The following is a 115343-nucleotide window of genomic DNA, read 5'->3' on the forward strand; positions in this document are numbered from 1 at the left end:
TACATCGGAGAAACTAGCTGCATTAACAGGGGAGAACCCCACAAAGGACGAAGCTACCAGTACTAATACCAGCAGCCCCACTGCAATTTTCTTCATGCTTCACACCTCCGCATATACCGAATCCTTATGAAGCATTATACACCTTATAAGCATTAAGAGTAGCGATAATAATAATAAAATGGGTAATGCATAAATATAATTACAAGGCATAAAGATACTTTGTATTAATATGCCATGTAATTGTACAATTGCATGGCTGCTTGCTGTCTGGTTATCGTGTTGTACGTGAACAACGGTCCAATGTCTGGTAACCAGTCATTAACGACAGCTTTTGTTGCCACACTGCGGTAGTCAACGTTCAATTTGTAGCCTCTTTGTTCCAGTGAGGCTATGTATGGTTTTGCCCATTCATCTGCTTTTGCAGATGTTGTGGCTTTGGTAAGAGACCAACCTTTCAACCGCACATACATGACTGCCAATTCCTGGTAGGTAAGTGTTTTCTGAGGGTACATTTTGTCAGAAAAGCCCCTCAATATACCAGCAGCCTGCAATTTAGAAGCTTCTTCTTTGCCAGTGATGGTTAGCCAATCGGCCATGAACGATGGCTTCCAAGCACTCTGTATACTTCCAAGCGAAAAAAACTTAAGTCCGCTGCCATCATAGAATAGTTGGTCAGGGATGAATGAAAGACCATTTCCCCAATTGTAATAAATGGATGGATTGTTAAGTTTTATCAAGTTTGTTTCCGTAGAGACCCAAACGTTAGAGCTGTTTATTGGAAGGAAAATCTTGTTTGCGTTGACACCAGAATAATCTTTAAAACTACTCCAGAGTGATGAAGCGTATTTAATCCCATCATCAGTGGCGACAAAGAGCAAACTACTGCTTGACAAAACGGCGCTCTTAACATAAAAGTTCAATGTATTTGTACGAATCAATTTGCCCCACGTATCGCCGATAAAAGACGCACGCTCCGATAACGCATAAACGTACTTTCCATCAGACCAAAGAGATTTTACGCTGTAGAAAGGTAAAGGAACCTTTTTGTAAGAGCCACTGGCCCTATGTATGGCATATAGTTGTCCATAACCTGCTAGGTAGAGCATTCCCGAGGAAGAAGAGTAATAGGCATTTTGGATGGAATACGGGGCTACTTCCAGAAACACGTCAGATTTAACCGTATATCGGGTCAACCTCGTTGGATCTACTAACAAAACCTGATTTGACGTTACTACTGTAATTAGATCTCCAGGATAGGCTCTAACTACACCGCTCACGCTTGCTGGCTTTCCGTCTATAAAAAGAATGCCATCACGCACGCTTATCATGTGCGAACCGCTGGTAAATGCGGCTTGTTCATAGGGTGCGCTGCTGTAAATGTTGATAAAGTCCATAAAGTCATATGTAGAAAAAAGGCCGTTGGGTGTTGCCAGGTAAAAAATGCCATTCATGTAAGCCATGTCATTTATGGTGCTACCCAAAGGGTATTTTTTCATGTCAGACATGCGTACGATATTTTTGCCATCGTAGATGTAAACAACGTTGTTCTTTGTATCCACGGTCAAGGTACTTATGTTGCTGGAATATAACCCACTGTTTACATCCCACCGTTTTATTAGCCTGCCTTGCATATCGAGTTCCAATAAACCCTGTGAAGAAGCGATCCAAAGCTTTCCATTCGCTATCTGCATCTTGTTTGCACTTACTGGAGAAATGTTGTAAGCGTACTGGCCAGATATCTTCACAACTCCAGACATGGTCCCTACAAAAACTTGATCTTGAGCACAGGAAATTGTAGTTATGAAGTTATGCGGTATTTCTGGGTACTTGTAAATTACAGGCTTTGATGTGGTGTTCTTCTGGAACACTGCGAGTCCGTTGGACGTTCCGATGAGTATCTGCGTTTTGCAATTGGCTGCAGCGGTTACAGAAGTAGCAGGAATACCATCAGATTTCGTTACAACTCTCCAATAATCCTGGTGGTAAGGATAAGCTGCCCCACCGTCGGTACCCACAATGAAATAATTGCCATCATGGGCATTAACTGCTGTTATCTTGGCAGAAGGCAGGTAAGGGGGTTTTACTGAAGAAAGCTTTTTTCCGTCCCACGTTAATAACCCATTGTCTGTGCCAATATAAAGTTTTTTACCATCTGAAGTAAGTGTTTTAGGATAAAGGTATGTTTCGAAAGCTTTTACGCTCTCCGCATGAAAAGGTATGAAAATAACAAGAAGAAGGAAAAAGCAAAGCGCAAAGCTTATCTGTTTACATGCTCTTTTCATTTTTCCCTACCATATCCAAAAATGCTTTTTCATCAAGAATATTCAAGCCCAGTTTTTGCGCTTTATCAAATTTTGAACCGGGGTCCTCTCCAACCACGACATAATCAACAGTTTTTGATACGTTTGATGCAACTTTTCCGCCTAACGATTGAACCAATTGGCCTGCCTCAGCGCGACTCATACTGCTTAAAGAACCTGTAAAGACAAATGTCAACCCCTTAAGGGGCCCTTCCGTTTGCTCTTGTTCCATTCTTAATCCTATGGTTTTAAGTTTGTCTATAAGCTTATGCACTTGATCGCTCTGTAATGCCTTTATGATCGTTTCCGCTGTCTCCTGACCTATGCCTTCAACGGCTGTAAGGTCATCTTCTGTGGCTGATAGCAGTTCATCCATGGAGCCAAAATGTTCAGCCAGAGCCTGAGCAGTTTTTAATCCAACTCGAGGTATGCCTAAACCATAGAGAACCCTGAAAAATGGCCTGTCTTTGGAATGCTGAATGTTTTGGTACAGCTTAGCAGCTGATTTTTCTGCCAGACGTGGCAGTGTAAGCAAATCCTGCATGGTAAGAGTATACAAGTCTGCGACACTGGTAACTAAATTTCCATCGACAAGATAATCCACAAGCGTTTCGCCTAACCCATCAATGTCCATGGCATCGCGCGATGCCCAGTGAAGCAGATGCCCTTTTAGTTGAGCAGGACAGGTGATATTCACGCATTTGAGGTAGGCTCCGTCCCATTCTGTTGGGCCACCACAGACCGGGCACCTATTAGGAGGAAGGAGGGGTTGCTCCTTACCAGTCCTTAGGTCCATATCAACGCCGACTACCTCTGGTATGACCATGCCTGCACGTTTTAGTCTTACCACATCGCCTTTCCTTATATCTAATTGTTTGACTATGTCAAAATTGTGCAATGTGGCTCTGCTGACTGTGGCACCATCAAGAACAACTGGCTCCAGAATAGCTACAGGTGTAATGATGCCTGTTCTACCGACTTGGAATATGATGTCACTGACTTTAGTTTTTTTCTCTTCAGCAGGGAATTTGAAAGCGATGGCATAACGTGGTGCATGTGCAGTGTTCCCCAGAGCTTGCCAGTAACTAAGTTTGTTAACTTTTATGACTACACCGTCTGCGGGGAACGAAAGTTCCAGCCTGTGCTCTACCCAATAATGTATGAAGGAAAGCGCTTCTTCTATGGAAGATGCTTTTTTGTTATGCTCGTTCACCCTAAAACCCCATTCTGAGCATTGTTTAAGGAATGATTCTTGGGTTTCAAAACTGATTCCCTGTATCACACCAAAACCATAAGGCATAAAATAGAGTTTCCTTTGGGCTGTTATCTTGGAGTCTAACTGTCTTATGGAGCCAGCGGCGGCGTTTCTCGGGTTGGCAAAAAGAGGTTGCCCCATCGCTTGTCTTTGCTCATTAAGAACTTCGAAATCTTTTAGCATCATAAATGTTTCTCCACGTATTTCTACCACAGGAGGGATGTTTTCTCCTTTTAGTTTTAAAGGAATGGTTCGGACTGTTTTCAAATTCTGGGTAACGTCTTCTCCGGTATAGCCGTTTCCTCTGGTGCTGCCTTTGACTAAAATACCGTTTTCATATCGTAAACTGACTGCCAGACCGTCTAACTTATGTTCGCAGAAGTATTCCACATGGTCGGTTTTCAAGGAGTTTCTCACACGTTCGTCAAATGCTCTAATCTCTTCATCGGTGAATGCGTTATCCAATGAAAGCATGGGAATTTCATGGGTAACTGTGGCGAACTCTGTGGCAGGTAACGCTCCAACACGCTGGGTGGGGCTATCAGGTGTGACCAACTCTGGAAATTGCTTTTCAAGGTTGGCTAATTCTCTGAACAGTTTGTCATATTCTTCATCGCTTATTTCTGGGCTATCAAGCACGTAATACCTGTAGTTGTGATATTCAATGGTTTTTCTAAGTTCTTCAATGCGCTTTTGCGCTTCTTCTTTGGTCATGCCGTGCGGCCCCCTCTGGCTATGAAGTACAATCAGTATTCTACAAGTTTAATCTGCTGTTCGCAATGACAAATCTATCTGTTCGCCATTTACCATTTCTATGCCAACTTTTACAACGTCCCACGTATCGATATGCTGTTCATCCAGTGTCCTTTTCAATCCTTGTTTCTCCAAATCCAATTTTAATAAATCTGAAGGCGTTTTGAATAGTGACAAATAATGTGGAAGTTTGTAATTCAATACAAGGACAGGTGTTTCCGCACGCAGGAAATAAGGTTTCAAGTCATTTGCCGTCAAAGAAAGGTTTTTATTCATGGGTATAAAAAACGGCTCACCCAAAGAGCTTACTCCCAAAGGTAAAGCAGGCGGTGCTTGCAAAAGTGCGCGTTCTTGGAAACCCTCTGTGTAAAGTAGTGGTAAACCGGCTCGAACCAAGCCATAACCAATGTGCCTAACGTAGTCTTTGTAAGAAAGCCAAGCACTTTCACCCGTTTTTTCAAAAAATATGGTCAAGCCATAGTCGGCCATAAATCACCTTCACATACACCACATCCCAAACATCCATAACGGCAGTCTTCTGTAAGTAAGCCTTTCTCACTCTTTTCGCGTTGTGTTTCAAGAAATGCTTTTTCAGGCCCCACTTGTATGTGATCCCAAGGCAAAGGTTCATTTGTGCTCCTGCCCTTTAGGTAATCCAAAGGATCTAGATTCAACGATTGCCATGCGTCTTCCCAAATTGCGCGTTTTTGGTCGTTTTCTGAAGTGTCAAAAATCGCCCCGCGTTTCCAAGCTTCTAACACAACTTGGCTTACTTTCTCGTCACTTCTCGATAGAACGCCTTCCAATAATGAAAACCACGGGTCTCTAAAAGAAACATCTATTTGACGTTTTAAGCTTTTTCTAATTATTGTATATTTTTGTTCTGCTTCATCAGGAGTAATCTGCCGTTCCCACTGGAATGGTGTGAATGGTTTTGGAACAAATGAAGCTATAGTGCCGTGTATACGACTCCTTCGGTTATTCCTAAAAGCCACACTGTCGGCTTCGTTCAATAGTTTAGCTATGCTCCTGACGTCTTCTTCTGTTTCAAACGGGAGTCCGACCATGAAATAAAACTTGAATTTCGTCCAGCCATTTTCCGAGAGCACATCCACTGCTCTTAAAATCTGTTCATTGGTAAAGCCTTTATTGAGTTTTTTTCGTAGCTCGTCAGACCCTGCTTCAGGCGCTATGGTAAGTGTTAGGTGTGCGGTGGGATCGACTTTTTTAAGCAAGCTAAGATCCAATGAATCTAACCTCAGCGATGGCAGGCTCATATTGAGGTGTTCACCTTGCAGCCTGTCTACTACATCGTTTAATTTGGAATAATCAAAGGTAGACAAAGACAGCAAGCCTACTTCACTGAAGCCAGTGGATTTCTTGATGCTTTTAACAAGTTCTACAACTTTGTCTGGCGGCGTTTCTCTTACAGGTCGATAGTACGAGCTGGCGTGACAGAAATGACACCCACGGGTGCATCCTCGCATGAGCTCCACGACGGCACGTTCCTGCACAGCTTCCACATTCGGTACTAAGAATCGTTCTGGGTAATAGATATCTTCTCTAAGTACGTGATGTTCTTTAACACTGTTTTTTAAAGAAGGAACATAAATGCCGTCAAATAATGTGGTTAGGCGCTGAAGTGTTTCTTCTCTGTTAGCATGCTTTTGCCGTGCTTCACTCAGGAACCTCACTAAATCGACAATAATGTCGTCAGCCTCGCCAATAAAAATGGCATCCAGAAACGGTTCAAAAAATGCGGGGTTGCTTATGGCCGGTCCGCCAGCGATGATATAAGGATCATCGGGCGTGCGTTCGTTGGAAAACAACTTTATCTCACCTAATGAGAGCGTTTCTAAAACGTTGGTAGCTACGAGCTCTGTAAGGAAGTGGACGGCTATTACATCGAAGGAAGACAGCGGTTTCTTGTTTTCTAAAGACCTCAACGGTATGTTCTTTTCTTTGAGCATGTTTATGGCATCAGGTGCGGGTGTAAATACACGTTCAGCCAATAAATCGGTTTCTCCATTTATCTTGTAATAAAACAGTTGCAGCCCATGATAGGACATGCCAACTTCATATAAATCGGGATACAATAACGCTACTTTGTAAGGGATATTCTCCCAATTTTTGACAATACTGTTATATTCACCGCCTATGTAACGCGATGGCTTTTCTACCTTGTAAAGTTCGGAAGCAGAAAACATATATGTAAAAGTATATAACATGTCTCTTTCAAAGATTGTTAATGGGAGATTTTTCTGAGGAAACTTTTTCTAATACGGGCTCTACCGCTTTGCTTAGAGAACCATGTAAGTAAGAAATGAGTAGTCCGTAATTAACCACAGGGATATTTAAGCGCTGTGCAAGTTGCATTCTTCTCATAAACATGTTTCTTGTGAGTACGCAGCCTCCACAGTGAATGATGAGCTTGCATTTTTCCAAATCAGCTATGTCGGGAAATTCTTTGCCGGCAAAATAGGTGTAATTCAACGTCAAATGGAGCTTCTGCTCTATCCATCGCGGTATTTTTACTCTCCCTATGTCATCACAAGTGGGTACATGTGAGCAAGCTTCAACGACTGCTACGTTATCGCCATTTTGTAAGGATTTTAGGGCTTCAATACCATTTAAGAACATATGTATGTCGCCCTTATTTGCAGCTTCCAATATGGAAAACGTTGTCAGAGGAATATCATATGGAACGATGGGGTCAACATCCATTATGGCTTGGGAGTCTGTTACCACTAAATCAACCTTGTAATTGAGTTTCTTTAATGTGACATCCAGCTCTGGCGGTCGAGTAACAACGGCAACCCCACCATGATCTATTACATCTCTAATAGCTTCCACCTGAGGCATTATGAGTCTGCCTTTAGGAGCAGCTTTATCTATGGGAACCACCAGCACCACTGTGTTGTATGCACCCATGAGGTGAGCCACCAATGGTTTTTCTTCCTCTTCTGGCACGAGACTGCTTATTGTTGTTATGAGCTGGTCAATATTCTTGCGCTCAATGGCGGAAACTTCAACTACAGGTGTTCCAAAAGCTTTATAGTAGTCTGCAATGTGAGAGCTGCTTATCGCATCAGCTTTATTAACGGCGATAACAAATGGTATATTCATATCCCGAAGCAACCCTATGGTAAAGTGTTCAAATTCGCCTGGCTTATCGTCTACTACCAATATGCCTACATCCGCTTTGTACATGGCTCTCTTGGCACGCTCCACACGTTTTTCTCCAAGCAGCCCTTCATCGTCCAAACCGGGTGTATCGATGAGTGTAACCGGACCCAATGGCTTTATTTCCATGGTCTTGTAGACAGGGTCTGTAGTAGTGCCCGGCACAGAGCTGACCAAAGCTATATCCTGTCCGGCAATAGCGTTTATCAAAGAAGACTTTCCCACATTGCGCTTACCTACAATGACAATGTGTTTTCTAAATGCTGTATGTGGCGTTTCCATGCTTTCACTCATGAGCTTTGGCAATCCTCCTTCTGTAACCGTGGCTTTCGCTAACCTCATAACCCGCATTTTGAACAAGCAGTTTGGAGCACTTCCCACAGGCTTTATCGTTTTCCATGATGCAAATCTTGTTTGGGTAAAGAGCATATTGGGCACGATAAGGCGATGGTGTAAAGTTCGGCATTATTACATTTGCTCCGCACTGTAAAGCCATTTGCCTACCTTGAGGGCTTATACTTCCAAGAGCCGTTGTAGCGGGAATGTTTGCATCTGGCAGGAATAAGCGTGTAAGCGCAACCATTTTTAGCGTTTTCTCCAGACTTCCACCGGCACTGTCTTTCAAAGGTGTGTCAGGATGTGGTATGAATGGACCAATGCCTACCATATCTGCATCAAGCTGGTAAGTGAAAAGTATGTCTTTTGCCAATGCTATGTCATCTTGACCAGGCAAGCCCACCATAGAACCTGCGCCGACTTCATACCATAAGCGTTTTAGTTCCAGCAAATGTGCCTTTCTTGTTTCAAAGTGGTCACCTGGATGCAACTGTGCGTAAAGAGACTCGTCAGCCGTTTCGTGCCTCATTAAGTAACGGTCGGCACCTAAATCTTTCCAATAACGGTACTCATAAAAGTCTCTTTCTCCTATGCTCAAGGTTATTGTCATGCCTAAGTTTTTGATACGGCTTACAATTTCACCTATCATATCTGTGGTGTAGAAGGGGTCTTCGCCTGATTGGAGAACCACCGTTTTTATCCCTTCATTAAGGATGATTTCTGCGCGACTTACGATTTCATCTGGGGTCATGCGGTACCGCTGAACAACGCTGTTGCCACCCCTAATACCGCAATATAAACAATTATTGCGGCAGTAATTAGAAAATTCTATGATGCCTCTGAAATAGACATCTTTTCCTAAATACTTACGTCTTATTTCATCTGCCTTACTGAAAAGTTTGGGCGTTATTTCTTCATCGGAAAGTACTGCTGCCACTTCTTCTTGATTTACAGCATCAGGATGACTAATTATTTTCGTCAAAATGTCTTCGCACACACATGATCACCTTCATACCTTGGCTACGCATTTTCTCATTTACTTCTTGGCATTCTCCTAAAAGTGCGAACTTCTCATCTTCGCAGATTATCTGCGGTTCTATGTATTTGTCTTCGCCAGCCTTTAAAGGGGGCAGGTAAGACATACGCCTGCCCACTTTCTCACAAACCCATATCTTGCAGCCAAGCATTTGTGCCGTTTGTTTTAAGAGTGTTTCACAGTCTGACATCGTGCTCATGATTTTTGACACGCTCCAAAAGGCCTTCCACCATATGGCGTCTGCCTTCTGGCATTTCATTCAATTCACGTTGGATTAGTGTTTCTCCTACCTCTTTTGTTTTTGGAGAAGCGTAATCCATGAGGTATTCCTGAAAAGTCAGCAAAGCATTAGGCGTGCAGAAGTTTTTCACAAAGCCCGGTATGGCGTATTCCATGAAATGTTCACCAGTTCTGCCTGCTCTGTAACAGGATGTGCAGAAAGAGGGGATGTAACCGTTTGATGCCAGTTCATATATGACATCATCAAGAGGACGTGTATCGCCCAAAATGAACTGGCTCTTTTTTACCTCTTCCGGGTCTTCTTCTGAATAAGAACCTATGCCGATGCTGGAACCTGCATCTATTTGAGAAACGCCCATGTCCAAAGCTTCGCGCCTTATCTCTGGTGCTTCACGGGCTGTGAGTATCATGCCTGTATAAGGAACAGAAAGCCTGATAATCGCTATTAGGCGCTTAAAGTCATAATCACTTACTCTGTAAGGTGGATTCTCTGCGATGGGCGTATTCACTGCTGGTTCCATACGCGGGAAGGAGATAGTGTGTGGCCCTACGCCGAAGCGTTCTTCGAAATGTTTCGTGTGGTACATGAGCCCCATAACTTCAAACTTCCAGTCATAAAGGCCAAAAAGGGCTCCTATGCCCACATCATCAATACCTGCCATTACGGCTCTGTCCAGCCCATAAAGTCTGTAAGTATAAGAAGATTTGGGACCATGCGGATGGAGTTTTTTGTAAGTCGGTAAATGATAAGTTTCTTGAAATACTTGGAATGTTCCGATGCCTGCTTCCTTAATTGTTTTGTAGCCCTCCACCGTTTGTGGTGCAGCATTTACGTTGACACGTCTTATCTCTCCCGGCCCGTTCTTGAACTCATAGATTTTGTTTATCACACCAGCGATGTATTCAGGCGAATACATGGGATGTTCCCCGAACACTACAATAAGACGCTTATGACCGCGTGACGTCAAAGCATAAAGTTCATTATTGAGTTCTTCATCAGTGAGCGTCTTCCTTACCAGTTCTTTGTTCTCCACCCTAAAACCACAGTAGACACATCCATTTATGCATTCGTTTCCTACGTAAAGCGGTGCGAAGAGGACGATGCGGTTACCATAAACCTGCTGTTTTATCTTCTTAGCCGTTTGAAACATTTCTTCTATTAGATCTGGGTCCTCCGTGTTTAACAGAACGGCTGTTTCATAAGTACTTAGACGTTCCCGCTCCATGGTCTTCGCCAAAATGTCCCTAACTTCTCTTGGATCTGGGTTCTTAGTTTTTTCCAAAAGGTCATATATTTCCTGATGAGGGATAAACCCTTCTGTGTCATTTTTACTTAGTTCGTTTGCAATTTTTACGCCGTTGACCATAAATCTAAATCAGCCTCCTTTATTTGAGTGGAAGCGTTTTTACTTCCACGTCTTCTACCTGTCCAAGTTTCCCAGTGAGGCTGCCCAATACATCGTTATCAGCTTTGACAACCAAAAGTATGATGGCTGAATTCTGTTCCGGTAGGGGATAACCTACGCGCAAGCGTATGTCTTCTGCAAAGTCGTGCAGTAACTCATTAACAGTTCTGTAGGATTTGTTTCTGTTGTTGATAATAATGTTGACAATGTAAAATCGTTCCATTTTAGAAACCTCCTCTTTTCATGGCACCTGAAAAAGGAGGCGCAAGCGGAATACTTTAGGCTTTGCCTTCCTTCCTCGGTGTCAGATTTTTTAAAATCCTCCGCCTCAGAACGGCTAATTTCATTTTATCACAAAAAGTGAAATTAGGAACAATAACATGACACATTGCATTTACGAAGTGCACAATATGGGGGAAGCTTTTTGGCGCCTTTTATAGCATAGAATTAAATACAATGAGAGTGGAATATCGCTTGGATAATGCAACTATTTTTATAAAGCCTGAACCACTTAAACGGATTTACTTAGAGCTTTCACGTGCCTGTAATTTAAGCTGCGCCATGTGTTTTAGGCATTTTTACAAAGAAGACAGCACCAGCTTCATGGATGAAAGCACACTAAAAAACGTAATTGACCAAATTGCACATTCTTCTGTTGAAGAGGTAATCCTTGGTGGTATAGGTGAACCATTTTTAAGCCCATATTGGAAAGACGCTATAAAATGGATAAAAGATGCGGGAAAACGTATAGCAATAACCACGAATGGCACGCTGATTGATCAAGAGACAGCGGCTTTCTTGGTGGCGAACGATGTTGACCGGCTTTACATTTCTGTAGAATCCTCCACTTTAGGCCATAACAATGTTGAAAGCACTATCCATGTTGCTGACATGATGAACATTATGAAGCAGTCAAGCCATACTGAAAATCCTGTCTTGTGCGCCGAAGTTGTTCTTATGAAAAGTACCTTGGAAGACAGTGTTATGCTCATAAAAGAGCTTAGCCGCCATGGTTTTAAATACGTACTTTTAAACAACATTCTCCCCATGACTCCAAAGATGGACAATGAAGTCCTTTACGAAAAAAGTAAAGATGACAATCTATGGCATGAACTTTCTGCTCAGCTTTATAAAGATGTTGCTGTGGAATATCCGGAGTTCTCTATAAAAACAGAGCGCTTGTGCAGGTTTGTAGAGAGAAACGCCACTGTCATAGCAAGTGATGGTAGTGTGAGTCCTTGTTACCGTCTGCTTCATGATGGGGCAGAGCGCGTTCTCGGAAGAACAAAAATGCTTAAGCGGTATTCTTTTGGCAATGTGAATAGCCAATCACTTGAAGAAATATGGGAAAGTTCGTCTTACACCATATTTAGATTCAAGGTACATCATGCTTTGTATCCATCTTGCACTGATTGTGGTTTTCATGGTGGCTGCGGTTTCTTGTTCAGCACTGATGGCGACTGCCGCAGCAATGTGCCAAGCTGTGGGGATTGTTTGTGGTACAGGCAGATTATTTTATGCCCGTAGGATGACAGGGAAAGGAGTGAACAATTGTGAGTGAGGTAAGAAGACCAGAATTGTTTAACGAAGGGCTCATTAAAATTGAGTGGGTAAAGAAATTCATGCCAGTATGCGATGAATTAGAAAAAAGGTATGCCGAGTCAAAGCCATTTTCCGGCACGACTATTGCAATGTGCATACACTTGGAAGCAAAAACGGCACGTCTTGCATTACTTCTTAAGAAGGCTGGAGCAGAGGTAATTGTAACAGGAAGCAACCCACTGTCAACGCAAGATGACGTTGCAGCGGCTTTGGCACACGAAGGTTTGCAGGTATTTGCCTGGAGGGGTGAATCACAAGAGGAATACGAACATAATTTGGAACGCCTCCTTTCTTTTAATCCGGACCTGATTTTGGATGACGGGTTTGATCTGACGACCATGTTGGTCCAACGCTTTCCTGAACAGGCAAGAAATGTTATTGGTGGCACAGAAGAGACAACCACAGGTGTAATCAGAGCGCGGAATATGGCCAAAGCTGGAGTACTGCCGTTTCCGGTGGTCGCTGTTAATGACGCACGTATAAAACATTTATTTGATAATAGATATGGTACTGGCGAATCATCTGTTTACAGCTTCATGCACAATACAAACCTCTTGGTGGGTGGAAAAACCTTTGTAGTTGCTGGTTTCGGGTTTGTTGGGCGAGGCATCGCAGAGAAACTACGTGGTTTGGGCGCTAACGTCATTGTTACTGAGGTTGATCCCATAAAAGCGTTGGAAGCTCACGCGGAGGGCTTTACTGTAATGAATATGGACAAGGCTTGTGAACGCGGAGAAGTGTTTATAACAGCTACTGGAGACATCCATGTCATACGTAAAGAGCACTTTTTAAAGATGAGAGATGGGGCCATTTTGGGGAATGCAGGGCATTTCAATGTTGAGGTGGATGTGGATGCGTTGGAGAAAATGGCTGAAGAGTCCTATGAAGCTAGACCAAACATAACAGGTTACAAACTTCCCAACGGTAAAGTTCTATTCTTGCTCGCTGAAGGCAGACTAATGAATTTAGCAGCAGGGCAGGGGCATCCTGCAGAAATCATGGATCTTTCGTTTGCTGCTCAGTTTCTTTCTTTAAAGTATCTGTTGGAACAAAAAGGGAAGTTAAACGCAGAAGTACTGATGGTACCAACTATCATTGACGAAGACATAGCGTTTACAAAGCTTTCTTCATTGGGTATCAATATTGACACACTGACTGAAGAGCAAAAAGAATATTTGAGCCGCTGGTAACAGCGGCTCACCTTTTTATGTTTTCTTTGATGTAATCAAGTACTTGTTGGGCGTGCCCTTTTGCTTTTACCTTGCGCCATTCTTTGACAATTTCGTTCTCAGGGTTTATTAAGAATGTGCTGCGTTCAATACCCATCGTTTTCTTGCCGTACATGTTTTTTTCCTTCCAAACTCCAAAAGCGTCTGCCAAGATATGGTCTATATCACTGAGCAAGGGGAAAGGTATGCCCACTTTTTCCTTGAATTTTCTGAGTGTATCTGGTTTGTCTGGAGAAACGCCTATGATGTTGATGTCCATCTTCTCAAAGTCAGTGTATAACTGTGTAAATTCTGTCGCCTCCATGGTGCACCCTGATGTTAAAGCCCTTGGATAAAAATACAACACTCTCCATCCATGAAAATCGCTTAGTTTTACATGATTGTTCTCTGAGTCGACCAACGGCACAGTTAACCAGTTTTCCATACGTTGCCCCCTCGTGAAAGTTGTTTGCATACATTATAATTCTGTTATGGGAGTATGGGAATCACTTTTAACGCAAGCTAAGGGTATTGTATATTTGGATATTCCTACAGGTAAAGGGCGTACCCATACTCTGAAGGAATTGATGCAGATTGCTCCTGATAAAAGTTTATACAGTTTATATTACTCACCCTTAACAGGAATAGGTCAGCTCTTATACGATTTATTAAGTGAAGTACGTGATGGTTTTTTTACAGATTATCCTGAACATGGCCCTGTTATAAGAAGATATTTGCATGACAGGTTTTTCCCAGCGCTGAGTTCTTTTAAACCATACAAACCATTAGCGTTGAGCCAAGAGCAAACACTTCTATTTAACGCTTTAGTTGACTTAGTAAGAAGTACTGGAATAAAATACTGGTTTATTGATGATTGGCTTCAGGACGATTATAACTACATATTCTCCGTTGTTTTGCCTGAACTGGTCGCTGCAACGAATATTACGGTGTTTGTAGTTGGTGACGCATTTCCGAAAGAAATTGCGGAAACCGTTGTGGATTTTGATTCATTGCAGCCTGTTTTACCACCACCCTCGTTCGCTGACTTCTGCCCATCTTTTGGTAAAGATAAGGAAACATCGTCAAAGCTTATTGAAGAAACTAAAGGAAATTGGCACGAAGTGTGGTTTTTGTGTAGAGCGCATGCTACCTCATTGGGAGATGCTGTGGAATCTGCAATAAAAGAACTACCGAAGGATGCTTTAGATTTGTTATTTGGTTTTGCCGTTATGGCAGAGCGGAACAGCGATTTTATAAAAGACATCTTATCTGAGGGTAAAGACCCATCCATGTTGGAGCTTTTAGAAAAACTCCATTTAGTTTTTTGGGAGGCTCCTCTTTATAGATTCCCTTCTGGCAGAGTGCGAGAGCTCGTAAGAGGTCACATACCTCAGCAGAGACAAGAAGAAATCCTTGAATATGTAACAGACACCATGGCTCAGGCTGGTTACAGCGATTACTGGGGTAGGATCGCTACACGTTATCGAATGTTGGGGAAAAGGAAGAAGGAAGCATTTGCTCTTTTAATGGAGCTTAGGCAAGAAAAAGGAACTTCCGAGGCATTGAAAATCATTGAACGTTTAGATCAGCTTGGTGTCCAAAGGCCAGGTTATAAACGTTTGAAGAGTTTATGCTTATACTGGATGAACGATCTGAAAGGTGCGACAGAAACAATCCGCACCATTGAGCATCCAAATATTGTTGATACTGCAAACTTAATAAGATTCCTCTCTTATTCAGGCGAAATAGATGAAGCTCAAAGAATGATAGATAAGTTATATGAACATAAGAAACAAATGTTTGATTCGTTGTTTTTCCCACGTATTGCAGGTGATCTCGTTTTACCAGAACTGCTGAAAGGACATTATGAACAAGGTTTGGAACACTTAGAAACATTCTTGGATATAATCGTTGGCAGGAATGCATATTTGAGAGAACATCTGGGCTCTTTCTATAACAGTTTTGGTGTCTTATTGAGCTATAATGGTCGTCTTTATGCTGCCTATGATGCTTTTGAGCGTGGTTTAGAGATTTTAGAACCGTTGGATGGTTCTGAGGTTTACTTGAGACTTTTAGCCAATTTGTCCGATATCTCTTTAGAGATAGAAGGTCCGTCTTCTTCCTTCAAATATGTAAATGCTGCTTTTCGTAGCACTGCTCCTTGTACATTGGCTCTGAGGGCTGTAGCATTATCAAATTATTGTGCTACATATTTTCAGTTCATGGGAATGCCCACTGACGCACTGGAAGAACTGATTTCTCTTATAACATCTTCCGATCATAAGACCAAGTTCGATGTGGGTGAAACTTCCAGTGTTATTTATTGGCTTAGCGGGAACATAGACAAAGCAGAGGAAACGTTGTTGCTTATGGATCCAGAAAGTGACGATGAAAAATTGCGATGGAATCTTTTTAGCAGTGTCATATGCGGACATCCTTTGCAGATGCCTCTAACAGCAGTTACTTTAAGTTCCAGCTATCCCATTTATGCTTTACTTTACCTGCTAAAAGAGGAAAAAGAACAATTGAAAAATGTAGAAGTTTTCAATAGTGATAGACCCATTGTATTGTTTTTGAGAGCTTTTAGGCAAGGCGATACAGTGGAGAATCTTATGTCCTTCGCGGTTCGGGCGGAACACGGCTGGTATTTAGCAGATGCCATGTTTATATATGAGTTCTTGGCTTCTCTTATAGATGGTAATGAGAAAGTGGCTTTTTTGGAAGAAGCTATGCGTTTAGCGATGCTTCTTGGCTTGGATGATAAAGTACGTATTATTCGCCAAAAGATACATTCTATGAACGTTCCACTGAGTCACAGTATGAACTTACAAATGCTTGAGAAAAGCCTTCTTTCATTGCCTTTGGAACAAGTTAATGTAGGCGGGTTTCTGAATTACTTAGGAAATATATTGGGGCATTTTTATGAGGAGTTTTTCCTCTCTGTAAGTCTGGGCGAGCAGAACTTTCGTATAGGTAGAGAACGAATAAATGGGTTCACGATAAACATGTACTTACCGCCATTCTGGGGCACTTTTGTGGTAAAGAATGGCAGCATAGCGGATACATTAGCTTTGAAGGCCATACTTCTTTCCATGGAAAAGGTTTGGAGTGCGCGTTATGGTACCAACGATGCATTGACAGGTTTGTTTAACAGAAACTTCGGGGTAGAGGTTTTGCACAGACTTTGGGGCGGTTATGAGCGAGATGGCAGATCGTTCACCGTTGTTTTCTTCGATGTGGACGATTTAAAGACCATCAACGATACGTTGGGACATCCTGTAGGAGATGAAGCACTTAGACAGGTAAGCAAAGCATTAACGAAATACATTCGCCAAAGCGACTTCGCTGTTCGATGGGGCGGTGACGAGTTTCTCGTCATTCTTATGCAGGCTGATACTGAAGGTGCCGCCCATGTCGCCGCACGTATTGAATCAGAACTTATCAATTCACCTTTAACAATGAGTGTAAGCTTTGGCATTGTTGAAGCTAATGAAGTGAATTCATTAGATGATTTACTGCGTGAAGCAGACAAACGTATGTACGCCCAAAAAAGAACGAAAAAATTCAGAAGATAGAAAGAGAAGAGCAGTTCTAAAAAGAATTTATTTGCCAATACAAAAGTTGGAAAAAACAGTGGACAAGAGATCTTCCTCTACATCTCCATCAGTGATTGTGGTTATGTTTCTCAGAGCGGAAAAAAGGTCATCAGCGGCTACTTCGGCATATATGTTCAGATGTTCCAAAGCGTCCGAAATATCTCTTTGCGTTTTCTCAAGGAGCTGCAACTGTCTCTGACTTACCAGCAACTTCGGTGGTCTGTTCACATTCATGAAACGATTTATGCTATCCACCAAATCCTTTATGCCAGTTTTGTCTTTTGCACTGACGAATGATGCATCTTTGTGTTGGAGAGGGCTTTTCCCTGCATCGACCTTGTTGCCTACCACTAAAACTCTGTCATTCTTGATAAGGTGAAATACATGCTCATCTGCTTCGGTCCACCCTTCGCACGCATCATATAAGAAGACCACCAAATCAGCTTCGTTTATCTTGTTTAACGCCAGCTTGACACCCTCCTGTTCCACTGGATCATCGCTTTGGCGCAGCCCCGCTGTATCAACGACGTTCACTGGTATTTTTCCCAGAACGGTGTACTGTTCTACATAATCACGTGTTGTCCCTGGTATGTGTGAAACGATAGAGCGTTCTTGCCCGACCAAGGCATTCATGAGAGATGATTTTCCCACATTGGGCCGTCCAGCTATGACTACATTGATGCCTTTTCGCAAAACCTGAGCTGTTCTCGCATTTTCTATGAGTTCGCTGCACACCTGAAGGAGGTCTTTGAGTTCATTTTCTACACTGCTTTCTTCTACATCTTCTGGAAAATCCATGGCGGCTTGAAGCTTAGATAGCACATTAAGCACATGTTCTCTTAAATTACCTATGGCTTTACTTAGTCCACCATTGAGTGTCGTTTCCCCAGCCTGTAAAAGTTCTGTGCTTCTCGCCAATATGAGGTCGTTAACAGCTTCCGCTTGCGTTAAATCCATCTTACCGTTCATGAATGCTCTAAAAGTGAATTCTCCCGGTGCTGCAGGCTGCATACCGCTATCCAAGAGCGTCTCCATAAGGAGTTGCGCAATGAGTGGATTGCCATGACAGCTTATTTCGACCATTTCTTCGCCTGTATAGGAAAAAGGCTCCGGATACCATGTGACTACTATTTGATCTTCCACCTTATCAGAGTGAAATCGTCTTAGATGGGCATAACGCGGCTTAGTAAGTTTTTTATCTAAGAATGTTTCCACAATGGACTTACAGCCACTTCCTGAAATGCGTATGGTATGAAGTGCTCCGACACCCCAGGGAGTGGCTAAAGCAATAATAATCTGGTCCAACTTATGAACTACCTGCCAAAGGATACTTGGCTTTCCAAGAAATTAGAAAGCCATTGTGAACTACCCAAGGACGCAAGTACGATAAGGACTGACGCTGCTGCGAAGTAGTTCATATATACCACAATGCCTCCGATGACCCATAACCATGGACTTTTTACGGCTTTTCTGACGGAACTAATACCGTATCCTACCATGCGTATTATGAGGACCCAAAAGGCTATCCAAGAGAAAGCCCATATGATGGTAAAGATCACACTGGAATAGGATGGTATGGCATTCACTGCCGCGTCCAAGAAAAGCTGACCCACCAGATCTATGAAAAAGTAAGCTGCGCCTAAGAAAACTGCTCCTACTGCAGAAGATAGTATGCTTCCCCAACTAATTGCAAAACCAGGAACGCTATCAGTTAAGAACCCCCAAATAACGCCTAATACTAAGAAACCGAGAACGCCGTATTTTGCTACGCTAGAGAAAGGTTTGAGCAAATAGTAGAATAAATCATTTCCAGGCATGGCCATGGTATTTACTGTTGCATTTGATTGATTTACCACATGTGAACCAATTAAAATAATGGGAATAATGCCTTCGCTGCCAGGTGCTATGTAAACATCTGAACCCGCAGCTGTAATGCCATACCATGTTTTTCCAGAAAGCGTCAGATCTCCGAATTGTACAGAACCATTGGATAGCGTTGTGATAACGGTGCTCTGACCACCATACTGGCTGTAATCCATTAAATAACCGTTAGGAGAAACTGTGTCCGGCTCGCTTCTCCAGTAACCGGCGTAATTAGCAAACCCAAACTCATTTCCTACTACCAGTGATGCATGTGTGGAAGAAGGTACAACAACACATGCTAAAAGGGTTAGCAGGATGAAAATGCCAAATAGATGCTTCTTTTTACGGGAACTCATAAACTCCCACCTCCTGAAGAGGTCATGCTTCTTGCTCTAAGCTCTCTAACAAAGCAGAAAGCACTTGCTCCACGAGTTTTCTTTTCTGTGGATATTTTGCCACAAAATCGTCAATTTTTTGCCCTATAGACTGCGTTTCTGGAGCAGGTATCGCTGCCCTTTCTTTTCTGCCTTTTAGTGCTAAGGTCTGACGCCGAGATGGGACTACACTGTTATAACCCAAAGTATTGAGCGAAAGAGCTAAAGATTTCGCAGGTTGGGGTTCACCGTGTGTTACCACAAAAGAGGTAGTAGAAGGAAAGTTTTTCGCCCAAGTAATGAGATCGTTTGCGTCAGCGTGGGATGAAAAGCCGTTTATTGTATGCAGTTGGGCCCTTACCGCTATGTCTTCACCCATAATCTTCACATTTTTTGCTCCGTCTATGATAGATCTGCCCAGTGTTCCTATGGCTTGATAACCTACAAATATGACATGGTTTTTAGGATTCCATAAGCCGTGTTTGAGATGATGGAGTATGCGTCCGCCTGTGCACATGCCTGAACCAGCCATAATGAGGGCGTGTGTTAGCTCGTTAAGTTCCTTGCTCTCTTGTGCCGTATCAACATAGTGCAAATCAAGTTTCTGCTGGTCCATACCCTTGAAGAAATCAGCTAAATGGGGCAGCAAGTAATCTGGATAGCTGCTGTAAACAGAAGTAATTCTTCCTCCCAAGGGCGAGTCAAAGTACATTGGCATTCCAGAAAGCTCATGCATGCTATCGCGGAGCAAATACAATTCATAAATAATACGCTGAGCTCTGTCCACCACGAATGTTGGGATGAGTACTTTTGATTTATCTCTCAATGCCGCGCTCAATGCATCTCTGAATTCATCCCTGGTTTCTTTCACATTCTTATGATTTCTATCTCCGTAGGTGGACTCAATTACAACATAGTCTGCATCATCGAATGCGTAAGGAGGAGGTTCCAATACGGTTTCTTGCGGTCCCAAATCACCTGAGAAAACAACGCGTATTCCCTGTGAGTAAACATCTATGCTACTTGCACCCAGTATGTGGCCTGAAGAACGAAATGTGAAATTAAAATTGTCGAACTTCTCGCTATTGTTCCATTCTACAGGTACAAAGAGTTTGCTCGCTTTATCTGCATCGTCATCGTTAAAAAGGAGTTCTACAGGAGGTTTATCTTGCCTGCGCCTTTTTCTGTCTGTACGTTCTTTGTCTTCTTTCATGAGCTTTAATGTGTCTTCCCAAAGAAGCTTAGTAAGCTCAATAGTGGGAGGGGTTGCAAAAATTGGACCACGAAAACCGTTTTTTACCAATACAGGGATTCTACCTGAATGGTCTAAATGGGCGTGGGTGAGCAAAAGTGCACTGACATCTTGAGGGTTCAGTCCCAGGGGTTGGTAGTTCCAATCTTCTTCTTGCCCTTGGAACATCCCGAAATCTATTAGAATTTTCTTATCTTCGTTTTGTAATAGATAACTGGAGCCCGTGACTTCCTGGGCTGCACCTAAAACTGTTAGTTCCAACATAAATAACCACCTCGCTTTAGAAAATGATAATTCAAAAAGGTGAAATTTCGGTAAAGGATAACTTTATTGATAACCCTTTTTCAGGCATAATACATCGTAAGGTGTGTATAATCCAAATTAGATCATGATTAGAGCAGTATTAAAAAAGAAATATTTTTCTTTCATATTGGTCTTATGCTTTTTGTTTCTTGCCGGATGCACGAGCACTGTTCAGATTCCCAATAATGTGCAAGACAATATGCAAGAAGAGGCTTCAACGGCAGAAAACAGTATTGAGACAGCATCGGTAGATATCTCTAATGGCTCTAATGCCAATGCATGTTCATATGAAGCGCTGCGTGTTGTTGATGGCGACACATTGGAACTGTCAGTACTCGGAACGGTTAGATTAATTGGCATTAATGCCCCAGAACTCAGCCATCCTTCTTTAAGAATAAAAGAAGAGCCTTATGGCATGGAAGCAAAAGCATATTTGGAAAAGCTCGTTAGTGGAAAGAACCTGTGTGTAACGTTTGACGTTCAGGAAAAAGATACTTACAACAGGTTTTTGGTTTATTTATGGTTGGGTGACCCCCATAGCAGTGAACCCCAAAAGTATATGGTTAATGCACTTATGGTGGAAAATGGTTTCGCTTTGGTAGACACTATGCCACCAAATGTAGCATATGCTGAACTATTCACGCAACTTCAAACAAAGGCACGTACACAAGGGAATGGCTTGTGGGCGCATTCAAAAATGAACTTGAAGATCACATCGTTGGACCTTTCAGCAGAAGAGGTGACCATAAGAAACAATATGAGCACTTCTGTAAACTTGAAAGGTTTTACTATAGTAAGCACAAAAGGTGTAGAAAGTTTTTCTTTACCTGACTATGTACTAAAACCCAATGCCTACGTTGTTCTTAAGACAGGGCCAAAATCTTGTAATGTTACAAACTGCTTAAAACTTGGTTCTTCCTATGTTTGGAATAATGATGGCGATGGCGTAATTCTTTACGACGCTAACGATCTTCTGGTTGACCAGCTTTTCGTAAAATCGAAATAAAGAAGGCTTCGCCCAACAAACACTATGTCAAGGCGAAGCCTTCAACCATGATACTTTATATGCTCTTGTTAATCTTCGACTTTTATAACAAACATAACTTTGCCGTCGGCACCCGATGGCAAACCGCTGAATGTTTTGTAGTTATCTGCTAATGTTTTGGCTTTTTCAAGATTTTGCGTTTGGCTGTAGAAGGATTCATAAGCTTGATTTGCCCCTTGGGACATTTGCCTTAGACCATTAGATAGCTCATTCATGGGCGGTATTGTCTGACCGTTTAACGTGCCACCTTTTACCAATGTTGTCAAAGCTGTTTTTAGGTCAAGCATGCCTGTACTCAATTGTTTTTGCATGGTGGCAATGCCTGTTTTTAATTGGCTGCTAACATCAGCCATGGCAGGAAGTGTTTTGCCCTGTAGGGTTCCGCCGTTAACCACCACGCCTAAGGTGTTTCGCATGGTGAGCAAGCCGCTACTTAAACTATTGAGTGTGTTCATTTGGCTCGCTGTTTGGTCTATAGCCTGAGCCATTTGAGTAATACCTAAGTTTAATTGCTGCAGAGAGGTCTGAAGAGTGGACATGGGTGGTACGAAACCTGAAGGTAAAGTTGCGCCTTTTGTCATAGCCTGTAAAAGTAGTTGTTGCTGACCCATAAGCTGAAGGATTTGATCTTTTCCCTGAAGTTGTGGTTGTAACGATAACGCATTGGTTACCTGCTGATTTATAGCTAAGCTTTGAGATGCTAACCCCATATAGGCATTTACTAAGGTTTCAAGACCGCTTATGGCTGATGCTGTCTGCTCCAGTGGTTGCTTTAGTGTCTTTATACCATCTACTGCTTTTGGCAGCATGGCAATTTGCGTCGGATCCAGCGCTTGATACATCTGTCCCAAAATTTGCCTGTAAGCATCCAGCAAAACAGTAACGTTTTCTAAACTACTCAAGTCCACATTGGTTTGAATAGCGCTTGACATTTTTGTCAATGCTTGACTGTAGCCATCGATTCCCTTTGCCATGGCGTTTAATGCTGTAGCCATATCCTTAAGGTTTGACATGTTAGGGAGCTCAACACTCATTAAGGTAGGAACCACACTTAGAGAGATGGTAGGATTGTTTTTCTTTATGGCAACATAGCTGATCGTAGCGGTTCCCTTATCGTTCAATACTTGGAGCATCAACGTTGCCATTGCTTTAGAACCTACATAGCTAACGTTTCCGCTACTTACAGTTACGTCTTTTACCGATGGACCATCTAAGGTAAGACTCATGTTGACAAGCCATGGAAGATAAATGTTATTCTGCTTGTAGTAATTCGTGAAATCCACGCCAATTGTAACTGTTCCCGTGGCTTCGTTGAGATTACTAAGTGAAGCACTCTTACCATTTACTAAGATATTCAATTTCACCTTAAACGGTAAGTCTTTATTGACATTGCTTCTGTAGAAAATATCCGCTAAGCCATCGGATGTTCCTTTAATCGTAAGACCTGAATCACTCTTAGTAATAGTTGCATCGCCTATAAGAATTTCAGGCGATTGAGCATTCTGTACGGGATCAACTACCTCAAAATTACCTTCACCTTGTACTCTGAGCCAATCTACAGAAATGACATTCTTTATTTCGCCATCTGTTTTTTGTATGACGTAGACGTTTTCATAATCGGAGAGCTTAGGAGAAGCATTGGCAGAAGTTATGGGTAAGAACGAAAGAGCCAACGCAGCCAAAAGGGCTATAAGTTTTTTGCTTTTCATGCTTTCACGCTCCTTCCAAAAAGGAATTTCTGAAATATCTTAAATGCTGTAGGAAGTAAGAAAATAACGACCAAACCAGATATGATGGCACCACGAGCTAAGCCCCCCATTATCTGACTAAGTCCAGATATGTCTGTCAGCACTGCTGAAGGCAAACTCATCAGGAAGAAGGTGCTAGCGCTTACAAATATAGAAGGTGCTGCACCTCTTATGGCTACGTCCAATGGGTTTTCTTCGCCTTGCTCAACTGCTTCCTCGAAGCGTGTTGCAGAGAGAACAGCATAATCTATGGTTGAGCCTAATTGAACCGTGGAAAGGGTGATTGGAACCATGAATGTGACAGCTTGGAACCATCCAGCGCTCCAGAGGTTGAACTGTACAGCAGCTTCTATGACGCCCATAAGTAAAAGCGAAAGCCACACATTTCTGAAACCCGCCAGAAGTATCAAGAAGATGAGCAGCAGTGTAATCCAACCGGTCTTGGTATTATCTTGCATACTTATTTGCTTGATATCATCTATGGCAATAGACATGCCTGTAACGTAGTTTTTGCCAGGCAAACCATTGATGATATTCTCTATTTGAGCTCGGAGTTCCTCCGCCTGAGGTGTGTCAGGTTTGACTTTTGTGTTTACAATGGCGTATACATACTGATCACTGCTGAAGGAATTGAGCACAGAAGAAGGAAGCATTTCTTGTGGTATGGCCTGGTCAAGCATGGTTGCCGGATTTAGGACGCTCTGCACCAGTGGTAGATTCTTAATTGATTTGAGCGCTGCGGTGTAATTGCTATTCTTATCTAAGAGAACCATCCATGTATCGTAGTTTTGGAATTCCTTCTGATATTCCTGCTGCAGTTTCATGGAACTAAGTTGGCTGGGTATGAATACATCGTTTGAGTAAGTGATTTTTGTTCTTGTGCCTCCCCAAAAAGCAACCGTGACAAACACAAGAAGCACAATAAAAAGTGGAACCAATACTTTTTCAACAGTAGCGGCGATGTTACCGAAGATATTTTCAAGATTGAGCGTCTTCCAGACAAATTTTCCTTCAAAGGAAAGAAGAAGAGCAGGAAGAAGCGTAATGCTGGACAAGAAGGACAGCGCAACACCCCTGAGCAGTAGCCAACCTATGTCCTGACTTATAGTGAGTGTGGCAAAGGTGAGAGCAAAGAACCCTGCTATAGTGGTGAGTGCAGAAAGAGATATGGCCTTAATGGTAGTGATCAACGCTGATTCCATGGCTTCATCGTCATTGCGGGTTTTTCGTTCTTCTTCATAACGGTGGTACAAGAACAATGCATAATCGTAGGAGACAGCTAATTGTAAAACCTCTACAATAACATCCACGAGATAGAATGTGCTTTGTTTAAGTATTCCTGAAATACCCAGGTTTATCAATACTCCAGCAGCCATGGACACTACTATGAGTATGGGGGTAAGGGGTTTATCAAAATAGAACAGGAGGAACAAGAACACCAAAAGCAGACCTAAACCAAAATAAAGCATGGGCTTGCCTGCGAAGTAGTTCTTTACCTCCTCCATTTGCGTGTCTGTGGAGATAATTTTTGCATTTGCTGGCAAAAAGCTCTTCAGCTGACTTGTAATATTACCGATTTCTCCAGTTGTAGCAGTGGTTTGTACGACCACGTTATAGTCGTTACCTTTAACCCACGTGCTTGCATCTTCTGGATATAGTTCTCTTGGTGTTGCCGGATCAATAGTGGTTCCAAGCCACGAAACGTTGATTACTTTCGGAATTTGCTTGATTCTGTCAACGGCTGCGCTAACTTCTGAAAGGCTGCCATTTTTCCAATAAATAGTAATGGATTCGCCGACCTGCATTTCGTCATTTAGTATTCGCATAGCTTCGATAGATGGTACGTTTTTTGGTAGTGCGCTTGTGATATCGTAGTTCATCGTCTTGCTCTGCATAGCAAAGAATGACAAAACAGCTAAAATCAAATACAGAGCAATAATAAATTTCCTGTACTTCACGACAAAATGTGCAAAGCCTTGCAATGTATCACCTCCACCATAGCATTTATAGTGACGCGTGATAGAATTAGCCAGCGTCAAGGTAAGATATACCCGTATTATGACAGTGTTAAGCTAATGGTCAATCAAAAAAGTGATTGTCTACAAGTTTTTTGTGCGCATTCCAGTAGTACCAGTGCAATACAAGTGCCAGCAAACTGTTCAGTGTTGTAAGCCAAAAGGCCGTTGTAGGTGTCATCTTTAACACGACCAAAAGTAGGTAAAGCATGGGAGCATAAAAAAGCCATTGGCATATGCTGTTAAGTATGAAGGGCAACTTGGTGTTGTTATAAGCCTGAAAATAACTGATAAAAATAGACGTGCCATAAGTAAGCAAAGGTACAGCCGCCATTATTCTTAATGCAGCCACAGATAGCGGCATCAAGGTTGGATCTTTTACTTGAAAGAGTGCCAGTATGGGAGAGGGAGCAGCCAAACAGATAATTGCAAAAATACCCAGCATCCACATGCCTATACGTATGCAGTAGTGAACAAATGTGCGAACCCTGTCATGCAAGTTTGCCCCAACGTTTTGCGCCATTATGGGTGTGGATATGAGTGCTATGGAGGAAAGTACTGTATTGGGTATCTGCACAATGCGGTTAAACACTTGAAGGGCAGCAAAGACGGGTATGGATACGGCATTGATAATACGCTGTGTTAAGACGCTTACTACGACAGAGGAAAGGTTGCTTAAACCCGCGTAGAATCCTACTTTAAAAACCTCAATACCTACTTGGGTGAACTTAATACCTTGAAGGATGTTTGTTGGTAACTCATATGCTGGCGATGCAATGAAGATGAATGCGCCTATGTCCCCTATGATCCAGCTGATAAGATAAGCCCATCCAGCACCTGCCAACCCGAATGCGGGAAATATCCATAGTCCCTTGATAAGGAAAATATCTAAGAGCATATTGGCGGCTGTTTGCAAAAGCATGAACCACATAGCCCATACAGTTTGCCCAGTTGCCCGAAAAAACGTATAGGTAGAATAACCTGCCATGGCGAAAGGCACACCAAGAAGGAATGGAAGAGCATACGAATAAGCTATGGGGAGGATGTCGGAGCGTGCACCTAACAAAGAAAGCAGTGTTTCCAAGAAAGGAAAGCACAAGAGCACAAGAACTAATGCGCCAAAGAACTTGCCGTAAGTAGTTTCTTTAAGAGCCAGTTTTGCTTTTTCATAATCTTTGCGCCCAATGTAGTTTGCCATTACAATAACTGAGCCAGTCCCCCATGCCTCGTTGTATATGAAGATGAGGCTAACCAACATGTTTACGATGCCAGCCGCTGCAATAGCATTTGTGCCTAAAGCAGCAATGAGGGCTAATTCTATGGCTGGAAGCGCATTTGAAAACAGTGACCCTATCATGTTCGGAAGAGCCATGGACCACAAAACACGCTTTGGTTCACCTTGCGTCATCTGTTCTTGGGCATTCATAAGTGAAGTCTATCATGCAGAATGCGTTTATGAAATAGGGAGCAAAGAGATTTTTTCAAAAAGACAAGGTGATAATTTCATTAGAGAAAGGAGAAGAAAACGTTTGGAGACATGGTCTGTTAAAGGCTTGTCATCATTTCGACAAGTGGTAAAGCGTTCTGAATTTATCAGCTATGCGAAGGCCGTATTCACTGAAGAAGATGTGAAACTGTTTCTCCAAGATGTTAGAGACATGCACCCAAAAGCTAACCATTGGGTATGGGCTTACAGAATAGGGGAAACACTATTCTCCAGTGATGCCGGAGAACCTCCAGGCAGTGCTGGAGCGCCTGTGCTTAATGCCATAAAGAGTTCAAAACTGGATGACGTTATGGTCGTTGTAGTGAGGTATTTCGGCGGAATTCTCTTGGGTGTCAAGGGTCTCATAAGTGCTTATCATTCCACAGCCAAAGGTGTTTTAGATGCGGCGCCAAAAGGTAGAGTTACGCGTTTGCGTGAAGCAAAGCTGACAATGGATTACCAAGTTTATGCTAAGCATTATGATTTACTAAAAAAGCTAACAAATGATGTGCAGTCAACGTTTGAACAGGAAGCGACATTGTTGTGTTGGATAGAAGCGGAACGCGTTACTGAGCTGCTGGATGTGGCAGCACAAAACAGTATAGAAGTAAACTGGACAGGTAAGGAACGCATATCAGTAACATGAGACGCACATTAATGAACAAAGAAATAAATTAGTTCCCCTATTAAACCGCATATGAGCAAGATAGCGGCACTATTTAATTTCGTAGTTTGCTTCAAAATTAAAGCAAAGATGAAAATTCCAACAGCGTAAAAATCGGTTATGGAAGACTGCAAAATGCTGAGGGTGGCAGCGGTAACTAATCCGAAAGTGAGCGGTGTTATGTTATCAAAGAACATGTCCAGATAGACAGGGTTAACCTTGCTGAGCAGACTGGACATGGAATAAACCAGAATAAACGGTATGGCGATGGAAGAAAAGGTGGATACGATACTTCCCCATACGCCACCCATGAGATAGCCTACAAATGTTGCTGTATTTATGGCTAAAGGTCCGGGAGTAACCTGAGATATGGCGAGTACATCTAAGAACTCTGTCTCCGTAAGCCATGCATACTGATTTACCACCATATAACGTATAAGAGCTACGATGGCGTAGCCACCGCCAAAAGAAAACAGGCCTATTTGTAAGAATGCTTTTGCGAGTTCAAGTAGAACATCCATACGAAAAGACCTCCTAAGTAGCCAAGGATTACCCAAGCTGGATTGATCTTAAAAGCGAAAATGATTACGGTTATAATTGCGACTAAAATAAGTGGACTTACCTTCCAGTGGCGTTTTGTAAACAATTGCCAAACGGCGGCAACCATAAGTGCGCCTACGGCTGGCCTGAGGCCAAAGAACAAACCCTGCACCCACCAAATGGTGTATGCCTGTCTAAAAAATATGGCTATCAGTAAAATGATTACAAGCGAAGGCAGTGTAGCACCTAAAGCAGCTATCAGCGAGCCTAAAAAACCTGCCAAGTTGTAACCGGAAGCCACAGCGAGGTTCACTGCAATGGGCCCCGGAAACACCTGAGCTATGGAAAGAAGTTTGAAAAAATCATCCTCGCTTATCCAGTGGCGTTTGCTGACTATCTCTTCAAGAAAAATGGGAACCATAACATATCCGCCACCTATGGTTAGCGCTCCCACTTTTAGAAAGACGAGAAAAAGATTTAGTAAACTAAAATTCATATTTCTATTATAAGTGCATATACGCTTACTGTAAAATAACTCCTATGGATACGCTTTCTTTTTGGGTCGTTCTTAGCGCTGCTTTGGCTGACAGCGTCAATCCTTGCGAAATTGGTATTCTTACCATGGCACTATTGCACATTATTTTTGCTTATGGCAAAGAAAAAGTATTGAGCGTAGGGCTAATGTTTTCTCTTGGTGTTGCCGTAAGCTATTATTTTTATGGTGTTTTTATCGCTTATGTATTTAGGTTTGTGCCATGGATAAGGATTATCGTCGGTATAGCAGCTATTGCCTTGGCTATTCCCCGGCTCATCTATGCGCTTAGAAACGAAGAATTGAAGCTTTCTCCTGCACCATTAAGACCGATGGTAAGTGGGCTTCTTCAAAAGGGTAATGTTTGGTTTGCTCTCCTCGCAGGATTGGTTGCTGGTTTCATTTTAATGCCCTGCAGTAGCGGACCTTACTATGTGATTTTGACTATGCTCAGCCATGATATTGTGGCTGTGCGATTGAAGGCTTATCTATGGCTTGCCTTATACAATTTGATTGTTATCCTTCCTCTGCTTGCTATTACCTTAGCAGCACACTTCTTTATTGATGTCACAAAAATACGTGAGTACAAAGACAGACTTGTTCCTATTATGGAGTTTGGCTCTTCCCTTATCTTGCTTGCTTTGGGTCTATATGTCTTGACCCAGATGTAGGAGCCTCAGCGGTCTTAAACTGATAACCATGGAAATGCACTGGATAGCGCTCTTTTTAGGTGTGCTTTTTTACTCTTCTTCGTCGCTTCTTATAAAGGCTACTTCAACGCTGCCCGTCACATTAGCTTTCTGGCGCGTTTTTTTAGCTACTTTAGTGGTCACACCGTTCTGGTTAAGAGATTCTATCGCATGGTGGCGAACCCACTTTTCATTGCCCATCATTGTAGCCAGTTTAGGTTTGACATTGGATTTTGTTTTGTGGTTTTTATCGTTGCGGTTTACGTCGGTGGCTCATGCAACATTCATTGTTAATATGGCTCCATTGTGGGTTGGGCTCATGAGCGGTGTTCTGCTCAGAGAGAAGATGTCCACCGCAGATTGGTTAGGGGTGTTTTTGGGTGTGTGTGGTGCTGGTATTATGAGCATTGGTAACGGTGTCCAAGGATTCAATAAGGGAGATTTTTTGGCTTTGGGTGCCAGCGGCGGTTTGGCTTTGTATTTGATAATGACGCGTATGGGAAATCGCAACATAAAGAGCAGCGTTTTCACATACAGTTTGTTTTTCTTGACTAGCACATTTCTCGGCTTTATCGATATCCTGTTAAAACAAGGTTTTGCCCTACATGGCCATGATTTTCCATTTGTCTTTGCCATGGCATTATTCCCTCAACTGGGCGGTAACACACTTGTAAATTATTCTTTGAGGTACTTGCCCGCATCTGTGGTATCTATCGGTCTGCTTGGAGAACCTATTATAGCTACCATAGCGTCTTTCCTCCTTTTTGGTGAGCCCATAACGTGGCAAGTTGTGGCGGGAGGGTTACTTATTTTTGGGGGTCTGTATGCAACAAATTATTACAAACAGATTAAGGCATAAGCACGCCTTTATCGGTTTATGCACGTAAGTAAAGAAGACATCTACTTTATGTCAGTTTTATGTTAAAATTAACTTGGTTTTAGAAGTGCATTTGTGTAAAATGTAACTGCTTGGAGGTGAACATATGGCAACAGAATCTCTGAACCCGCTGGTCAATGCACAAAAGCAGATCAAGAATGCATGTGACCTTCTTGGGCTAGATCCGTCAGTGTATGAAATGTTAAAAGAACCTGTGCGTGTTTTGGAAGTTTCCATTCCTGTTAAGATGGACGACGGTAGTCTTAAAGTTTTCAAGGGATGGAGATCTCAACACAACAACGCAGTAGGGCCGACAAAAGGCGGTATACGTTTCCACCAGAATGTTACATTGGATGAAGTAAAAGCTTTATCCATGTGGATGACATTTAAGTGCGGCGTAATCGGTTTGCCTTACGGTGGTGGCAAAGGTGGAGTCGTAGTCGATCCAACCAAGCTTTCTAAGAGAGAGCTTGAAGAACTTAGCCGCGGCTACATAAGGGCCATTGCAGATTTTGTGGGTCCTGAAGTAGATATTCCTGCCCCCGATGTGAACACTAACGCGGAAATTATGGCGTGGATGGTTGACGAATACAGCAAATTACAAGGTCATAACAGCTTCGGGGTTATCACCGGTAAGCCTCTTATTCTCGGTGGGTCAAAGGGCCGTACTGATGCAACTGGATACGGTGTGGCATTGACTGCAAGAGAAAGTGCTAAACGTCTTGGTATGGATTTTAATAAGTGCACTGTTGCCCTACAGGGCTTCGGTAACGTTGGAAGTTACAGTGGTCTATATCTTCACCGTTTAGGTGGTAAGGTAGTAGCTGTCACCGACGTGTTTGGAGGCATTTATAACAAGGAAGGCATAGACATTGACAGCTTGATGGACTATGTGAAAAAGACCGGCTCAGTAGTCAACTTCCCTGGGACTACGCCTATTACCAATGAGCAGCTCCTCACGTTGGATGTTGATATATTGGCTTTGTGCGCTTTGGAAAACCAGATTACTGCAGAAAATGCAGGAAGCATAAAAGCCAAGATGATTGTTGAAGGCGCAAACGGTCCAGTAACGCCTGAAGCAGATAAGATCCTTGATAGCAAGGGCATATTCTTAGCTCCAGACATTTTGGCGAACTCTGGTGGTGTTATGGTTTCTTACTTCGAGTGGGTACAGAACACATCAAATCTGTATTGGACCGAAGAAGAAGTAAAACAGCGTCAGGAGGCAGGCATGGTTGATGCCTTTAGGGCTGTTTATGACCTTTCGCAGCAGTATAAAGTGGATATGCGCACGGCAGCTTACATGATTTCTATTAAGCGCGTTTATGAAGCTATGAAAGCCAGAGGTTGGGTATAACTGGTTAAGTTAAGCTTCAGTCAATTAAATTGACCATTGAAGGGTGGCTTTAGTAAGCCACCCTATTTTTTTATTCTTATGCTGTTTCTAAAACGGGCATTTTTCAGGTTTAGAATTGGAGAAGAATAGTTTATAAGGAGGATGAGGAGTGTGGCATTTATCGATTTAAGGTCTGATACCGTTACATTACCCACAGAAGAAATGCGTAAAGCTATGGCAAATGCTGAAGTTGGTGATGATGTTTACGGAGAGGATCCCACAATTAATCGTTTAGAGAGTTTAGCCGCAGAAATCATGGGTAAAGAAGCTGCCATGTTTGTTCCTTCAGGAACTATGGGAAATCAAGTAAGCGTTATGACTCATACGAGACGCGGTGACGAAGTTATCATGGAAGCGGAGAGTCATGTTTATTATTACGAAGTGGGTGCTATGGCAGCTTTAAGCGGTGTTCAAGCTCGTCCTGTTCCTGGTGTGCGTGGCGTTATGAATCCGGAAGATGTAAAGAGGGCCATACGCGAACCCAACATACATTATCCAAAAACCACGCTTGTGGTTTTAGAGAATACCCATAATCGTGGCGGTGGGAAAGTACTTCCTTTAGAAAACGTTAAAACCATTTCTGAGATTGCTCACAGTAATGGAATAAATGTTCACATGGATGGAGCACGCATCTTCAACGCTCAAGTTGCCAGCGGTATTCCCGCAAAAGAATATGCACAGTATGCTGATTCCATTATGTTCTGCCTCTCTAAAGGTTTGTCCGCTCCCGTAGGTTCCATGGTTGCGGGCAGTAAAGACTTTATTGAAAGGGCAAGAAAAAATAGAAAAATGCTCGGTGGTGGCATGAGACAAGCAGGTATTTTGGCTGCGGCAGGGATAATAGCGCTTACAAAAATGGTGGATCGTTTGCAAGAGGATCATGACCACGCAAAACTGTTGGGCGAGAAGCTCCATGAAATGGGATACGGGGTGAATCCAGAAGATGTGGAAACCAATATGGTAGTGGTGGATGTAACCGTTGTAGGAAAAGATGTCCATGCTATGGAAAAAGAGCTGAAAGACAGGGGCATTCTTGCAAATGCAAACAGTAACAAAACGCTGCGTTTAGTCACTCACTATGGGATAACAGCAGAGGACATTACAAAAACTATCGATGCTTTTAACGATATCTTGAGGCAGTAGGTTCTCACCTACCTAATAGCGCTTTGATGTGAGCAAGAAACTTTTCTGCGGGCATGCCAATAATTACATTCTGCTGAAGTACAGACTGTCATAGCAGCAATAATGTGTGGAGTACTTAATGGCCTATGAGTTCCATTTTGCGGTGATACGTTGTAGTGGGTGCACAAAACAGATGAAAGGCCTCTTTGCAAAAGGGCAAGTTGTTTGCTCGCTACACAAAGAGGCTTACGCGTTTTATAGTACCATCCCAGTTAAATGTATCTAATAGTTTTATATGGAAATCAGCACGGCAGCATCTTTTTAGAATGCGTCCGTAAAACTTGTTCCGTAACGATGTTGGATCAGCGTCCTTTTATCATGCGTAGCCATTTGGGCTCGAAATACAGTGGAAAATATGGTACAGCTTTTCCTCCAAAAGATAACTTGAAATTGGCAAGACGAGGCAAGTTTATGGCACACCAGTCAAAATAATGATAACCTTCGCTTCTTAACTGTTCCAAGATAGAATACATCAACAATGGTGATGCACCTAAAGAAAGCCCTTCTGATGTGTTGCCTGATACGTAATAATAGGCGCCCTTTCCTTGTAAAAGGATGGCAGCAAAGCTAAGCAGACGGTCATCTTTTTTAGCTGTGTAAATTCTTATCATTTTCCCAAGTTTTGGCAGAGCCATAAAAAATGTTTTTGGATAAGGTACCTCTATGGATTTACGATTAAATGTGCTCAAATAAACATCCCAAAGTGGTTCCATATCGTCAGTTTGCTCAACAGTAATTTGTTCTTTTTGTGCTTTATAAATGATATTTCGCTGTTTTTGATCTACTTTCATGATATTGAAGTCTGCCAGTTCATTAATGGCTGTATATAACACCTGAGCTCCGAAGTTTTCACGCTGGAACCCTCTTATATCTTGAAAGAAATTAGTTGCCGTTATGTAATGGATTACGGAGAAGTTCTTTTTTAGGTATTGTGCTAAAGCAATTTCAGATTCCAAGAGCTTTCTGTAGTTCATCTGGGTATATACAAGGGGCATATAGGTCATAGGAGGAGCAGGCCTAACTTGTTTGCCGACTTTTCTTAGCGCTGCGCCCATGAATATGTTACCTGAAGAAACCACAGATAACGTAAAGGTTTCTCCTTCATAACATTCGTCAATTAATCTCAAAAAAGCATTCGTTGCGAAAGGTGATGGGCATTCCAATTTGTCAATGAAAGTCTCCCAATTTTGGTGGTTCTCAACTATTTCAAAAGTAGCCATAATCTACGGTTATAAGTTTAGCAAAGAAGTGTTTACTCATGAAGAACCTTTATGGCTCGGATACAAAACAAGGTAGATTCTTGCATGTGATAATGGTTCAGTTATGGATGCTGGAACAGTTTTTCCTGGCAGGAAAGGGAATCCATGGCTGTGGAACCGTTCATCGAATAACGAAGAACTTTTTTGACCGCCGCTTTTTGGGGAACCTAATCATTTTATAGGTTCAGCAGAACTACTGCTTTGTGAAGAGGTAATGCCACATTGTAAATAAACATATTATCTTGATGAAAAATCCATTGGGGTGCGTAATGGCAATGTCCATGAATTATGGTCACTGTAGAAGTCCTTAATCTTTGGAATAACTTATCCGATGTAAGTTGCAACGGATAACTTACAGGGTCTATGGTATATGTGCCTACGGCGTAATGAGAAAGCACAATGCTGTGGGGGTGTGTCTGAACGAACCCATCAATGTTTTCTATGCGCTTCTCATAGATTTTTTCTATACCGGGGATAGATTTTGACTGCCACGGTGTAGGTTCATCCAATACACCCGTAGTTCCATAAATGTCAATGCCCTTTACTTGCACCGCTTCATCATCGAGCCACATAACATCGTTGTACTCACGTCTTAGCTTCCTCTTCGCGTTTTCAAATTCTTCGTTTCCAAAAACGCCTATTAGTGGGACTTCGGGCCAGTTTTTTCTTATTTCATCATGTACCAGATCAAAGGCACCTACGGCGCCACGTAAAATAAGGTCACCTGCGAGCAAAAATAAATCGGGTTCAGGCATTTTTCTTACACTGTCTATAAAAAACCCGATATATTTTGGGCTATGAATATCAGAACTCGCCGCTATAAGCATGATGTTCTTATTATAGAATCTTGAGCATTTAATACGATGCGCATCAGCTTTGTTTTAGAATTAAAAATATTCGCTTTTATTTATTCTGTTCTAAGCAAGGTGATGTGAGTTTATGGGGAATAGCTGGACAGATCGTCTTTACAAAACGTTTCCTGCCTTAAAATACAGGAATTTTAGACTTTTCTGGTTTGGACAAGCCATATCATTGGTGGGCACGTGGACGCAAAACGTTGGCCAAGGTTGGCTCGTTTTGGAACTTACAAATAACTCTGCTTACAAGTTGGGCATTGTAACAATGCTTCAAACACTTCCCATACTGCTTTTTTCACTGTTCGCTGGGGCATTTGTTGAGCGGTTTCCAAAGCGCAATGTGTTATTGGTGACGCAGACCTGTTTCGGCATCTTGGCTGCCATACTGGCAACGCTCACCATAACAGGTGTTGTTCAGTACTGGCATGTTTTGTTGCTGGCGACATTGCTGGGTGTTACCAATACCTTCGACGTTCCTGCGCGTCAGTCTCTTTATGCGGAAATAGTAGAAAAGGAAGACTTGACCGCAGCTATAGCAATGAATTCCATGGTGTTTAATCTGGCACGTATAATCGGACCGACTGTGGCGGCTTTCCTAATAGCTACTTTGGGTATAGCACTCTGTTTTTATCTTAATGCGCTAAGTTTCGTTGCTGTTATCGTGGGCCTTTACATGATGGACATATCTCATATACATCTACAACGCAGCAACAGGAAAGCTTTGGAAGATATTGTAGAAGGATTAAAGTATGTTCAAACCAGACCGTCCATCGTATTTCCTCTTATCATGATGGGTATGCTTAGTATGTTGGCTATGAATTTCAACATACTGGTTCCCACTCTGGCAAAAGTGCAACTCAACATCGGGGTAACAGGGTACGGTACGCTTATGAGTTTCATGGGTGTAGGCGCTTTTCTTATATCCATCTACTTGTCGTCAAGAGCATCCAGCCGAAAGACATCCCAGCTTTATTGGTTTGGTGCTTATGGACTTAGTTCTACGTTAATTGCTTTAGGTCTTAGTAAGAGTGTCTTATTGGCTGAGTTGTTCTTACTCCTTGCTGGCGCTTGCATGCAGTCATTTAATACCATGTCCAATACCACTATTCAGGTGAACAGTGAAGATCAGTTCAGAGGTAGGGTGATGAGTCTCTATTCGTTAATGTTCAATGGTGTTACTCCCTTTGGTAGTTACATTTCTGGCTGGCTTGCTCAAAACCTTGGCGTAAACTGGGCTTTTACCATAAGTGGTATGCTTAGCTTAGTATTTGTTGTGATCATATCGCTTTTGTGGTCGGCTTCTTTAAGGAGACAGCCGACTTAATGTGCTAATATGAAGAATCATTTTGAAAGGAGGCACTTTAATGGCTGAATTTGATGTTATCGAAATGGGCGAAATGAAACGTATAGCTTTAATTGCGCACGACAATAGGAAGCAAGATCTATTGGATTGGGCGTCTTACAACGTGGAAACGCTTAAAGAACACCAACTTTACGCAACGTGGGGCACGGGGACGCTCTTGGAAGATGAACTTGGTTTGAAAGTCACTAAATTCAAACCCGGACCACTCGGTGGAGACCAGGAAGTGGGTTCGCTTATAGCAAACAATGGTGTGGACATATTAGTTTTCTTTTGGGATCCCCTGGAACCTATGCCACATGATCCGGATGTGAAAGCTTTACTTCGAATAGCTACCGTTTGGAACGTAGTAGTGGTATCCGATAAAGCCACGGCAGACTTCGTCGTGTCTTCACCATTTTTCCAAAAGAAATATCCTCGTTTGATAAGACAATACGAGTATTAGGGCAGAAGCCCTAATACTCTGTGTTTATTTGTGATTTCCTCAGCAAGTTTATCTAACGCTTTATAATCTTCTGCTGTGGGAAGTCCTTTAACCAAAACTGGTTCCAATAGATCACCTTTCACATTGCTAAAAAGTGCTTTGACCGTATCTAAGGTCTTTCCGCCCCAACCATAAGACCCTATAAAACCATAGATTTTAGCTTTTGGCCTGAGTATGCTTACCCAATAAGCTACGAGCTGCGCCATGGGATGCATGTTTGTGAGAATAGTAGGGGCAGCCAATACTATGGTGGCAGCATCGACCGTTGCCATGGTTAACTCTCCTATGTCCGCTGTGGATATATCATAAGGCTCTACTTCTATGCCATTTTGTACCAGTTTATCGCTAAGGTAATCTACCATTTCTTTTGTACTTCCGTGCATGCTTATCCAAGGCAATAGAACAATGTTCTTGGGGGTGTCAGATATCCAGTCTTCATATGCATTGATGATGAAGTCAGGATTCTGATAGATAGGTCCGTGACTGGGCGCAATCAACTGTATTTCTAACTTCTTAATTTTTTCTATATGGCCTTTTATGATTGTTCTGAAGGGAGACATGATTTCTGCATAATAACGTTTTGCACCCATATAGACCAGTCGCTCATCTTCAATAAACAAGCTTGATGTGGCTAAGTGTGAACCTAAAAAGTCACATGTGAAAAGGACTTTTCTTTCTGGTACATAAGTGAACATGGTTTCTGGCCAGTGCACCCAAGGAGCAAAGATAAACTTAAATGTTAACCCACCTAAATTCAATGTACTACCGTCTTCAATGACATCTATTTTATTTTCGGCTATGTGAAGATGGGTTATGAGCAGTTCTTTTGCTTTGCTGTTAGTAACTACTCTCGCTTCGGGGTACATGCTTAAAACCATGGGCAATGAACCGCTGTGGTCTTGCTCTACATGTTGAACAACTATATAGTCAATCTTCTCCACGTGTTCCAAGTAAGACTTTAAAACATTCCATTTCATGGGGTCTACCGTATCTATGAGGGCTGTTTTTTCTTGCCCCTTTATCACATATGCGTTATAACTTGTTCCTTGGGGTAGTGGTATTAAGGAGTCGAATAACCTTCTATCCCAGTCAGGTGCTCCTACGTAGTAAATGTCATCCGTGACCTTTCTTGGATCCATTCAAATATCACCTCCTTCGTCATTATACAATGCAAATGTGGGAAAATATCCTGTAGCATTGGGATAATGCAGTAATTTTTAAGTGCTCAAAAAGGGAGGTATGCGTATATGCACATTAATAGAGATATGTTTAGGGAGTACGACATAAGGGGCATTGCCGATGATGATTTAACGGAAGAAGCTGCTTACGCTATAGCCAGGGCTTTTGCAAAATATGCTACTCAGGAAGGCCAGCGTAATATGTTTGTGGGGGCGGACAATAGAAAAAGTTCACCGAAACTTAGAGAAGCGGTTATTAAGGGTTTAACCGATTCTGGCATACATGTATTTGATTTGGGAACGGTTATTACACCTCTTTTTTACCATGCTTGTGTGACAAAAAATGTTCCTGCTGGTATCATGGTTACCGCAAGCCACAACCCACCTCAATACAACGGTTTCAAGTTATTTTTAGGCGAAGGCACGTTATATGGTGATCAAATTCAACACATAGCTGATATGGTGGAACATGATGAATTTGTAAATAGCAAGGGAGATGTAGAGCCTTATGACCACAGGGAGGAGTACATAACTGACCTGCTGGAACGAATTGGTACCACAATTCCTCTTCATATTGGCATCGATTGCGGAAATGGAACTGCTTCGTTGTTTGCTCCAGAGCTTTTTAATCGTGCAGGAGTACAAGTGGAGCCTTTGTATTGCGACTCTGACCCTAACTTTCCTCATCACCAACCTGATCCAGTAAAAGCGGAGAATATGCAAGATTTACGTAAATTAGTTCTGGATAAACACTTGGATTTTGGTCTGGGCTTCGATGGAGATGGCGACCGTATAGGTGTTGTAGATGATAAGGGAAACATACTATTCGGGGATGTGCTCATGGTTTTGTTTTGGCGTGAAGTGTTGAGCAAACGTGATCCTAAAACGGTGAAAGCCATTGTCGAGGTGAAATGTTCAGAGGCTTTGGTAGAAGAACTGAAGCGGATGGGTGCGGATGTGGTTATGTACAAAACAGGCCATAGTTTGATAAAGGCAAAAATGCGAGAGCTGAAGAGTCCATTTGCAGGTGAGATGTCGGGGCACATGTTCTTTGCCGATGAATACTATGGCTTTGATGATGCTCTGTATTCTGGATTAAGACTTTTGCGACTGGTTAAACAATCTGGTCAGAAACTTTCAGATTTGGTTAGCACTATACCTGTATACCATGCCAGTCCGGAAATACGTTTAGAGTACAATGACGAGAAGAAATTTCAGCTTGTGGAGTTTGTAAAGAACTACTTCAAAGAAAAAGGATATAAGCTTATCGATGTCGATGGGGTGCGTGTCTACATAAAGAGTGGCTGGGGATTAGTACGTGCATCAAACACAGGCCCTGAAATTATCGTTCGTTATGAGGCCAAGAATGAAAATGATCTTCCAGAAATAAGACAAGAGTTGGTAGATGCTTTAGCCGCGGGAGGGTTTTCAGCGAACCTACCATAAAAGTAACCTGCTATGCAACTTTGCTCTCTCTTTTTATGTATATAAAACAAGAGAGCCATGGGCTCTTTATAAAAGAAAGGAGGGAGCAAAGGATTATGAAAAAAACCATAGCGTTAGTAGCAGTTATAGCGTTAGTGGCAATGGCATTACCCGCTGTCACGTTGGCTGCTCAAGGCGGTGAGCCAGCTTGGAGGTTTTGGAACCACACAAAAACCCCTACAGGAGCTTTGACTGCTACAGCCGTAGCTTCGCCGCAGTTAAACGCCACTGTAAACAAGGCTGTCGCGAATGCGCTCGGTACCAGCACGCAGAACATAGCTAACTTAGAGAAAACTTATAACGTAAAGTTAGGGCAAATCGTCATTGCTCAGGCCATAGTGAACGCCACTACAAATGTCACATTAAACCAAGCGATTCAGTATATTTCTAATCATAATATCGAGCAAACGCTGAACAATTATGGTATTGATAAGGATAAGTTTAGAGATTCTGTCAAATCACTCAGTGAGAAGATCTCTTCAGAGCTTAAGAATCTTGGTGTGAGTATACCGTGGGCTGGTAATCTGGACAAAATGTTAGGTTTGGGAAAAGATATTGGTAAATTCATGGGAGCAGCTCCTGGCATGCTTACTTCGACTAAAGGGTTGGGGCAATTTTCAGCTACGGTCAATAAGGTTGTAGCTGGTGTCATCGGTACGACCACGCAAGCACTGAGCGATTTCGAAAAAGCTTATAATGTCGGTCTTGGTGAAATTGTTAGGGCCCAAGCTATTGTGACATCCACAACGGGCGTTACCTTGGATAGCGTGCTCAATTACATGACGAACCATACACTTATGCAAACATTGAACAACTATGGCGTCACACCTGACAAATTCAATGCTTCATTGCAAACGTTGTCAAATAAGATTATCTCGCAACTTAAAAGTCAGGGTATAAATGTTCCAGGTTGGTTGTCGCAAGGACTTCATAACGGTTTAGGAAGACACAGAGGATGCGGTAATTGGTAAGAGTATAGTGAAAGAGTGGAACCGGAATACATGTCTTGTTAAACGTATTGCGGTTCCACTCTTTTCTTTAAGGTTTTTATGCTTTCTTTGTCAGTCTAAAGCTGTTCAAAAGTACTAATAGCGCTGTGCCTTCATCGGCAACCACGGCCAGCGATAAAGCTACGTAGCCGAGCAAACTTAAGGCAAATACAGCAATCTTTATTCCCAGAGAAAGAACAACATTTGTTTTCACTGTGCTGTTATAGGCTGTGGAATAAGGACGAAGCATCGTTATGGGCGATAAATTTCCCATCAGCACAAAATCCGATGTCTCCACGACAGTTTTAATTTGTCTGTCCGGCAAGGCGGCTGATACATATGCTTTAGACAAGGCCACAGCATCGTTCAAGCCATCTCCTACCATGAGGCAATGAGAGTGTTTCTCCATATTGTTTATGAAGGATGCTTTTCCTTCAGGAGTCATTTCAGCATAAAACGTGTCTATGCCAACTCTCTGCGCCAGTGATTTTACTTTTTCCTCTCTGTCTCCACTGAGAATAATTAGGTTGTAACCTTGTTTTTTGAGCGATGTTATCACATTTTTTGCTTCAGGTCTTATCTCTTCTTCTAATTTCAAGTAACCTGCGTTTTTGCCGTCAATTTTCACATTCAGCACATCTTCCATGACCATTTCTACTTGGTGCCCATCTACTACGCCGGATAACATGTTGCCATTTTGTTTGGTAACCGCTTCATGTAAGGTTATACCTTTGTCAGCGGCGTGTCGAACGATCGCTTCTGCCACAGGATGCTTAAAATACGACTCTACAGATGCGACTAAGCTAAATTGATAGTCGTCTAAGTTTGAATCAATAATGTTCATGCGCCCTGTGGTTATAGTGCCTGTTTTATCAAACACAATTGTTTCGACTTTTGGCATTTTTTCCAGTGCGCTTGTATTTCTAACTAATAGGCCGCTGTTTGCCAATGTAGCCACAGCAGCTGATACAGCAGAAGGGGAGGCGAGCAATAAGGAACAAGGACAGGATATAAGTAATAAAACGGATGTTCGATATATTGCTGTGGAAAACGTATCCCCGATTGCCAGGCCGTAGATAAGAACGGCCACAGCACTTGCAAGAACCAAAGGAGAATATACAGAAGTAAAACGTTCCATCCATGTTCTAAAGCTGCTTTTTTGACCCAACGTTTGAGCTATTGTTTTTTGCACTTGCGAAAGATTGCTTTCTTCTACGGGTCTTACGACACGCGCATCGGAAGGCGTTAGCAGCTTAGAACCGGATAAAATGAGCGTTCCTGCAACGCAGTTTATTGGCTCGCTTTCTCCACTTATAACACTTTCATCGACCACAGCGTCAGAAAGCAGTATGGCATCTACAGGCAATGTATCGCCTGCAGACAGTCTTATTTGGTCTCCTACTTTTAGTGCTTGCACGCTAACGGTGGCAATAGCATTATCTTTTACTAAAATGGCACTATCAGGAATATCACTCAATAATGTTCTGAGACCTTTTTGCGCATTTTCCTTTACTGCTTCTTCCAGTAGCTCAGCGATGGCATAAAGATTAAAAACCATGGCAGCTTCCACGTAGGCTCCAGCCACAAAACCACCTATGCTTCCTAAAAGCATGAGGAGGTTTTCATCGAACACATCTAAGCTCTTTGTGGATATGTTGCCCCAGAGTTCGCGCAGTCGAGGATAGCCATTGATAGCTGAACTTATTACCAGTAATGTAAAACCCACAGGAGCGTTGAACTCAAAGGTGATCCAACCAAAAATGAATACTCCAAGCCCTATGAATGTTAATATGCGTTCTTGACGTTCTTCATGTTCCTCATGGTATATGCCAATCTGCGATAGCAAACGTTTTATTTCCAATAACTTATCTTCTTCTGTATCTACACTGATGATTCCTGATGGGACATCGATAACAATTTCTTTAGCCAAATCTTTCTTCTTTATTTCATTCTCTATGTGGACAGCACACCTACTGCATTTAAGCTCATTTGCACGGAGTGTTGCTCTCACGATTCGACCTCCCTTAAGTGACTTATGGCGAGCTCTAAAACAGAGCTAACATGCTCATCATCGAGCTCATATACCCTGTACTTACCGCGACGTTCAACTCTTACCACACGACGGCTTCTTAGCAAAGAGAGATGATGAGAGACAGCAGAGGAAGAAAGGCCTGTAACTTTTGCTATATCTGAAACGGGCAGCGATTCTTTCTGGAGTGCCAGTAGTATCTTGATACGTGACGTGTCACCAAAAATGTCGAAAAAATCTGCCAGGTTGCAAACCAGCAGTTCATCTTTTAATAATTGCTCATTTGAACGATTGTTCATATGTTCATCACCACACTTATTATACCAGTATGTAGATAGATTATTTCACACAAAACAAAAACGCTGCAAGTTTAAACTTGCAGCGTAAAAACGGTTGCGCTTGTTTACCTAAGGTCTTATTTGGCGAAGCCAATCAATCCATTCCTGCATGCCTTCACCTGTTTTCGCACTGAGCACAAACACGCGGCAATCTTGGTTCAGAGAAGCCAAGCCTGACCTGAAGGCATTCATATCAAAATCGATATATGGCAATAGATCAGACTTTGTTACCACTACTGCTTTTGCTTTGGAAAAAATGAGAGGGTACTTGTACGGTTTGTCGTGCCCTTCGGGAATGCTCAGCACTGCCACTTTGAAATCTTCTCCAATTTCAAATTCTGCCGGACAAACGAGATTTCCCACATTTTCCACAAATAATAAACCGGGCTTAAGGTCTAAGTTTTTTAAAGCCTGTTTTATCATGTTGGCATCAAGGTGGCATTCGCCTTCTGTGTTAATCTGAACGACTTCTACATCTTTCTTCGAAATAGTCTCTGCATCAATGGAAGATGCTATGTCTCCTTCAATTACCTGTATGTTCAGTTCATCTTTAAGTGCTTCTATGGTCTTGAGTAGAAGTGTGGTTTTGCCACTTCCCGGTGAACCGATTATGTTTATGGCAGTCACTTTGTTCTCTCTGAACAGCGTTTTGTTTTCTTCTGCTAGTTTGTCGTTTACATCAAGTATGTTCTTTACCAACTTTATTTCCATCAAAACTCACCTCAATATGGTCTATATATAGTTCTTTCCCTTTGTCTATGAGAACGCCAGGGCTTCCACATTTAGGGCATGTAAATGAGAATGTTTGGCGTTCGAACTCGTACCCACATTTCTTGCACTTTAGCACAGCGGGTACGTGTGAAAAGGAAAGCTGAGCATTTTCTGCCAACGTATCTTTCTTTATGATATCGAAATAGAAGCGGACACAATCCTCTGCTATACCTGTGAGCTCACCGAGGACAATACTTATCTTATCAACAGAGGATGCGCCAGCTTTTTTTGCTTCTTCTACAGCCATGTCAAGTATGGACTGTGTTACAGAAAGTTCGTGCATTTACGCCTCCGCTGATGGGGTACCAGCCTCTGATTCCTTCTTCTCGTTTTCAGGCGCTTTATGATCTGCCTCAGATGGGGCCTTCGCTTTTGCAACTCTCACAGGTGGTGTCCCTCTATAAGTGCTTATGTCCTTATGATAGGCAGGCTTACGAGGTGTTTCATTCATAGTAATAGCGTGCTTAGCGCACACACTTACGCAGACACCGCATGCGATGCATTCAAACTGATTTATGTTCCACGTGCCATCGCTGGGGTTCACCGTAAGACAACCTGATGGGCATTCTCTCATACACCTCATGCAAAAAATGCACTTGTCGATATCGATTTCCACATGCCCTCTGGCACCCTCAAATGGTTCTCTGGGTTTTAGCCTTGTCACAGGGCCGTGGACCAAGTTTTCCAGAAGCCTTTTACTCATTTTAAGCATATTTGCATAACACTACCTTTCTGTACAACTAATGCATGGGTCAATGGTAAGAACCAAAACGGGCACGTCAGAAAGCGAACAGCCGGGCAGTATTTTGAACAGGGCTGCTATATTCGCAAACGTGGGAGTCCTAACACGCAGCCTGCTCAGATTTTTCGTGCCATCAGCTTTTATGTAATAGAGTACTTCTCCACGAGACTGCTCTACTCTGGATATGACTTCTCCCGTAGGGTTGCCTCTCACTTTAACAGCGATGTCTCCTTCAGGCATTCGTGCAAAGGCTTTTCTTATGAGGTCAATAGATTGGAATAATTCTTTCATACGTACAATCATCCGTGCATAACTGTCCCCAGCGGTTTCTACTACGGGTTCAAAATCTAAATCTTTGTAAGCTGCGTAACCGGTCATTCTGTGGTCGGAAGCAACCCCGCTAGCTCTTAACATGGGTCCTACCAAGCCCAACTCACGGGCGTCATCAGCAGAAAGAACACCTACACCTACTGTTCTTTGCTTGACTGTGTAGTCATCCTTCATAACATTATAGATTTCTCTTAGATCTTTTTCTATGGCGTCAAGGGACTGCAGAACCCATTTTTGCATTTCTGTGTCAATGTCCCTTCGTACTCCTCCGATGACATTTACAGAAATGATGACTCTGTTTCCAGCGGTCTTGTCCAGTATATCCATGACTCTTTCTCTGATACGCCATGTTTGCATAAACAGACTTTCATAACCGAAAGAATCCGCTAACAGGCCAAGCCACAAAAGATGACTGTGCATTCTGTGGAGTTCTGCCCATATCACGCGCAAATACTTTGCACGTTCTGGTATTTCTACGTTCATTAGTTCTTCAATGCCTTGGCAGTAAGCCATGGCATGCATGCAACTACAAATGCCGCATATACGTTCTACGACGTAGATCATTTGGTTTACATCTTTTGCTTCCACCATTTTTTCTAAGCCTCTATGAACATACCCTACTGTGGGCAATGCTTCCACAACTTTTTCGTTTTCCACAACGAGTCTAAGATGGATGGGTTCTGGTAATACAGGATGTTGAGGTCCGAAAGGAATGAAACTTATATTGCTATCAGGCATTGTTTCCACCTTCTTTGTTTTCTCCTTGTTCCTTAGCTACGATTTGAATGTGTGCCATAGGGGAAAGTGGCGAATCTTCTCCAAGAAGAAACTTTCCACCGTAATCTACGACCATACCATCAATTTTTAGACCGAACATGTCTTGCATTTCATTTTCGGAAAGTACAGCGCAGAAATAAATGGAAGATATGCTTGGAATGGTCTGATTTTTGTCAACTGTTAATCTCAAATTCTCCAACTTAAAGTCTTTGTCGAAATGGTATAGGATTTCTAACTTATCATCATCTACTTCCATGCAGGTGGTTGTTACCAGCCTATAGCCATTATCATGGTAATTTTTGACTTCGGACAAAAGATTGTCTAATGTAATTTCTTTTGCTTCGATCAATTTATCCCTCCTCTTTAACTACATCTTTTTGGGCAAGCTTATCAATAGCAAGCTTTATTCCATCAATGATTTGTTCAGGTCTGGCAGGGCAACCCGGTACGTAAACATCTACGGGAAGTACCTTGTCGATGCCTCCAACTACGTTATAGCAGTCTCTGAATATGCCACCTGTACAGGCACACACGCCCACAGCCACTACAACTTTTGGTTCTGGCATTTGATCATAGATATTCTTTAGAACACTTTTATTTTGCTGATTTACACTACCTGTCACCACGAGGATGTCTGCTTGCTTCGGATCTCCGACATTAACGATGCCGAATCGTTCTACATCGTACAGTGGAGTAAGGCAGCTTAGCAGCTCAATATCACACCCATTACAACTCCCGCAATCATAATGAATGAGCCAAGGCGAACGTTGTCTCGCTTTATCTAGTAAACCCATTGCTTTTTGTCTCCTTTCGGGCTACAACAAAACAGCTTACACATTATATATCTGCTATCGCAAAATGTACACAACTGCTATGTTAATTGCAGCCAATACTAATCCCAAGCCATAGGAATAGGTAAGCATCCATTTTACCGTGAGCCGTGCAGTGACATTGTCTATAACAATTTCTAAAATAACTAAAAATAACGATGCAATTATGCCTAATACGATGTGTGGATAAAAGAAAAGCGTCGATATGCCCAGCAGTAGCATCAAGTCAAACCAGTGGGCGATATCTATAAGTCCAAGATATAAGCCAGAATAGTCTGTAAGCAACCCTCTAACGAGTTCTTGGTGTGCATGCTCTGAAGCGGAAAGGTCAAAGGGTGATTTTCTCATCTTTATACCCAGTACGATTACCATAACTAAAAAGAGTAGGGGAAGTTCTTCTATGAGAGGCCTGCCTTGGCTCATGATGACCGCTATGTTGAAACTGCCTCTCATAAGATACATGCCTACGATGATCAAAATCAGCAACGGTTCGTACGATAGCATCTGCATCAGCTCCCGTTGAGCTCCTACTTGGCTATAAGCTGATTTTACAGAGAGTGCTCCCACGACCAAAAAAACTGCACCGATGGACATAACAAAAATGATCATGAGAAGGTCACTTTGGAAGGTGAACAAGACCAAGCTAAGTACAGATGAAGCCAGATAGATGAATACACTTATAACTTGGAATTCATTTACGATAATGCGCTGTTTAGAAAAAAGCTTAAGCACATCATAAAAAGGTTGTAATATGGGTGGACCATATCTACCCTGCAAGCGGGCAGTAAGTTTTCTATCCAATCCAACTATTAGACCTCCAATAATGGGAAAAACGACCAAAGCCAGCAGTAAACGAAATACGATATTCAAAACGTTCACAGTATCACCACCCCGAACATGGCAACAATAAGTACCGCAGCTGCTACGTCAAGCCACGGTGTCAATCTATTCTCTGAAATTACATCACTGAAATAGTAATTAGACACTTTTGCCTTTGGCATTTTAGTTTCTTTGCCCGCTACCTTTATCACCTTGTACTCCTGTGCAGATTCTCCAGGTGCATAGGGCATAGCATACTGATTTGACCCCTTTAAAACAACATAGCCGCCAAGAAGCGCCAAAGCCAAGGCTAAAAAAACAGGCCATAAGCTAAAACCACCGTAACTCGTTCCAATACTTCCTTCTTGAGCTATGACCCCCAAACGATGGAAGTATTCTACTACCTGAGGTGCAATAAGGCCATTAAAAATGCTTGTTACGGTAACACTTATGACGATGGAAAGCATGGCCAAAACACTTAAAGGTATTCTTACAAATGGATCACGTTTCTCATGTTGAACCACGTCTTTACTGGATGTCCTCGACAATAAGATTCCTATCCAGCGAGCGTAATAAACCACAGTAAGCGCACTCCCTATGGCAATCATGAAAACCAATAAAGGATTCTTAGCGGCTGTTTCTATCACAAGCCATTTACTCAGAAGCACACCGAAAGGCGGTAATAGCATTGTCACTAATCCAATAACGGTTATCAATGTAGTAAAGGGCATCTTGTTTATGAGACCTCTCATGTCTTCTATGTCTCTGCTTCCAATGCCGTGTTCAATGGTTCCCACACAAAGGAATAAAAGTGCTTTGGATATGGCGTGGAATATGAGTAACATAATTGCAGCAGCTACCGCTACTGGACTGTTTATAGCTGCAGCCGATATGATAAGACCTAAATTGGCGATTGTGGAATAAGCGAGAATTTTTTTACCGTTGGACTGGCTTATGGCCATAAGAGAAGCTGTTATGAATGTGAACGCTCCAAAAATGGCGATAACGCCTGCTAACCATGATCCGTAGAAGGCTGGAACCAATCTGAGTATAAGATATACACCTGCCTTAACCATGGTGCTGGAATGAAGCAGCGCTGACACAGGTGTAGGTGCAACCATGGCTCCCAAGAGCCAACTTTGGAATGGTATCTGTGCTGATTTAGTAAAAGCAGCTAAACACAAGAAAGCAAAAGGTAACAACAGCATGCCGCTTGCTCGATGGGAAATAAGTGTTTGTATGTCCACAGTGTTGAAAAAGTGGTAGCCCAAAATGATGCCTATAACAAACATAACGCCGCCGATGCTGTTTAACAGCAAGGCTCTCGTTGAGGACTGTTTTGCTTCCGCTGTCCTGTCATGTCCGATAAGCAAGAAAGAGCTGATGGTGGTTATTTCCCAGAAGAAATAAACCCAAATCAAGTCGTTTGAAAAAATGAGCGCATTCATAGCTCCTATAAACAGAAGCAAAATAAAGAAAAAGCGATTCTGACGCGAAGGTCTTATCCCCTTGTGTTCTTCATCTTCTCTCATATAACTTATGGCGTAAATCCAAATCAATGTACCTACAAAAGATACGATCAAGTTCATGATTACTGATAAATGATCAGCGTATATGGGGTGCAGAACATCCAAATTTGCTCCAGAAAAATTCTCGAAAACAAACATGGGGATAAGTTGCAAAAGTGTTAGCAAAATCAGCATAGCATTTTTCAGGGAAACCGATATGTATAGGATATAAAGGCTTAGTAGTAGGTCTCCTATAGCTATCCATCGATCCAAATTAATGTTTCCTAAAGGATGGCCAGCAAATGTGTTGTAACCATAAACAGCGATTACGACTGAGGATGCCATCACTACGAGGGCGGTGGCAATAATTACTATGTTTCTCATCCTTTCGTTCTTCAGAAAATACACAATTACCGCTGAAATGAACGGCAATAAAACATTCAACAACAAACTAATCTGCATAATTTATCCTCCATAATGTTCAGGGTTTTGTTTTTAAGAAGCAAAAAAGGATTGTATGCGGAACGCTAAATGGTCACTGCCTTTATCAGCTATATGTAACATATTCCATAAGGGAAACGTCGCATGCAACTGTTCGCAACCGACATTGTCCAAATTAAAACAATATGCATTCTGTACTTTCCAGTTCATATTATAATTCTTTATTGCTTCTTGCATATTCATCTCGCTTATCATATTTTATTAGCGGCTTTATTATATCAGGGGAAAAGAAACTTTTCCACTGGTTTTTACATGATAAACTTAATGTCTATAAACAAGGAGGTGGGCAGGCATGAGGAACAAGATTGGCAGGGGAAATTTGCTTATCACACTTATGAGTTTCCTCTTCATTTCTGTTCTGGAATGGTGGGCGTTTTCTCAACATGGAACATGGGGTTTATATAACTGGAACTATGACTACAGATATTTGCTAAACATAATCATTGGCTTGGGTTTTTTGATGCCCGCAATCGTATTGGTTTTATGGTTGTTACGCAACCGGTTAAATAGCAAATGGTTTCGCGCAGGTAAAGTGTTCCTTATGGTGGTTTCTATAGCGGTTTTTGTTGCAAGTTTGGCTGTTACGTTTTTTGTTGTGGTTCCAGCTTACTCTTTAGTTGATTCCACTGAACCTGTGTTAACAGTGGAACCCCACAGTGGCTCTTTTGGTATACCCAACGCTTACATATATTTCAGAACAAAAACCGCGACTGTGGTAAGTGTTCAATGGGGAAGTAACACTGGCATACACACGTTTTCTGATAGTGCTCCTACCAAAGAACATTTTGTACGTCTTTCGGACCTTCGTCCCGGAACGCAGTACTTTTATCAGGTTGGCAACACAGATCGGAAAACGTTTACAACACCGTTGCTTAGCAGTACAAACACAGGTACACTGGTAACTTTTGCTGTGGGTTCTGATTTTCATTACGGTGGAGCAGATGAGGACTCTAAAGAACGAACGCAAGGACTCAAAACTATTAGTAATGATTCAAATATCAATATGTTCTTCATGAATGGGGATATAGTGGACCTTGGTATGACAAACAAGTACTGGACACGGTTTTTTAACGATGTAAATGCAAACATGACAACACCCATAGTTCCAGTGCTTGGGAACCACGATACGCTAATAGGTGGGCTTTATCATTTTGAGCACTATTTTTATCCGAAGCAGGTTTCAATAGAAGATGGGAATCCACTTTATCATCGTATCGATGTGGGGAACGTTCATTTCTTGGTTTTAGAAGTTCTTTGGGGAACCGAAGAGTTCACACCGTCACAAAAACAATGGCTTGAAAGCGAACTTAAGTCTATACCCCAACAAGATTGGGTTATTGTTATTTCACATTGCTTTTACTACTCTTCAGGTGATGTGGAAACGGGCCGTGAATGGTCTGATCACGTAGACACAACGAAACAGATTTCACCGCTCTTTGAAAAGTACCACGTGGATTTGGTTATTTCTGGACATAACCATCATATGGAATTACTAAGCAAAGACGGTGTCACCTATGCACTGGACGGTGTGATGGGTGGTGGTTTACCTGCTCCTCGTACCATCATTTCTCGTTATTCAAAATGGCTTTATGCTGACAGTCGTGGATTTCTTGAGGTTGTTGTGAAACCTAATCAAGCTGAGCTCATTTTCAAGAAAGATGATGGGCAGGTCATACAGCATTTCGTTATCAGTCAAAACCAACAATGATCGCTTGTCAAGGTTTTTGTGAAGGAATAGCGGCTGTGCTAAAATAAAAAAGGAAAAATATCACATATTATTCTCAAGGGAGGTGAAACATTTTATGACAGTACGCTTTATTACGAGGACGGCTGTCCTTTTGGCTCTTACCGTTATATTTCAGGCTTTTCATGCTCCTCAGCTTATTACAGGTACTTTAGTAAATGCCATGCTGCTCATATCTGCCGGATTTGTCGGCACATGGTCTGGTGTTATCATTGGTCTTTTCACACCAGTATTGGCGTTCCTTTTTGGAATTATGAAGTTTCCGCCTATGATCCCATTTATCATGATAGGAAACGCTGTTTATGTTTTAGTATTTTCCAGTTTGAAGAACAAACCGGTTAGCATGGTGTTGGGCTCTGTGGTGAAGTTCTTATGGCTAAGCGCAACGGTCTACTTCATGCTTCCACTCTTCGGGGTTAAGGTTCCGGCGCTTATGGTTCAGATGTTCACATTCCCACAATTAGCGACAGCCATTATGGGCGGTGTTTTAGCGTTGATTGTGCTTGTTTTCTTGAGAAAGAATTTAGTGGAGTAGGGGAAGCCTTTGATGAAGTTGCGAGAAGTTCGAGACATATTGAACGCCGAAGTGATCACAGGTGAAGACGCATTGGACCAAGAGGTTTGTGGAGCATGCGGAGCAGATCTCATGAGCGATGTACTCGCCTGGTCTGGTGATAAAGGTGTTCTGCTCACCGGTTTGACAAACCCTCAGGTGGTTCGGACTGCAGAAGTAGTAGGTGACGTGAAATGTATTATTTTTGTTCGCGGGAAAACACCGAGTACAGAGACTGTGGAATTAGCGAAAAAATCTGGATTCGTGCTTATGAAATGCAAATATCCCATGTTTGTCGCTTGCGGATTGCTTTTTTCGAAAGGTCTGGTGCCACGAGATTATGGAGAGATTAGCCGCATCTTATAGATTGGATTACGACGTCAGAGCAAGAGACTACGTTAGTGGGGGCGAAGTATCTAGTGCTTTGCGGGCCATATTAAAACAGTTGTCGCTACCTCCAGATCTTGTCAGACGTTGTTGCGTTGCTTGCTACGAAGCCGAGATGAATATCATCATCCATTCTTTTGGCGGCCATATGTCCATTGAAATATTTCCTGATAGATTGGAGATGATTGCTCAAGACAGCGGACCTGGCATAGAAGACTTGCAGAAAGCCATGCAAGAAGGCTATAGCACGGCTTCTGAGGAAGCACGCGAAATGGGCTTCGGAGCAGGAATGGGCTTGCCAAATATCAAAGCTAACACAGACTATTTTGACATTCAAACAGGTAAAGAAGGGACGACCCTCACTATGAAAGTTCTTTTTCTTAAGAAAGAGGGTGAGTAGATACTTGTATTACCATTCTGTAACATTAGATGAAGAAAAATGCAGAGGATGTACAAATTGTATAAAAAGATGCCCTGCTGAAGCTATAAGAGTTAGAGGCGGAAAGGCGCGCATCATTGATGAACTTTGCATAGATTGTGGAGAATGCATAAGAGCATGCCCTAATCATGCAAAGATTGCTATCACAGACAGCTGGGATCTGATGGATCGTTTCCAGTACCGTATTGCTCTTCCTGCGCCTTCTTTGTATGGGCAATTCAAGAATCCTGATATAAACAGAATCCTCACCGCACTGTTGCAGATAGGTTTTGATGATGTATTTGAAGTTGCTTTAGGTGCCGACATCATTTCTCATCTGACGCGTGAAGAGATAAATCGTGGCGATCTAAAGAAACCTGTTATAAGTTCTTCTTGCCCTGCTGTGGTGCGTTTGGTTGAAATACGTTTTCCGTCTCTCCTGGGAAACGTTTTGGATTTGTGTACACCTATGGAAGCTTCTGCCATGTTGGCCAAAGATGCGGCGCAAAAGAAAACAGGTCTCAAGCGTGAAGACATCGGAGTCTTTTTTATATCGCCATGTGGTGCAAAAGTCACCAGTGTAAGAAGGCCTATCGGCGTGGAAAATAGTGAAGTAGATGGTGTGTTTTCTCTTACCAGTGTTTATGAAAAGATAGCCAGCAAAGTAAATCATATAGAGCATCCTCTACCTTTGAGTAAGGCGTCCATGGTGGGGGTGGCGTGGGCACGCTCTGGTGGAGAAGCGGCTGGCACCATGCTGGAGAATTCCATCTATGTGGATGGCATACAAAATGTCATAAAGGTACTTGAAGAAATAGAACTGGGCAAGATGGAGGATTTGGATTTTCTCGAAGCCATGGCGTGTGTCGGTGGCTGCGTAGGGGGGCCACTTACCGTTGAAAACAATTTTGTAGCACAGCAACGTATAAAAAGGCTTAGTGAACGCATGCAGCGAGAAAGCTTTGTAGATAAGATGACAGAACAAGAGTTGGTTGATGAAGATAAGCCTGATTTAGAAAGACTTCGCTGGAGTAGGAGTTTGGAAAGAAGTAATGCCATGGAGCTGAGTGATGACATTGGGAAAGCATTAAGTATGATGCAACAGATTGATGAAGTGCTCAAGACATTGCCCGGCTTAGATTGTGGTTCATGCGGTGCACCCACGTGTAAGACGTTGGCGGAGGATATCGTGAAGGGGCTGGCAACGGAATATGATTGTGTTTTCATATTGAAGAATAAAATCAATGATTTGGCACAGGAACTTAACAATCTTGCCGGAAAAACACCTCCAGTTATGGGGCAGGAAAGGAGAAAGGAGCTTTGAATGGCTATGAGTATAAAAGTGAGTGATCTGCTAAAGCATAATTTCACATTAATTGCCGGGGAAGGCGGCTTGAACAAAGATGTTGACGATGTTTATATTTGTGATTTGCTAAGCTGGGTTATGGCAAAGGCGAAACAAAAAAGTGCTTGGATCACCATTCAAAGCCATGTGAACATTGTCGCTGTTGCGTTGATGGCTGATTTAAGTTGCATCATCATAGCAGAAGGCGTAGAAGCAGAAAAAGAAACTATTGATCATGCCAATGAAGAAGGCTTGCCTGTCTTGAATTATGCGGGCAGTTCTTATGAGGCAGCCATAGAACTTTATCATCTTCTCACAACGTGAAGGTTTACTACGATCTTCATATACACAGTGCTCTCTCTCCATGCGCATCTGATGATATGACTCCTAATAACGTCATCAATATGAGTTTGTTGAAAGGGTTGAACGTAATTGCCATAACAGACCATAATTGCGCTAAAAACGTGGAAGTGTTCATGATGTTGGGCGAACGTAAGGGATTAACAATTATTCCGGGCATGGAAGTCCAAACGAAAGAAGAAGTTCACATGCTCTGCTACTTTTATACCTTGGATGCCTGCCTTGCTTTCCAAGATATGTGGGAACGCTCGCTAACAAGGATTCCGAACCGTCCTGACTATTTTGGCAATCAACTGATTTTGGATGAAAACGATGATGTAGTCGGTGAATATCCCCTATTACTACTTACATCTTCAGCATACAGTGTGAAAGATGTTTTCCAGCTTATAAATGGCATAGGTGTAGCAGTTTTCGCTCACGTCGATAGGTCATCCTACAGCGTACTCTCTAATTTGGGATTCATACCAAGCGATGTTCCTATAAGCAGTTTAGAAGTTTCTAAATATATTTCGCCTAAAGACTTTTTAACAAAATACCCAAATTATTCTAAATACCGCATTCTCCAATCTTCTGATGCGCATTACCTGGGAGACATTATGGAGAGAGAGAACTACTTGGAATTAGAGAACGCAGTGACAATAAGCATTAAAGACATTTTGGATGTTTTAAAAAACGTTGCGTGAAAATTGTATAAATCGTTGTTTAGACTCGTTACATAATTCACAGTACTGTGCTATAATGTTTTAGGAAAAGATGATTAGCCGTTTAGACTATGTAATGTGTAAAGACTTTAAACAAAAACAACTCTTTTAGGAGGGAAGCAAATGGAACAGCTTTATGAGCTTTTTGGCACCGATAGAGTTGAAGAATTTAGAGCCAAGCTCGATGAGCTTAAAAATGTGCCTGGCTCAATGATCTCCATCCTGAATGAGGCTCAAGAGATTTTTGGTTATGTTCCTTTTGAAGTTCAAGAGCTCATTTCCCGGGAAACCGGCGTGCCTTTAACAGAAATCTTTGGAATCGTGACGTTTTACTCGCGTTTCAGCATTATTCCTGCGGGTAAATACAAAATTAGTTTGTGCTTAGGAACTGCCTGCTACGTAAAAGGCAGCGGACAAATTTTAGAAAAACTTGAAGAAAAATTGGGCATTAAAGAGGGCAATACTACCTCAGATGGGATGTTCTCTTTAAGTGCTGCTCGCTGCTTGGGAGCCTGCGCTTTAGCTCCAGTAATGATGATAAACGGTGAAGTGTATGGACGATTGACGCCAGATTCAGCCGTAAAGGTGATCGAGAAGATAAAACAGCAGGATTTGTCTCAAGCTGCTTCAGAGGTTGAGTAGACCCTCTTCGGGGAAGAAAAAGGTGAAAGAGCTGGCTTTATATATTCTCGATTTAGCGGAAAACAGCATCGCTGCGGGAGCCAAAAATATTACCATTGACGTACATGTAAATTCCGCCAGAGATGAGTTATTCATCCGCATATCTGATGATGGCAAGGGAATGGATCCAGACTTTGTCAGAAGCGTTACAAATCCCTTCGTTACCACCAGAACTCAACGTCGTTTGGGATTGGGTTTGCCGCTCTTTCAAGATTTGGTACGGCAGTGTGAAGGAACACTGAACATTGTTTCCGAGAAGGGAAAAGGAACTATCATCGAAGCAAAAATGAAGCGTTCAAGCGTAGATATGGTCCCCATAGGGGACATGGGAGCCAGCATTGTTTCCATGATCATTTCCAATCCAGCATTAGACATTGTTTACTCTTTTGTTCTCGACGATTATTCTTTCGTGTTCGACACAAAATTGATACGCGAAACGCTTAAAGATGTAAGCATCACAGAACCTGCTGTTTTGAGCTGGATTGCTGGTTATGTAAATGAAGGAACCAAAGAGATTATCTTTGATGTAACAAAGAACATTAATAAAAACAGAGGGGGCATACAAGCATTATGAGACCCGTTAAGACGTTAGAAGATCTTCAGAAAATCAGAGAAGAAGCTTCCAGAAAAGTAAATGTGAGAAGTGACAGAACGGGTATTAGGATAACGGTGGGCATGGCTACTTGCGGCATAGCGGCTGGCGCCAGACCCGTCATGATGGCCATATTAGACGAATTAGAAAAACGCAACGTTAAGGGCGTTACAGTCGTTGAGACTGGTTGCATAGGATTGTGCAAGTACGAACCCATCGTTGAGGTTTATGAGCCTGATCAAGACAAAGTTACATACATAAAAATGGACCCAGAAAAAGCCAGGCAAGTGGTCGTAGAACACGTTATCAACGGACACCCCATAAAAGAATGGACGCTTGAAAGCGCCGACATTCAGTAGCTAATGCTTAACTGCACGGAGGTGAAAAAGGATGCTGTATAGGTCACATGTCATGGTTTGCGGTGGGACAGGCTGCACATCGTCAGGGTCTGATTCAGTCGCAGACGCATTTGTTAATGAACTCAAGAAAAACGGTCTGGATCAAGAAGTTGCGGTTATCAGGACGGGATGTTTCGGACTCTGTGAATTGGGCCCTGTGGTTGTTGTGTACCCGGAAGGCGTTTTCTATAGTAAGATGAAACCCGAGTACGTGCCTGAAATCGTGGAAGAACATTTGCTCAAAGGCAGACCGGTTAAAAAATATCTCTTTGGTGAGACGGTTACCGAAGAGAAAATAAAACCTTTGGAAGAAACCACATTTTATAGGAAACAAGAGCGTATTGTTTTAAGAAATTGCGGTATTATCGACCCTGAAGATATTGAAGAAGCTATTGCCATGGGTGCTTATGAGGCTTTAGGCAAAGTGCTTACCACCATGACTCCAGAACAAGTCATCCATGAGATAAAGAAATCCGGTTTAAGAGGAAGAGGCGGTGGCGGTTTTCCAACGGGGCAAAAATGGGATTTTGCCTATAGGCAGAAAGAAACGCCTAAGTACGTTGTATGCAACGCTGACGAAGGAGACCCAGGAGCCTTCATGGATAGAAGTGTCATGGAAGGTGACCCCCATGCCGTGCTTGAAGGTATGGCCATAGCTGGTTATGCCATAGGGGCCGAACATGGTGTTATATATGTGAGAGCTGAATACCCGTTGGCAGTAAAACGTCTACAGATTGCTATAAAGCAGGCTAAAGAATATGGACTGCTGGGTGAAAACATTTTTGGTACGGGATTCAATTTTGATGTGGAAATACGTTTCGGTGCTGGAGCATTTGTGTGCGGAGAAGAGACTGCTTTGTTGAATTCTGTAATGGGACGCAGAGGTGAACCTCGTCCTCGCCCACCATATCCGGCTGTCAAGGGCTTATGGGAAAAACCTACGATTATCAATAATGTCGAAACTTTAGCTAATGTCCCTGCCATTATTAACAACGGTAGTGAGTGGTTTGCCAACATTGGCACGGAAAAATCTAAAGGAACAAAAGTTTTTGCTCTGACAGGAAAGGTTAATCGCACGGGACTCATAGAAGTTCCTATGGGCACTACCTTGAGAGAAATCATTTTTGACATCGGTGGTGGTATCCCTGATGGAAAGAAATTCAAAGCTGTTCAGATAGGTGGACCATCAGGTGGATGCATACCTGAACAACATCTGGACACGAAAATTGACTACGATTCCCTCATCAGTTTAGGGGCCATGATGGGCTCTGGAGGTCTCGTGGTCATGGATGAAGATACATGCATGGTGAACGTAGCAAAGTTTTTCTTAGAGTTCTTGGTAGACGAATCTTGCGGGAAATGTGCGCCATGCCGCATTGGTACAAAGAGAATGCTGGAAATTCTCGACAAGATTACTTCTGGTAAGGGCGAACCTGAAGACATCGATAGGTTGGAAGAACTGGCGACTACCATAAAAGACACAGCATTGTGCGGCTTGGGGCAAACAGCACCTAATGCTGTATTGTCTACGCTACGTTATTTCCGTGATGAGTATGATGCCCACATAAACCAGAAGAAATGTCCAGCAGGTGTATGCCAAGCGTTACTTTCTTATACCATCGTTGCCGATAAATGCCGAGGCTGCGGGCTGTGCGCACGAAATTGTCCTGTAAATGCTATCTCTGGCCAGTTGAAGCAGCCTTACACCATAGATCAAGAAGCCTGCATAAAGTGTGGCACATGCTTCGAAAAGTGCCCCTTTGACGCTGTTGTAAAAGCGTAGTGCTCACTAAGGGAAAAGGAGGATTGAAAACGAGATGGACAAAGTTACCGTAACCATCGACGGTGTTACCGTAGAAGTCCCGGCTAACTACACCGTACTGCAGGCTTGCAGGGAAGCCGGCATTGATATACCGACACTTTGCTATGCTGAAGGGCTGAACGAAATTGGTTCTTGTAGGCTCTGCGTAGTAGAGATAGAAGGAGCAAAAGCGCTGGCGGCATCATGCATTTATCCTGTTGCTAACGGCATGAAAATACATACTAATACCCCAAGAGTCAGACAAGCTCGAAAAGTTAACTTGGAGCTCATACTTTCGAACCATGATAGAAGCTGTTTGACCTGTGTAAGAAACACTAACTGCGAACTTCAAAATCTGGCAAATAGGTTTGGAGTAAGTGAAATAGAGTTCCAAGGAGAAAACATTGATTATCCTTTAGACAACGTTTCTCCAGCCATTGTAAGGAATCCCAACAAATGCGTGTTGTGCCGCCGTTGCATCTCTGAATGCCAAAACGTGCAGAACGTGTTTGCCATAGGCGCAGTGAACAGAGGCATAAAAACCCTGGTCTCTTCGCCTTTTTATCTCAGCTTAAACGATTCACCTTGCATAAGCTGCGGGCAATGCATAACTGTATGCCCCACCGGTGCGTTATATGAAAAGGATCACATTAGCAGGGTCTACGATGCCATAGCTGACAAGAAGAAACATGTTGTGGTTCAAACAGCCCCAGCTGTAAGGGTTGCCTTGGGTGAAGAATTCGGCATGCCCGTGGGCACTATTGTGACGGGCAAAATGGCAGCAGCTCTTCGACGCTTGGGTTTCGATGTGGTATTTGATACAGATTTTGGTGCTGATTTGACCATAATGGAAGAAGGTTCTGAACTTATCGAACGGTTGAAATATGGCGGCAAACTACCCATGATAACTTCTTGCAGCCCAGGATGGATAAACTTCTGTGAGAAATATTATCCTGATTTCTTAGAAAATCTTTCTTCTTGCAAATCTCCGCATATGATGTTGGGTGCTGTTATAAAGAGCTACTATGCGCAAAAGATGGGTTGGAATCCCGAAGATGTGTTTGTAGTTTCAGTGATGCCTTGCACGGCTAAGAAAGTAGAAATCGAACGCCCAGAAAACATGCATGATGGTTTGCAAGACGTAGACGCTGTTTTGACTACGCGGGAACTGGCACGTATGATAAAAGAAGCCGGCATCGACTTTGTTAATCTGCCTGATGAAGATTTTGATCAGCCACTGGGTATGTCTACTGGTGCTGCTGTCATATTTGGTGCTACCGGTGGAGTCATGGAAGCTGCGCTGCGAACGGTAAGTGAACTGGTAGAAGGTAGGCCCTTGGATAAAATCAATTTCGAAGAAGTCAGAGGCTTAGAAGGTGTGCGCGAGGCTTCCGTTACATTGGATGGCATGGAACTAAAACTGGCCATCGTTAATGGAACAGGTAACGCTCGGAAACTCCTTGATAAAATAAGAAGTGGTGAAGCAGAATACCATTTCATTGAAGTGATGGGGTGCCCTGGTGGATGTATTACAGGTGGCGGACAACCCATTCATCATCCCAATGAGATGCAGGAAGTGAGGAAACTAAGAGCTTCCGCCATTTATAAAGCAGATGAGAATTTACCGCTCAGGAAGTCACACGAGAACCCTGCCATAAAACAGATTTATGCGGAGTATTTAGGACATCCTTTGAGTGAACAGTCTCATCATCTTTTACATACCCACTATGATCAACGGCCACTTTATCGCTTTACCCATAAGGTGTAAATGTAAATAGTTCTGTTTTCAAAAGAAAAGGGCGCATAAAAAGGCGCCCTTTTCTTTTTATTCTCATGTTTGCGTTAGAATTTATCCATCAGGAGGTGGGCGCGGCGTATGTGTGACACCTTTTATGTAAAATCGTCTAAGAACTCTGGCGGGACAGCGTTTTTCGCTAAAAACAGTGACCGAGATCCTAATGAACCGCAATGCATGGTTTACATTCCTGCGGGCTCTTTAAGTAAGCCGGGCACGTATGTCACACTTCCACCTTATACCGTGAAAAACAACGTGTGGCTCTCCAAACCGAGCTGGATATGGGGCGCTGAGATGGGTGTGAATAGTAAAGAAGTTTGTATTGGCAATGAAGCCACTTTTAATAAGGTCAGCGCTCAAAAAACAGGTGTGCTTGGCATGGATCACCTTAGAATAGCGCTGGAACAAGCCTCTTCAGCGCGAGAAGCATTGGAGATTATTATCCAGAATACGCTTCACTATGGTCAAGGCGGCAATGGCGGCTTCGAACACCCTCTCTATTACGCTAATAGTTATCTGATAGCTGACCGCAACGAAGGTTATGTTTTAGATACGGTTGGTAAGTACTACGCATTTAAGAGACTTGATAGTAGTTACAATGTAAGTAACAAACTCTCCATAGATGCGGATTTTACAGAGATTTCTCCTGAATTGAAAGGAAAGGTAGACAATTTTCAGAAACACTTTATTAACCCATTAGTAACGCACTTTTCGGGCGCTTATAACCGCGAAAAGCACGGCCGTATCCTTTTAAAGGACTTGGTTCCCAACATCGTAAACGTTATGGCAGTGCTACAAAACAGAACAATGGGGAAAGTATCTTCTATGTCAAATATCAACCTCATAGCAGGAGGTTTGATCAGCTCTCAAACAACGGCTTCGCTTGTTTATGATTATGAGAGAAAAGTCATTTGGTGTACAGAAGGCCCTGATCCGGAAATTCAACTGTTCAAACCGCTCACTTTTAACGTAACGTGCGGTGAGGAAGAAGATAAACAGCTTCAAAAAGGTATAAGCAGATGGAAACATAACAATTTACTGTTCCGTACTGCGCTTAGCGACTATATGGCTAATATTACTAAACTTTATCCTCTGATCGTAGAAAATCAAAAGATGCTCCTCAAACTCAGTGTGGAAAAGCGAGAATCAAAAGAGCTTTTTGAAGAAGCTTACAGGATAAACCACACCTATATAGAGGAAGCTCTTCGCGTGATAAAGAAGGGCCCTATCAGGGGTAGCTTACAATTCAGGCGTTATTGGAACGGTGAAAACAAGCGACTAATAGTTTCTGAAACAGATACTGCCCTAAAAGAACAACTGCTGACGTATCTCGCACAATCATGATCTCGTGTTGCAATATGTATTGCTTGCAGGTATCATTTTACTAAGGTATTCTCATGATGGACAGCAAATCTGATAGACAGCACCATCCTCGGCTTAGCGCTCTGGACATACTGAAATATATTGGCCCGGGTTTTTTAGTTACTGTGGGTTTTATCGATCCGGGTAACTGGGCTTCTAACATAGCCGCTGGCTCAACTTACGGCTATTCCTTGCTGTGGATGGTAACACTTTCAACATTTATGCTCATCGTACTCCAACACAATGCAGCTCACTTAGGCATTGTGACGGGGCAATGCCTTTCAGAGGCAGCCACGGCTTATATGAATCCTTTACTCAAGAATATTATCTTGCTTTCTGCCGTAGCCGCGTCCATTTCTACTGCTATGGCTGAAATACTTGGTGGCGCCATCGCTTTAAACATGCTCTTCCACATTCCGCTAAAGATAAGCGCATTGCTGATTCTGGTAGTAGTGGTTTTCTTGGTTTTAACGAATTCTTACAAGCGCATTGAACGTATCATCATAGGTTTTGTTTCACTCATCGGCCTTTCTTTCATTTTTGAAATTGCTTTAGTGCATATTAACTGGCCTATAGCTGCTATTAGTTGGTTCAAGCCATCATTTCCTTCTAATGCTATGCCTATCATAATGAGTGTGCTTGGCGCCGTTGTCATGCCTCATAATCTGTTCTTACATTCTGAAATCATTCAAAGCCGTCAATGGAATTTAGAAGATGATGAAGTTATAAAAAAGCAGCTGAACTATGAGTTTCTGGATACGTTGTTTTCCATGAGCGTTGGTTGGGCCATAAACAGCGCCATGATTCTCTTAGCTGCCGCTACATTCTACATGAACGGTCAAGTAGTAACCGATCTGTCGCAAGCTCAGACAATGCTTAAGCCACTTTTGGGCAACGCAGCTTCAGTTGTTTTCGCACTAGCGTTACTGTTTGCAGGTCTATCCTCGAGCGTTACAGCCGGGATGGCAAGTGGAAGCATATTCGCTGGCATCTTCGCAGAACCTTATGATGTAGCTGATAGCCATAGCCGAATGGGGGTTCTAATAGCTTTAATACCCGCTACCGTAATCATATTGTTTATAACGTCTCCATTCCAAGGGCTTATCTATTCTCAAATGCTGCTGAGCATCCAACTTCCTATTACCATCTTTACACTGATTTACCTAACGTCATCTAAGAAGGTCATGGGCAAATACGCCAACTCACCGAGAGAAAAGGCTTTGCTGTGGGCAATAGGCCTTACGGTAACGGTGTTAGATGTAGCACTTTTTATAACGTCATTGTAAGTTAAAAAATACCTCCGGAAAAAGTGCACTCCTCAACTTTTTCTTGTGTACAATGGGTTTAAAGAACGAAATTCATATCGTATGTGCTGCTTTTTTGCTCATGCGGTCAGAGGAGGTGTTGCCATGCGTAGCAAGCGTTTTTTTAAGCTTGTTAACGTGTTACTTGTGTTCGGTTTATTGGTTTCCATGACTTTGCCACCGGCAGCTTTTGGTAAGAGCGGCGGTAACAAAGAAGTGGCTATCTACGTTGGTGGACAAAAGGTTGCATTAGACAGCCCACCGCTAAACAAAGCTGGCCGTATTTATGTTCCTATCCGTTACGTTGCAGAATATCTTGGAGCCCAAGTTGATTGGGATGAGGCAAACCAGATTGTTAACATTAAAAACGGATCTGCATTAATTAGCTTAAAGATTGGGTTTAACTATGCTGGCGTAAATGGTCAAGCTCAACAACTGGATGTACCGCCATTTATTTACAACAATCGAACATATGTTCCACTCCGTTTCGTCAGTGAAGGTTTGGGTAAGCAGGTGCAGTGGGATGGAAATAATAACTCAGTCTACATCATAAGCGGTGTGCAAACATCTACCGTCATTATGCAAGTCAGTACGGGAACAGCTACAGTCAACGTGGTCAAGGTGTCTCTTAACGATCCCTCTATAAAATTGCAGATCGTCAATGGTCAAGATCAAATAGGCTTACTGGAACCTTTCGACAGCATGGTAAAGCGAATGAATCCTTTGGCAGCCATTAATGCTACGTTTTTCCAGGTATCGGACATAACTTTGCCTATGGAACCCGCTGCTGATTTAGTAATAAACGGTAGAATCGAACATTTGGGCACTCCGGAGAAATATGCCACGACCTTTGCTTTTACTGAAGACAATAAAGTTGATATTGCAAACGTAAAAATGTCTTTGCATGGAGAATACACGTACATTCCTAACCCTGAGTTGGAACGCCTTTACACACAGGGTTGGTACATCGGTACCATAAACAGAGCCCTATGGGGTGTCAACTCCATAAGAGTATTCACTCCTCTGAGAGGAGCTACAACACGCCTTGGCGTAGATGGCATTAATGTTGTTGTTCAAAATGGTGTTGTGACGCAGCAACTTACAGGAACAAACGTTCCTATCCCTCCCGATGGTTACATTATTCATCTAGGCGGTACGGAAGTAAAATACCAGGACCGTTTTGTCGTTGGCACGAAGCTGTATTACAGAGATATCTATGATGTACAGAACAGCTCTCAACCCGACATCTGGAAACAAGGAACCATATGGGGTGCCTTAAGTGCAGGTCCACGTCTTTTAACTAACGGCCAAATAACGCTTAACCCTGCTGCTGAACTGTTAGATATTCCTAAAATCACAGGTCAGCCTTTGCCCAGAAGCGGATTAGGTATTACCCAGGATAATGAACTCTTACTGGTCACGGTGAGTAAATGTACTATGCAGGATTTTGCTGTTATAATGCAAAATTTGGGCGCTTACAACGCTATGAATTTGGATGGTGGCGCTAGTACTAGCCTTTACGCAAATGGACAATTCTTAACCACGCCAACGCGGAAATTGAGCAACACGCTAATGATTCTGTCACGTTGATAAAAAGATCCATAAAACCTCTAAGAAGAGGTCATTTTCCTACAGAAGATGACCTCTTCTTATTATCTTGACTGCTTAACAGCAATTTGACCAATGTGTGACACTTTCTTAAATACTTATGCTTTAAGAAGTACTACTATAGGATAAACACATTAAGGAGGTGCTCAAAATGAAAGAAAATAAAAATGGTAGTGTAGAGAAAAAAGAAAATAAGCTTCTTTACGATCCTATTTCTGACAGCTATTATGAACTCTACAATTATCCTTTGGTGTAAGTGCTTTTAGCCATGCTGGTTCAGTGTTTGCTTTTCTGAACCAGCATGGCTTTTCTTCATCCATGTTTTCCACATTATTGCATGTCTTATTTTTAACAGGTTTTTTGTGTCTTAAGAAGAAGGCGGCTTTTTAGCCGCCTTCTTCTTTTCTACTTGTGCAAATCTGATAGCAATTTTCCACCCTGGGCTATATTTTCCATACTATTCTCGCGAATAATAACGCTAAAAGCCTGCTCAGGTATGCCAAGAACTTCGTGAGCTGCTTGTGTCAATTTTGAGGCTAACTCAGCCTTTTTGGCTTTGTCCATCTGAGGGCCATCGAATTGAATAAATGGCATATGCATCTCTCCTTTCTTATAAGTCAGAGGTAATTATAGCTCAGAAAGTGAGGGAATCTCATTGGAAACAGCAGACGTTCTTACGGTTGCTGTTCTTCATTCTTTGGTTCTATTTCTGAAGCACTTGCATACAGCGCAGCACGGTTGGTTCTGTACTCACCATATTGCACAAGAAAAGCACTCAAAAATATGAGAAAAGCCCCTACGTTTCCAAACGATGTTAGGTTTTCTCCTCTGACTATATGAGCAAATACATATGCAAAAATGGGTTCGAACGCAAATATGTAGGCTGCCGTTGTAGCACTGACATCTTTTTGCCCTTGTAATTGTAGCCAAATGGTAAGTGTCGTGGCAACAAGTGCTAAATAAAGGAGTGGAGACAAAGCCGGGCGCGGTATGGCAAACATTCTGGTAAAAGGCAGGGACCATAAAGCTGTAAAACCTATCATGTAGGCAGACGTATTGAGCTGGCTGTGAATATTCATCTTCGGTATGAGTACAAACTGAATGGTATATGCCAGTGCACTTATAAGCATGAGAAATGCCCCAACGGAAATAGTGAAGCGTTCTCCTGGTAGATAGCTCAATGCTAAGAAACCTACTACGGATAGAACTTGTCCAAAGGTCACTGTAGCACTCTGTTTTTTTTCGAGCCAAATCATTTCCAGCGCTGGCGTTAGCGGTATGCTCAAACTTACGATAAATGCTGCTGTGGAGGCATTTATCGTCGTCAGGGCAATAAACTGTGTTATGAGTGCAATTGCATTCGTTATACTGAGCCAAAAGCCATCCAAAATAGCTTTCTTATCCAGCCGCAAGAATGGGATTAAAGGTAAGAAGGCAATGAAATACCTCCAAAAAAGGTATGAGAAAGGATCAAGATAGCCGAGCATAGTTTTTGAAAAAACAAAAGTGGTTCCCCAGAAAAAAGTCGTTGCTATCAGATAAAAGTAACCGGTAAGTGTCGGTTTCTTGTTAGGCATCTAATTCATTATAAATCAGTGCATATGTAAGGGCTATATGAAATTCTTCTGTGGGACCATATTGAGTTATCACAAATTGGCTATATAATGAGTAATATGTTTCATCATTTCCCCACATTGGGAGGTTTTTACCATGTCTACTATTGATAATAGTGTTATTGGTAAAGTAGCCATCATTGTCGGAAGCAAGTCTGACCTACCTATTTTGGAAAAATGCACATCTACCCTCGACGAGCTCCACGTACCATGGGACATGAAAGTACTGTCTGCACACAGAACCCCATTTGAAACACAGCAGTTTGCTATTGATTCTGAAGAACATTATGATGTAATCATAGCTGCTGCTGGGAAAGCCGCTCATCTTCCCGGCGTTATTGCCGCTTACACACTTCTCCCGGTTATCGGTCTCCCCATAAAATCACCTGCTCTGGGCGGTTTAGATTCTCTTTTGTCTATGGTACAGATGCCTAAAGGTGTGCCCGTAGCTACTGTGGGCATAAACGAAGCGGAGAATGCGGCACTTCTTGCATGCCAGATTCTTGCTTTAAAGGATGAAGGGCTAAAAGAAGCTCTTAAAGACTACCGCCATCGTATGGCGGAGGACGTACTCCAAGGTTAAGAGGAGGATCGAATCGCGGCTATCAAAAGTTAAGGAGGTTTCCAATGGACAAATTAGAGCAGGTTTATGAAGGTAAAGCAAAGAAAGTTTTCAAGACCGATGACCCCCATTACTACATCATCGAATATAAAGATGAAGCAACGGCTTTTGATGGAAAAAAGAAAGGCATCATACAAGGGAAAGGCACCATAAACAATAAAGTATCTGCTGTATTCTTTGAGCTACTTGAACAAAAAGGAATCCCCACACATTTTATAAAGTTGCTTTCTCCTAATGAAATGCTCGTAAAAAAGGTTGACATAATTCCGCTGGAAGTTATTGTGAGAAACTATTCGGCTGGAAGTGTAAGTAAACGGCTGGGTCTTGAAGAAGGTATAAAGTTTGACACACCGATTTTGGAGTTCTCTTACAAGAGTGATGAACTTGGGGACCCCATGGTTAATGATTACCACATATTAGCTTTGCATTTAGCAACAAAAGATGAGATAAGCACACTTACTCAGCAGGCTTTTAAGATCAACGACATTCTATCTTCTTACCTTTGGGAAAAGAACATCATCCTCGTGGATTTTAAGCTGGAGTTTGGCAAAACGCCTGAAGGAGATATCGTCCTGGCTGATGAAATTTCTCCCGATACATGCCGTTTTTGGGATCGCACTACCATGGAAAAACTCGATAAAGACAGGTTTAGACGTGATATGGGGAATGTAGAGGAAGCATACATTGAAGTCGCACGTCGTTTGGGGTGCCTCTAATATGGCACATGCCAACGTTTACGTTACTTTAAAGAAGGATATTTTGGACCCTCAAGGTGAAGCTGTAAAAAACGCTCTTCACACGCTGGGTTACAAGAATGTTATGGATGTTAGAGTAGGCAAGTATATTGTTCTCACGCTGGAAAACAATTCTGAAAATGATATAAACGCTGTGGTAGAAGAAATTTCAAAAAAAGTTCTTAGTAACCCTGTCATAGAAGATTTTTCATTCGATATTGTAGAGGATTAGAAGCATGAAAAAGTTTGGTATTATCGTTCTTCCCGGTTCTAACTGTGATTCTGACTGCTTTTATGCTGTTAGAGATTATCTTGAGCAGGATGCCGAGTATGTTTGGCATGAAGAGAATAACTTAGATAGATACGATGTACTCATGATACCTGGTGGTTTTTCCTATGGTGATTATTTACGCCCTGGAGCATTGGCGCGTTTTTCACCGGCTGTGCAAAACTTGGTCAAAGAAGCAGAAAAAGGTAAACTCATCATTGGTATATGCAATGGCTTTCAGATACTAACAGAACTTGGCCTTTTGCCAGGTGCGTTGATGCGTAACAAAAACCTGAAGTTCATATGCAAACATGTAACACTCAAAGTTGAAAAAGTCTGTGCTCCTTTCACATCACGCTTACGTGTGGGACAGAGGATATCTTTGCCTATAGCGCACAAAGACGGAAATTACTACGCAAGCGATGCCGTACTTGAAGAACTGAACAGGAATGAACAGATACTGCTTCGCTATGACGAAGACGTAAACGGCTCTGTACAAGGTATTGCAGCCATCATCAGCAAGGAGGGCAACGTGTTGGGTATGATGCCTCATCCAGAACGTGCCTGTGATTCCATGCTTGGAAATACCGATGGTATGTACATCTTTGGTTCAGTTCTCGATTACCTGACAAAGAGAGGGCAGTAAAATGGAAAATCAGCAGTCTCCATGGAAGATATTAGGCTTAACCGATAGCGAGTACCAGGAGATTATCAAAGGGCTCGGTAGAGAGCCCAATATTACGGAGCTCGGTATGTTCAGTGTAATGTGGTCAGAGCACTGTGCCTATAAGAACTCTAAGCCGCTGCTTAAACTGCTGCCCAGCAAAGGCCCCAATGTTATGCAGGGGCCCGGTGAAAATGCAGGCGTTTTAGATATAGGAGATGGCTTGGCTTTGGTGATGAAAATTGAAAGCCATAACCATCCTTCAGCAGTGGAGCCTTATCAGGGAGCCGCTACCGGTGTAGGTGGCATTGTCAGAGATATCTTTGCTATGGGCGCACGCCCTGTGGTACTCCTGGATTCACTGCGTTTTGGTCCCTTGAATACAGACCGCACAAATTACCTTTTTGAGCAGATCGTTGCTGGCATAAGCGATTATGGCAACTGTATAGGCGTGCCCACTGTGGGTGGCGAAACTTATTTTGCTAATTGCTATCAACGTAGCCCCTTAGTGAATGCACTATGCGCGGGTATTGCAGACATAAGCAAGCTTCAAACAGGGAAAGCAAGCGGCATAGGTAATCCTGTCCTGATTGTAGGCGCAACGACTGGAAGAGATGGTATAGGCGGAGCCAGTTTTGCTTCACAAGAGCTCGGAGAGAATGCAGAAGAAAAATTGCCTTCAGTTCAAGTAGGTGACCCTTTCTTAGAAAAGCTGCTCATAGAAGCGTGTTTAGAAGCTTATGAAACAGGATACGTAGTGGCTGTTCAAGATATGGGCGCTGCAGGTATTACTTCTTCAGCTTCTGAGATGGCTTCACACGGTAATGTGGGCATGGAACTTGACTTAGACAAAGTACCTTTGAGAGCTGAAGCCATGACGCCCTTTGAAATTCTTATTTCTGAATCGCAGGAACGCATGTTACTTGTAGTGGAAAAAGGCAAAGAAGATATAGTAAAACAAATCATGAAAAAATGGGGGTTGAGGGCAGAAGTTATGGGGCACATAACCGATGATCAGATGATGCGCATCTACCAGCATGGCCACATGGTTGCTGAAGTGCCTGCACATCTCTTGGCAGATGGTGCTCCACAGTATGTACGTGAAGGCGTGCCGCCTAAAAATTTAGAGCAATTAAGAGTGCTTGAAATACCTTCTTTAGCACTGCCTGAGGACTTCAATGCAGCATTTCTCAGCGTTCTGAGCGCGCCCAATGTGGCTTCTAAATCGTGGATTTACCAGCAGTTTGACCACACGGTTCGGACGGACACCGTAATTAAGCCCGGTATGGATGCGGCGTTGGTGCGCATAAAGGGTAAAAAGCAAGCTGTGGCGTTTACCACTGATTGCAACAGCATATATTGTTTCTTAGATCCATATGAGGGAGCCAAAGATGCTGTTGTAGAAGCTGCACGCAATTTAAGCATGGTAGGGGCTGTACCCATAGGTATCACCGATTGTTTGAATTTCGGTAATCCCGAAGATCCTGTAGTTTACTGGCAGATGAAACGGTGTGTTGAAGGTATAAGAGATGCCTGTGAAGCTCTGAACATACCTGTAATAAGTGGTAATGTAAGCCTTTACAACGAAACAGAAAATGGTCCTATTTATCCTACACCCGTTATCGGATGTGCCGGTTTATTGGAAGACGTGTCACTGTTCTGCACCAACTCTTTCAAAGATGAAGGCGACATTATTGTTTTACTGGGTGAAGATAAAGGAGAGATGGGAGGCAGCGAATACATTCAGCAGCAGTACGGTCTTGTAAAAGGCGTCCCTCCAAAAGCTGATTTGGCTATGGAAGGAGAACTCCAAGACTGCGTGCGCACACTTATAAAGAGCAACCTCATCAAATCAGCACACGATGTTTCCGATGGTGGCTTGGCTGTTTGTTTGGCAGAATGTGCTATGGGCGGACAAAAAGGTTTTGTAGCGGACATTGAAACTGAGGAACGTTCCGATGTGGCCCTTTTTTCTGAGTCGCAAAGCCGCTGCATTCTAAGCGTAGAGGCGGAAGCGCTTCATGATGTACTGGGCATGGCTTCCACTTTTAATATCCCTGCTCATGTTTTGGGTTCGGTAGAGGGTAAAAGCGTTGTCATAAACATAAATGGCAGAGAAATCATAAATGTGCCGTTGGAAGAGTGTATGCGGCATTATGATCAGGGGCTCTTATGGTCAATGAATGGCATCTAACGGAAGACTGCGGCGTGTTCGGTGCCGCTTTAGATAAAACAGACGTATCCGTTTATATATACTATGGCCTTCAGGCACTTCAGCACAGAGGCGAGGAAAGTGCAGGTATAGCTGTCTATGACGGCAGCGAAACACGTTTGGAAAAGGGAATGGGTTTGGTCAGTGAGGTATTCAATAACGCTCTCATAAAAACGTTAAAAGGGAATGTGGGCATTGGACACGTACGCTATTCCACCACAGGCGTTTCTAACTTGTTCAATGCGCAACCTCTTTTAGCACACTTAATGGGCCATTCTATCGCCGTAGCGCACAACGGAAACCTTATAAACGCTGATGAGCTTAGAAGTGAACTTGAAAAAGAAGGTAGAATCTTTCAAACAACATCTGATACGGAAATCATCGTTCAACTCATAGCAAAAAACCTCGATAAAGGGTTTGAAAATGCCTTGCTGGAAACAATAAAACGGATACATGGTTCTTATTCACTGCTGGTACTTTTCGACGATGTGCTGGTTGGGGTCAGAGACCCCAATGGCATAAGGCCACTTTGCATAGGCAAGAACGAAGCAGGCTTTTTGCTTTCTTCAGAATCGTGCGCATTGGACGTTGTAAATGCGCGCCTTTTAAGGGATGTGGAGCCTGGAGAGGTAGTCATTTTGAGCAAGGATGGCATACGTTCCATTAAAGAAAATTACAAAGACGTTCCTACCAAGCACTGTGTGTTCGAGTACATATACTTTGCACGACCTGATAGTGTGGTAGATGGAAAGAGCGTCTACTTGTCACGCATGGAGATGGGCAGACAGCTTGCCCGCGAATCTGCTGTAAAGGCAGATTGGGTTGTTCCTGTTCCCGATTCTGGCAACTCTGCGGCGCGTGGTTATGCTGTTGAATCTGGCATCCCCAGCGTCGATGGACTTATAAAGAACAAATACGTTGGGCGTACCTTCATCGCACCTGAACAAAGCATGAGGGAATCTGCCTTGAGGGTAAAACTGAATGTCCTTCGTGAACTAGTAAAAGACAAAAGCATCGTTTTAGTAGATGATTCCATAGTCAGAGGCACTACAATGAAGCGCTTAGTCAGGCTTATAAAAGAAGCTGGGGCTAAGGAAGTGCATCTGCGTATCAGTTCGCCCCCTATTGTTATGCCGTGTTATTTTGGCATCGACATGCCATCACGTAAGCAACTCATATCTGCCCAAATGTCCACGGAAGAGGTAAGAAATTTGGTCGGCGCAGATAGTTTGCATTTTCTAAGCTTAGAAGGCTTAATAAACAGTGTGGGAACAACAGCGTTGTGTACGGGATGCCTGAATGGTGATTACCCCATGGATGTGCCCAAAGAAGGTAACAAATATCTCTTTGAAAAAAAGTGAAGGTGAACCAGAAGTGAAATATGAAGATGCTGGAGTGAACATTAACAGAGCCGATTCATTCATTGAGAAAATTAAACCCTTAGCGAAAGCCACATTGAAAGAGAATGTGATGGAGGGGATAGGCCCTTTCGCCTCTTTAGTTCAGCTCCAAGGCTACCGTGATCCTGTCTTGGTTTCCGGTACTGATGGAGTAGGAACCAAACTGAAAATTGCTTTTATGATGGGTAAGCATGATACCGTGGGCATCGATTTAGTCGCCATGTGTGTTAACGATGTACTTACCACTGGCGCCAAGCCATTGTTTTTCTTGGATTACTTCGCGTGCGGTGAGCTCAACGTGGATATTGCTGTTGACGTGGTTAAGGGCATAGCTAAAGGTTGTACCTTGTCTGATTGCAGTTTGGTAGGTGGTGAAACCGCAGAAATGCCTTCTTTTTACCCAAAAGGCGAGTACGATTTGGCAGGTTTTTGCGTTGGTGTTGCCGAAAAAGATAAGCTTTTCTCCCCACAGAATGTAAACGTGGGGGATGCAGTTATTGGCTTAAGCTCTTCAGGGCTGCACAGTAACGGTTATTCCTTAATAAGAAAGATTTTCTTTGAAGATCATAACTATGGCATCGATGACTACGTACCTGAATTTGGTAAAACTTTGGGTGAGGAACTGCTCACACCCACCATTATTTACGTTCCTGTTTTTAACATTCTTGAAGACCTTCCTATAAAAGCAGCCGCTCACATTACTGGTGGCGGCATTTTAGAAAACGTACCGCGTATTCTTCCAGAAGGCACTGCAGTAAACATAAATACAGGTAGCTGGCCTGTTCAACCTGTGTTTCACCTGGTGCAGAACCTTGGCGCTATCAATCTGATGGAAATGTACCGCACCTTTAATATGGGCATCGGTATGGTTCTCATAACCGCTCCTTCCGTCGTTGATGAGCTCTTGGATAGAGTCAATGGGAGTAACTTATGCAGCGCTTACCGTATTGGAGAAGTAGTGTCGGGCAGTGGTGAGGTTGTTCTTTTATGAACATTGTTGTGTTGGTTTCAGGCAGGGGAACAGATCTTCAATCTATCATTGATGCAGTAGAAAGCGGCTATCTAGAGGTGGAGATAAAGGCGGTCATAAGTGATAAAGACAACGCTTACGCTCTTGAACGGGCTAAGAATCATGGCATACCAACGTATGTGCTTGCCAAGAAGGTGCTAAGAGATGGTTTCCAGGAAGCGCTTTTGGATCTATTGCTCATGCTTAATCCCGATTTGATCGTGCTCGCTGGTTTTTTGACAATACTGAGCCCATCCATTATTGAACACTTTACTCAGAGGATTATCAACATACATCCGGCACTCTTACCTTCTTTTTGTGGGAAAGGTTATTACGGCATGGCTGTTCATGAAGCTGTTTACCGTAGTGGGGTTAAATACACTGGTTGCACTGTGCATTTTGTCAATGCAGGTGTTGATATGGGGCCCATCATACTTCAAGAGGTTGTAAAGTTGGACGATGACGACACGCCGGAGCGCATTGCTGAGAAGGTTTTAGAGGTGGAGCATAAGCTTTTGCCTGAAGCAATAAAACTCATAGCGGAAGGTAGAGTGGTAATAGAAGGCAACCGTACTCGCATACTGCCGGCGAAAGGTGGCAAAGGTGAGGAAGGAGGAAGACAATGAGCAATAAAAGAAGAGCACTCATAAGTGTGTCTGATAAAGAAGGCGTGGTGTCCCTGGCTCGAGAGCTTAAAAGCCTTGGTTTTGACATTATTTCTACGGGTGGCACCTACAAACTTTTGCGGGAAAATGGCATTGACGCTACACAAGTTTCCGACGTGACGAGTTTTCCAGAGATACTTGACGGTCGAGTGAAAACACTTCATCCAAACATCCATGCAGGCATATTGGCGGATGTGCGCAATCCCGAGCATTTGGCTCAGATTTCTTTGCTCGGTATTGAACCTATCGAGATGGTGGTGGTAAACCTTTATCCTTTCAAAGAAACCATCCTTAAAAACGATTGCACTATAGATGATGCCATAGAGAATATCGACATCGGCGGCCCAACACTCATAAGGGCTGCGGCAAAGAACTGGCAAAATGTCGCTGTTGTGGTGGACTCTAACGATTACGCAAAAGTAATTGATGAATTAAAGATGAGCGGTTCACTTAGCTTGGAAACGCGCTTTTCTTTGGCGGCGAAGGCATTTCGACATACAGCTTTTTATGATGGCATAATAAGTAATTATTTTTCTCAGAAAACAGGTAATCTCTTCCCAGAGCTTATTACGCTTCCCTTTGAGAAAGTGCAAGACTTACGCTACGGTGAAAATCCACATCAGCGTGGTGCTTTCTACAAAGATCCTTTAGCTTGTAGCGCTTTGGCAAACTACGAGCAATTACAGGGTAAAGAGCTTTCATTCAATAACCTGCACGATGTGAGTGCTGTTGTGGAAATGCTTCAGGAGTTTCCAGAAATGCCCTGTGCAGTGGCTGTAAAACATGCTAATCCATGCGGTGTAGGCATAGGCGAAAGCCTTTTAGATGCTTACATGAAGGCTTATGAAAGCGATCCTGTGTCTATCTACGGCGGCATCGTTGGTGTCAATGGCATATTGGACCAGGAAACTGCCGAGGAGCTCTCAAAACAGTTTCTGGAAGTGATAGTAGCGCCAGACTTTAGCAAGGAAGCTTTATCCATACTTGGAAAGAAGAAAAACTTGCGTTTGTTAAAGGTAGACCTTACACCCATTCATGGCTACGACATAAAAGCGGTAGAAGGCGGTGTGCTGCTGCAAGATAAAGACTCTATCGACTTGGACGAAAACAAGCTGACTGTTGTCACAGAAATACAGCCCACTCCGTTGCAGATGGCGGACATGCATTTTGCTTGGAAGGTGGTAAAACATTTAAGCTCCAACGCCATCGCGCTGGTCAAGAATCAGGGGACTGTTGGCCTTGGCGGTGGCCAAGTAAACCGGGTGGGAGCTGCACAGATAGCTATTAAGCAGGCAGGAGAGAAGTCTGAAGGCTGCGTCATGGCTTCTGATGGTTTCTTCCCCTTCAGCGATTCTGTGGAAGTTGCAGCGCAGGCTGGCATAAGTGCTATTATCCAGCCGGGTGGATCAAAGCGCGATCAGGAATGCATCGATGCAGCTAATAAATATCATATTGCCATGGTGTTTACTCACATAAGGCATTTTCGCCACTAAGAAAGGGGGAGCATGAGTCATCATGAATATTTTAGTAATAGGCAGTGGTGGGCGGGAACATGCGTTGATTTATAAGCTTAGACAAAGCCCGCAAGTGAGGAAAATTTACTGCGCACCGGGAAATGGAGGCATAGCTTCCATGGCTGAAACGGTTGACATTGGCCCTTTGGAAGTGGATAAACTCAGGGCTTTTGCCTTGAGCGCAGGGATCGATTTAACGGTGGTTGGTCCTGAAATACCTCTTATGGCTGGCATTGCGGATGTATTCGAGGACGCAGGACTAACTGTGTTTGGTCCTAAAAAGTCTGCTGCTGTGTTGGAAGGCAGTAAAGTATTTGCAAAAGACCTGATGAAGCGCTGCAATGTATCCACCGCTAACTTTGAAGTGTTTTCTCATTTAGGGGACGCTCTTTCTTACGTTAGAAAGCAGCACAGACCACTGGTAGTAAAAGCTGACGGCTTAGCACAAGGAAAGGGCGTAAGTGTCTGCCACAGTGAAGAAGAAGCAGAAACTGCTTTACGTAACCTGATGGAAGAAAAGGCATTTGCTGGCGCAGGCGAGAAGGTGGTTGTGGAAGAACTGCTGGAAGGCAAAGAAGCCTCCGTGTTTGCGCTATGCAACGGTGAAAATGGCGTTATTTTTGGTAGTGCCATGGATTACAAGCGCGCCCATGATAATGATGAAGGGCCCAATACAGGAGGGATGGGCAGCGTAAGCCCACATCCCATGTTAGATAAAAACATGGAACAAACGGTTCTGAATACTGTTGTTTTGCCGATTTTGCATGGTTTACTGGAGCAAGGCATAGCCTATAAAGGTGTTTTATATGTTGGCCTCATGCTTACTAAAGATGGACCAAAGGTGTTGGAGTTCAATGTGCGCTTTGGAGACCCAGAAACGCAGGCAATGATGCCACTTTTGAAGAGTGATTTGCCAGAGCTGATGATGGCAACATGCATTGGTGATATGGGTCATATTAATGTGGATTGGGCTAGCGAAAAATCTGTTTGCATAGTGGCAGCATCACAAGGATATCCCGGGCATTACGAAACAGGTTTCCCTATTACGGGTTTGAATGATGTGAAGGATGGGTTTGTATTTCACGCTGGAACAGCCATTGGAAAGAACGGTTCCGTTATCACATCAGGCGGGCGTGTTCTGAATGTTGTTGCTACTGGCAAAAACTACGAAGAAGCACGACAAAAAGCCTACATGGAGGTGCAAAAAATTTCGTTTCCTGGTATGTTTTACCGGAGCGACATTGCAGCTAACTTAGATACGTAACATGGATTTCAGTCTAAACCCTGTTTCATTTCTCCCTGGTTGGAAATGGATCGACTTAAGTAGGCTGTTTTTGATGCAGTTGATACCTCACCTAAACCATCTTTCACTTTTACTAAAATGGTGTGCTTACCCGGTTTCGTTAGATTGATGACTTCTTGATCATCGTAGGCGATGCCTTTAGGAGGCACAATTTGTCTGCCGTCTAAGAACCACTGAGCTGTTACCGGTCCATAACCTGTGGGCTTGTTGAAGAAATCAGGTATTTCTGTTGTGGTAGAGCGTATGTCTGCCGTTAATGTTATCTTTCCAGTGGAGGTAAACACGACAGACGGCGAATTTATAAAACGTACGGTGAGTTTGTCTACCAACGTTACCATTTTGCGTCCTCGTAGCATGTTGCCCAGAGAATCTGTGACAGTAAAACTCATTCCATAGTTTGTACCGTACTGTTTTGCCGTTTGCAAAGTTGGGCGGAATGGTATTGGAACAACAGTCTGCATGATGGAAGCACTAAATGATGGCATGATGCCTTCAGGATTTCCATCTATGCGAACGTGGTACGGTCCTTTACCTCCAGTGAAAGAAATGACTTGGTCACATTGAGTAGACTCATTTTTGAAAAGTGCACAAGCGGGTGGGCCGTCTGGCTCTCCTACAAGCTTTCCGTTCAATATATTGTCTATTCTTCTTGTAATGAGTATGCCACCTACTTTGTAGTACACGTAAGCAGGCAGTGCATTTATGTAAACTCTTGGTAGCAGAAGCCAATCATCTGTTTTGTAAGCAATTCCATACTGCGTTGTGACATCCATTGTTATGCCGTATTTTGCTAAAAGATGTTCTGTTTGGTCATTGTATTCTCCGTAAGGAACTGCAAATGAGGTTATGTCATAGCCGGGAATGATGTTTTTGACTTTCTCTATAACCCCCTTTATTTCTGCCTCCTGCTCTTGGTCAGATAAGTATTTGAGATTGTAGTGGTCTAATGTATGGCCTCCAATTTCTACTAAACCTGTACCAACCATGGTTTTTATCTCTTGGTCCGTTAAATATCCAGGCACATTTATGTCGTTGCCAATAACGAAATCAGTAAAAGGAATTTTGTACTTTTTTGCAATAGGCAGTGCATACCTATAAACGCTTTCGTATCCGTCGTCAAACGTTATAACGACCGTTCTGTTTGGTAGCTGCTTGCCAGAGGCCCACAAATCATGCACTTGAGAAAGCTTCATGAATGTATAGCCTTTTCCTTTCAATTGCTTGATTATTTGGTCAAATACAGATTGCGGCAGATAAAGCGTTTTCTTGCTTGGAGAAGCATTCCTATTCACCATGCCTATTTCGTGGAAGCACAAAATCAATACGCCATTATCAACCTGTAAATTCTGTGCTTTCAATGGTGTAACACATGCTGTGGAAAAAATGAGTGCAACAACCAAAATTGCACCTGCAGTTTTCCATACGACGGTTTCCACATTCTTCTTGCTTTCCATGCCTTCGCTATTTTATCTTAAAAAAGTCTTTTACCAACATTATGAGTTAAAAACTCTTTTAACATTTAGTGTAATATGTCACTTTTATTTAATAAAACAGTGAATTATATATCTATATGTACGGATAACATATGAGTAGAAAGATGAAGTAACAAAAATTACAAAGGGGATGAAAATTATGGCAATAACGACGACACTTTTTCCTGGGAGGTACTTACAGGGAGTAGGCGCGATGAAGACAGTGGGAAAAGAAGCATTGCGCTTTGGTGATAATGCTCTTCTTATTGTTGATCCTTACATTCTGAAAAATGTTTTTTCGGGTGTTAGACCATTGGTAGAAAAATCTGTGGCTTTGCATGTAGAACAGTTTGGTGGAGAATGTAGCGATGAAGAAATAGAAAGACTTTCTGAAATATGTAAGAGGAACGGATGTAATGTTGTAATCGGCATGGGCGGGGGAAAAACGCTTGACACCGCCAAGGCAACAGCCTTCAGTCTTCGACTTCCCGTGGTTATTGTCCCTACTACTGCTTCTACTGATGCCCCTTGCAGTGCTTTGGCCGTTATCTACACAAAGGAAGGGCAATTCAAGAGATATTTGCCACTTCCTCAAAACCCTAATTTGGTTCTGGTGGATACAGAAGTCATTGCTAATGCACCTGTACGGTTCCTAATTGCAGGTATGGGTGATGCTCTTTCTACTTACTTCGAAGCTGAATCTTGCCATCAGAAATATGCGCCTAATATGAGCGGAAACGTAGGCTCTTTCACTGCTTATGCTCTGGCTCGGTTATGTTTTGACACGCTGATGGAATATGGACCAGCAGCAAAAATAGCTTGCGAAACAAAAGTAGTTACACCAGCGCTTGAACGTATCGTTGAAGCTAATACGCTTCTAAGTGGCCTTGGATTTGAGAGCGGGGGTTTAGCAGCAGCTCATGCTTTGCACAATGGATTAACTGTTTTAGAAGATACTCACGAGTATTATCACGGCGAAAAAGTTGCTTACGGAACATTGGCCTCCTTGTTCTTGACAGATAAGCCTATGCATACTATCGATAGAGTCTATACTTTTTGCGAAATTGTGGGACTTCCAACTACCCTAAGTGGTATTGGCTTGTCAAAAGTTAGCGATGCAGAGCTGATGAAAGCTGCTGAAGCAGCATGTGCAGAAGGGGAAACCATATATAACGAACCCGTACCCGTTTCACCAGAAGCTGCGTTCAACTCCTTAAAGGCTGCTGACGCCTATGGCAGACAAAGAAAACTAATGCAGCATTAGTTTCGTCCAGTAATGTGGCATCAATGGCGGTTGGCTTGCTGACACTTTTTGATATTAATGTGAGATATCGTCCTACAGGGAGATAGTCAGGGAAAAAAGATGTTCACAAGCCGACCGTCAGCTGTTGACGTCATCACTGAGACGTACTTCCGAGCATTTCGCCAAATAGCATTCGGCCATACTTTTAAAAATGTTTTCCATGAAAATCATAGAAATAGCGGCACAGATAAATATGGTAGATTAAAGTTCCCATATGCATATAAGTGCTCCTGTGCCGTCTATATTTATATGTTACTATCCGTTTGTTATCGTAGTACGATAATTTTTCATTGACATACGAAAAATGTTCAGCTATAATTATTGGGTAGTTGATACAGAAATGTACCGGAAAGAAGGTGTTACTTGTGAACCAGTCTTCACTGTCTAAGTGGTTGAAATGGATCCTGGTCGTTATCGGTTTATGCGGGCTGATAGTTTATGCCTGGGTAATCCCATCTCTTGGGAAAATGCTGCTTTCCGAGTACCCTGAATTTTCGTACTGTTACGTTCCATGGATGATTCTCATTGGAATTACGGTTGTTCCATGTTATGTTGTGTTGGTATTTGGATGGAAAATTGCCGGAAACATAGGTATGGACCGTTCTTTCTCCTTGGAAAACGCAAAACTACTAAAACAAATTGCCGTATTTGCTGCAGCTGACGCTGGATTTTTCTTTGTAATGAATGTTGTATATTGGTTTCTCAACATGAACCATCCCGGCATCGTGTTAGCGTCCATAACCATCCTGCTTGTTGGGACTGCAATTTCCGCTGCTTCTGCTATTCTGTCACACCTCGTGGGAAAAGCTGCGGAGCTTCAGAAACAAAGTGATCTGACGATATGAGGAGGAGCGCATGGAGGGCGAGATCATTTTCAATATTGATGTCATGCTTGCTAAACGTAAAATGAGCGTCACTGAACTTGCCGAACGGGTTGGCATTACCATTACCAATATTTCTATTCTAAAAAACGGGAAGGCGAAAGCGTTGAAGATCTCGACTCTGGCAAAGCTATGTGAAGCATTGGACTGTCAACCCGGAGATATTTTGGAATACAGGCGGAAAGACAAAAGCGAAGCAGAAGAAACTTTATGATAACCAAGCAAACTGAAACTATGTTAAGTAGGGGAAACGTTTTTAAAAACACCTTGTGCCGCGAACGTTAATTTGTATAAAGTCTACATTGGCGCACATTTCAAAAAAAACGCTTTGGATTGACCTGAAGGCTCTGACTATCCATTTACAGCAAGCCGTTTTCATGGTGACGGGGAAACCTATGCGGAAATCAGCCATGAATATAAAGGATGCTGATAGTTCTGAAAGTTCTGTAGTGAGCAACCGCCTAGGAAGGGACCGTATTCACTGTGGAATTCACAATAATTGTCAAATGAAATCTAACCTCTTATAGGTGCATAATTCCAACAATTATTGGAGTTCCGGCTTCAATACGCCGATATAAGCTTAGTATGCAAACCTAATACAGTTTGCGAATCATATCTTTAAAGGGCTGCGCCGGAACATTAAAAGGTAAGATACATTTAAGAACATGTTTATGAAGTTATTGAAGCCCCCATGGGCGTGTCTCCTAAGGAAGTGCAAATAAGGGAAATGAAGCGTAAGTGGGCGAGCTGTTCATCAAAGGGTAGGCTGAGTTTTTCTAAGGACTTGCTTGATCAAGATCCCGAATTCGTCAAAGAAGTAGTCATCCACGAGCTGTTGCACTTGAAAATTCCTAATCATGGTAAGTTGTTCAAATTGCTGCTCAAAAGCTACAAGGAAAGCCTGTAAGAAATCTTTTAGTTTGATAGATTATTTAAATGGCGCTCCACAATCAGTGGCAGTTCATCCATGGTTTTTGTGCCAGGAATTGCGTTTAATGACACCGCCGCCAACGTATGCTCAGTTATGGCTTCTAAGTCATAAGGATGTTTCACGCAAAGAATGTTAGGGGCATTGTCCATATAACCTTCTATAACCAAAAAGTCTGTGGAAGGTAGATCAATTTGTTCTTTAGTTGCTATTAGCTGTGAACCTTCTGGACCGCGAATCAGCGACCATACCGTTTTACTTGCCATTTGCAGATGTTTTTCAAGTTTTATAGAAGAATGAGCATGCTTCTCATAAGCCACTGTTCCATAAAGCTGAAGTATGTTGATAAGCTCTTGGCAAACAGTAGTCTTTCCACTGTTTTTGCGTCCAAATACGCTAAAGGTGATCACAGTGTTATGTAACCTTCTTCACCGCAAAAACGTGTTACATTGTTTATCCATGTACCTGGCCTTGTGTTTAAGTTCACCGCCTGATGTTGGGTTGTTAAAAGCCAGTTCTGGAGTTGATGTTGTGTTATAACGCGTTCCACATGGTCTTTACTTTCTATCCACCAAAGTGTTTTACCTACTAAGGGAGCCAATGCTGAAAGTGGTATCCCTTCAAAAGAAAGGTTTCCTTTAGTGAAGGTTTGGTGTTCCAATAAAGGTAAGGGCACATTTTTTGTTGGTCCCTGGGGCAGATAAATACTTTCCACGTAAACAACGTTTTTGAGCCAGTACATGGGCTTGTCACTCATGACGAAAATACCCAATGTGGCTTCATCGTCTACCTTGCTGACAAGCCAGGTACGACCGCTAAAAAAATTAGGTATGTAAGCATCGAAACGGTCTTCGGTGACCACGTGAAGCCACCGAGCAGTAAAAATAATAGGAGAACCTTCCACTTTATGTGTTTTCTGCTGTCCCCTGGCTTTGCCTGAAACGGTACCAGTCACGTTCCTAAAACCTCGTTACAGAGGAAGCCATGAAAACAATGGCTTGAAACGCATGGAATGCTTGAGCATAGTCGTCTATGGTAAATTCGATGGTGCGAGGGTCAATACGCTTTACAAATGGCAGTTCCGCTGTGACATCAGCAGCGAGTCGGTTTAGAAAATCGATGGTGAAAGTGGCTTCTTTTGGCTTCTCCACCGCTAAGTCGTTTGTCTGCAGTTGTCTTCCCAGTGCCTTATGTACTTTGTCCGTTAGTTTTATTAAAGCATCGTGGTAACTTTGCGCACTGAAGCGTGACCATGTTTTATTTGCTGCGTGGAACACAGCTTCGGGTAGGTTATTATGTATTTCTTCTTTTAATTCTTCTGAGCCACTTACCAAAATTACTGGTACACCGTAGTAATGAGCAAGTAGGCCATTAATTGTGGATTCACCTACTTCTTTACCATTTATCTGGACGCGGTAGATAATGGAGGAAGAATAAGAATGGTCCATAGCACCCCAGCCTCCAACCATAGTATGATAACCCACAAACAATACGCCATCGAAGGTTTCATCGATGCCGGTCATCATGTAATTGGGCCTGGGATAACCAGAGATGAGGTCCAACTTCAAAGAACCGCACTGCAGCATACTGCGGTATATATTCTCTCCTCTGGAATGGCTGTCAACCATGAGGATGTACGCATTTGGGTCCATTTCTTCAATGGACTTCAGTAAAACGTTAAGCTCTCTATGAAGTAGTTTTGATGCTTCCTCGGTTTTCATAAAATCCCAAGAAGGAACACCCCAAATACCTTCGTAGTCCACGGATACAAATAACCGCATTGATATTCACCCCTTCTAAACACATGGAAAAACATAAAACATATATGCTACATTTATATTTCGACAAAAACGGTCGCTTTTATAATTGTTCTGCTTGCATGAAGCGTATTTTTTCTTCCAACATGGAAGGGTTAACAGTAAATACCTTCCGTTCTTTATAAAGGTAATTCTCAGCCATAACTTCCACTGCATCATTTGACCGTGCTTTACTATATCGAGCGGTGAGCAATGCAGCAAGCTCTAACAAATCGTCATCGGGCCGTTGTTTAGCGCGTACAATGGTGGTAGGGCCAGGTACATTCGTAAGTTCTACTTTATAATCCCATACACTCATGAGGTTACCAAGGTCATAGCCTTCTTGTTCGTTTCTCGATACAACGATAAAACTATCTTTAACCCAAAAATGCCTTCCGGCTTTTGCTATCTGAAGGAATGGCCTTCCGATGTAATCTTTCCAATATTGGAAAATTTTCCTCATCCTTCCGGTGACGCTGATGTCCGTAAGAAGGCAACCTCCAGCAGGCATGGGAAATTCATTTATGCCTAAAGTGTGCGCTAAAGCAAACTGACGTTCCCGGGAACGCCCCTGTATGTCGCAAAGGCGGTTTCTATCGACTAATCCTTCTATTTCTGGTTTCGTTTGTGGCAGTAACTGCGCAGAAAGAGGCCTCAATATTATGTCATGAGCCCCACTGTCTTTAGCCACAGCCATGAGGCCACCTATCTTCTGGCTTTTAGGTCTTTGGTAAAGTACTTCCCCAGTTATTATGAAATCACCTTGAAGAGAAGGAAGAAGTTCCATGGCTTTCCTTACCATTAGCGCATGGCAATCGATACACGGGTTGAAGTAACGACCAAATCCATGTTTTGGGCTTTTCAAAACGTCTATCAAATCATCTGTGATGTCCCATGTTATGAGCGGTATATTTAGCTGTTTTGCTGCCTTTCTGGCTCGCTCTGCATTGAAAAACGGGCTTTCAAAAGAAATGCCGATAACTTCGATGTCTTGATTTAAGATGAGTTTTGCTGCCAGCATGCTATCTAAACCACCGGAGAGAAGTGCCAGCGCTCTAACGTTGTTTTTAGCTTTTTCTTTTGTCATTACTTTATATGTTACCAACTTTGAAAAACAATTCTATAGCGGTATATAATCAAGAAAGAAGAGAACTTTCAGCTTTTTCCAATACACGCCTATTTAAATATCAAGGGATAAACTGCTACCCAAACGGTTAGTGCTTACGGCTTTGACATGACTAGTCCTCATTCATTTGTTAGAAGCGTAGACCCATTGTTGCGGATATCATGCGATCAGTTCTTCTCTCCAAAAAGAAGGGGATATTGAATGGCAGGAGAAACAGCGCTGAACTGGGTTGGGAAGCATCGGGATTATTTAAGTGAAGTGAGTGACACCATTTGGGATTATGCGGAGGTAGGGTTTCAGGAGTTTAAATCATCCAAATTGTTGGCCGATGAATTAGAAAAAGCTGGCTTCACAGTGGAGCGAGCAGTAGCTGGTTTGCCTACAGCATTTGTTGCCACTTGGGGCTCTGGAAGTCCAAGGTTAGGCTTTCTTGCAGAATACGATGCATTACCAGGGTTAAGTCAGAAAGTAACTACTCATAGAGAACCTGTGAAAGAAGGCGCTCCTGGCCACGGATGTGGACACAACATATTTGGTGCAGGGGTAATGGGTGCGGTAATTGCGTTAAAAGAAGAAATGAAAGAAGACAAACTCCCCGGAACCATAGTATTCTATGGGTGCCCGGCAGAGGAGTTACTGGCAGGGAAAGTGTTCATGGCGAGAGCAGGCCTGTTCGATGACCTTGATTGTGCACTTACATGGCACCCTATGGGTTTTAATATGGTCAGTTTAGGTTCCATGACTGCAATGAATTCAGTCAAGTTTACTTTTCACGGTATACCAGCACATGCTGCAGCGAGTCCTGAGCAGGGACGAAGTGCGTTAGATGCAGTAGAACTCATGGACATAGGGGCGAACTACTTAAGAGAGCATGTAGTACAAGAAGCAAGGATACATTATGTGATAACGAACGGCGGTGGCGAACCTAACGTGGTGCCGCCTGAAGCGCAGGTTTGGTATTACGTGAGGGCACCAAAACGTAAGGATGTAGATGCGATATTTGAAAGATTAGTCAAAATAGCTGATGGGGCTGCTATGATGACAGATACTACATATGATATGAAGTTCTCTACGGCCTGCTATGACGTGCTTCCTAATAAAGCACTTGCAACTTTGCTCAACGATTCGATGAAAAAAAATAGGAGCGCCTACATGGAACGAAGATGAGGTAACGTTTGCTAAGGAATTAACGGAGACATTCCCAAAAGGTGCAAAAGAAGGTTTATTTAGAACCATGGGCATACCTGATGAATACATGGGCAAATATCTTGATGACACTATTTATGGTATGGCGGGTGAGGGAACAGTACAACCTGCTTCATCAGATGTAGGAGATGTGAGCTACGTAACACCACTCGCACAGTTTACTACGTGTTGTCAAGCTTTGGGCTCTCCGGGCCATTCATGGCAGAATGTAGCGGCTGGAGGAAGCAGCATAGCCCATAAAGGACTTGAGCTTGCAGCCAAAACGTTGGCTTTGAGTGGCAGTGAACTATTAAGAAACCCTGAGTTTATCAAAGACGCGCGTGAAGAGTTCCAGAAGCGTACTGGGGGCCAGCCGTATAAGTGCGCCCTGCCTCCGGATGTAAAGCCTCCACTTGGAGAGTTACCGGAGCAGTAAGTAATGAATTTGAATTGATTTCTATAAAAACAAAAGGCTTTAACCAAAAAGGATAGCTTATTAATCATATAGGCTATCCTTTTTCATATTCGCAACTCTATGTGTAACATGCCGTATTAAAATACTTACGGCTCCACTGAAAGGGAGGTGTGATTTTGAAAAGATTGTTTACCCTGCTTATTACAGTATCTATTCTGTGTGTTTTCACTGTGGCGTGTTCTTCTAAGGTGGCACAACTTGAGATTAATTCCATTTCTTTACCAGACAATGAAACGCTTAAATATGTTGTAAAATCCAGCGATGGTACGCAGCAATTAGGGAATGCTACTGTAACAATTGCAAAAAAGGATAACGCTTATGTTCTTAGTTCTAGCGAGTTTGTTGGTAAAACGAAAGATGACATAACATTTGTTGCCAGCGCTGATACGTTGAAGCCCATATCCGAAACGCGCGTATTGGATATCCCTGCTGGGCTAACAATTCCCCAAGGCATTTGGCAAATCAATGCGACCGTGGCCAACGGTAAAATGGTAGTGGAAGCGAATACTCCTCAAGGACATCAAGGGCCTTCCAGTGTCGGAGTACCGTCAGATGCTTATGGGAACGACGAAGCTTTGTTCTTGCTGTTTAGAGCACTTCCTTTCGCTGATGGTTATACGGCTCGCTTTACGAATATCATACTTTGGCCAAATGTGCAAATGCCAAAATGCACGGTTTCCGTTGTAGGTAAAGAAGATGTGCAAATCGGAAATACGCGTATTAACACGTGGAAGCTTGAACTAAGTACGGGTAATTCTAAACAGTATGTATGGTACGCTACCACGTCTCTTCATCAACTCATTAAATATGACAATGGTTCCAGCATGTTACTTTTGCAACCTGACGTTGCTGTGGCCGTTACTAAATAAGTTGTTTAAGAAGGCGAGTACGTAACTACCATGTGGTCATCAGTATGGAATGAATTTCTATCTTTCTATACGAATATCAATATTGGTGGTACTGTCGGTGCCCTACTAATAGTTACGTTTTGGATCTTAGTCTTTCGGGCACCTATATGGCGAAAACCACATCTTTTGTATGTGTTTATAGGCAGTTTCTTGCTCTTTGGTCCTTCTATTGCCTTTATTCAGATTCCTCTGCAAAATCTCTTAAATCTGTTGTTTTTTAACATCTGGAGATTCTCTGCTTCGCGTACGATTTTGCTCATATTTGGCATACCTTATGTACTGATTGCTGGTTTCGTCCAAGAGGGATTCAAGCTTTTGCCCGTGCTTTTCTTAAACAAGAGAGCTGAATATGTGAGTGTAGACGATAAGGTCAATGCTGGAATCATTTCCGGTGCTGGTTATGGAGTTTTTGAAGCCATTTGGGTTTTATCGCAAGTGTTCGATTATGGTTTTGCAAGTATATTACCGTTTTGGGAACGCTTTATGACTGTTCCGTTTCACATGGCAGCTACAGGAATGGCTGCTTACGGCCTTGGGAAAAAGCGTTGGTGGCAGTTTTTTGTGTTTGCCTCAATACTCCATGCATTGGTGGACTATAGTGCTGTTTTAGTGAATGTGAGCTTATTGAGTGCTGTGGGGGCAGAGGTTTACTTATCTGTTGTTACAATCTGTACAATTGTGGTTACATTCTGGATGAGTCATAAAGCATAGCTTCCTTCTGGTAGCATTTTGACTTGCAGAAGTTAATAACTTTTGCCCTATGCCTACTGTGGTTTCATGAAAACTGATAAATTAAGAACCCAAAGTTATTCCGCAAATGGTTGGTTACGAAAGAGTATAAAACTAATTCAGAACATATTGTATAATTTGACCATAATGGTAAAAAGGTCAAACAACCAAAAAGGTAAAACCGACATTGTTCTAGCTGCAAAGAGTGTTTTTAAACAGTATGGTTACAAAAAAACATCTATAAACGACATTGCTAATGCCGTTCATAAAGTAAAATCGGCTGTTTACTACTATTTCCCTGATAAAGAATCGGTGCTTAAGGCAGTTATAGATGATGAAGTTGAAGAAGTTAAGAAGGATATCATGGACACAGTAAATGGAGCTTCCGGCGTTGAAGAACAGTTATTAGCCTATGCTTTAAGCCGGACAAAAGAAATAAAACGATTAGCTCAAGAGTATGCTCTCTTCTTTGAAGAATATGATCAGCTTTTCCCTATCATAAAGGAGACACATCAACGCTACGATGAGTTTGAGCGAACAACTATTGAAAACATACTTTATGCCGGTATAAGCAGTGGTATTTTCGATATAAAGTCTGTAGATGAGGTAACCACGAACATACTCATTTGGCTCAAAGGGTTGGAAGCACAAATAAAGGCGTTTCCTACTGAAGAACGGCTACTAAACGTTGTGCAATCATTTGTAAATGTTTTGTTTTTTGGTATAAAAGTGAGGTGACTGTGAAATGTTATTTGCTGTAACGGGGTCCACAGGTTTAGTAGGAAACAACGTGATTCGTTACTTGGTTGGCATGGGGGTTTCTGTAAAGGCCATTGTGCAGCCTGGAGAGTCTTTAGCACCCCTTGATGGCTTAAATGTGGATGTTGCCTATGCTGATATAACGAAACCTGCAGAAATACAGAAGGCTTTGAAAGGAACAGACATTGTCATTCATGCTGCTGGTTTGGTAAGTATAACGGAAGCAAGCGAAAACAGATTAAGAGCCGTGAACGTTGGGGGGACAAAAAATGTCATTGACGCTTGCAAGCAAAACGATGTGAGCAAATTTGTTTATATAAGTTCTATACATGCTTTGCCATCTTCTGGTGAAGGTCCCATAAAAGAGACAAAAGAGCTCTCTGTAAAATATGTTCATGGTGCTTATGCAAAGAGCAAAGTGTTGGCTACTTTGCTTGCTTTTCAAGCTGCCGAGGAAGGGCTTCCCACCGTTGTGCTACACCCCACAGGTATTGTGGGCCCTTACGATTTTCGTGGATCGATAGTGGGCAAGCTAATTATGAGCGCACTTAGCGGGAAGCTTAAGTGGTACGTGTCCGGTGGATATGATTTTGTTGACGCTCGAGACGTGGCAAAAGCAGCTTATCTCGCCGTCCAAAAGGGTACTTCTGGAGAGAATTACATCGTGGCTGGCAGCTATATTTCTATGAGAGGTTTTTTAGAAGGCTGCTTAACAGCAGCAGGAAAACCTTTCGACCTGAAGGAAATTCCTTATGCTGTGGCACTTGCCGTGAGTCCTTTTATGGAATGGTATGACGTTAATAGGGGAAAAGAGCCACAAATGAGCGTTTATGCGTTGCGAACACTTCGAAGCAAAAGCGATATAGATTGTTCAAAAATACAAAAAGAATGTGGCTTCGTTCCCATGCCAATGGAAGATACAGTAAGAGACGTATCCAAATGGTACCAATCGATGATGTTGGAGCATGTTCTCGTATAATGGCGGGAGCATGTGGGAATCGAACCCACCCCTCGCCTTTTGGGACGAGGAACCGGATTTGAAGTCCGGCAGGCACACCAGCACCCTTCTGCTCCCACATTCATTATAAATCAATGCTGTAAAAAGCTCTTTAATGTGAACTCTTGTGGTGATAAACTAAGGACAGATTGTTATGGATGAAAGCGCAAATAAAAATATAATTTACTTAGATAATGCCGCTACATCATGGCCAAAACCAGAAGAAGTTTATAAAGCTGTTTGTGATGCGATGCGGTTTACCGGAAATGCCAGCAGAAGCGGGCACCGACTGGCGCTGGAAGCCGATAGGCTTGTTTACCAGACGAGAAAACTGTTGGCAACCTTTTTCCGTGTTGGGGACCCTGCCCAGGTCGTGTTTACGAAGAACTGCACAGAGGCATTGAATGTGGCACTGAAAGGGCTGCTAAAAACAGGCGACCACGCTATTACCACAAGCATGGAGCATAACTCAGTACTCAGGCCATTGACCAGTCTTCAAAAAAGAGGGGTAGAAGTAACCATAGTTGAAGCTGATTCTACTGGCTACGTCGCTCCTGAAAAGGTCGCTGAAGCAATTAAACCAAATACAAAGCTCATAGCAGTTATACACGCCTCCAACGTATTCGGCACCATAATGCCCATTGAAGAGATTGGGAAGGTGGCCCACGAACATGGAGTTTTGTTCATGGTAGACGGAGCACAGACAGCAGGAATAGTGCCGATAGATATGGAAAGATGCTTCATTGATGTGTTATGCATCCCTGGACATAAAGGGTTGATGGGGCCAGCAGGAACAGGAGCGTTGTTGGTGAAAGAAGGTGTGAACGTCGATCCGTTTATAGAAGGTGGTACGGGCAGTCTATCGGAGTCCACAGAACAGCCTTCCTTTATGCCTGATAGACTGGAAAGCGGTACACAGAACATTCCAGGTATAGCAGGTTTGAGAGCGGGCTTGGAATACATAAATTCCCTAAGTTTAGATACTATTTTGCATCACGAGCAAGAGCTGACTGGGATGTTCTTGGATGGGCTTCAACAATTACATGGCGTCACAGTTTATGGGCCCAGAGATCTTTCACGCATGGTCGGTGTTATATCCATAAGTATTGACGGTAAGGATCCATCGCAGGTTAGTAATATTTTGGACCAAGAATATGGCATAGCTACAAGGCCTGGCCTACAGTGTGCTCCACTGGCTCACAAAAGCGTAGGCACGTTCCCCATAGGTACAGTGAGATTTTCCGTGGGGTGGTTTAATAGTAAAGAGGACATAGAAGCCACTTTAGATGCACTAAAGGAGATTACAAGAAGGTAAAGGAGGATTTGAGAAGATATGGCGAACAATGATAACAGCGTACTGGTTGACGCGCGGGGGAAAGCATGCCCTACTCCGGTTATTATGACAAAGAAGGCTGTTGAATCTGCGCCTGGTCAGGTTGTTACGGTCATCGTTGATAACGATGTTGCAAAAGAGAATGTCTCGAAGTTTGCTGCCACTGTAAACTATGATGTCTCCATGGAAAGCAAAGAGGGGCTTTACTATCTTACGTTAACGCCTAAGGCTACGAAAGATAACCCTAATGTAGGGGAAATGTGTCAGGGCATAGAGGGTCAGTCCTACGTTATTGTTATTTCCAGCGACATGTTTGGGCAAGGTGATGAAGCGCTGGGAAAACTGCTTATGAAAAACTACATTTATGCAATAAAAGAACTGGATAATAAACCTGCCTCTATGCTTTTCTTGAACAGAGGCGTTATGCTCACTACAGAGGGCTCCGAGCTCATAAACGATTTGAAGGAGCTTGAAAACATGGGCGTTGAAGTTATCTCATGTGGTACATGCTTGGACTTCTATCACCTGAAAGAGAAATTGCAAGTGGGGAGTGTAGGTAACATGTTTACAATAGCAGATAAAATGAGCAAAAACAGGACAGTGATTTTGTAATACATAAGCGCGAACAACTGCGGTGTGTTTTTGCGGAGGTAGAAGTTATATTGCTTCAGTTGGTGCAGTTATTCGTTGGCATGGTATGTAATAAGAACAGAATGTCCGTTATGTGTGTAGTGAAATAGGCGGTGATCGAGTATTAATAGCACTATTGTGATTGTTACAAATAATAAAATCGTTGCAGAACAATATAATGAACATTCTCTATTTGTGGATGGTTCAACATTGGACGTCTTATTGAAATGCCAAGAGTTGCTTTCAGAATCTTATGACCTTCTTACTCACCCTATGACGGGCAATGTGCAGATTAGTAAAACGCCATATAAATCTGTTGTTATGCAAAAAGCAGACAAAGTGCAAGAGAAAAGCTATGAACTGATAAACGCAGCTATAGAGAAAGCAAGAGAAGGAAAAGAGCCAAATCACCCAAAATCAGTGCTGGATGACTATGCTTTTATTGATTTAGAACTCATCAAAGGGCCGCTGGAGGACCTGCTTTAGGGAAAGTTGTCCAGCGGCCCTCGTGTCTAACTCAACCGTGTCAAGGCAACTAAAAGTCTGCCAATGTTCTGTGCTTTATCCACGAGTAAGCTGTAGGCGTTCTCCATGGCTTCCTTCAAGGACATGGGGCCATTGGCTATGGAAAAGGCAGCAACTATGCCCTGGTCGAAGAGCTCCTGGTAACCTTCTCCCAAACCGCCAGAAATGAGCAGAACGGGTTTACCCACACGTTTGCCCAAGTTTGCTACACCAGAAGGTGCTTTTCCAAATTTAGCTGTTTGGCAATCAGTTCTGCCTTCACCTGTAATGATGATGTCAGATTTAGCGGCTAACGTGTCCATGTGCGTAACTTCCATGACAACGTCTATGCCACGGCGCATTTCCGCATGAAAAAAGGCTTTCAGAGCAAAGCCCAAGCCCCCTGCAGCACCTGATCCAGGTTCATCTCTATAATCTTTTCCTAAGGTTTTGGCAACAACATCAGCAAAGTGGGAAAGGTTTTGGTCAAGCAATGTAACCATTTCTTCATCTGCACCCTTCTGAGGTCCATAAACAGCCGATGCACCGTTTTCGCCACACAGTGGATTGTCCACATCACACGCTACCGTAAAAGTAGCACTTCTGAGCCTGGGGTCCATGTTGCTCATGACTATACTTTCCACTCTGTACAGCTCACCACCACAGGATGGTACGTCTTTACCTTCTTTATCGAGGAACCTTATCCCGAGCGCTTCGAGCATGCCCGCGCCTGCATCATTGGTTGCGCTTCCGCCTATGCCAATGATGAATCGCATGCAACCGCGGTCTAGTGCATGTTTTATGAGCTCACCGGTGCCATAGGTTGTGGTTAGGAGCGGATTGCGCTTTGAAGGAGGAACTAAGTTTAAGCCGGAGGCTGCCGCCATCTCTATGACTGCTGTGCCATCGGGCAGGATGCCGTAAAAACTACTCACAGGGTCGCCCAAAGGCCCTGTAACGGTTATCTTCACCAGTTCACCACCCATGGCACTTAGAAACGCATCCACAGTGCCTTCTCCACCATCCGCTATGGGCACTTTCAGCACTACAAAAGTTTCTTTGCTGGCTTTGAGCAGGCCTTCTTCAACAGCTTCGCAAACCTGTTTTGAAGAAAGACTACCTTTGAAAGAATCTGGTGCTATCAAAACATTCATCATGGCATCAACCCTTCCCGTCAAGCAAAAAGGGCAAATATGATCAACGTGGTGGCGATAGTTGCTAAGCCTTCTAAGAGAGTGCCCATGGTCTGTGCTTTGTAAGCATCGGTGACTTTCATACCACTGAACTGGCTTACCACCCAAAAATAGCTATCGTTGACATGGGACACCGTCATGGCTCCTGCACCAATGGCCATTACGGCCAATGCAAGCTGGAGAGGTGTGGTTATGCCAAGCTGCGCTAGCATAGGAGCCATCATGCTGGAGGTGGTTACTAAAGCCACTGTGGAAGAACCCTGAGCTGTCTTGAGTAAGGCAGAAATCACGAAAAGAAGTATGATGGCGCCAATACCTGTCAAGTTCCCCGTGGCAAGGGTTTTTATGTAGTCAGCTATGGGCGAGTTGGAAAGCACTGCCCCTAAAGATCCACCTGCTCCTGTTATAAGCAGTATGTTTGCTGAGTCGAGCATACCTTTTCCGACCCAACCACTGAGTGTCTCCTCAGACAGATTTGGTAGCAAGAGGAAGGACAGCAGTACGCCAACCATCAATGCATTTACTGGGGTGCCCAGAAATGTAATGAATGCACTACCAAAGCCTGTGTACTTCGTGAAACTGACCACGGAAGACAAACCTATTAAAACTATGGGAACAACGATGGGGGCGAAAGAAAGCCACACATTTGGTAATTTTTTGTATTGGTTCTTCAGCTCATCGTAGCTCATTTGATTTTCTGTGCCTTCAATGACGATGGTCTTGCCAATACGGTTCGCCCACCAAAGCCCTACTAAAGCGGCTGGAATGGCCACAATGAGTCCAACAATGATAACCAAACCCAGGTCTGCACCTACATTTCCGGCTGCAGCTATGGGCCCTGGCGTGGGTGGCACCAGAGTATGGGTTGCGTACAGACCAGTGGAGAGAGCCACAGCCATGGTGGCTAACGGTACGCCAGCTCTTTTTGCTAGTGCCTTGTTAAGTGGTGAAAGGATGACAAATCCCGAATCACAGAAAACGGGAATACTGGTTATGTAGCCAATTATGGTCATTGCTAACGGTGAACGTTTTTCTCCCACAATACCCAAAATGGTGTCCGCCATACGCAGAGCAGCACCGGATTTTTCTATAATGGTTCCTATGATTGTTCCGAAAACGATAACTAATCCTATGCTAGTCATCAAGTTGCCAAAGCCACTTGCTATGATTGTGCCAATGTATTTGAGTGGCATGCCCGATAGAAAAGCGAAAATGTAAGCGCTAAACAGCAATGCTAAGAATGGATGCAATTTCCATTTGGATGTAGACCAGATAATGAAGATAATCACTAACACCAGGAAAACCAAAAGCATTGGTCCATGCACCATAACTTGTTTCATTTCCGCCACTTGTTCCGGCGTCATAAAACATCGCCTCCCCAAAAAGATGCAAGTGTATATAACTTGAATTATATATGTGATGAATAAAATCCGTTTAACTGCATAACGGAAGCTCAAAACATCATTAAGAAAATCTCTTGACAACGCTTATGGTGAGCGTATATAATCATAAACAAGCATATATGATCACAAATAAGCAATAACGAGCAGGTGATAGGATGCTGGTGGGCGAACGGAGAAGGAAGATCTTGGAAGTTTTGAATTCTGGCAAAGCGGTAACTGTGGAAGAGCTAAGCCAAGCATTAGACGTATCGCCTTCTACTGTGAGGAGAGACCTAAGCTTTTTGCAGTCCAAGGGATTGCTATTAAGAACGCATGGTGGAGCCATGCCCCCATCTTTAACAAATTACGAACCATCTTTGACTGAAAAGGAAAACAGCATGGTGGAAGAGAAAAAGGCTATAGGCAAGTACGCAGCTTCACTTATCGAAGAAGGGGATACTGTTATCATAGACGCAGGTTCTACCACCATTGAAATCGTTAGAAACATAAGGGTAAACAAGGCAGTTATAGTAACTAACTTCTTGAGAGTCTCCTTGGAAATGCCTTATAAATCAGATATAGAGATCATTTTTACAGGGGGAAACTTTAGATTTAGCACACAGGCTATGGTTGGACCTATGGCAGAACGCTTTTTAGAACGTATCAGAGTTGATAAAGCATTTATCGGAACCAACGGTATAACACTGCAAGGTTTCTCTACTCCAAATACTGTAGAGGCCGCCACCAAGAGAGCTATGGTGCAAGCAGGAGAAAAAGTTTTTGTAGTTGCCGATAGCAGTAAGTTCAACAACGAATCGTTTATCCGTTTTGCCGACATAGATGAAGTGGACTGTGTGGTAACTGATTGGCATTTGACTCGTGACCAAGCTGAGGAGTTCAGCGACGCTGGGCTGGAGATTATAAGAGTAAAAGAGGACGGCGAACGGTTATGACAGAGGTTGCTACAGTCACTATGAACCCTGCTATCGACCATACTGTGTTTTTGGAAACGTTCGCTCCTAACATGCTGAATCGCGCTACTAACGTTGAATACAACATAGGGGGCAAAGGCATAAATGTCTCAAAAGTGCTTTCTTATTTAAAAGTTCCCAGTATTGCTTTAGGGTTTCTTGGACGCAATGCACTGTTTTTCGAAGACGAACTTAAAGCCATGGGCATTGAAACGGATTTTGTAGAAGTCACCGGACGAACGCGAACGAATATAAAAGTTGTCGATATGAGCAGCGCTAAAGTCACCGAGATAAATGAGCCAGGTCCTTCCATAAGTGAAGAGAAGCTGGAAATGCTACTCGAGAAATTGAGGGAATGCAGTAAGGCTTGTAAGTACGTGGTACTTTCTGGAAGTTTGCCCCCCGGTATAGAAAGTTCAATTTATAAAACGCTCATAAAAGAAGTCCAATCATTAGGGGCATTAGCTATTTTAGACGCTGAAGGTGATGCTTTAAGAAATGGAATAGAAGCAGTTCCTTTCATGATAAAGCCTAATATACATGAGCTCGAGGGGTTTTTAGGCAGAACCATAAACAACCACAAAGATCTGATGAATGTTTGCAGAAACCTTCTCGGTACAGGCGTGTCCTTGGTCGTTGTTTCCATGGGTAACCAAGGAAGCCTATGTGCCAGTAAAGAGGGCATATACCGTGTTCATCCGCTCACAATTGACGTGAAAAACACTGTAGGAGCAGGTGATGCCATGGTGTCAGGCTATGTATATGGACTGCTAAACGGTTTGGAGGGAGAAGCGTTAGCAAGTTTTGGTGCTGCGGTTTCGTGTGCACAAATTGTGGGGGATTTCTCCATGCTTGACAGTCTGCGTGCGCAGATAAGAATAGAAAGGTGGGAATGACGTATGGGTATTTCAGAAGTATTAAGACCAGAGCTTATGACCTTCGACATGAAAGCTGAGAAGAAGGCAGATGCCATAAGAGAGTTGGCTCAGCTCATATATGACCATGGATATGTCAGTGACCTACAGGGTTTGGTAGATGCTGCCATGGCGAGAGAAGCTGATTATTCCACAGGTATCGGTATGGGCGTGGGAATTCCACATGCTAAGAGCCCATTAGTTAAAGAAGCTGTCGTGGCATTTGGAAGGTCAAAAAAGGGTATCGAATTTGATTCCTTCGATGGAGAACCCGTTTATATTGTTTTTCTTATTGCTGTTCCAGAAAACGCTGACAAAGAACATCTAAACATATTAAGTACGCTTTCAAGGGCATTGATGCATGAGGAGGTGAGAGGCGCTCTGTTGAAAGCCAGCACACCTGAAGAGGTCATACAAGCGTTTCAAAGTAAAGCAGATTAACGAGAAAGAGTGTTCGGGGAGGTGTAAGGTATGAAATTTGTTGCGGTGACGTCCTGCCCTACGGGTATAGCTCATACCTACATGGCAGCAGAAAGCTTGGAAAAGGCAGCAAAAGAACTCGGTGTAGAAATAAAAGTAGAAACCGAAGGTTCTGTGGGCCCAGAAAACGCTTTGACTCCTGAAGACATAAGGGACGCTGATGCAGTAATTATTGCAGCAGCAACACAGGTAGCAAAAGATAGATTCCGAGGCAAACCCGTATTAGAAGTGCCCATACAAGATGCCATAAAAGATGGAAAGGCTGTCTTGCAACGTGCCATGAAATTGGAAAGGCCAAAAGCTGATTATGTGACAGAGGTCGAAAAAACCAAAGAAGAACGTTCTGAAAGCAGATCGGGCATTTATAAACACCTCATGACAGGCGTATCCTACATGATTCCATTTGTGGTGGCAGGAGGCATATTAATTGCTATCTCTTTCGCGTTTGGTATACACGCTTCGGAGGTAGAAGGAAGTCTCGCTTGGGCGTTGAACAAAATCGGTGGAGGCACAGCTTTTGCATTGATGGTTCCTATTCTTGCAGGTTATATCGCTTATTCTATAGCAGATAGGCCAGGGCTTGCTCCAGGAATGGTTGGCGGTATGCTTTCTGTTTCTTTAGGTGCAGGTTTTATTGGAGGTATTGTGGCTGGCTTTATTGCTGGCTATTTTACGCAGTGGCTAAAAACAGTCATTAAACTTCCCAAATCGTTGCAAGGGCTTATGCCAGTATTAGTTCTACCTTTAATTTCCACAGCCGTTGTTGGATTGCTCATGATTTATGTTATAGGAAAGCCTGTGGCTGCAATAATGACAGCTCTAACCAACTGGCTTACGGGCATGACAGAAGCAAACGCCATTATATTAGGTATCATCCTGGGACTTATGATGGCTTTGGACATGGGAGGTCCGGTAAACAAAGCGGCTTATACGTTTGCCGTAGGCCTTCTCGGCTCTCAAGTTTATATGCCTATGGCTGCTGTTATGGCAGCAGGCATGACACCTCCGTTAGCTTTGGCATTGGCTACTGTAATAGCTAAGAACAAATTTACCAGCGAGGAGTTGGAAGCAGGAAAAGTAGCATGGGTTTTAGGCGCGAGCTTTATAACGGAAGGAGCAATTCCATTTGCCGCAGCAGATCCTTTTAGAGTGATCCCTTCCATAATGGCTGGGTCTGCCGTGACAGGTGCACTTTCTATGGCATTTGGTTGTAAACTCATGGCGCCTCATGGAGGCATATTTGTATTCTTTATTCCTGGAGTGATAACAAATCTGCCTATGTACATACTTTCTATCGTAGCAGGCACCATCGTTTCAGCTCTTTTATTGGTGGCTTTAAAGCCGAACCTCAAGAAGACAGAAAATGTAGCCGCATCGGTTAGCGAGTAATAAATCACATTCACTCCGATTTGCCGGTTTTGTAAAAAAGCCGATACCCTTTCCAAAAAGGTGTCGGCTTTTTTTTGCGTTTATGCAAACTTGAGCTTTCTTGTATTATCACTATGCATACACTTATTTAAGAACAATGATAAAATTAATTTAACGTGAATCGAGACAAAATGAACAATAAAAAGCTTCGGTGAGGTGACAAAATGCCCGATTTGTATGACTGCCTAATCATTGGCGCAGGGCCGGCGGGATTGTCTGCTGGCATATACGCCGGAAGAGCAAGATTGAACACATTGGTTTTTGAAAAGAAGCAAATAGGTGGGCAAGCATCATTAACCTGGGGTTTGGAAAACTACCCGGGTTCTGTGGAAGATCCTACTGGCCCAAAGATCACTGCCAGAATGCGCGAACAGGCTGAGGCTTTCGGTGCGATTATGAAGCACGAAGAGGTTAAGTCTGTTGATTTATCAGGAAAGATAAAAAAAGTTATTACCAACAAAGGTACCTATGAAGGCAAAACGGTGATTTTAGCACCTGGCGCGTCGCACATACGTCTTGGTATACCTGGTGAAGAAGAGTTTACCGGGAAAGGCGTTTCATATTGCGCTACATGTGACGCTGATTTCTTTACAGATTTGGACGTTATCGTCATAGGTGGAGGAGATTCTGGGCTTCAAGAAGGCCTGTATTTGACCAAGTACTGCAATAGTGTAACCATTGTAGAGATGCTGCCTGAGCTCAGAGCTTCAAAAATCTTGCAAGAGAGAGCGGCTAATAACCCGAAAGTAAAGATCATTACCCACACAGCCGTTGAGAAAATCGAAGGGCAAGATCTGGTGGAAAAGGTCATTTTAAAGAACATGGAAACAGGCGAACGAACGGAGATGCCCGTTCAAGGTGTGTTTGTGTTCGCTGGTATGAAACCCGATACAGACCTTTTCAAGGGATTAGTGGACATGGACCAGAAAGGGTATATTAAAGTCGATGAGTACATGAGGACTAATGTTCCTGGTGTGTTCGCTGCAGGCGATTGTAGGATCAAGTGGCTTAGACAGGTTGTAACGGCAGCAGCTGATGGAGCACAGGCAGCGGTAGCTGCTGAACAATATATTAGCGAGAATTTTGCCGAATAAAGAGGGAGGTGATTTTGTATGATCGAATTGAACGCTCAAAACTTCGAACAAGAAGTAAAAAACGAAACATCGATGCCCGTGCTGGTAGACTTCTGGAGCGAAAAATGTGAGAAATGCATGGCTCTTATGCCAGAAGTAGAAGAACTGGAGAAAAAGTACGAGGGCAAAGTAAAATTTGGAAAAATCGATGCACAGAAAGACAGAAGGTTCTGCTGGAGTTTAAAAGTGATGAGTTTGCCCACGTTCCAGCTTTATAAAAATGGCGAGAAAGTGGAAGAAATAACACAGGATGTAACGATCGATAAGATTGAAGAAATGATCAACAAAAACTTATAAAAAAGGAGGGGGTGACATTAGTGAAACTGGAGTTAGGAAACATCTTTATTAAAGACGTAGTATTTTCCGATGAGACAAAGGTTGTAAACGGCGTCCTTCACGTGAACAAAGAAGCTATCCAAAAAGCGCTCATGGATAGCGACCCTCGTTTAGCTAAAGTAGATATAGATTTAGCCAAACCGGGCGACGAAGTGCGCATTATTCCGGTAAAAGATGTCATTGAGCCCCGTGTAAAGGTAAGCGGAGAAGGCGGCGTTTTCCCTGGTTTCATTAGTAAGGTAAACACCGTTGGAACAGGTCGCACACATGTCTTAAAAGGTGCAGCAGTAGTAACGACGGGTGCCATCGTCGGATTCCAAGAAGGCATCATCGATATGTCTGGTGAGGGTGCTCAATACACACCGTTTTCCAAAACATTGAACATTGTCCTAACATGTGAACCTGTGGAAGGTTTACCACGACATGAACATGAAGAAGTTGTACGATTAGCGGGTCTTCGTGCTGCGGCCATGATCGGCGAGGCAGGCAGGAATGTAGAACCTGACGAGATAAAAACATATGAAACACTGCCGCTCTTTGAAAGTGTAAAGAAGTATCCTGATTTGCCGAGAGTAGCGTACGTATATCAGCTTCAGAGCCAGGGTTTACTGCATGATACCTATGTTTATGGCGTTGATGCAAAAAAGATTCTGCCTACTTTCATGTATCCTACGGAAACCATGGACGGAGCTATAGTTAGCGGAAACTGTGTTTCTGCTTGCGATAAGAACCCAACATACGTTCATGAAAACAACCCCATCATTGAAGATTTGTATGAGCGCCATGGGAAAGATTACAACTTTGTCGGTGTCATAATCACCAATGAAAACGTAACATTGGCTGATAAAGAGCGTTCATCTAACTACACTGCAAAGTTGGTAGAGTATCTGGGGTTAGATGCGGTAATTATCAATGAAGAGGGTTTTGGTAACCCTGATACGGACCTTATCATGAACTGCAAGAAGATTTCTGAAAAAGGTGTAAAAACCGTCTTGGTTACAGATGAGTATGCTGGCAGAGATGGTCAGTCTCAGTCACTGGCTGATGTGGACAAAACGGCTGATGCTGTGGTTTCAGTGGGCAATGCAAATGTCATTGTTCATCTGCCGCCCATGAAGAAAGTTATAGGACATCCCGAGGCAGCCAATGTAATTGCAGGCGGTTTTGATGGCGCTTTATCTTCCGATGGAAGCATTACCGTTGAGTTGCAGGCAATTACTGCTTCTACTTTGGAAGTTGGATTCGGCAACCTGGCAGCAAAGGGATATTAACAGCGGTAAGAAGGAGGTATCTTGAAAATGCTAAAAGACAAAAAAGTTATTATCGTAGGCGAGCGGGACGGCGTTCCTGGACCAGCCATTGAAGAGTGTGTAAAGAGTGCGGGAGCCGAGATTGTATTCTCGACCACGCAGTGCTCTGTTTGAACAGCCGCAGGCGCAATGGACCTTGAGGTTCAAGGTCGTATAAAAGAATTAGCGGAACAGTACGGAGCGGAAAATGTTGTTGTCATATTAGGTAACAGTGATCCAGATGGTGCATCCATATTTGCCGAAACAGTAACCAATGGTGACCCCAGCTTTGCTGGACCTTTGGCAGGTGTGGCGTTAGGACTCCCCGTTTATCACATCGTAGAACCAGAAATAAAACAAGCAGTAGACCCCAACGTTTATGAAGAACAAGTTGGTATCGTAGAAATGGTCTTGGATGTTGATGCCATTATCAACGCGGTTAAGTCCATTAGGGAGCAGTACAGTCAGTACCCACTGTAGTGAATACAGAATGGGCCAATGCTGTGCTGCCTATGAGGAGGTGATGGAATGTTAAGAGTGGTGCACTATATAAACCAGTTTTTCGGGCAAATAGGCGGCGAAGAAAAGGCTGATACACCACCTTTGGTTAAGGAAGGGCCTGTAGGTCCGGGCCTTGCACTCCAACAAGCGTTTGGTGACAAGGCAAAAGTTGTAGCGACAGTCATATGCGGTGATAGCTACTTTAATGAGCATGTGGATGAAGCGTTAGATCAAATACTTGGCATGATAGAAAAATATCAGCCAGATATCTTTGTCGCTGGTCCTGCTTTCTTTGCCGGCCGTTATGGAATTGCCTGCGCTACCGTTTGCAAAGCGGTACAAGACAAATTAGGCATTCCTGTGGTTACTGGTATGTACCCCGAGAATCCAGGTGTTGATCTGTGCAAGAAAGATGTCTACATTATCCAGACAGGTGATTCTGCAGCGCAGATGAGAGATGCTGCAGGCAAAATGGCAAAACTTGCTCTTAAGCTTGCCAATAAGGAAGAAATCGGCTCTCCTGAAGAAGAAAATTACATTCCCAGGGGAATAAGGGTAAATTATTTTGCTAACGAACGTGGTTCAAAGCGCGCAGTAGATATGTTGGTAAAGAAACTCAAAGGTGAGCCCTTTACCACTGAACTGCCTATGCCAGAATTCGATCGCGTTCCACCTGCGCCAGCCGTAAAAGATATAAGCAAAGCACTTGTCGCTTTGGTTACGTCCGGTGGCATAGTACCCAAGGGCAATCCGGATCATATAGAATCTTCCAGTGCTAGTAAATTTGGGAAGTACGATCTGGAAGGTATCATGGAGCTGAGCGCTGAAACGCATCAGACTGCACACGGTGGATATGACCCTGTGTATGCAAATGAAGATCCTAACAGGGTCTTGCCTGTGGACGTAATGAGAGAGTTAGAAAAAGAAGGAAAAATCGGTAAACTTCATCGCTATTATTACGCTACCGTGGGCAACGGCACACCTGTGGCAAAAGCAAAGCAATACGGTCAAGCCATTGCTAAAGAATTGAAAGATGCAGGCGTGCAAGCGGTCATATTGACGTCAACCTGAGGGACATGTACTCGTTGCGGTGCAACGATGGTAAAAGAGTTAGAGAGAGCAGGTTTACCCACTGTTCACATATGCACTATAGTGCCTATATCCAAGACAGTTGGTGCTAACAGAATTGTTCCTGCCGTGGCTATTCCGCATCCACTGGGAAATCCGGCACTACCAAAGGAAGAAGAAAAAGCCTTGCGAAGAAAGATTATCACAAAGGCTCTGGAAGCACTACAGACCGATATCCAGTCGCAAACAGTGTTTGAATGGCAGTAAACCTTAAGTCTTATAAAAGGGTTTAGCAATAACATTTGAAGGGGCAGCTTTTAAAGAGAGAGCTGCCCCTTATACGGTTAGAAAATGTTGATCTTTTGAAATCAGAAAATAAGGAAGGGAGTAAATGGAGGATGAAACCAGTACTCAAAGGAACGAGCTTTGTTCTGGTACATGTACCGCACATTATGACGGAGGCAGGTACAACGTTTTCTGTTGAACGCGAGGAAAATAATGACTCTGAATTCCTACAGAACGCCCCAAATCACATAAGAACTTTTGAAGAATGCCTCAGGTATGCACCTAATCAAGCATTCATTGGGAACATAGACCCGGAGTCATTAGATAGTCTTCCCAAGCCCTGGTATGAGCATTTAATTGAAGGAGAGCGTTTTGGAAAATTTGGCGAAATAATGCCTGAAGACGAGTTTTATGCTCTCATGCAGATAGCTGATGTTTTCGATCTTGTCCTACTTGAGGATGGCTTTGTGGAAACGATAAAGGGGAAATTGTCCAATCATCCTCTTATAAATGCTAATGACGTAGCAAAACTAAAGGGAAAACCTCATATGGAAATAGAAAAGCAGGTAAATGAAAATGGTGCCATACCGTTAAAGGTGGATGGAATACTGGTAGGATGTGTAAGAAAAGCACACGATAAAGATGAGACGTTGGCTGCCCATGTAATGTTAGAAAACTTGGCTACAAAAGCATCTGCTATCTTGGCTTTGAAACATCTCCTGCATAACGCACAGATAGACCCAGGCCAAATTGAGTACATCATTGAATGTTCTGAAGAAGCATGCGGTGATATGAATCAACGAGGTGGGGGCAACTTTGCAAAAGCTATAGGCGAAATTGTTGGTACATTGAATGCTACAGGCTCCGATGTGAGGGGATTCTGTGCGGGTCCCGCACATGCCATCTTACATGCATCCTCATTAGTAGCTTCTGGCGTTTTTAAAAACGTCGTTGTCATTGCTGGTGGGGCAACAGCAAAACTGGGCATGAATGGTAAGGAGCACGTGAAAAAAGGTTTGCCTCTTTTGGAGGACACTTTAGGTGGTTTCGGCGTACTTATCAGTGCTGATGACGGTGTCAGCCCTGTCATACGTTTGGACAGCGTGGGTGCGCACACAGTGGGTACAGGTGCATCTCCACAGCAAGTTATGAGCGCTCTTACTGTTAATCCACTGGAAAAACTTGGACTGACGTTGAGTGATGTGGACAAATATGCGCCAGAGCTTCAAAATCCTGAAGTGACAGAACCTGCAGGCGCTGGTGACGTACCTAAGTCCAATTATAAAATGATTGCTGCCTTGGCAGTGAAGCGTGGTGAAATAAAGAAGGATGACATGGACACGTTCATAAGTGAACACGGCATGCCTGGTTTTGCTCCTACGCAGGGGCACATTCCTTCTGGTGTTCCTATAATGGGATCCGCACGTGAAAAGATAATGGCTGGAGCCTTGAACAGGGTCATGGTCATAGGGAAAGGAAGCTTGTTCTTGAGTCGTATGACCAATCAATTTGATGGGGTTTCATTCTTAATAGAAAGCAATAACGGTACTGTGGAACAGCAAACAGGCAAGGCCGCAGATGAACAAAAATTGCGCACGCTTTTGGCGGATGCTCTCAGGGATGTGGCCCAGCATCTGCGTAGCAGTGAGGAGTAGGATGGGCCATGGATAGAAATTTGATGGCTGATATTTTGGAAGAAGTAGCCACCTTTTTGGAGAAAGGTGAATACACAAAGAAAATAAGGGTGGGTATTACCACACTTGGCAGCGAGCACGGCACCGAAGAAATCATTAAAGGTGCAGAGATGGCTCAAGAACGTTACAGCGATATAGAAGTAGTACTCATCGGAGATAAAGGAAATAGTTCTTTGGAATGCTCACCGGCGGAAACGTTAGAGGGCTGCCATTGCATTATGGAAGAACTGCTTGACAAAGGTGAAATTGATGCCTGTGTCACCATGCATTATAATTTCCCTCTGGGCGTTTCCACGGTAGGACGCGTTATTGCTCCTGCTAATGGAAAAGAAGTGCTACTGGCAACAACAACGGGAACAGCAGCTGCAGATAGAGTTGAAGCCATGGTCAAGAATGCCATTTATGGAAACATAGTAGCAAAAGCCTTGGGAATAAAGAATCCCACCGTGGGTATTTTGAATGTGGACGGTGCCCGTCAAGTAGAAAGAATACTTAAACAACTTAAAGAACGTGGATACGACATAAACTTCTCTCAGTCTGTTAGGTCCGATGGCGGAGTGGTAATGCGTGGGAACGATCTGTTGGCAGCTTCTTCAGATATCATGGTTACAGACACATTGACAGGCAATTTACTAGTGAAAATATTGTCTGCGTTTACCACAGGCGGCGATTATGAATCCATTGGCTATGGCTATGGGCCCGGCATCGGGGAAAACTATAACAGGATTATCATGATTTTATCGCGTGCTTCTGGTGCTCCCGTGGCTGCCAATGCTATAAAGTTTGCAGCGGATTTGGTAAAAGGTAATCTAAAAGATATTGCAAAACGTGAATTTGAAACGCTTAATCGCCTGGGATGGCAGGATTTATTGCTGAAGAAAGAGAAAAATGCTGCTACAGAAGTGAATAATAACGAAGTTAGGATGCCTCAATCAAAACCAGTAGCTGAAGAAATTTCAGGCATCGATGTGCTGGAGTTAGAGGATATGGTAAAACTTTTGTGGTCACATAACATTTACGCGGAGAGTGGCATGGGTTGTACCGGGCCAGTCATACGGGTGAGTGAAGAAGACTACGATGAAGCTGTAAAAATTCTTGAAGAAGCGATGAAGTAACATTAAAATACGGAAACAAATTGTTTTTTGAAAGGAGGTGCAGACCTGTGAACGGTATAAGACTTACGCAGATGACAAAAGCTTCTGGCTGAGGAGCAAAAATTGGCCCTCAGGCCCTGGCGCAGGTTCTGCACCAGTTTCAAGGACTTAAGCAGCATGATAGCGATTTGTTAGTGGGTTTGGAAACGAACGATGACGCATCTGTTTACAAACCCAAAGATGGCATGGCAGTCATCCACACGATAGATTTCATTACCCCTGTCGTGGATGATCCATACGATTTTGGACAAATTGCTGCTGCCAATGCTCTCAGTGATATATACGCTATGGGCGGCAAACCTGCTTTTGCTTTAAACGTCGTTTGTTGGCCTACATGCAATTTGGATTTATTAGAGGGCACATTGAGAGGCGGCTGGGATAAGGTACAAGAAGCGGATGCCGTTATAGCTGGTGGTCATTCTATCGATGATGATGAACCGAAGTATGGTTTGACAGTTATAGGCTATGTTAAGCCGGAGGATATTCTTAGGAATAACATGGCGAAGGTAGGAGATGTTTTGATTCTTACGAAACCATTGGGCAGTGGTGTAATTAATACGGCCATAAAAGGTGATTTGTGTCCTCAAGAGGTCGCTTCCGAAGCGGTTCGCGTTATGAAAATGCTAAACAAGAACGCTTCAGAGGCTATGGTTGCGGTTGGCGCCCATGCGTGTACAGACATAACCGGTTTTGGTTTGCTCGGACATGCTTATGAAATGGCATCTGGTAGCAATGTGACAATGGTCATTGATAGGGGAAAAGTGCCTATAATAGATGGAGCTTTGGATTTAGCTCGTATGGGCCTTATCCCAGCAGGTACTTACAGGAACAAAGATTATTTGAAAGGCAACATTGATTTAGAGGGTTCTGAAGATGAAATAATGGATATCCTTTTTGACCCTCAAACATCAGGCGGTTTGCTTATATCTGTTCCCGAGGAGAAAGCAGGGGTTTTGCTTTCACGGATTAACCAGAAGCAGGATATCAGAGCAAGCATCATCGGAAATGTGGTAGAAAAGGAAGACACATTTATAAAAGTAAAATAGCCAGATTGTCAGCCTTTTTCCCAGAGAGCTCGTATTTTGGGTGAAAACCTCGCAAAAAACAATTACAATTACATTTATGGGAAAAGAAAATCTTTTTAGGTCGCTTCCGTCAGTGGATCAGGTTTTGAATGAACCGTCACTTCAACCCTTATTCAGTGATTTCAACCGCGCTTTTATTACAGATTGCGTTAGAGATGTTTTGGAACAGTGGAGAAAGTCTATCAATGAAGGTAAGACCACTGATGTGGATAAAGCAAGAATTATTGAAGATGTTTTGAAATCAATAGAAACAAAGAATAGTTACAACTTAAAACGTGTCGTGAATGCTACAGGTATTGTGGTTCATACAAATTTGGGCCGTTCTCTGCTTCCGAAGGCTTTGGAAGAGCATATGATCGACATCGCTTTTCACTACAATACGTTGGAGTATGACCCAGAAAAGGGTGAACGCGGTTCTCGTTACAGCCACGTTGAACAACTGCTTAAAGATTTTCTCCATGTGGAAGCAGCCATGGTTGTAAACAACAATGCTGCTTCAGTTTTGCTTGCTCTTAGCACCCTTGCTCATGACAAAGAAGTGGTTGTGTCTCGTGGTGAGCTCATAGAAATAGGCGGCTCATTTCGCATACCTGATGTCATGGCTCAAAGCGGAGCCGTTCTTAGAGAGGTTGGCACTACCAACAGAACACGCGAAAGTGATTACGTAGATGCCATAAATGAAAATACTGCTTTACTCTTTAAGGCTCATACCAGCAATTACCGTATTATCGGTTTTACCGAGGAAGTTAGTTATGAAAAACTTGTAAATATAGGGCAACGTTATAACGTTCCTGTTATGGTTGACCTGGGCAGTGGTGTTTTGGTGGATTTGAGTGCGTATGGCTTAGCACACGAGCCTACGGTCCAGGAAGTTGTGAACTCCGGTGTGGACATTGTCACCTTTAGTGGAGATAAGCTGTTAGGCGGTCCACAGGCAGGAATCATCGTCGGAAAGAAAGCATACATAGATGCTATGAAGCATAATCCTCTCACACGAGCGTTGAGGGTAGATAAACTGTGCCTTTCTATGCTTGAAGGGGTGCTGAAGATTTATCAACAACGTTGGCCCATGGAATCCATTCCCACACTTAAGATGATGATTACTCCCCTTAGTCTTCTAAAGGAGCGCGCAGAGAGGCTAAAGTCTATGCTGGAAAGTGTGGAGAAATTGGAATGCATTGTAATAGAAGTTTCTTCAGAAGCAGGCGGCGGCTCATTGCCGGAGCAGGGTATACCTTCTTTTGGTTTAGCTATTAAGATGGAGGGTATGAGTGCAGCGGAAATTTCTCAAGCACTTCGTTTAAATAAGATTCCTATCATAGCACGCATTGTAGATGAAAATGTGGTCATGGATATGCGCACCATTTCGGATGAAGAGTTGGGCATCATTGTATCTGCTTTGCAGGATATGAGCAGCCATTTATGAAAAACGTCATCATAGGTACTGCTGGACACATTGATCACGGAAAGACCACTCTTATAAAAGCACTGACAGGGAAAGATACCGATAGGCTAAAAGAAGAAAAACAGCGAGGTATGACTACTGACCTCGGTTTTGCTTATTTAGATCTTCCGTCTGGTATTAGGGCTGGTATAATCGATGTTCCAGGTCATGAGAAATTCGTTAAAAACATGTTAGCTGGTGCGCATGGAATCGACATTGTGATGATGGTCATAGCAGCCGACGAAGGCATTATGCCTCAAACATTGGAGCATTTGCAAATCATATCACTCCTGGATGTAAAAAAAGGTATCGTGGTACTGACAAAAGCTGATTTAGTGGACAGCGAATGGCTCGCCATGATGCAGGAAGAAGTTAAAGAGGAGCTAAAAGGAACAATTTTAGAGAACGCTCCCGTAATACCTGTTTCATCCACTACAAAGGTGGGTCTAAAGGAATTAATAGAGCAGTTAGACGCCATGGCGCAGTCCATTGAAGAAAGAAGTCATGACGGTATATTTAGAATGCCCATAGACCGCGTATTTACCATATCAGGGCATGGAACGGTGGTAACGGGAACGATGATTTCTGGGACAGTCAGAGTCGGAGATGAAGTAGTTATTTACCCGAAGATGATTGAATCACGGGTCCGCTCTATACAAGTTTATCAACAATCGGTACAAGAAGCCTATGCAGGTCAGCGCACCGCTGTGAATTTGGCCAACGTAAAGGTGGAGCAACTTCAGCGAGGAAATGTTATAGCTCCTAAGGGCGCTTTAATACCTTCAAGGGTGGTTGACGTAAGGCTAAACCTATTAGGTGGCGTAAAACCGCTTAAAAACAGAACGCGTATACGGTTTTATGTGGGTGCCTCTGAGACCATGGGAAGACTCCTTCTGCTGGATCGTAATGAACTATTGGAGGGCGAAAGTTGCTATGCGCAAATTCAATTAGAGGATTTCGTGTGTGTGCTTCATGGAGACAGGTTTGTTATAAGGACCTATTCTCCCATGGAAACGGTGGGTGGAGGTACCATAATCGTGCCCAATGCACGAAAACACAAACGATTCAAAGAACAAGTAATAACCGAATTAAAGAATATTGAAGAGCGGGGTAAATTCTTTGAAATAGAGAAAGCTATATATGATAGTGGTGTACCTTGGCCTGTCACGGAAGTTATGGAAATGTTTGGTTTATCCGAATCTGATCTTTCCCATTTTGATAACCTTTCTTCGGTTCAATATGGTTCCGTAACGTATGTTTATCACAAACAGCGTTTTGAAGAACAGAAGGCGCAGGCAAAACAGTTGCTCAGCCGTTTCCACGAGCAATTCCCGCTAAGAGATGGAATGCCAAAAGAGGAGCTGAAAGGCAAATTAACAAAAAATGCCAAGGCAAAATCTTTTGATGTGCTGCTTTCTCTCATGGAACAGAATGGTGTGCTTCAGGTGACAGAACAAACGGTTTCACTTAAAGGTTTTTCTCCTACTTTATCACAAAGAGACGAAACAACAAGACAACAGCTATTAGCTAAATTGGCAAGTTCATCTTACAAACCTTTAAAAGAAGAGGAACTTATAAGCACTCCGGAGCAGGCTTCCATTCTGCACTTTCTAATAAAAAAGGGCGATGTGATTAAACTGCCCAGTGGTGAGTACATTTCAAAATACAAAACTGACGAGGCCAAATCACTTTTAGTCGATTATCTAAAGAAAAATGGCCAAATTACTTTGGCAGATTTTAGAGATCTACTGGGCGTAAGTAGGCGTGATGCACTGGCCCTCTTGGAGTATTTTGATGCAATAAAAGTTACAAAGAGGTCCGGAGATATTAGGACATTAGCTTGACATTATAAGGTTAGGCTGAGAATCTTGATTGTCGTAATGATAAATGGCAGAGAAGACTACCCCATGTAACTTAATGATCTCCAGCAAATCGTCCTGTGACACATTCCAGACTTTGGCAGCTTCTCCGCAACTTGCGCTGATTTGGCGCGGAACTGGGACAAGTTGAAATAATAATGTGCTTCGCTTCATTTCATCTTCGAAGGCCATAGCTTGATGCACGGAAGGAAATGTTATGATGAAATACCCTCTTTCCACGTTTGCTCAACACCTCCCTCTTTCTTATTTTAAGCGATTGATCAAAAAGTGTGTCATTGAGTTTACCTATGGTGCTAATGATACAATGGAACTGAGGTGAGACCTTTGATAAAGCTTGTTCTTATCGATATCGACGGGACCTTAGTCCGCGATGATAAAACATTGCCTGAGGAAAACGTAGATGCCATAAAAGAGGCATTGGCAAGTGGTGTAGTAGTGACGTTGGTTACAGGCAGAAATTACGGTTCCACAAAAACGATCATCGACACACTGCATTTGGATGTACCTGTTGTACTCCAGAATGGAGCGTTCATATTTAGGCCTTATTCTGGTGAGATATTGAGAAAAGTCGGTTTATCTGGAAGAATTGCTAAGAAGATTATTGATCTTAGCCGCTCTCAAGATGTGTTTTATATCCTTTATAAGGACTTTTTTGATGACAAAGACATGGTTGTGGATAACGATTATGTAGGTCCCTTTGAAAGCTACCTTAAGCACAATGAAGCACGCTTGCAAAAAGTGGACAATGTTATGGATTTCATCGATTCTGAGGTGGCTGAAGTAGCGCTATTGGGCGACGAAGATAAGATTTTGCATGTTATAGATGCAATGGATTGTGAAAAAGAATGCAGTGTAATAAAGTCGTTGACGAGGCAAAATGAAGCATTTTACGAGTTTTTTGGCCCTAAGGTGGGAAAAGGGGAAGCATTAAACTATCTATGCCAGCATTTCAACGTTAAGCCTGAAGAAATCATGTTTTTGGGTGATGCTTACAACGATATGGATCTTATGTCTTTGGTAGGTATGCCTGTAGCTATGGGGAATGCAGTAGAGGAATTAAAACGTATGGCAAAAGCTGTCACGAAAGGTAATAATGATGCTGGTGTAGCCTGGGCCATAAGGCAGTATGTGCTTAGAAAGGTATAGATAAACACAATTGATCACATTATAATGTGACTAAGAGAACATTTGGAGGTGGAGAGATGGGAAAGAAGAGTATGTGGTCATTAAGTTTTTCAACGCCTGTTTTAGTACTCATACCTGCGGCGGTGGGGATCAATTATGTAGGTAAACTGTTTGCCCAGCTATTAAAGCTGCCTTTATGGCTGGATTCTATTGGAACGATTATCGCAAGTATGCTTTCTGGTCCCATTGTGGGTGCTGTTTCTGGTGCTATAAACAATATCATTTATGGGCTCACTATGGATCCTATTTCTTTCGTTTATGCGCTAACCAGTATTGCCATTGGCTTAGTGGTGGGCATTATGGCTTATCGTGGACGTATTACTACACTATGGAGAGCCATTGTGGTTGGTCTGGTTGTAGCTATTGTTTCAGCATTGGTTTCCACTCCTCTGAACGTTATGTTTTGGGGCGGACAGACAGGTAACGTGTGGGGCGACGCACTTTATGCCTATTGCATTGCTCATAACATCCCTGTTTGGCTTTCTTCTTTCTTTGATGAAATTGTTGTAGATATTCCAGATAAAGTAGCCACGGTTGTTATAGCGTTCGTAATCTTTGTTAGCTTGCCAAAACGCCTAATACAGATGTACGAGGGAGAAGAAACATTGGAAAGACTTGATTAGGTGCTAAAAGAAAGAATAGTAAGAGAACAATGGCTCGTGCATTAAGTCTTTATGTTGAAACGAACACCTTCCTACAGAAGCTTGACCCTATGGTCAAGCTTCTGTACATATTGCTTTCCATACTGCTGCCTTTTTTGATTCTTCCTTATAGAGTGGTTGGCCTAACGTTTATTCTCATTAGCTGTTTACTCCTACTTTACGGAAAGGTTTTTAAGAAGGTTTTACCGCTTTTAGGTTTTAGTTTTCTCATTCTCATATCTATAGTAATCATTCAGGGTTTATTCATGCAATCGAATAGAACGCCTGCATTTACCATAGATGGGCTGACGTTTTACAAAGAAGGACTATTATATGCCTGGACGCTGTGCATACGTGTTTTGGATGTACTGCTGGCATTTGCTCTGTTGGTATTGACAACAAGGCCGTCTGATTTAATTCAGTCTTTGGTGAAGCGAGGATTATCACCACGGTTCGGCTATGTTCTTAGCTCTGCTTTGCAAATTATTCCGCAGATGATGTCCGAAGTAGGCAGTATAATGGACGCTCAACGTTCACGCGGATTGGAAACGGAAGGTAACTTATGGACACGTTTGAAAGCATTCGTACCGCTCATAGGACCAGTAGTAATGAGCTCGTTACTGGAGACCAGAGAGAGAGCTATGGCATTGGAAGTCAGGGGGTTCAGCGCCATTGGTAAGAAAACCTTTCTTTTTGATACGGAAATGACCCTATTGGATAAAATACTGGAGTGGGTGCTTGGAATTCTGCTTCTCATAAGCATCATAGTGAGGATCGTTTGGTTGTGAAGAAGACAATTGTGGTGGAGAATCTAAAATACAGGTATCCAAACACCAGCAAGCTGGCCTTGGACAGCATCAGTTTCAGTGTGGATGAGGGCCAGTTCGTCGGCATTGTAGGAAAGAATCTTGCAGGTAAGTCTACGCTTTGCGAAGCGTTAGTGGGATTGGTCCCACATTTCTACAAAGGTGCTTATGGTGGAAAAGTTGTAGTGGATGGTGTTGAGGTACTTAACAGTTCTATTGGGGAAATGGCACGTCATATTGGTATTGTGTTCCAGAATCCGTTTACACAGATTACAGCAGCTAAGCTCACTGTTTATGAAGAAATAGCGTTTGGGCTGGAAAATTTGGGTATGGACCGAGTTGAGATGGTGAAGAGAATCGACTACGTCTTGGATCTCCTTGGCCTTTACGATTTTAAAGATAGAAATCCTTTTGAGCTTTCGGGTGGCCAAATGCAGCGGTTAGCCATAGCCGGTATCATCGCAATGAAACCTACGGTTATCGTTTTGGATGAACCAACGTCTCAATTGGACCCACAAGGATCTGAGGAAGTGTTTAAGGCTGTACAGCGTCTCAGTAAAGAAGGTGTCACTATCGTGATGGTCGAGCAAAAGATGGAAAAAATAGCTCAGTATGCTGACAAAGTAATGCTGATTAGCGAAGGGAAAATGATTGACTTTGATAGTCCGCAAAAACTATTTTCACGTGAAGACTTAGAGAATTTTGGTGTAGAACCACCCGTATTTACGACCATTGCAAAAAAACTCAACGTTAAAGACGAAACAACAGGATTATATCCAGTTACGATAGATGAGGCACGGAGGTTATTTAGTTTATGAACCTGGTAGATGTTAAAAATGTCAGCTTTGCCTACAGTGAAAATAACTTCGTCTTACAGAATATCAGTTTCTCCTTGCAGAAAGGTAGCGTTGCCATTATCGGGCAAAATGGTTCAGGGAAAACCACGTTGGTGAAATTATTAAAAGGTCTGCTAAAACCGAAGGTTGGCGATGTTTTTATCAAAGGTATTAATACGAAAGATACTACAGCTGCCAAACTCGCTAAGACTGTAGGTTTGGTTTTTCAAAATCCCAACGATCAGATATTTAAGAACAAGGTTCTTGATGAGGTTATGTTCGGCCCTTTGAATATTGGGCAGTCTGTGGATGAAGCAAGAGAGAACGCTCTTAGAGCGCTTGAAATCGTGTCACTGACTGAAAAAAGCCAAGAAAATCCTTATGATTTGAGTTTATCTGAGAGGAAACTCATTAGCATTGCATCTATCCTCTCCATGAATACGGATATTGTCATATTTGATGAGCCAACAATCGCTCAAGATTGTTGGGGCAAGACAAGGGTAAAAGATATTGTCCGTCTCTTGGTTTCTGCCGGAAAACTTGTAATCACAATAACCCATGATATGGATTTTGTGGGTGAATGTTTTGAGCGCGTTATTGTTTTAAATAAAGGAAAACTCCTTCTGGATGGCTCTGCCAAGGATGTTTTTTCACAGGAAGATGTCTTATCAGCAGCTTATTTGGAACCGCCTTACATAACGCAGTTATGCCATCAGTTACATTATGATGAAGTGTTTTTAAGCCCAGAATCGTTTATTTCATACTATGAAAGCCACAGGCAGAAAAAAGAAACGAACGACGCAAAACACTAACGGTTTTTGCTATAAGGTAAAAGCGGTTGACTCTACTATTGGTTCGAAAAATGGAACTGTGTTGCGGAATATGACAACATTACCGATGTCGTTTTTCTTCAATATTTGTTCTGCCTTGTCATAGTTCCTCATTATCGCTTCTGTGCGATGTGCATCGCTGCCAACAGAAACCATTGTGCCACCCTTATCGACATATGCTTTTACAATCCATGACATTATCTGAAAATGTTTTTCTACATCAAGTTTGGCAGTGTTTAGTTCCAATGCTTTGCCACGCTTTATAAGTATTTCCAGTATGTTGCCTACGAGCGCTTCATGTTTCTTGTAGCTATCCAAAGTAAGCGGTAGGTAGCGAGCTGGATAATCGAGATGTCCCAGTATCTGATATTGATTCATCATTTCAACGCAGTAGAGGACTTCCTCAAGATACTGTTTTAGGAAATCGTCATAATCTGTTCCTTCGGGTACTTTTGCCACAGAGACCTTACCCAAGTTGTGAACGGAGAGAATAATTGTGTCAAAGGAATATGCGGAGAGTTTCTCTTCTGTCATTTTTAAGTTATCTTTGTTTACACCAGCCTCTATTCCTGTTAGGACCTGCATGCGTGCGACGTTTCTGCGTGAGCTGCTGATGTCTGCAATATATGAATTCACATCGGAAACACCTTCTGACCCATCAGGGTCTTCTAAATCAATGTGATCAGTAATAGCAATATAATGTAGCTGTTTTTCTTGAGCGGTAGAAAAGATATTAACAAGCTCTTCATGGCCATCTGGGGACCAAATAGAGTGCATATGTGCATCAATGGTTATCATTACTTGACTTGAATGTTCTTTGAAACCGTATTTACATTGTACATGTTATCGGATGCAGCTATTTGAACTACGTATTTTCCTGGATTTAACGTTGCAGTTACTGTCACTGGTTCACTATAACTTTCATTTTCAGGCGTTGTGTAAAGATCTTTTTCAGTGTATGTTCCATCGGCTTGGGGCGTAAGTATAGAGATATTTATTTTTGTAGGTTTGGAATACGGACCATCGGTAGCGGTTACGGTGAAAGAAAGTGTTGTCGTCACAACGGACGGTATATTAAAACTCACACGGGGTGGAGCATTCAATATAACTTCATCCGAGCCGCCTGATTCTTCCACTACGCCGAAAAACGTTGCTACTTTAGCAGCAGAAGTCGCTGTGAGCAGGGTATCTATTAACTCTCCATTACTGTTAGTGAATGCGCATACATTGAAGTCTGCACTGGTTCTCAATGTAGAGAACGTCATAGAAACGGGTGTCCAACTTTCTCCTGTAGCTGTTTTTTCAAAGCTCGAAAGGGCGTATTTGACTCCAAGCTCCGAAGGTAAACCACCTTGCAAGAGCAACCAACTTCTGGTGTTATCACGCTGTAATGCATAAGAGGCATCAAAGCACTTGTCGCTGGCATTGACATTTACATAACTTTTCTCGTCATCACTGGTCTCAACATCACTGAGCACTTTTAAATTGAGTGCGTAGTTCGAGAGCACATGATTTGCGGAAGAAAACAAGAGGGGAACAAGATGAGCATAAGACACAAAGAAAAACGCTACAATAACCAATACTACTATCA

The 115343-nt window shown here is 42.9% G+C and carries 114 protein-coding genes and 1 tRNA gene (1 of these 115 only partly in view); 71 read left to right on the forward strand and 44 right to left on the reverse strand.

Annotated features, from left to right (window positions below; translation table 11 throughout):
• Positions 1 to 224 precede the first annotated feature (224 nt).
• Genes D890_RS0100020 through D890_RS0100060 form a run of 9 tightly spaced genes read right to left on the reverse strand, consistent with a single transcriptional unit; the run spans position 225 to position 10732 of the window.
• Positions 225 to 2282 (reverse strand): ligand-binding sensor domain-containing protein, encoded by a 2058-nt coding sequence (locus D890_RS0100020; RefSeq protein WP_018962473.1) that lies wholly within the window; start codon positions 2280 to 2282, stop codon positions 225 to 227.
• Positions 2266 to 4269 (reverse strand): NAD-dependent DNA ligase LigA, encoded by a 2004-nt coding sequence (gene ligA, locus D890_RS0100025; RefSeq protein WP_018962474.1) that lies wholly within the window; start codon positions 4267 to 4269, stop codon positions 2266 to 2268. Before ligA ends, D890_RS0100020 begins: the two co-directional genes overlap by 17 nt.
• A gap of 48 nt (positions 4270 to 4317) precedes the next feature.
• Complete coding sequence (locus tag D890_RS0100030) at positions 4318 to 4797, reverse strand: DUF2344 domain-containing protein (protein WP_018962475.1); 480 nt, start codon at positions 4795 to 4797, stop codon at positions 4318 to 4320.
• The gene (locus D890_RS0100035; RefSeq protein WP_018962476.1) at positions 4779 to 6515 is read right to left on the reverse strand and encodes a radical SAM protein; all 1737 of its coding nucleotides are present in this window, start codon (positions 6513 to 6515) and stop codon (positions 4779 to 4781) included. The genes D890_RS0100030 and D890_RS0100035 overlap by 19 nt, the downstream gene beginning before the upstream one ends.
• 28 nt (positions 6516 to 6543) lie before the next feature.
• Positions 6544 to 7785 carry a [FeFe] hydrogenase H-cluster maturation GTPase HydF gene (gene hydF, locus D890_RS0100040; protein WP_018962477.1) on the reverse strand — a complete coding sequence of 414 codons (1242 nt, stop codon included), beginning with the start codon at positions 7783 to 7785 and terminating at the stop codon, positions 6544 to 6546.
• Positions 7778 to 8824: a [FeFe] hydrogenase H-cluster radical SAM maturase HydE gene (gene hydE, locus D890_RS0100045; RefSeq protein WP_018962478.1), complete on the reverse strand. Its 1047-nt coding sequence runs from the start codon at positions 8822 to 8824 to the stop codon at positions 7778 to 7780. Before hydE ends, hydF begins: the two co-directional genes overlap by 8 nt.
• Positions 8793 to 9053, reverse strand: a complete 261-nt coding sequence (locus D890_RS0100050) for a hypothetical protein (protein WP_018962479.1) — start codon at positions 9051 to 9053, stop codon at positions 8793 to 8795. Before D890_RS0100050 ends, hydE begins: the two co-directional genes overlap by 32 nt.
• The gene (gene hydG, locus D890_RS0100055) at positions 9040 to 10470 is read right to left on the reverse strand and encodes a [FeFe] hydrogenase H-cluster radical SAM maturase HydG (protein WP_018962480.1); all 1431 of its coding nucleotides are present in this window, start codon (positions 10468 to 10470) and stop codon (positions 9040 to 9042) included. The genes D890_RS0100050 and hydG overlap by 14 nt, the downstream gene beginning before the upstream one ends.
• A 19-nt stretch (positions 10471 to 10489) precedes the next feature.
• The gene (locus D890_RS0100060) at positions 10490 to 10732 is read right to left on the reverse strand and encodes a TM1266 family iron-only hydrogenase system putative regulator (RefSeq protein WP_018962481.1); all 243 of its coding nucleotides are present in this window, start codon (positions 10730 to 10732) and stop codon (positions 10490 to 10492) included.
• Positions 10733 to 10965: 233 nt separating this feature from the next.
• Between D890_RS0100060 and D890_RS0100065 the strand changes: the two genes are divergently transcribed.
• Positions 10966 to 12036: an SPASM domain-containing protein gene (locus D890_RS0100065; protein ID WP_040363467.1), complete on the forward strand. Its 1071-nt coding sequence runs from the start codon at positions 10966 to 10968 to the stop codon at positions 12034 to 12036.
• Positions 12037 to 12062: 26 nt separating this feature from the next.
• A complete protein-coding gene (locus tag D890_RS0100070) occupies positions 12063 to 13301 on the forward strand; it encodes an adenosylhomocysteinase (protein WP_018962483.1) in 1239 nt (412 codons plus the stop codon).
• Positions 13302 to 13308: 7 nt separating this feature from the next.
• On the opposite strand, the gene bcp is transcribed toward D890_RS0100070, so the two are convergent.
• Positions 13309 to 13764 carry a thioredoxin-dependent thiol peroxidase gene (gene bcp, locus D890_RS0100075; RefSeq protein WP_018962484.1) on the reverse strand — a complete coding sequence of 152 codons (456 nt, stop codon included), beginning with the start codon at positions 13762 to 13764 and terminating at the stop codon, positions 13309 to 13311.
• 46 nt (positions 13765 to 13810) lie between these two features.
• Between bcp and D890_RS0100080 the strand changes: the two genes are divergently transcribed.
• Positions 13811 to 16894 carry a GGDEF domain-containing protein gene (locus D890_RS0100080; RefSeq protein WP_083916951.1) on the forward strand — a complete coding sequence of 1028 codons (3084 nt, stop codon included), beginning with the start codon at positions 13811 to 13813 and terminating at the stop codon, positions 16892 to 16894.
• A 27-nt stretch (positions 16895 to 16921) separates the two neighbouring features.
• On the opposite strand, the gene mnmE is transcribed toward D890_RS0100080, so the two are convergent.
• From mnmE to D890_RS0100095, 3 genes are read right to left on the reverse strand one after another with little or no spacing between them, the layout of a single operon-like run.
• Positions 16922 to 18220 (reverse strand): tRNA uridine-5-carboxymethylaminomethyl(34) synthesis GTPase MnmE, encoded by a 1299-nt coding sequence (gene mnmE / locus D890_RS0100085; RefSeq protein ID WP_018962486.1) that lies wholly within the window; start codon positions 18218 to 18220, stop codon positions 16922 to 16924.
• Positions 18221 to 18228: 8 nt separating this feature from the next.
• A complete protein-coding gene (locus D890_RS0100090; RefSeq protein WP_018962487.1) occupies positions 18229 to 19134 on the reverse strand; it encodes a hypothetical protein in 906 nt (301 codons plus the stop codon).
• A gap of 22 nt (positions 19135 to 19156) precedes the next feature.
• A complete protein-coding gene (locus D890_RS0100095) occupies positions 19157 to 20668 on the reverse strand; it encodes an MBL fold metallo-hydrolase (RefSeq protein ID WP_018962488.1) in 1512 nt (503 codons plus the stop codon).
• A 124-nt stretch (positions 20669 to 20792) separates the two neighbouring features.
• Between D890_RS0100095 and D890_RS07745 the strand changes: the two genes are divergently transcribed.
• Positions 20793 to 21713, forward strand: coding sequence for a thermonuclease family protein (locus D890_RS07745; RefSeq protein ID WP_018962489.1), 921 nt, complete (start codon positions 20793 to 20795; stop codon positions 21711 to 21713).
• Positions 21714 to 21781: 68 nt separating this feature from the next.
• Here the strand turns inward: D890_RS07745 and D890_RS0100105 are convergent, their stop codons facing one another.
• The 3 genes from D890_RS0100105 to D890_RS0100115 all read right to left on the reverse strand — a co-directional run bounded on the left by D890_RS0100105 (position 21782) and on the right by D890_RS0100115 (position 26941).
• Positions 21782 to 23461, reverse strand: a complete 1680-nt coding sequence (locus D890_RS0100105) for a hypothetical protein (RefSeq protein WP_018962490.1) — start codon at positions 23459 to 23461, stop codon at positions 21782 to 21784.
• A complete protein-coding gene (locus D890_RS0100110; RefSeq protein ID WP_018962491.1) occupies positions 23458 to 25482 on the reverse strand; it encodes an efflux RND transporter permease subunit in 2025 nt (674 codons plus the stop codon). The genes D890_RS0100105 and D890_RS0100110 overlap by 4 nt, the downstream gene beginning before the upstream one ends.
• A gap of 97 nt (positions 25483 to 25579) precedes the next feature.
• The gene (locus tag D890_RS0100115; RefSeq protein ID WP_245533106.1) at positions 25580 to 26941 is read right to left on the reverse strand and encodes an MATE family efflux transporter; all 1362 of its coding nucleotides are present in this window, start codon (positions 26939 to 26941) and stop codon (positions 25580 to 25582) included.
• A 103-nt stretch (positions 26942 to 27044) separates the two neighbouring features.
• Between D890_RS0100115 and D890_RS07440 the strand changes: the two genes are divergently transcribed.
• Entirely contained in the window at positions 27045 to 27647 is a 603-nt protein-coding gene (locus D890_RS07440; protein WP_169333490.1) for an IMPACT family protein, read from the forward strand.
• 8 nt (positions 27648 to 27655) lie between these two features.
• On the opposite strand, the gene D890_RS0100125 is transcribed toward D890_RS07440, so the two are convergent.
• Together D890_RS0100125 and D890_RS0100130 are read right to left on the reverse strand one after the other, a co-directional pair.
• Positions 27656 to 28186 carry a chromate transporter gene (locus D890_RS0100125; RefSeq protein ID WP_018962494.1) on the reverse strand — a complete coding sequence of 177 codons (531 nt, stop codon included), beginning with the start codon at positions 28184 to 28186 and terminating at the stop codon, positions 27656 to 27658.
• On the reverse strand, positions 28144 to 28701 hold the full coding sequence (locus D890_RS0100130) for a chromate transporter (protein ID WP_026291253.1): 558 nt from the start codon (positions 28699 to 28701) through the stop codon (positions 28144 to 28146). Before D890_RS0100130 ends, D890_RS0100125 begins: the two co-directional genes overlap by 43 nt.
• Positions 28702 to 28745: 44 nt before the next feature.
• Between D890_RS0100130 and D890_RS0100135 the strand changes: the two genes are divergently transcribed.
• The 4 genes from D890_RS0100135 (at position 28746) to ltaE (ending at position 32842) form a co-directional block, all read left to right on the forward strand.
• The gene (locus D890_RS0100135; protein WP_018962496.1) at positions 28746 to 29408 is read left to right on the forward strand and encodes a cytochrome c biogenesis CcdA family protein; all 663 of its coding nucleotides are present in this window, start codon (positions 28746 to 28748) and stop codon (positions 29406 to 29408) included.
• Between the two features lie 28 nt (positions 29409 to 29436).
• Complete coding sequence (locus tag D890_RS0100140) at positions 29437 to 30285, forward strand: DMT family transporter (protein ID WP_018962497.1); 849 nt, start codon at positions 29437 to 29439, stop codon at positions 30283 to 30285.
• A 124-nt stretch (positions 30286 to 30409) separates the two neighbouring features.
• Positions 30410 to 31660: a Glu/Leu/Phe/Val family dehydrogenase gene (locus tag D890_RS0100145; RefSeq protein ID WP_018962498.1), complete on the forward strand. Its 1251-nt coding sequence runs from the start codon at positions 30410 to 30412 to the stop codon at positions 31658 to 31660.
• Positions 31661 to 31801: 141 nt separating this feature from the next.
• Positions 31802 to 32842: a low-specificity L-threonine aldolase gene (gene ltaE / locus D890_RS0100150; RefSeq protein WP_040363469.1), complete on the forward strand. Its 1041-nt coding sequence runs from the start codon at positions 31802 to 31804 to the stop codon at positions 32840 to 32842.
• Between the two features lie 341 nt (positions 32843 to 33183).
• Here the strand turns inward: ltaE and D890_RS0100155 are convergent, their stop codons facing one another.
• A complete protein-coding gene (locus tag D890_RS0100155) occupies positions 33184 to 34101 on the reverse strand; it encodes a GNAT family N-acetyltransferase (protein ID WP_018962500.1) in 918 nt (305 codons plus the stop codon).
• A gap of 38 nt (positions 34102 to 34139) precedes the next feature.
• On the opposite strand from D890_RS0100155, the gene D890_RS08015 reads away from it, so the two are divergent.
• Positions 34140 to 34322 carry a hypothetical protein gene (locus D890_RS08015; RefSeq protein ID WP_018962501.1) on the forward strand — a complete coding sequence of 61 codons (183 nt, stop codon included), beginning with the start codon at positions 34140 to 34142 and terminating at the stop codon, positions 34320 to 34322.
• Here D890_RS08015 and D890_RS0100165 read toward each other — a convergent pair.
• Positions 34317 to 34967, reverse strand: coding sequence for a metallophosphoesterase family protein (locus D890_RS0100165; RefSeq protein ID WP_018962502.1), 651 nt, complete (start codon positions 34965 to 34967; stop codon positions 34317 to 34319). The genes D890_RS08015 and D890_RS0100165 overlap by 6 nt on opposite strands.
• A 112-nt stretch (positions 34968 to 35079) precedes the next feature.
• Here D890_RS0100165 and D890_RS0100170 point away from each other — a divergent pair, with 112 nt between their 5' ends.
• Both D890_RS0100170 and D890_RS0100175 read left to right on the forward strand, forming a co-directional pair.
• Positions 35080 to 36321 carry an MFS transporter gene (locus D890_RS0100170; RefSeq protein WP_018962503.1) on the forward strand — a complete coding sequence of 414 codons (1242 nt, stop codon included), beginning with the start codon at positions 35080 to 35082 and terminating at the stop codon, positions 36319 to 36321.
• Positions 36322 to 36361: 40 nt separating this feature from the next.
• Positions 36362 to 36802 carry a methylglyoxal synthase gene (locus D890_RS0100175; protein WP_018962504.1) on the forward strand — a complete coding sequence of 147 codons (441 nt, stop codon included), beginning with the start codon at positions 36362 to 36364 and terminating at the stop codon, positions 36800 to 36802.
• Here D890_RS0100175 and D890_RS0100180 read toward each other — a convergent pair.
• Entirely contained in the window at positions 36799 to 37980 is a 1182-nt protein-coding gene (locus tag D890_RS0100180) for an FprA family A-type flavoprotein (RefSeq protein WP_018962505.1), read from the reverse strand. The genes D890_RS0100175 and D890_RS0100180 overlap by 4 nt on opposite strands.
• A gap of 108 nt (positions 37981 to 38088) precedes the next feature.
• On the opposite strand from D890_RS0100180, the gene D890_RS0100185 reads away from it, so the two are divergent.
• A complete protein-coding gene (locus D890_RS0100185; protein ID WP_018962506.1) occupies positions 38089 to 39465 on the forward strand; it encodes a phosphomannomutase/phosphoglucomutase in 1377 nt (458 codons plus the stop codon).
• Positions 39466 to 39560: 95 nt separating this feature from the next.
• A complete protein-coding gene (locus tag D890_RS0100190) occupies positions 39561 to 40475 on the forward strand; it encodes a hypothetical protein (RefSeq protein ID WP_018962507.1) in 915 nt (304 codons plus the stop codon).
• Positions 40476 to 40551: 76 nt separating this feature from the next.
• On the opposite strand, the gene D890_RS0100195 is transcribed toward D890_RS0100190, so the two are convergent.
• The 10 genes from D890_RS0100195 to D890_RS0100240 all read right to left on the reverse strand — a co-directional run bounded on the left by D890_RS0100195 (position 40552) and on the right by D890_RS0100240 (position 49099).
• Complete coding sequence (locus tag D890_RS0100195; RefSeq protein WP_018962508.1) at positions 40552 to 42504, reverse strand: heavy metal translocating P-type ATPase; 1953 nt, start codon at positions 42502 to 42504, stop codon at positions 40552 to 40554.
• Positions 42501 to 42821 (reverse strand): ArsR/SmtB family transcription factor, encoded by a 321-nt coding sequence (locus tag D890_RS0100200; RefSeq protein ID WP_018962509.1) that lies wholly within the window; start codon positions 42819 to 42821, stop codon positions 42501 to 42503. The genes D890_RS0100195 and D890_RS0100200 overlap by 4 nt, the downstream gene beginning before the upstream one ends.
• 108 nt (positions 42822 to 42929) lie before the next feature.
• Positions 42930 to 43571, reverse strand: a complete 642-nt coding sequence (gene hypB / locus D890_RS0100205) for a hydrogenase nickel incorporation protein HypB (protein ID WP_018962510.1) — start codon at positions 43569 to 43571, stop codon at positions 42930 to 42932.
• Positions 43540 to 43914: a hydrogenase maturation nickel metallochaperone HypA gene (gene hypA, locus D890_RS0100210; RefSeq protein WP_018962511.1), complete on the reverse strand. Its 375-nt coding sequence runs from the start codon at positions 43912 to 43914 to the stop codon at positions 43540 to 43542. Before hypA ends, hypB begins: the two co-directional genes overlap by 32 nt.
• A complete protein-coding gene (locus D890_RS07445) occupies positions 43915 to 44334 on the reverse strand; it encodes an NADH-quinone oxidoreductase subunit I (RefSeq protein WP_169333491.1) in 420 nt (139 codons plus the stop codon).
• 21 nt (positions 44335 to 44355) lie between these two features.
• Positions 44356 to 45441 (reverse strand): hydrogenase large subunit, encoded by a 1086-nt coding sequence (locus tag D890_RS0100220; RefSeq protein WP_018962513.1) that lies wholly within the window; start codon positions 45439 to 45441, stop codon positions 44356 to 44358.
• The gene (locus D890_RS0100225) at positions 45434 to 45829 is read right to left on the reverse strand and encodes an NADH-quinone oxidoreductase subunit C (protein WP_018962514.1); all 396 of its coding nucleotides are present in this window, start codon (positions 45827 to 45829) and stop codon (positions 45434 to 45436) included. Before D890_RS0100225 ends, D890_RS0100220 begins: the two co-directional genes overlap by 8 nt.
• A gap of 1 nt (position 45830) precedes the next feature.
• Complete coding sequence (locus D890_RS0100230; protein ID WP_018962515.1) at positions 45831 to 46274, reverse strand: NADH-quinone oxidoreductase subunit B family protein; 444 nt, start codon at positions 46272 to 46274, stop codon at positions 45831 to 45833.
• 54 nt (positions 46275 to 46328) lie between these two features.
• Positions 46329 to 47189 (reverse strand): respiratory chain complex I subunit 1 family protein, encoded by an 861-nt coding sequence (locus D890_RS0100235; RefSeq protein ID WP_018962516.1) that lies wholly within the window; start codon positions 47187 to 47189, stop codon positions 46329 to 46331.
• On the reverse strand, positions 47186 to 49099 hold the full coding sequence (locus tag D890_RS0100240) for an NADH-quinone oxidoreductase subunit 5 family protein (RefSeq protein WP_018962517.1): 1914 nt from the start codon (positions 49097 to 49099) through the stop codon (positions 47186 to 47188). Before D890_RS0100240 ends, D890_RS0100235 begins: the two co-directional genes overlap by 4 nt.
• 331 nt (positions 49100 to 49430) lie before the next feature.
• On the opposite strand from D890_RS0100240, the gene D890_RS0100245 reads away from it, so the two are divergent.
• The 15 genes from D890_RS0100245 (at position 49431) to D890_RS0100315 (ending at position 64169) form a co-directional block, all read left to right on the forward strand.
• Entirely contained in the window at positions 49431 to 50846 is a 1416-nt protein-coding gene (locus D890_RS0100245) for a purple acid phosphatase family protein (protein ID WP_018962518.1), read from the forward strand.
• A gap of 94 nt (positions 50847 to 50940) precedes the next feature.
• Positions 50941 to 51417: an ECF transporter S component gene (locus tag D890_RS0100250; protein WP_018962519.1), complete on the forward strand. Its 477-nt coding sequence runs from the start codon at positions 50941 to 50943 to the stop codon at positions 51415 to 51417.
• 12 nt (positions 51418 to 51429) lie between these two features.
• A complete protein-coding gene (locus tag D890_RS0100255; protein ID WP_018962520.1) occupies positions 51430 to 51801 on the forward strand; it encodes a hypothetical protein in 372 nt (123 codons plus the stop codon).
• Positions 51776 to 52222, forward strand: a complete 447-nt coding sequence (locus tag D890_RS0100260; protein WP_026291255.1) for an ATP-binding protein — start codon at positions 51776 to 51778, stop codon at positions 52220 to 52222. Before D890_RS0100255 ends, D890_RS0100260 begins: the two co-directional genes overlap by 26 nt.
• 4 nt (positions 52223 to 52226) lie before the next feature.
• The gene (locus D890_RS0100265) at positions 52227 to 53564 is read left to right on the forward strand and encodes a [Fe-Fe] hydrogenase large subunit C-terminal domain-containing protein (RefSeq protein WP_018962522.1); all 1338 of its coding nucleotides are present in this window, start codon (positions 52227 to 52229) and stop codon (positions 53562 to 53564) included.
• 6 nt (positions 53565 to 53570) lie between these two features.
• Complete coding sequence (locus D890_RS0100270) at positions 53571 to 53909, forward strand: DRTGG domain-containing protein (RefSeq protein ID WP_026291256.1); 339 nt, start codon at positions 53571 to 53573, stop codon at positions 53907 to 53909.
• Positions 53906 to 54628 carry a PHP domain-containing protein gene (locus D890_RS0100275; protein ID WP_018962524.1) on the forward strand — a complete coding sequence of 241 codons (723 nt, stop codon included), beginning with the start codon at positions 53906 to 53908 and terminating at the stop codon, positions 54626 to 54628. The genes D890_RS0100270 and D890_RS0100275 overlap by 4 nt, the downstream gene beginning before the upstream one ends.
• Before the next feature lie 141 nt (positions 54629 to 54769).
• A complete protein-coding gene (locus tag D890_RS0100280; protein ID WP_018962525.1) occupies positions 54770 to 55288 on the forward strand; it encodes an NADH-quinone oxidoreductase subunit NuoE family protein in 519 nt (172 codons plus the stop codon).
• 22 nt (positions 55289 to 55310) lie between these two features.
• Positions 55311 to 55901, forward strand: a complete 591-nt coding sequence (locus tag D890_RS07450; RefSeq protein ID WP_051073656.1) for an ATP-binding protein — start codon at positions 55311 to 55313, stop codon at positions 55899 to 55901.
• Complete coding sequence (locus D890_RS0100290) at positions 55898 to 56278, forward strand: (2Fe-2S) ferredoxin domain-containing protein (protein WP_018962527.1); 381 nt, start codon at positions 55898 to 55900, stop codon at positions 56276 to 56278. The genes D890_RS07450 and D890_RS0100290 overlap by 4 nt, the downstream gene beginning before the upstream one ends.
• Positions 56279 to 56309: 31 nt before the next feature.
• Positions 56310 to 58100 (forward strand): NADH-quinone oxidoreductase subunit NuoF, encoded by a 1791-nt coding sequence (nuoF, locus tag D890_RS0100295; RefSeq protein ID WP_018962528.1) that lies wholly within the window; start codon positions 56310 to 56312, stop codon positions 58098 to 58100.
• 34 nt (positions 58101 to 58134) lie between these two features.
• Positions 58135 to 59886, forward strand: coding sequence for an NADH-dependent [FeFe] hydrogenase, group A6 (locus D890_RS0100300; protein WP_018962529.1), 1752 nt, complete (start codon positions 58135 to 58137; stop codon positions 59884 to 59886).
• A 108-nt stretch (positions 59887 to 59994) separates the two neighbouring features.
• Positions 59995 to 61257, forward strand: coding sequence for an Ntn hydrolase family protein (locus tag D890_RS0100305; protein WP_018962530.1), 1263 nt, complete (start codon positions 59995 to 59997; stop codon positions 61255 to 61257).
• Between the two features lie 53 nt (positions 61258 to 61310).
• The gene (locus D890_RS0100310) at positions 61311 to 62561 is read left to right on the forward strand and encodes an Nramp family divalent metal transporter (protein WP_018962531.1); all 1251 of its coding nucleotides are present in this window, start codon (positions 61311 to 61313) and stop codon (positions 62559 to 62561) included.
• 123 nt (positions 62562 to 62684) lie between these two features.
• A complete protein-coding gene (locus D890_RS0100315; protein WP_018962532.1) occupies positions 62685 to 64169 on the forward strand; it encodes a stalk domain-containing protein in 1485 nt (494 codons plus the stop codon).
• A gap of 423 nt (positions 64170 to 64592) precedes the next feature.
• Here D890_RS0100315 and dmpI read toward each other — a convergent pair whose 3' ends face one another.
• Entirely contained in the window at positions 64593 to 64781 is a 189-nt protein-coding gene (dmpI, locus tag D890_RS0100325) for a 4-oxalocrotonate tautomerase DmpI (RefSeq protein ID WP_018962534.1), read from the reverse strand.
• Between the two features lie 80 nt (positions 64782 to 64861).
• The gene (locus tag D890_RS0100330) at positions 64862 to 65764 is read right to left on the reverse strand and encodes a DMT family transporter (RefSeq protein ID WP_018962535.1); all 903 of its coding nucleotides are present in this window, start codon (positions 65762 to 65764) and stop codon (positions 64862 to 64864) included.
• 133 nt (positions 65765 to 65897) lie between these two features.
• On the opposite strand from D890_RS0100330, the gene purE reads away from it, so the two are divergent.
• Genes purE through purD form a run of 10 tightly spaced genes read left to right on the forward strand, consistent with a single transcriptional unit; the run spans position 65898 to position 76152 of the window.
• Positions 65898 to 66383, forward strand: coding sequence for a 5-(carboxyamino)imidazole ribonucleotide mutase (gene purE / locus D890_RS0100335; protein ID WP_018962536.1), 486 nt, complete (start codon positions 65898 to 65900; stop codon positions 66381 to 66383).
• 44 nt (positions 66384 to 66427) lie between these two features.
• A complete protein-coding gene (purC, locus tag D890_RS0100340; protein ID WP_018962537.1) occupies positions 66428 to 67138 on the forward strand; it encodes a phosphoribosylaminoimidazolesuccinocarboxamide synthase in 711 nt (236 codons plus the stop codon).
• 1 nt (position 67139) lies between these two features.
• The gene (gene purS / locus D890_RS0100345; protein WP_018962538.1) at positions 67140 to 67388 is read left to right on the forward strand and encodes a phosphoribosylformylglycinamidine synthase subunit PurS; all 249 of its coding nucleotides are present in this window, start codon (positions 67140 to 67142) and stop codon (positions 67386 to 67388) included.
• Positions 67389 to 67392: 4 nt separating this feature from the next.
• Complete coding sequence (gene purQ / locus D890_RS0100350) at positions 67393 to 68070, forward strand: phosphoribosylformylglycinamidine synthase subunit PurQ (RefSeq protein WP_018962539.1); 678 nt, start codon at positions 67393 to 67395, stop codon at positions 68068 to 68070.
• A 1-nt stretch (position 68071) separates the two neighbouring features.
• Positions 68072 to 70282 carry a phosphoribosylformylglycinamidine synthase subunit PurL gene (gene purL / locus D890_RS0100355; RefSeq protein ID WP_018962540.1) on the forward strand — a complete coding sequence of 737 codons (2211 nt, stop codon included), beginning with the start codon at positions 68072 to 68074 and terminating at the stop codon, positions 70280 to 70282.
• Positions 70261 to 71661, forward strand: coding sequence for an amidophosphoribosyltransferase (gene purF, locus D890_RS0100360; protein ID WP_018962541.1), 1401 nt, complete (start codon positions 70261 to 70263; stop codon positions 71659 to 71661). The genes purL and purF overlap by 22 nt, the downstream gene beginning before the upstream one ends.
• Before the next feature lie 13 nt (positions 71662 to 71674).
• Positions 71675 to 72691, forward strand: coding sequence for a phosphoribosylformylglycinamidine cyclo-ligase (purM, locus tag D890_RS0100365; RefSeq protein ID WP_026291258.1), 1017 nt, complete (start codon positions 71675 to 71677; stop codon positions 72689 to 72691).
• Positions 72688 to 73335 carry a phosphoribosylglycinamide formyltransferase gene (gene purN / locus D890_RS0100370; protein WP_018962543.1) on the forward strand — a complete coding sequence of 216 codons (648 nt, stop codon included), beginning with the start codon at positions 72688 to 72690 and terminating at the stop codon, positions 73333 to 73335. The genes purM and purN overlap by 4 nt, the downstream gene beginning before the upstream one ends.
• Positions 73332 to 74867, forward strand: a complete 1536-nt coding sequence (purH, locus tag D890_RS0100375) for a bifunctional phosphoribosylaminoimidazolecarboxamide formyltransferase/IMP cyclohydrolase (protein ID WP_018962544.1) — start codon at positions 73332 to 73334, stop codon at positions 74865 to 74867. Before purN ends, purH begins: the two co-directional genes overlap by 4 nt.
• Positions 74868 to 74889: 22 nt before the next feature.
• Complete coding sequence (gene purD, locus D890_RS0100380; protein ID WP_018962545.1) at positions 74890 to 76152, forward strand: phosphoribosylamine--glycine ligase; 1263 nt, start codon at positions 74890 to 74892, stop codon at positions 76150 to 76152.
• An 8-nt stretch (positions 76153 to 76160) separates the two neighbouring features.
• On the opposite strand, the gene D890_RS0100385 is transcribed toward purD, so the two are convergent.
• On the reverse strand, positions 76161 to 77645 hold the full coding sequence (locus D890_RS0100385) for a polysaccharide deacetylase family protein (RefSeq protein ID WP_018962546.1): 1485 nt from the start codon (positions 77643 to 77645) through the stop codon (positions 76161 to 76163).
• Positions 77646 to 77823: 178 nt separating this feature from the next.
• On the opposite strand from D890_RS0100385, the gene D890_RS0100390 reads away from it, so the two are divergent.
• From D890_RS0100390 to D890_RS07455, 4 genes are all read left to right on the forward strand, one after another.
• Positions 77824 to 78927: a glycerol dehydrogenase gene (locus tag D890_RS0100390; RefSeq protein ID WP_040363470.1), complete on the forward strand. Its 1104-nt coding sequence runs from the start codon at positions 77824 to 77826 to the stop codon at positions 78925 to 78927.
• Between the two features lie 404 nt (positions 78928 to 79331).
• A complete protein-coding gene (locus D890_RS0100395) occupies positions 79332 to 79811 on the forward strand; it encodes a DUF2975 domain-containing protein (protein ID WP_018962548.1) in 480 nt (159 codons plus the stop codon).
• A 10-nt stretch (positions 79812 to 79821) separates the two neighbouring features.
• Complete coding sequence (locus D890_RS0100400) at positions 79822 to 80061, forward strand: helix-turn-helix domain-containing protein (RefSeq protein WP_018962549.1); 240 nt, start codon at positions 79822 to 79824, stop codon at positions 80059 to 80061.
• A 465-nt stretch (positions 80062 to 80526) separates the two neighbouring features.
• Positions 80527 to 80754, forward strand: a complete 228-nt coding sequence (locus D890_RS07455; RefSeq protein ID WP_281104496.1) for a M48 metallopeptidase family protein — start codon at positions 80527 to 80529, stop codon at positions 80752 to 80754.
• A gap of 8 nt (positions 80755 to 80762) precedes the next feature.
• Here D890_RS07455 and D890_RS0100410 read toward each other — a convergent pair whose 3' ends face one another.
• The 4 genes from D890_RS0100410 to D890_RS0100425 form a co-directional block, all read right to left on the reverse strand.
• A complete protein-coding gene (locus D890_RS0100410) occupies positions 80763 to 81185 on the reverse strand; it encodes a hypothetical protein (RefSeq protein ID WP_018962551.1) in 423 nt (140 codons plus the stop codon).
• Positions 81182 to 81730, reverse strand: coding sequence for a hypothetical protein (locus D890_RS0100415; RefSeq protein WP_018962552.1), 549 nt, complete (start codon positions 81728 to 81730; stop codon positions 81182 to 81184). The genes D890_RS0100410 and D890_RS0100415 overlap by 4 nt, the downstream gene beginning before the upstream one ends.
• Before the next feature lie 4 nt (positions 81731 to 81734).
• Positions 81735 to 82556: a M55 family metallopeptidase gene (locus tag D890_RS0100420; RefSeq protein WP_018962553.1), complete on the reverse strand. Its 822-nt coding sequence runs from the start codon at positions 82554 to 82556 to the stop codon at positions 81735 to 81737.
• 79 nt (positions 82557 to 82635) lie between these two features.
• The gene (locus D890_RS0100425) at positions 82636 to 83658 is read right to left on the reverse strand and encodes a tRNA 4-thiouridine(8) synthase ThiI (protein ID WP_018962554.1); all 1023 of its coding nucleotides are present in this window, start codon (positions 83656 to 83658) and stop codon (positions 82636 to 82638) included.
• A gap of 240 nt (positions 83659 to 83898) precedes the next feature.
• Here D890_RS0100425 and D890_RS07460 point away from each other — a divergent pair, with 240 nt between their 5' ends.
• The 6 genes from D890_RS07460 (at position 83899) to D890_RS0100450 (ending at position 88732) form a co-directional block, all read left to right on the forward strand.
• Positions 83899 to 84864 (forward strand): amidohydrolase, encoded by a 966-nt coding sequence (locus tag D890_RS07460; RefSeq protein ID WP_018962555.1) that lies wholly within the window; start codon positions 83899 to 83901, stop codon positions 84862 to 84864.
• Positions 84865 to 84931: 67 nt separating this feature from the next.
• Positions 84932 to 85318, forward strand: coding sequence for a zinc-binding metallopeptidase family protein (locus D890_RS07925; RefSeq protein ID WP_018962556.1), 387 nt, complete (start codon positions 84932 to 84934; stop codon positions 85316 to 85318).
• A gap of 155 nt (positions 85319 to 85473) precedes the next feature.
• Positions 85474 to 86226 (forward strand): hypothetical protein, encoded by a 753-nt coding sequence (locus D890_RS0100435; protein ID WP_018962557.1) that lies wholly within the window; start codon positions 85474 to 85476, stop codon positions 86224 to 86226.
• Positions 86227 to 86256: 30 nt separating this feature from the next.
• Positions 86257 to 86976: a PrsW family intramembrane metalloprotease gene (locus tag D890_RS0100440; protein ID WP_018962558.1), complete on the forward strand. Its 720-nt coding sequence runs from the start codon at positions 86257 to 86259 to the stop codon at positions 86974 to 86976.
• 165 nt (positions 86977 to 87141) lie between these two features.
• Positions 87142 to 87732, forward strand: a complete 591-nt coding sequence (locus D890_RS0100445) for a TetR/AcrR family transcriptional regulator (RefSeq protein ID WP_245533108.1) — start codon at positions 87142 to 87144, stop codon at positions 87730 to 87732.
• Positions 87733 to 87739: 7 nt separating this feature from the next.
• Positions 87740 to 88732: an NAD-dependent epimerase/dehydratase family protein gene (locus tag D890_RS0100450; RefSeq protein WP_018962560.1), complete on the forward strand. Its 993-nt coding sequence runs from the start codon at positions 87740 to 87742 to the stop codon at positions 88730 to 88732.
• Here the strand turns inward: D890_RS0100450 and D890_RS0100455 are convergent.
• Positions 88733 to 88828, reverse strand: a tRNA-Sec gene (locus D890_RS0100455). It abuts the gene before it with no gap.
• A gap of 76 nt (positions 88829 to 88904) precedes the next feature.
• Between D890_RS0100455 and D890_RS0100460 the strand changes: the two genes are divergently transcribed.
• From D890_RS0100460 to D890_RS0100470, 3 genes are all read left to right on the forward strand, one after another.
• Positions 88905 to 90065 (forward strand): aminotransferase class V-fold PLP-dependent enzyme, encoded by a 1161-nt coding sequence (locus D890_RS0100460; RefSeq protein WP_018962561.1) that lies wholly within the window; start codon positions 88905 to 88907, stop codon positions 90063 to 90065.
• An 18-nt stretch (positions 90066 to 90083) separates the two neighbouring features.
• Positions 90084 to 90695: a sulfurtransferase-like selenium metabolism protein YedF gene (yedF, locus tag D890_RS0100465; protein WP_018962562.1), complete on the forward strand. Its 612-nt coding sequence runs from the start codon at positions 90084 to 90086 to the stop codon at positions 90693 to 90695.
• 156 nt (positions 90696 to 90851) lie between these two features.
• Positions 90852 to 91199: a GrdX family protein gene (locus D890_RS0100470; RefSeq protein WP_018962563.1), complete on the forward strand. Its 348-nt coding sequence runs from the start codon at positions 90852 to 90854 to the stop codon at positions 91197 to 91199.
• 26 nt (positions 91200 to 91225) lie between these two features.
• Here the strand turns inward: D890_RS0100470 and D890_RS0100475 are convergent, their stop codons facing one another.
• Entirely contained in the window at positions 91226 to 92371 is a 1146-nt protein-coding gene (locus tag D890_RS0100475) for a glycerate kinase (protein ID WP_026291261.1), read from the reverse strand.
• 20 nt (positions 92372 to 92391) lie between these two features.
• Positions 92392 to 93774 (reverse strand): GntP family permease, encoded by a 1383-nt coding sequence (locus D890_RS0100480; RefSeq protein WP_018962565.1) that lies wholly within the window; start codon positions 93772 to 93774, stop codon positions 92392 to 92394.
• Between the two features lie 194 nt (positions 93775 to 93968).
• Between D890_RS0100480 and D890_RS0100485 the strand changes: the two genes are divergently transcribed.
• The 14 genes from D890_RS0100485 to selB all read left to right on the forward strand — a co-directional run bounded on the left by D890_RS0100485 (position 93969) and on the right by selB (position 109418).
• Positions 93969 to 94745 (forward strand): DeoR/GlpR family DNA-binding transcription regulator, encoded by a 777-nt coding sequence (locus D890_RS0100485; RefSeq protein ID WP_018962566.1) that lies wholly within the window; start codon positions 93969 to 93971, stop codon positions 94743 to 94745.
• Positions 94742 to 95659, forward strand: a complete 918-nt coding sequence (gene pfkB, locus D890_RS0100490; protein ID WP_018962567.1) for a 1-phosphofructokinase — start codon at positions 94742 to 94744, stop codon at positions 95657 to 95659. The genes D890_RS0100485 and pfkB overlap by 4 nt, the downstream gene beginning before the upstream one ends.
• Before the next feature lie 3 nt (positions 95660 to 95662).
• Positions 95663 to 96118, forward strand: a complete 456-nt coding sequence (locus D890_RS0100495) for a PTS sugar transporter subunit IIA (RefSeq protein ID WP_018962568.1) — start codon at positions 95663 to 95665, stop codon at positions 96116 to 96118.
• Between the two features lie 30 nt (positions 96119 to 96148).
• On the forward strand, positions 96149 to 97546 hold the full coding sequence (locus D890_RS0100500) for a PTS fructose transporter subunit IIC (RefSeq protein WP_018962569.1): 1398 nt from the start codon (positions 96149 to 96151) through the stop codon (positions 97544 to 97546).
• Positions 97547 to 97749: 203 nt separating this feature from the next.
• Positions 97750 to 98679 (forward strand): thioredoxin-disulfide reductase, encoded by a 930-nt coding sequence (gene trxB, locus D890_RS0100505; RefSeq protein ID WP_018962570.1) that lies wholly within the window; start codon positions 97750 to 97752, stop codon positions 98677 to 98679.
• Between the two features lie 18 nt (positions 98680 to 98697).
• Complete coding sequence (trxA, locus tag D890_RS0100510) at positions 98698 to 99015, forward strand: thioredoxin TrxA (protein WP_018962571.1); 318 nt, start codon at positions 98698 to 98700, stop codon at positions 99013 to 99015.
• A gap of 20 nt (positions 99016 to 99035) precedes the next feature.
• Positions 99036 to 100325 (forward strand): glycine/sarcosine/betaine reductase component B subunit, encoded by a 1290-nt coding sequence (locus tag D890_RS0100515; protein WP_018962572.1) that lies wholly within the window; start codon positions 99036 to 99038, stop codon positions 100323 to 100325.
• Positions 100326 to 100352: 27 nt separating this feature from the next.
• On the forward strand, positions 100353 to 100823 hold the full coding sequence (gene grdA, locus D890_RS0100525; RefSeq protein WP_083916917.1) for a glycine/sarcosine/betaine reductase complex selenoprotein A: 471 nt from the start codon (positions 100353 to 100355) through the stop codon (positions 100821 to 100823).
• Between the two features lie 48 nt (positions 100824 to 100871).
• Positions 100872 to 102179, forward strand: a complete 1308-nt coding sequence (gene grdB / locus D890_RS0100530) for a glycine reductase complex selenoprotein B (protein WP_083916918.1) — start codon at positions 100872 to 100874, stop codon at positions 102177 to 102179.
• A 131-nt stretch (positions 102180 to 102310) separates the two neighbouring features.
• Positions 102311 to 103852 carry a glycine/sarcosine/betaine reductase complex component C subunit beta gene (gene grdC / locus D890_RS0100540; protein WP_026291264.1) on the forward strand — a complete coding sequence of 514 codons (1542 nt, stop codon included), beginning with the start codon at positions 102311 to 102313 and terminating at the stop codon, positions 103850 to 103852.
• 8 nt (positions 103853 to 103860) lie between these two features.
• Positions 103861 to 105006, forward strand: a complete 1146-nt coding sequence (gene grdD, locus D890_RS0100545) for a glycine/sarcosine/betaine reductase complex component C subunit alpha (protein WP_018962578.1) — start codon at positions 103861 to 103863, stop codon at positions 105004 to 105006.
• A gap of 47 nt (positions 105007 to 105053) precedes the next feature.
• Positions 105054 to 106091: a selenide, water dikinase SelD gene (gene selD / locus D890_RS0100550; protein WP_156802629.1), complete on the forward strand. Its 1038-nt coding sequence runs from the start codon at positions 105054 to 105056 to the stop codon at positions 106089 to 106091.
• Between the two features lie 76 nt (positions 106092 to 106167).
• The gene (gene selA / locus D890_RS0100555) at positions 106168 to 107556 is read left to right on the forward strand and encodes an L-seryl-tRNA(Sec) selenium transferase (protein WP_026291265.1); all 1389 of its coding nucleotides are present in this window, start codon (positions 106168 to 106170) and stop codon (positions 107554 to 107556) included.
• Positions 107553 to 109418 (forward strand): selenocysteine-specific translation elongation factor, encoded by a 1866-nt coding sequence (selB, locus tag D890_RS0100560; RefSeq protein WP_018962581.1) that lies wholly within the window; start codon positions 107553 to 107555, stop codon positions 109416 to 109418. Before selA ends, selB begins: the two co-directional genes overlap by 4 nt.
• On the opposite strand, the gene D890_RS08130 is transcribed toward selB, so the two are convergent.
• Positions 109410 to 109673, reverse strand: a complete 264-nt coding sequence (locus tag D890_RS08130; RefSeq protein ID WP_018962582.1) for a putative Se/S carrier protein — start codon at positions 109671 to 109673, stop codon at positions 109410 to 109412. The two genes, selB and D890_RS08130, sit on opposite strands and share 9 nt — an antisense overlap.
• 96 nt (positions 109674 to 109769) lie before the next feature.
• Between D890_RS08130 and D890_RS0100570 the strand changes: the two genes are divergently transcribed.
• The 5 genes from D890_RS0100570 to D890_RS0100590 are packed head-to-tail and all read left to right on the forward strand — an operon-like array spanning position 109770 to position 113734.
• Positions 109770 to 110600, forward strand: a complete 831-nt coding sequence (locus tag D890_RS0100570) for an HAD family hydrolase (RefSeq protein WP_245533110.1) — start codon at positions 109770 to 109772, stop codon at positions 110598 to 110600.
• Positions 110601 to 110656: 56 nt separating this feature from the next.
• On the forward strand, positions 110657 to 111262 hold the full coding sequence (locus D890_RS0100575; protein ID WP_018962584.1) for an ECF transporter S component: 606 nt from the start codon (positions 110657 to 110659) through the stop codon (positions 111260 to 111262).
• 29 nt (positions 111263 to 111291) lie between these two features.
• Positions 111292 to 112068 (forward strand): energy-coupling factor transporter transmembrane component T family protein, encoded by a 777-nt coding sequence (locus D890_RS0100580; protein WP_018962585.1) that lies wholly within the window; start codon positions 111292 to 111294, stop codon positions 112066 to 112068.
• A complete protein-coding gene (locus D890_RS0100585; RefSeq protein ID WP_018962586.1) occupies positions 112065 to 112904 on the forward strand; it encodes an energy-coupling factor ABC transporter ATP-binding protein in 840 nt (279 codons plus the stop codon). The genes D890_RS0100580 and D890_RS0100585 overlap by 4 nt, the downstream gene beginning before the upstream one ends.
• Positions 112901 to 113734 (forward strand): energy-coupling factor ABC transporter ATP-binding protein, encoded by an 834-nt coding sequence (locus D890_RS0100590; RefSeq protein WP_018962587.1) that lies wholly within the window; start codon positions 112901 to 112903, stop codon positions 113732 to 113734. The genes D890_RS0100585 and D890_RS0100590 overlap by 4 nt, the downstream gene beginning before the upstream one ends.
• 9 nt (positions 113735 to 113743) lie before the next feature.
• On the opposite strand, the gene D890_RS0100595 is transcribed toward D890_RS0100590, so the two are convergent.
• Positions 113744 to 114550 carry a histidinol-phosphatase HisJ family protein gene (locus D890_RS0100595; protein ID WP_018962588.1) on the reverse strand — a complete coding sequence of 269 codons (807 nt, stop codon included), beginning with the start codon at positions 114548 to 114550 and terminating at the stop codon, positions 113744 to 113746.
• Positions 114550 to 115343, reverse strand: the 3' portion of a protein-coding gene (locus D890_RS0100600) for a hypothetical protein (protein ID WP_018962589.1). It continues 85 nt past the right edge of the window; the window shows 794 of its 879 coding nt (coding positions 86–879); its start codon lies beyond the right edge, outside the window — the gene reads right to left on this strand; the stop codon is at positions 114550 to 114552. The genes D890_RS0100595 and D890_RS0100600 overlap by 1 nt, the downstream gene beginning before the upstream one ends.

The sequence above is a fragment of the Coprothermobacter platensis DSM 11748 genome (assembly GCF_000378005.1).
GTDB lineage: Bacteria > Coprothermobacterota > Coprothermobacteria > Coprothermobacterales > Coprothermobacteraceae > Coprothermobacter > Coprothermobacter platensis.

Coding starts and splice junctions, on each gene's coding strand:
- D890_RS0100180 (WP_018962505.1), bottom strand. CDS start 37,980: ATGGATCCAAGAAAGGTCACGGATGACATTTACTACGTAGGAGCACCT.
- nuoF (WP_018962528.1), top strand. CDS start 56,310: ATGCTGTATAGGTCACATGTCATGGTTTGCGGTGGGACAGGCTGCACA.
- D890_RS0100310 (WP_018962531.1), top strand. CDS start 61,311: ATGATGGACAGCAAATCTGATAGACAGCACCATCCTCGGCTTAGCGCT.
- purL (WP_018962540.1), top strand. CDS start 68,072: ATGGAAAATCAGCAGTCTCCATGGAAGATATTAGGCTTAACCGATAGC.
- trxA (WP_018962571.1), top strand. CDS start 98,698: ATGATCGAATTGAACGCTCAAAACTTCGAACAAGAAGTAAAAAACGAA.
- D890_RS0100145 (WP_018962498.1), top strand. CDS start 30,410: ATGGCAACAGAATCTCTGAACCCGCTGGTCAATGCACAAAAGCAGATC.
- D890_RS0100115 (WP_245533106.1), bottom strand. CDS start 26,941: ATGAATGCCCAAGAACAGATGACGCAAGGTGAACCAAAGCGTGTTTTG.
- selA (WP_026291265.1), top strand. CDS start 106,168: ATGGGAAAAGAAAATCTTTTTAGGTCGCTTCCGTCAGTGGATCAGGTT.
- D890_RS07745 (WP_018962489.1), top strand. CDS start 20,793: ATGATTAGAGCAGTATTAAAAAAGAAATATTTTTCTTTCATATTGGTC.
- D890_RS0100185 (WP_018962506.1), top strand. CDS start 38,089: ATGCACATTAATAGAGATATGTTTAGGGAGTACGACATAAGGGGCATT.
- D890_RS0100420 (WP_018962553.1), bottom strand. CDS start 82,556: ATGCGGTTATTTGTATCCGTGGACTACGAAGGTATTTGGGGTGTTCCT.
- D890_RS0100060 (WP_018962481.1), bottom strand. CDS start 10,732: ATGGAACGATTTTACATTGTCAACATTATTATCAACAACAGAAACAAA.
- D890_RS0100315 (WP_018962532.1), top strand. CDS start 62,685: ATGCGTAGCAAGCGTTTTTTTAAGCTTGTTAACGTGTTACTTGTGTTC.
- grdC (WP_026291264.1), top strand. CDS start 102,311: ATGAAACCAGTACTCAAAGGAACGAGCTTTGTTCTGGTACATGTACCG.
- D890_RS0100500 (WP_018962569.1), top strand. CDS start 96,149: ATGAAATTTGTTGCGGTGACGTCCTGCCCTACGGGTATAGCTCATACC.
- D890_RS0100305 (WP_018962530.1), top strand. CDS start 59,995: ATGTGTGACACCTTTTATGTAAAATCGTCTAAGAACTCTGGCGGGACA.
- hydF (WP_018962477.1), bottom strand. CDS start 7,785: ATGAGTGAAAGCATGGAAACGCCACATACAGCATTTAGAAAACACATT.
- ltaE (WP_040363469.1), top strand. CDS start 31,802: ATGAGGAGTGTGGCATTTATCGATTTAAGGTCTGATACCGTTACATTA.
- D890_RS0100030 (WP_018962475.1), bottom strand. CDS start 4,797: ATGGCCGACTATGGCTTGACCATATTTTTTGAAAAAACGGGTGAAAGT.
- D890_RS0100475 (WP_026291261.1), bottom strand. CDS start 92,371: ATGAATGTTTTGATAGCACCAGATTCTTTCAAAGGTAGTCTTTCTTCA.
- D890_RS0100450 (WP_018962560.1), top strand. CDS start 87,740: ATGTTATTTGCTGTAACGGGGTCCACAGGTTTAGTAGGAAACAACGTG.
- D890_RS0100130 (WP_026291253.1), bottom strand. CDS start 28,701: ATGAATTTTAGTTTACTAAATCTTTTTCTCGTCTTTCTAAAAGTGGGA.
- hypA (WP_018962511.1), bottom strand. CDS start 43,914: ATGCACGAACTTTCTGTAACACAGTCCATACTTGACATGGCTGTAGAA.
- purF (WP_018962541.1), top strand. CDS start 70,261: ATGGTCAATGAATGGCATCTAACGGAAGACTGCGGCGTGTTCGGTGCC.
- pfkB (WP_018962567.1), top strand. CDS start 94,742: ATGACAGAGGTTGCTACAGTCACTATGAACCCTGCTATCGACCATACT.
- D890_RS0100230 (WP_018962515.1), bottom strand. CDS start 46,274: ATGGGTTTACTAGATAAAGCGAGACAACGTTCGCCTTGGCTCATTCAT.
- D890_RS0100580 (WP_018962585.1), top strand. CDS start 111,292: ATGGCTCGTGCATTAAGTCTTTATGTTGAAACGAACACCTTCCTACAG.
- purH (WP_018962544.1), top strand. CDS start 73,332: ATGAGCAATAAAAGAAGAGCACTCATAAGTGTGTCTGATAAAGAAGGC.
- purN (WP_018962543.1), top strand. CDS start 72,688: ATGAACATTGTTGTGTTGGTTTCAGGCAGGGGAACAGATCTTCAATCT.
- D890_RS0100460 (WP_018962561.1), top strand. CDS start 88,905: ATGGATGAAAGCGCAAATAAAAATATAATTTACTTAGATAATGCCGCT.
- D890_RS0100280 (WP_018962525.1), top strand. CDS start 54,770: ATGGAACAGCTTTATGAGCTTTTTGGCACCGATAGAGTTGAAGAATTT.
- purD (WP_018962545.1), top strand. CDS start 74,890: ATGAATATTTTAGTAATAGGCAGTGGTGGGCGGGAACATGCGTTGATT.
- purE (WP_018962536.1), top strand. CDS start 65,898: ATGTCTACTATTGATAATAGTGTTATTGGTAAAGTAGCCATCATTGTC.
- D890_RS0100095 (WP_018962488.1), bottom strand. CDS start 20,668: ATGTTGGAACTAACAGTTTTAGGTGCAGCCCAGGAAGTCACGGGCTCC.
- D890_RS0100245 (WP_018962518.1), top strand. CDS start 49,431: ATGAGGAACAAGATTGGCAGGGGAAATTTGCTTATCACACTTATGAGT.
- D890_RS0100330 (WP_018962535.1), bottom strand. CDS start 65,764: ATGCCTAACAAGAAACCGACACTTACCGGTTACTTTTATCTGATAGCA.
- D890_RS0100170 (WP_018962503.1), top strand. CDS start 35,080: ATGGGGAATAGCTGGACAGATCGTCTTTACAAAACGTTTCCTGCCTTA.
- ligA (WP_018962474.1), bottom strand. CDS start 4,269: ATGACCAAAGAAGAAGCGCAAAAGCGCATTGAAGAACTTAGAAAAACC.
- D890_RS0100140 (WP_018962497.1), top strand. CDS start 29,437: ATGGAAATGCACTGGATAGCGCTCTTTTTAGGTGTGCTTTTTTACTCT.
- D890_RS07445 (WP_169333491.1), bottom strand. CDS start 44,334: ATGAGTAAAAGGCTTCTGGAAAACTTGGTCCACGGCCCTGTGACAAGG.
- D890_RS0100270 (WP_026291256.1), top strand. CDS start 53,571: ATGAGTATAAAAGTGAGTGATCTGCTAAAGCATAATTTCACATTAATT.
- D890_RS0100495 (WP_018962568.1), top strand. CDS start 95,663: ATGGGTATTTCAGAAGTATTAAGACCAGAGCTTATGACCTTCGACATG.
- D890_RS0100175 (WP_018962504.1), top strand. CDS start 36,362: ATGGCTGAATTTGATGTTATCGAAATGGGCGAAATGAAACGTATAGCT.
- D890_RS0100595 (WP_018962588.1), bottom strand. CDS start 114,550: ATGATAACCATTGATGCACATATGCACTCTATTTGGTCCCCAGATGGC.
- D890_RS0100300 (WP_018962529.1), top strand. CDS start 58,135: ATGGACAAAGTTACCGTAACCATCGACGGTGTTACCGTAGAAGTCCCG.
- D890_RS0100050 (WP_018962479.1), bottom strand. CDS start 9,053: ATGTCAGACTGTGAAACACTCTTAAAACAAACGGCACAAATGCTTGGC.
- purC (WP_018962537.1), top strand. CDS start 66,428: ATGGACAAATTAGAGCAGGTTTATGAAGGTAAAGCAAAGAAAGTTTTC.
- purS (WP_018962538.1), top strand. CDS start 67,140: ATGGCACATGCCAACGTTTACGTTACTTTAAAGAAGGATATTTTGGAC.
- D890_RS0100250 (WP_018962519.1), top strand. CDS start 50,941: ATGACAGTACGCTTTATTACGAGGACGGCTGTCCTTTTGGCTCTTACC.
- D890_RS0100080 (WP_083916951.1), top strand. CDS start 13,811: ATGGGAGTATGGGAATCACTTTTAACGCAAGCTAAGGGTATTGTATAT.
- D890_RS0100590 (WP_018962587.1), top strand. CDS start 112,901: ATGAACCTGGTAGATGTTAAAAATGTCAGCTTTGCCTACAGTGAAAAT.
- D890_RS0100190 (WP_018962507.1), top strand. CDS start 39,561: ATGAAAAAAACCATAGCGTTAGTAGCAGTTATAGCGTTAGTGGCAATG.
- selB (WP_018962581.1), top strand. CDS start 107,553: ATGAAAAACGTCATCATAGGTACTGCTGGACACATTGATCACGGAAAG.
- D890_RS0100260 (WP_026291255.1), top strand. CDS start 51,776: ATGGAGAGATTAGCCGCATCTTATAGATTGGATTACGACGTCAGAGCA.
- D890_RS0100090 (WP_018962487.1), bottom strand. CDS start 19,134: ATGAGTTCCCGTAAAAAGAAGCATCTATTTGGCATTTTCATCCTGCTA.
- D890_RS0100390 (WP_040363470.1), top strand. CDS start 77,824: ATGGCAATAACGACGACACTTTTTCCTGGGAGGTACTTACAGGGAGTA.
- bcp (WP_018962484.1), bottom strand. CDS start 13,764: ATGGAAAACTGGTTAACTGTGCCGTTGGTCGACTCAGAGAACAATCAT.
- trxB (WP_018962570.1), top strand. CDS start 97,750: ATGCCCGATTTGTATGACTGCCTAATCATTGGCGCAGGGCCGGCGGGA.
- D890_RS0100105 (WP_018962490.1), bottom strand. CDS start 23,461: ATGAAAAGCAAAAAACTTATAGCCCTTTTGGCTGCGTTGGCTCTTTCG.
- D890_RS0100240 (WP_018962517.1), bottom strand. CDS start 49,099: ATGCAGATTAGTTTGTTGTTGAATGTTTTATTGCCGTTCATTTCAGCG.
- D890_RS0100035 (WP_018962476.1), bottom strand. CDS start 6,515: ATGTTTTCTGCTTCCGAACTTTACAAGGTAGAAAAGCCATCGCGTTAC.
- grdD (WP_018962578.1), top strand. CDS start 103,861: ATGGATAGAAATTTGATGGCTGATATTTTGGAAGAAGTAGCCACCTTT.
- hypB (WP_018962510.1), bottom strand. CDS start 43,571: ATGGAAATAAAGTTGGTAAAGAACATACTTGATGTAAACGACAAACTA.
- dmpI (WP_018962534.1), bottom strand. CDS start 64,781: ATGCCATTTATTCAATTCGATGGCCCTCAGATGGACAAAGCCAAAAAG.
- D890_RS0100220 (WP_018962513.1), bottom strand. CDS start 45,441: ATGCCTGATAGCAATATAAGTTTCATTCCTTTCGGACCTCAACATCCT.
- D890_RS0100125 (WP_018962494.1), bottom strand. CDS start 28,186: ATGGATGTTCTACTTGAACTCGCAAAAGCATTCTTACAAATAGGCCTG.
- D890_RS0100425 (WP_018962554.1), bottom strand. CDS start 83,658: ATGACAAAAGAAAAAGCTAAAAACAACGTTAGAGCGCTGGCACTTCTC.
- D890_RS0100290 (WP_018962527.1), top strand. CDS start 55,898: ATGAGACCCGTTAAGACGTTAGAAGATCTTCAGAAAATCAGAGAAGAA.
- D890_RS0100440 (WP_018962558.1), top strand. CDS start 86,257: ATGTGGTCATCAGTATGGAATGAATTTCTATCTTTCTATACGAATATC.
- D890_RS0100255 (WP_018962520.1), top strand. CDS start 51,430: ATGAAGTTGCGAGAAGTTCGAGACATATTGAACGCCGAAGTGATCACA.
- D890_RS0100020 (WP_018962473.1), bottom strand. CDS start 2,282: ATGAAAAGAGCATGTAAACAGATAAGCTTTGCGCTTTGCTTTTTCCTT.
- D890_RS0100445 (WP_245533108.1), top strand. CDS start 87,142: ATGGTAAAAAGGTCAAACAACCAAAAAGGTAAAACCGACATTGTTCTA.
- yedF (WP_018962562.1), top strand. CDS start 90,084: ATGGCGAACAATGATAACAGCGTACTGGTTGACGCGCGGGGGAAAGCA.
- D890_RS0100385 (WP_018962546.1), bottom strand. CDS start 77,645: ATGGAAAGCAAGAAGAATGTGGAAACCGTCGTATGGAAAACTGCAGGT.
- D890_RS0100165 (WP_018962502.1), bottom strand. CDS start 34,967: ATGCTTATAGCGGCGAGTTCTGATATTCATAGCCCAAAATATATCGGG.
- hydG (WP_018962480.1), bottom strand. CDS start 10,470: ATGGTCAACGGCGTAAAAATTGCAAACGAACTAAGTAAAAATGACACA.
- D890_RS0100065 (WP_040363467.1), top strand. CDS start 10,966: ATGAGAGTGGAATATCGCTTGGATAATGCAACTATTTTTATAAAGCCT.
- D890_RS0100400 (WP_018962549.1), top strand. CDS start 79,822: ATGGAGGGCGAGATCATTTTCAATATTGATGTCATGCTTGCTAAACGT.
- purQ (WP_018962539.1), top strand. CDS start 67,393: ATGAAAAAGTTTGGTATTATCGTTCTTCCCGGTTCTAACTGTGATTCT.
- D890_RS0100200 (WP_018962509.1), bottom strand. CDS start 42,821: ATGAACAATCGTTCAAATGAGCAATTATTAAAAGATGAACTGCTGGTT.
- D890_RS0100135 (WP_018962496.1), top strand. CDS start 28,746: ATGGATACGCTTTCTTTTTGGGTCGTTCTTAGCGCTGCTTTGGCTGAC.
- D890_RS07460 (WP_018962555.1), top strand. CDS start 83,899: ATGGCAGGAGAAACAGCGCTGAACTGGGTTGGGAAGCATCGGGATTAT.
- D890_RS0100155 (WP_018962500.1), bottom strand. CDS start 34,101: ATGGCTACTTTTGAAATAGTTGAGAACCACCAAAATTGGGAGACTTTC.
- D890_RS0100480 (WP_018962565.1), bottom strand. CDS start 93,774: ATGACGCCGGAACAAGTGGCGGAAATGAAACAAGTTATGGTGCATGGA.
- D890_RS07925 (WP_018962556.1), top strand. CDS start 84,932: ATGGGCATACCTGATGAATACATGGGCAAATATCTTGATGACACTATT.
- D890_RS0100485 (WP_018962566.1), top strand. CDS start 93,969: ATGCTGGTGGGCGAACGGAGAAGGAAGATCTTGGAAGTTTTGAATTCT.
- D890_RS08015 (WP_018962501.1), top strand. CDS start 34,140: ATGAAGAACCTTTATGGCTCGGATACAAAACAAGGTAGATTCTTGCAT.
- D890_RS0100575 (WP_018962584.1), top strand. CDS start 110,657: ATGGGAAAGAAGAGTATGTGGTCATTAAGTTTTTCAACGCCTGTTTTA.